103 protein-coding genes and 6 tRNA genes (1 of these 109 cut by a window edge) are annotated in these 115,343 nt (G+C 29.0%); 34 read left to right on the top strand and 75 right to left on the bottom strand.

Going from position 1 to position 115,343, the window contains the following annotated elements; translation table 11 throughout:
• The first annotated feature begins 31 nt into the window (after positions 1-31).
• Positions 32-748, top strand: a complete 717-nt coding sequence (locus tag ACJJVY_RS09820; RefSeq protein ID WP_405607580.1) for a YebC/PmpR family DNA-binding transcriptional regulator — start codon at positions 32-34, stop codon at positions 746-748.
• A gap of 9 nt (positions 749-757) precedes the next feature.
• Here ACJJVY_RS09820 and ACJJVY_RS09815 read toward each other — a convergent pair whose 3' ends face one another.
• From ACJJVY_RS09815 to ACJJVY_RS09760, 12 genes are all read right to left on the bottom strand, one after another.
• Positions 758-1,804, bottom strand: coding sequence for an AMP-binding protein (locus tag ACJJVY_RS09815; RefSeq protein ID WP_405607577.1), 1,047 nt, complete (start codon positions 1,802-1,804; stop codon positions 758-760).
• Entirely contained in the window at positions 1,805-2,761 is a 957-nt protein-coding gene (locus ACJJVY_RS09810; protein ID WP_405607574.1) for a CPBP family intramembrane glutamic endopeptidase, read from the bottom strand. It lies immediately after the preceding gene.
• Between the two features lie 2 nt (positions 2,762-2,763).
• Positions 2,764-3,801: an o-succinylbenzoate synthase gene (locus ACJJVY_RS09805; protein ID WP_405607571.1), complete on the bottom strand. Its 1,038-nt coding sequence runs from the start codon at positions 3,799-3,801 to the stop codon at positions 2,764-2,766.
• A gap of 14 nt (positions 3,802-3,815) precedes the next feature.
• Complete coding sequence (locus ACJJVY_RS09800) at positions 3,816-4,328, bottom strand: SRPBCC family protein (RefSeq protein ID WP_405607568.1); 513 nt, start codon at positions 4,326-4,328, stop codon at positions 3,816-3,818.
• A gap of 10 nt (positions 4,329-4,338) precedes the next feature.
• Positions 4,339-5,292: a 1,4-dihydroxy-2-naphthoate octaprenyltransferase gene (gene menA, locus ACJJVY_RS09795; protein WP_405607565.1), complete on the bottom strand. Its 954-nt coding sequence runs from the start codon at positions 5,290-5,292 to the stop codon at positions 4,339-4,341.
• Positions 5,283-6,779 carry a PH domain-containing protein gene (locus ACJJVY_RS09790; RefSeq protein ID WP_405607562.1) on the bottom strand — a complete coding sequence of 499 codons (1,497 nt, stop codon included), beginning with the start codon at positions 6,777-6,779 and terminating at the stop codon, positions 5,283-5,285. The genes menA and ACJJVY_RS09790 overlap by 10 nt, the downstream gene beginning before the upstream one ends.
• Positions 6,772-7,275 (bottom strand): PH domain-containing protein, encoded by a 504-nt coding sequence (locus tag ACJJVY_RS09785; RefSeq protein WP_405607559.1) that lies wholly within the window; start codon positions 7,273-7,275, stop codon positions 6,772-6,774. Before ACJJVY_RS09785 ends, ACJJVY_RS09790 begins: the two co-directional genes overlap by 8 nt.
• 34 nt (positions 7,276-7,309) lie before the next feature.
• Positions 7,310-8,290 (bottom strand): hypothetical protein, encoded by a 981-nt coding sequence (locus tag ACJJVY_RS09780; RefSeq protein WP_405607556.1) that lies wholly within the window; start codon positions 8,288-8,290, stop codon positions 7,310-7,312.
• A gap of 10 nt (positions 8,291-8,300) precedes the next feature.
• Positions 8,301-9,080 carry a (Fe-S)-binding protein gene (locus tag ACJJVY_RS09775; protein ID WP_405607553.1) on the bottom strand — a complete coding sequence of 260 codons (780 nt, stop codon included), beginning with the start codon at positions 9,078-9,080 and terminating at the stop codon, positions 8,301-8,303.
• A gap of 134 nt (positions 9,081-9,214) precedes the next feature.
• Entirely contained in the window at positions 9,215-10,531 is a 1,317-nt protein-coding gene (locus ACJJVY_RS09770; protein ID WP_405607550.1) for a 4Fe-4S dicluster domain-containing protein, read from the bottom strand.
• 25 nt (positions 10,532-10,556) lie between these two features.
• Complete coding sequence (locus ACJJVY_RS09765) at positions 10,557-11,522, bottom strand: MlaD family protein (RefSeq protein WP_405607547.1); 966 nt, start codon at positions 11,520-11,522, stop codon at positions 10,557-10,559.
• Positions 11,523-11,576: 54 nt separating this feature from the next.
• A complete protein-coding gene (locus tag ACJJVY_RS09760) occupies positions 11,577-12,689 on the bottom strand; it encodes an N-acetylmuramoyl-L-alanine amidase (RefSeq protein WP_405607544.1) in 1,113 nt (370 codons plus the stop codon).
• A 93-nt stretch (positions 12,690-12,782) separates the two neighbouring features.
• Between ACJJVY_RS09760 and ACJJVY_RS09755 the strand changes: the two genes are divergently transcribed.
• Positions 12,783-15,479 carry a putative LPS assembly protein LptD gene (locus ACJJVY_RS09755; protein WP_405607541.1) on the top strand — a complete coding sequence of 899 codons (2,697 nt, stop codon included), beginning with the start codon at positions 12,783-12,785 and terminating at the stop codon, positions 15,477-15,479.
• Positions 15,480-15,537: 58 nt separating this feature from the next.
• Positions 15,538-15,918 carry a RidA family protein gene (locus ACJJVY_RS09750; protein ID WP_405607538.1) on the top strand — a complete coding sequence of 127 codons (381 nt, stop codon included), beginning with the start codon at positions 15,538-15,540 and terminating at the stop codon, positions 15,916-15,918.
• On the opposite strand, the gene ACJJVY_RS09745 is transcribed toward ACJJVY_RS09750, so the two are convergent.
• The 4 genes from ACJJVY_RS09745 to ACJJVY_RS09730 form a co-directional block, all read right to left on the bottom strand.
• Positions 15,911-16,279, bottom strand: a complete 369-nt coding sequence (locus tag ACJJVY_RS09745; RefSeq protein WP_405607535.1) for a methylglyoxal synthase — start codon at positions 16,277-16,279, stop codon at positions 15,911-15,913. The two genes, ACJJVY_RS09750 and ACJJVY_RS09745, sit on opposite strands and share 8 nt — an antisense overlap.
• Before the next feature lie 85 nt (positions 16,280-16,364).
• Positions 16,365-17,366, bottom strand: a complete 1,002-nt coding sequence (gene gap / locus ACJJVY_RS09740) for a type I glyceraldehyde-3-phosphate dehydrogenase (RefSeq protein ID WP_405607532.1) — start codon at positions 17,364-17,366, stop codon at positions 16,365-16,367.
• A gap of 28 nt (positions 17,367-17,394) precedes the next feature.
• Positions 17,395-18,378 (bottom strand): 6-phosphofructokinase, encoded by a 984-nt coding sequence (pfkA, locus tag ACJJVY_RS09735; protein ID WP_405607529.1) that lies wholly within the window; start codon positions 18,376-18,378, stop codon positions 17,395-17,397.
• A 190-nt stretch (positions 18,379-18,568) separates the two neighbouring features.
• The gene (locus ACJJVY_RS09730; protein WP_405607526.1) at positions 18,569-22,984 is read right to left on the bottom strand and encodes a translocation/assembly module TamB domain-containing protein; all 4,416 of its coding nucleotides are present in this window, start codon (positions 22,982-22,984) and stop codon (positions 18,569-18,571) included.
• A 214-nt stretch (positions 22,985-23,198) separates the two neighbouring features.
• Here ACJJVY_RS09730 and tsaD point away from each other — a divergent pair, with 214 nt between their 5' ends.
• The 3 genes from tsaD (at position 23,199) to ACJJVY_RS09715 (ending at position 28,320) form a co-directional block, all read left to right on the top strand.
• On the top strand, positions 23,199-24,224 hold the full coding sequence (gene tsaD / locus ACJJVY_RS09725) for a tRNA (adenosine(37)-N6)-threonylcarbamoyltransferase complex transferase subunit TsaD (protein ID WP_405607523.1): 1,026 nt from the start codon (positions 23,199-23,201) through the stop codon (positions 24,222-24,224).
• Between the two features lie 194 nt (positions 24,225-24,418).
• A complete protein-coding gene (locus tag ACJJVY_RS09720) occupies positions 24,419-27,331 on the top strand; it encodes an FAD-binding and (Fe-S)-binding domain-containing protein (protein ID WP_405607520.1) in 2,913 nt (970 codons plus the stop codon).
• Entirely contained in the window at positions 27,331-28,320 is a 990-nt protein-coding gene (locus tag ACJJVY_RS09715; protein WP_405607517.1) for an aldo/keto reductase, read from the top strand. Before ACJJVY_RS09720 ends, ACJJVY_RS09715 begins: the two co-directional genes overlap by 1 nt.
• Positions 28,321-28,372: 52 nt before the next feature.
• On the opposite strand, the gene ACJJVY_RS09710 is transcribed toward ACJJVY_RS09715, so the two are convergent.
• Entirely contained in the window at positions 28,373-29,239 is an 867-nt protein-coding gene (locus tag ACJJVY_RS09710) for a flagellar motor protein MotB (RefSeq protein WP_405607514.1), read from the bottom strand.
• Between the two features lie 146 nt (positions 29,240-29,385).
• Positions 29,386-32,022, bottom strand: a complete 2,637-nt coding sequence (locus ACJJVY_RS09705) for a valine--tRNA ligase (RefSeq protein ID WP_405607511.1) — start codon at positions 32,020-32,022, stop codon at positions 29,386-29,388.
• A 123-nt stretch (positions 32,023-32,145) separates the two neighbouring features.
• On the opposite strand from ACJJVY_RS09705, the gene ACJJVY_RS09700 reads away from it, so the two are divergent.
• A complete protein-coding gene (locus ACJJVY_RS09700; RefSeq protein ID WP_405607508.1) occupies positions 32,146-32,556 on the top strand; it encodes a DUF1573 domain-containing protein in 411 nt (136 codons plus the stop codon).
• 1 nt (position 32,557) lies between these two features.
• Here ACJJVY_RS09700 and ACJJVY_RS09695 read toward each other — a convergent pair whose 3' ends face one another.
• Positions 32,558-33,760, bottom strand: a complete 1,203-nt coding sequence (locus ACJJVY_RS09695) for an aspartyl protease family protein (protein ID WP_405607505.1) — start codon at positions 33,758-33,760, stop codon at positions 32,558-32,560.
• Between the two features lie 283 nt (positions 33,761-34,043).
• On the opposite strand from ACJJVY_RS09695, the gene ACJJVY_RS09690 reads away from it, so the two are divergent.
• Together ACJJVY_RS09690 and murB are read left to right on the top strand one after the other, a co-directional pair.
• Entirely contained in the window at positions 34,044-35,234 is a 1,191-nt protein-coding gene (locus ACJJVY_RS09690; protein ID WP_405607502.1) for a pyridoxal phosphate-dependent aminotransferase, read from the top strand.
• Complete coding sequence (murB, locus tag ACJJVY_RS09685) at positions 35,235-36,245, top strand: UDP-N-acetylmuramate dehydrogenase (RefSeq protein ID WP_405607499.1); 1,011 nt, start codon at positions 35,235-35,237, stop codon at positions 36,243-36,245. It begins immediately after the preceding gene.
• 117 nt (positions 36,246-36,362) lie between these two features.
• Here the strand turns inward: murB and ACJJVY_RS09680 are convergent, their stop codons facing one another.
• The 13 genes from ACJJVY_RS09680 to ACJJVY_RS09620 form a co-directional block, all read right to left on the bottom strand.
• Positions 36,363-37,061 carry a DUF2490 domain-containing protein gene (locus ACJJVY_RS09680; RefSeq protein WP_405607496.1) on the bottom strand — a complete coding sequence of 233 codons (699 nt, stop codon included), beginning with the start codon at positions 37,059-37,061 and terminating at the stop codon, positions 36,363-36,365.
• 45 nt (positions 37,062-37,106) lie between these two features.
• The gene (locus ACJJVY_RS09675; protein WP_405607493.1) at positions 37,107-37,709 is read right to left on the bottom strand and encodes a DUF4956 domain-containing protein; all 603 of its coding nucleotides are present in this window, start codon (positions 37,707-37,709) and stop codon (positions 37,107-37,109) included.
• Between the two features lies 1 nt (position 37,710).
• The gene (locus ACJJVY_RS09670; protein WP_405607490.1) at positions 37,711-38,460 is read right to left on the bottom strand and encodes a polyphosphate polymerase domain-containing protein; all 750 of its coding nucleotides are present in this window, start codon (positions 38,458-38,460) and stop codon (positions 37,711-37,713) included.
• A gap of 189 nt (positions 38,461-38,649) precedes the next feature.
• Entirely contained in the window at positions 38,650-40,065 is a 1,416-nt protein-coding gene (locus ACJJVY_RS09665) for a CotH kinase family protein (RefSeq protein WP_405607487.1), read from the bottom strand.
• Positions 40,066-40,315: 250 nt separating this feature from the next.
• Positions 40,316-41,770, bottom strand: coding sequence for an aryl-sulfate sulfotransferase (locus ACJJVY_RS09660; protein WP_405607484.1), 1,455 nt, complete (start codon positions 41,768-41,770; stop codon positions 40,316-40,318).
• 141 nt (positions 41,771-41,911) lie between these two features.
• A complete protein-coding gene (locus tag ACJJVY_RS09655) occupies positions 41,912-42,586 on the bottom strand; it encodes an SCO family protein (RefSeq protein WP_405607481.1) in 675 nt (224 codons plus the stop codon).
• Positions 42,555-43,169, bottom strand: coding sequence for a toxin-antitoxin system YwqK family antitoxin (locus ACJJVY_RS09650; protein WP_405607478.1), 615 nt, complete (start codon positions 43,167-43,169; stop codon positions 42,555-42,557). Before ACJJVY_RS09650 ends, ACJJVY_RS09655 begins: the two co-directional genes overlap by 32 nt.
• Positions 43,170-43,171: 2 nt before the next feature.
• Positions 43,172-43,933, bottom strand: a complete 762-nt coding sequence (locus ACJJVY_RS09645) for a YHYH protein (RefSeq protein WP_405607475.1) — start codon at positions 43,931-43,933, stop codon at positions 43,172-43,174.
• 21 nt (positions 43,934-43,954) lie between these two features.
• Positions 43,955-45,067, bottom strand: coding sequence for a YHYH protein (locus tag ACJJVY_RS09640; RefSeq protein ID WP_405607472.1), 1,113 nt, complete (start codon positions 45,065-45,067; stop codon positions 43,955-43,957).
• 185 nt (positions 45,068-45,252) lie between these two features.
• Positions 45,253-45,546 carry an EF-hand domain-containing protein gene (locus tag ACJJVY_RS09635; protein ID WP_405607469.1) on the bottom strand — a complete coding sequence of 98 codons (294 nt, stop codon included), beginning with the start codon at positions 45,544-45,546 and terminating at the stop codon, positions 45,253-45,255.
• A 134-nt stretch (positions 45,547-45,680) separates the two neighbouring features.
• Complete coding sequence (locus ACJJVY_RS09630) at positions 45,681-46,196, bottom strand: hypothetical protein (RefSeq protein WP_405607466.1); 516 nt, start codon at positions 46,194-46,196, stop codon at positions 45,681-45,683.
• A gap of 5 nt (positions 46,197-46,201) precedes the next feature.
• The gene (locus ACJJVY_RS09625) at positions 46,202-46,525 is read right to left on the bottom strand and encodes a hypothetical protein (protein ID WP_405607463.1); all 324 of its coding nucleotides are present in this window, start codon (positions 46,523-46,525) and stop codon (positions 46,202-46,204) included.
• 73 nt (positions 46,526-46,598) lie between these two features.
• Positions 46,599-47,177 carry an RNA polymerase sigma factor gene (locus tag ACJJVY_RS09620; protein WP_405607460.1) on the bottom strand — a complete coding sequence of 193 codons (579 nt, stop codon included), beginning with the start codon at positions 47,175-47,177 and terminating at the stop codon, positions 46,599-46,601.
• Between the two features lie 204 nt (positions 47,178-47,381).
• Here ACJJVY_RS09620 and ACJJVY_RS09615 point away from each other — a divergent pair, with 204 nt between their 5' ends.
• The 4 genes from ACJJVY_RS09615 to lipA all read left to right on the top strand — a co-directional run bounded on the left by ACJJVY_RS09615 (position 47,382) and on the right by lipA (position 50,295).
• Positions 47,382-47,585 (top strand): membrane or secreted protein, encoded by a 204-nt coding sequence (locus ACJJVY_RS09615; RefSeq protein ID WP_405607457.1) that lies wholly within the window; start codon positions 47,382-47,384, stop codon positions 47,583-47,585.
• Between the two features lie 17 nt (positions 47,586-47,602).
• Positions 47,603-48,706, top strand: coding sequence for a glycosyltransferase (locus ACJJVY_RS09610; protein ID WP_405607454.1), 1,104 nt, complete (start codon positions 47,603-47,605; stop codon positions 48,704-48,706).
• Positions 48,697-49,257 carry an RNA polymerase sigma factor gene (locus ACJJVY_RS09605; RefSeq protein WP_405607451.1) on the top strand — a complete coding sequence of 187 codons (561 nt, stop codon included), beginning with the start codon at positions 48,697-48,699 and terminating at the stop codon, positions 49,255-49,257. Before ACJJVY_RS09610 ends, ACJJVY_RS09605 begins: the two co-directional genes overlap by 10 nt.
• A gap of 168 nt (positions 49,258-49,425) precedes the next feature.
• Complete coding sequence (gene lipA / locus ACJJVY_RS09600) at positions 49,426-50,295, top strand: lipoyl synthase (RefSeq protein ID WP_405607448.1); 870 nt, start codon at positions 49,426-49,428, stop codon at positions 50,293-50,295.
• A gap of 243 nt (positions 50,296-50,538) precedes the next feature.
• Here the strand turns inward: lipA and ACJJVY_RS09595 are convergent, their stop codons facing one another.
• The 8 genes from ACJJVY_RS09595 to ACJJVY_RS09560 form a co-directional block, all read right to left on the bottom strand.
• Positions 50,539-52,254 carry a hypothetical protein gene (locus ACJJVY_RS09595; protein WP_405607445.1) on the bottom strand — a complete coding sequence of 572 codons (1,716 nt, stop codon included), beginning with the start codon at positions 52,252-52,254 and terminating at the stop codon, positions 50,539-50,541.
• A gap of 9 nt (positions 52,255-52,263) precedes the next feature.
• Positions 52,264-53,418, bottom strand: coding sequence for a DUF4249 domain-containing protein (locus ACJJVY_RS09590; RefSeq protein WP_405607442.1), 1,155 nt, complete (start codon positions 53,416-53,418; stop codon positions 52,264-52,266).
• Between the two features lie 13 nt (positions 53,419-53,431).
• Entirely contained in the window at positions 53,432-56,191 is a 2,760-nt protein-coding gene (locus ACJJVY_RS09585; protein WP_405607439.1) for a carboxypeptidase-like regulatory domain-containing protein, read from the bottom strand.
• A gap of 1 nt (position 56,192) precedes the next feature.
• Positions 56,193-56,969 (bottom strand): hypothetical protein, encoded by a 777-nt coding sequence (locus tag ACJJVY_RS09580; protein ID WP_405607436.1) that lies wholly within the window; start codon positions 56,967-56,969, stop codon positions 56,193-56,195.
• Positions 56,970-57,200: 231 nt separating this feature from the next.
• Positions 57,201-58,490, bottom strand: coding sequence for a dipeptidase (locus ACJJVY_RS09575; RefSeq protein WP_405607433.1), 1,290 nt, complete (start codon positions 58,488-58,490; stop codon positions 57,201-57,203).
• Positions 58,491-59,413: 923 nt separating this feature from the next.
• Positions 59,414-60,649: an ABC transporter permease gene (locus ACJJVY_RS09570; RefSeq protein WP_405607430.1), complete on the bottom strand. Its 1,236-nt coding sequence runs from the start codon at positions 60,647-60,649 to the stop codon at positions 59,414-59,416.
• Between the two features lie 271 nt (positions 60,650-60,920).
• Entirely contained in the window at positions 60,921-61,757 is an 837-nt protein-coding gene (locus tag ACJJVY_RS09565; protein WP_405607427.1) for a thioredoxin family protein, read from the bottom strand.
• Between the two features lie 31 nt (positions 61,758-61,788).
• Complete coding sequence (locus ACJJVY_RS09560) at positions 61,789-62,313, bottom strand: YkgJ family cysteine cluster protein (RefSeq protein WP_405607424.1); 525 nt, start codon at positions 62,311-62,313, stop codon at positions 61,789-61,791.
• 88 nt (positions 62,314-62,401) lie between these two features.
• On the opposite strand from ACJJVY_RS09560, the gene argS reads away from it, so the two are divergent.
• The 3 genes from argS (at position 62,402) to ACJJVY_RS09545 (ending at position 66,247) form a co-directional block, all read left to right on the top strand.
• Positions 62,402-64,177: an arginine--tRNA ligase gene (gene argS / locus ACJJVY_RS09555; RefSeq protein WP_405607421.1), complete on the top strand. Its 1,776-nt coding sequence runs from the start codon at positions 62,402-62,404 to the stop codon at positions 64,175-64,177.
• Positions 64,178-64,349: 172 nt separating this feature from the next.
• Entirely contained in the window at positions 64,350-65,738 is a 1,389-nt protein-coding gene (lpdA, locus tag ACJJVY_RS09550) for a dihydrolipoyl dehydrogenase (protein ID WP_405607418.1), read from the top strand.
• Between the two features lie 134 nt (positions 65,739-65,872).
• Positions 65,873-66,247, top strand: a complete 375-nt coding sequence (locus tag ACJJVY_RS09545) for a LysM peptidoglycan-binding domain-containing protein (protein ID WP_405607415.1) — start codon at positions 65,873-65,875, stop codon at positions 66,245-66,247.
• Positions 66,248-66,334: 87 nt separating this feature from the next.
• Here the strand turns inward: ACJJVY_RS09545 and ACJJVY_RS09540 are convergent, their stop codons facing one another.
• The 7 genes from ACJJVY_RS09540 to ACJJVY_RS09510 form a co-directional block, all read right to left on the bottom strand.
• Positions 66,335-67,288: an acetyl-CoA carboxylase carboxyltransferase subunit alpha gene (locus ACJJVY_RS09540; protein ID WP_405607412.1), complete on the bottom strand. Its 954-nt coding sequence runs from the start codon at positions 67,286-67,288 to the stop codon at positions 66,335-66,337.
• Between the two features lie 71 nt (positions 67,289-67,359).
• Positions 67,360-68,274 carry a DMT family transporter gene (locus ACJJVY_RS09535; RefSeq protein WP_405607409.1) on the bottom strand — a complete coding sequence of 305 codons (915 nt, stop codon included), beginning with the start codon at positions 68,272-68,274 and terminating at the stop codon, positions 67,360-67,362.
• Positions 68,261-69,352, bottom strand: coding sequence for an LptF/LptG family permease (locus ACJJVY_RS09530; protein WP_405607406.1), 1,092 nt, complete (start codon positions 69,350-69,352; stop codon positions 68,261-68,263). Before ACJJVY_RS09530 ends, ACJJVY_RS09535 begins: the two co-directional genes overlap by 14 nt.
• A 19-nt stretch (positions 69,353-69,371) precedes the next feature.
• Positions 69,372-70,502 carry a tRNA guanosine(34) transglycosylase Tgt gene (gene tgt / locus ACJJVY_RS09525; RefSeq protein WP_405607403.1) on the bottom strand — a complete coding sequence of 377 codons (1,131 nt, stop codon included), beginning with the start codon at positions 70,500-70,502 and terminating at the stop codon, positions 69,372-69,374.
• A gap of 186 nt (positions 70,503-70,688) precedes the next feature.
• A complete protein-coding gene (gene rluF, locus ACJJVY_RS09520; protein WP_405607400.1) occupies positions 70,689-71,579 on the bottom strand; it encodes a 23S rRNA pseudouridine(2604) synthase RluF in 891 nt (296 codons plus the stop codon).
• Between the two features lie 61 nt (positions 71,580-71,640).
• The gene (locus ACJJVY_RS09515; protein ID WP_405607397.1) at positions 71,641-72,885 is read right to left on the bottom strand and encodes an OmpP1/FadL family transporter; all 1,245 of its coding nucleotides are present in this window, start codon (positions 72,883-72,885) and stop codon (positions 71,641-71,643) included.
• A 1-nt stretch (position 72,886) separates the two neighbouring features.
• Positions 72,887-74,212: a DUF4270 family protein gene (locus tag ACJJVY_RS09510; RefSeq protein ID WP_405607394.1), complete on the bottom strand. Its 1,326-nt coding sequence runs from the start codon at positions 74,210-74,212 to the stop codon at positions 72,887-72,889.
• 247 nt (positions 74,213-74,459) lie between these two features.
• On the opposite strand from ACJJVY_RS09510, the gene ACJJVY_RS09505 reads away from it, so the two are divergent.
• From ACJJVY_RS09505 to ACJJVY_RS09495, 3 genes are all read left to right on the top strand, one after another.
• On the top strand, positions 74,460-75,464 hold the full coding sequence (locus ACJJVY_RS09505; protein WP_405607391.1) for a Kelch repeat-containing protein: 1,005 nt from the start codon (positions 74,460-74,462) through the stop codon (positions 75,462-75,464).
• A 150-nt stretch (positions 75,465-75,614) separates the two neighbouring features.
• On the top strand, positions 75,615-76,661 hold the full coding sequence (locus tag ACJJVY_RS09500) for a sensor histidine kinase (protein WP_405607388.1): 1,047 nt from the start codon (positions 75,615-75,617) through the stop codon (positions 76,659-76,661).
• The gene (locus ACJJVY_RS09495) at positions 76,658-77,365 is read left to right on the top strand and encodes a LytR/AlgR family response regulator transcription factor (RefSeq protein ID WP_405607385.1); all 708 of its coding nucleotides are present in this window, start codon (positions 76,658-76,660) and stop codon (positions 77,363-77,365) included. Before ACJJVY_RS09500 ends, ACJJVY_RS09495 begins: the two co-directional genes overlap by 4 nt.
• Before the next feature lies 1 nt (position 77,366).
• Here the strand turns inward: ACJJVY_RS09495 and ACJJVY_RS09490 are convergent, their stop codons facing one another.
• Positions 77,367-77,969, bottom strand: coding sequence for an alpha-ketoglutarate-dependent dioxygenase AlkB family protein (locus ACJJVY_RS09490; protein WP_405607382.1), 603 nt, complete (start codon positions 77,967-77,969; stop codon positions 77,367-77,369).
• Between the two features lie 94 nt (positions 77,970-78,063).
• On the opposite strand from ACJJVY_RS09490, the gene ACJJVY_RS09485 reads away from it, so the two are divergent.
• The 11 genes from ACJJVY_RS09485 (at position 78,064) to ACJJVY_RS09435 (ending at position 84,270) form a co-directional block, all read left to right on the top strand.
• The gene (locus ACJJVY_RS09485; protein WP_405607379.1) at positions 78,064-78,402 is read left to right on the top strand and encodes an ArsR/SmtB family transcription factor; all 339 of its coding nucleotides are present in this window, start codon (positions 78,064-78,066) and stop codon (positions 78,400-78,402) included.
• 36 nt (positions 78,403-78,438) lie between these two features.
• On the top strand, positions 78,439-78,903 hold the full coding sequence (locus ACJJVY_RS09480; protein WP_405607376.1) for a DUF6428 family protein: 465 nt from the start codon (positions 78,439-78,441) through the stop codon (positions 78,901-78,903).
• Between the two features lie 24 nt (positions 78,904-78,927).
• Positions 78,928-79,560 carry a low molecular weight phosphatase family protein gene (locus tag ACJJVY_RS09475; protein ID WP_405607373.1) on the top strand — a complete coding sequence of 211 codons (633 nt, stop codon included), beginning with the start codon at positions 78,928-78,930 and terminating at the stop codon, positions 79,558-79,560.
• Position 79,561: 1 nt separating this feature from the next.
• On the top strand, positions 79,562-80,617 hold the full coding sequence (gene arsB / locus ACJJVY_RS09470) for an ACR3 family arsenite efflux transporter (protein WP_405607370.1): 1,056 nt from the start codon (positions 79,562-79,564) through the stop codon (positions 80,615-80,617).
• Positions 80,614-81,342: a metallophosphoesterase family protein gene (locus ACJJVY_RS09465; RefSeq protein ID WP_405607367.1), complete on the top strand. Its 729-nt coding sequence runs from the start codon at positions 80,614-80,616 to the stop codon at positions 81,340-81,342. The genes arsB and ACJJVY_RS09465 overlap by 4 nt, the downstream gene beginning before the upstream one ends.
• Positions 81,343-81,456: 114 nt before the next feature.
• Complete coding sequence (locus ACJJVY_RS09460) at positions 81,457-81,762, top strand: ArsR/SmtB family transcription factor (RefSeq protein WP_405607364.1); 306 nt, start codon at positions 81,457-81,459, stop codon at positions 81,760-81,762.
• Between the two features lie 52 nt (positions 81,763-81,814).
• Complete coding sequence (locus tag ACJJVY_RS09455; protein WP_405607361.1) at positions 81,815-82,051, top strand: thioredoxin family protein; 237 nt, start codon at positions 81,815-81,817, stop codon at positions 82,049-82,051.
• A 6-nt stretch (positions 82,052-82,057) separates the two neighbouring features.
• Positions 82,058-82,465 (top strand): OsmC family protein, encoded by a 408-nt coding sequence (locus tag ACJJVY_RS09450; protein ID WP_405607358.1) that lies wholly within the window; start codon positions 82,058-82,060, stop codon positions 82,463-82,465.
• Positions 82,458-83,435 (top strand): permease, encoded by a 978-nt coding sequence (locus tag ACJJVY_RS09445; RefSeq protein WP_405607355.1) that lies wholly within the window; start codon positions 82,458-82,460, stop codon positions 83,433-83,435. The genes ACJJVY_RS09450 and ACJJVY_RS09445 overlap by 8 nt, the downstream gene beginning before the upstream one ends.
• A gap of 61 nt (positions 83,436-83,496) precedes the next feature.
• Positions 83,497-83,859 (top strand): nitrophenyl compound nitroreductase subunit ArsF family protein, encoded by a 363-nt coding sequence (locus ACJJVY_RS09440; protein WP_405607352.1) that lies wholly within the window; start codon positions 83,497-83,499, stop codon positions 83,857-83,859.
• A gap of 141 nt (positions 83,860-84,000) precedes the next feature.
• Entirely contained in the window at positions 84,001-84,270 is a 270-nt protein-coding gene (locus ACJJVY_RS09435; protein WP_405607349.1) for a hypothetical protein, read from the top strand.
• A gap of 88 nt (positions 84,271-84,358) precedes the next feature.
• Here the strand turns inward: ACJJVY_RS09435 and ACJJVY_RS09430 are convergent.
• Positions 84,359-84,443, bottom strand: a tRNA-Ser gene (locus ACJJVY_RS09430).
• A 241-nt stretch (positions 84,444-84,684) separates the two neighbouring features.
• Between ACJJVY_RS09430 and aroC the strand changes: the two genes are divergently transcribed.
• From aroC to ACJJVY_RS09415, 3 genes are all read left to right on the top strand, one after another.
• Positions 84,685-85,749, top strand: a complete 1,065-nt coding sequence (gene aroC / locus ACJJVY_RS09425; RefSeq protein WP_405607346.1) for a chorismate synthase — start codon at positions 84,685-84,687, stop codon at positions 85,747-85,749.
• Between the two features lie 82 nt (positions 85,750-85,831).
• Positions 85,832-86,926 (top strand): heparan-alpha-glucosaminide N-acetyltransferase domain-containing protein, encoded by a 1,095-nt coding sequence (locus ACJJVY_RS09420; protein ID WP_405607343.1) that lies wholly within the window; start codon positions 85,832-85,834, stop codon positions 86,924-86,926.
• Positions 86,927-86,933: 7 nt separating this feature from the next.
• The gene (locus ACJJVY_RS09415; RefSeq protein WP_405607340.1) at positions 86,934-87,821 is read left to right on the top strand and encodes a carboxylesterase family protein; all 888 of its coding nucleotides are present in this window, start codon (positions 86,934-86,936) and stop codon (positions 87,819-87,821) included.
• A gap of 55 nt (positions 87,822-87,876) precedes the next feature.
• Here the strand turns inward: ACJJVY_RS09415 and ACJJVY_RS09410 are convergent, their stop codons facing one another.
• The 26 genes from ACJJVY_RS09410 to ACJJVY_RS09285 form a co-directional block, all read right to left on the bottom strand.
• Positions 87,877-88,899, bottom strand: a complete 1,023-nt coding sequence (locus tag ACJJVY_RS09410; protein WP_405607337.1) for a phytase — start codon at positions 88,897-88,899, stop codon at positions 87,877-87,879.
• A 3-nt stretch (positions 88,900-88,902) separates the two neighbouring features.
• Entirely contained in the window at positions 88,903-91,794 is a 2,892-nt protein-coding gene (locus ACJJVY_RS09405; RefSeq protein ID WP_405607334.1) for a TonB-dependent receptor, read from the bottom strand.
• Between the two features lie 208 nt (positions 91,795-92,002).
• On the bottom strand, positions 92,003-92,314 hold the full coding sequence (locus ACJJVY_RS09400) for a DUF3467 domain-containing protein (RefSeq protein ID WP_405607331.1): 312 nt from the start codon (positions 92,312-92,314) through the stop codon (positions 92,003-92,005).
• Positions 92,315-92,430: 116 nt separating this feature from the next.
• Entirely contained in the window at positions 92,431-96,705 is a 4,275-nt protein-coding gene (gene rpoC, locus ACJJVY_RS09395) for a DNA-directed RNA polymerase subunit beta' (RefSeq protein ID WP_405607328.1), read from the bottom strand.
• A 73-nt stretch (positions 96,706-96,778) separates the two neighbouring features.
• Positions 96,779-100,588, bottom strand: coding sequence for a DNA-directed RNA polymerase subunit beta (rpoB, locus tag ACJJVY_RS09390; RefSeq protein WP_405607325.1), 3,810 nt, complete (start codon positions 100,586-100,588; stop codon positions 96,779-96,781).
• A 148-nt stretch (positions 100,589-100,736) separates the two neighbouring features.
• Positions 100,737-101,111, bottom strand: coding sequence for a 50S ribosomal protein L7/L12 (gene rplL, locus ACJJVY_RS09385; RefSeq protein ID WP_405607322.1), 375 nt, complete (start codon positions 101,109-101,111; stop codon positions 100,737-100,739).
• Positions 101,112-101,160: 49 nt separating this feature from the next.
• Positions 101,161-101,679, bottom strand: a complete 519-nt coding sequence (gene rplJ / locus ACJJVY_RS09380; protein WP_405607319.1) for a 50S ribosomal protein L10 — start codon at positions 101,677-101,679, stop codon at positions 101,161-101,163.
• Between the two features lie 19 nt (positions 101,680-101,698).
• Entirely contained in the window at positions 101,699-102,388 is a 690-nt protein-coding gene (gene rplA, locus ACJJVY_RS09375; protein ID WP_405607316.1) for a 50S ribosomal protein L1, read from the bottom strand.
• A 20-nt stretch (positions 102,389-102,408) separates the two neighbouring features.
• On the bottom strand, positions 102,409-102,846 hold the full coding sequence (gene rplK, locus ACJJVY_RS09370) for a 50S ribosomal protein L11 (protein ID WP_405607313.1): 438 nt from the start codon (positions 102,844-102,846) through the stop codon (positions 102,409-102,411).
• 75 nt (positions 102,847-102,921) lie between these two features.
• Positions 102,922-103,470 (bottom strand): transcription termination/antitermination protein NusG, encoded by a 549-nt coding sequence (gene nusG / locus ACJJVY_RS09365; RefSeq protein ID WP_405607310.1) that lies wholly within the window; start codon positions 103,468-103,470, stop codon positions 102,922-102,924.
• Between the two features lie 14 nt (positions 103,471-103,484).
• The gene (gene secE, locus ACJJVY_RS09360; RefSeq protein ID WP_237587974.1) at positions 103,485-103,673 is read right to left on the bottom strand and encodes a preprotein translocase subunit SecE; all 189 of its coding nucleotides are present in this window, start codon (positions 103,671-103,673) and stop codon (positions 103,485-103,487) included.
• A gap of 18 nt (positions 103,674-103,691) precedes the next feature.
• Positions 103,692-103,763, bottom strand: a tRNA-Trp gene (locus tag ACJJVY_RS09355).
• 82 nt (positions 103,764-103,845) lie between these two features.
• Complete coding sequence (gene tuf / locus ACJJVY_RS09350) at positions 103,846-105,033, bottom strand: elongation factor Tu (RefSeq protein ID WP_405607306.1); 1,188 nt, start codon at positions 105,031-105,033, stop codon at positions 103,846-103,848.
• Between the two features lie 60 nt (positions 105,034-105,093).
• Positions 105,094-105,166 (bottom strand) — tRNA-Thr (locus tag ACJJVY_RS09345).
• Positions 105,167-105,184: 18 nt separating this feature from the next.
• Positions 105,185-105,257: transfer RNA gene (locus ACJJVY_RS09340), tRNA-Gly, on the bottom strand.
• A 14-nt stretch (positions 105,258-105,271) separates the two neighbouring features.
• Positions 105,272-105,353 (bottom strand) — tRNA-Tyr (locus tag ACJJVY_RS09335).
• A gap of 38 nt (positions 105,354-105,391) precedes the next feature.
• Positions 105,392-105,465: transfer RNA gene (locus ACJJVY_RS09330), tRNA-Thr, on the bottom strand.
• A 106-nt stretch (positions 105,466-105,571) separates the two neighbouring features.
• Positions 105,572-105,880 (bottom strand): ribosome hibernation-promoting factor, HPF/YfiA family, encoded by a 309-nt coding sequence (hpf, locus tag ACJJVY_RS09325; protein ID WP_405607303.1) that lies wholly within the window; start codon positions 105,878-105,880, stop codon positions 105,572-105,574.
• 3 nt (positions 105,881-105,883) lie between these two features.
• Entirely contained in the window at positions 105,884-106,771 is an 888-nt protein-coding gene (locus tag ACJJVY_RS09320) for a tyrosine-type recombinase/integrase (RefSeq protein ID WP_405607300.1), read from the bottom strand.
• Between the two features lie 99 nt (positions 106,772-106,870).
• Positions 106,871-107,068 (bottom strand): 30S ribosomal protein S21, encoded by a 198-nt coding sequence (rpsU, locus tag ACJJVY_RS09315; RefSeq protein WP_265724052.1) that lies wholly within the window; start codon positions 107,066-107,068, stop codon positions 106,871-106,873.
• 292 nt (positions 107,069-107,360) lie between these two features.
• Positions 107,361-108,527: an acyl-CoA dehydrogenase family protein gene (locus ACJJVY_RS09310; RefSeq protein WP_405607296.1), complete on the bottom strand. Its 1,167-nt coding sequence runs from the start codon at positions 108,525-108,527 to the stop codon at positions 107,361-107,363.
• A 22-nt stretch (positions 108,528-108,549) separates the two neighbouring features.
• Entirely contained in the window at positions 108,550-109,437 is an 888-nt protein-coding gene (locus ACJJVY_RS09305) for a helix-hairpin-helix domain-containing protein (protein WP_405607293.1), read from the bottom strand.
• 9 nt (positions 109,438-109,446) lie between these two features.
• Complete coding sequence (locus tag ACJJVY_RS09300; protein WP_405607290.1) at positions 109,447-111,057, bottom strand: alanine/glycine:cation symporter family protein; 1,611 nt, start codon at positions 111,055-111,057, stop codon at positions 109,447-109,449.
• Between the two features lie 89 nt (positions 111,058-111,146).
• Positions 111,147-112,046, bottom strand: coding sequence for an SDR family oxidoreductase (locus tag ACJJVY_RS09295; RefSeq protein WP_405607287.1), 900 nt, complete (start codon positions 112,044-112,046; stop codon positions 111,147-111,149).
• 1 nt (position 112,047) lies between these two features.
• A complete protein-coding gene (locus ACJJVY_RS09290; protein WP_405607284.1) occupies positions 112,048-113,052 on the bottom strand; it encodes a potassium channel family protein in 1,005 nt (334 codons plus the stop codon).
• Positions 113,053-113,056: 4 nt separating this feature from the next.
• The gene (locus ACJJVY_RS09285) at positions 113,057-113,278 is read right to left on the bottom strand and encodes a PspC domain-containing protein (RefSeq protein ID WP_405607281.1); all 222 of its coding nucleotides are present in this window, start codon (positions 113,276-113,278) and stop codon (positions 113,057-113,059) included.
• Positions 113,279-113,387: 109 nt separating this feature from the next.
• Between ACJJVY_RS09285 and uvrA the strand changes: the two genes are divergently transcribed.
• A protein-coding gene (gene uvrA / locus ACJJVY_RS09280) for an excinuclease ABC subunit UvrA (RefSeq protein WP_405607278.1) crosses the window boundary here: on the top strand, positions 113,388-115,343 show its 5' portion. It continues 867 nt past the right edge of the window; only the first 1,956 of its 2,823 coding nucleotides appear in the window; the start codon lies at positions 113,388-113,390; its stop codon lies beyond the right edge, outside the window.

The raw sequence follows: 115,343 nt of genomic DNA, 5'->3' as shown, positions 1-115,343 counted from the left end.
GTTATACTTTATATTAAAAAATCATTTAGAAATGGGTAGAGCATTTGAGTTTAGGAAAGCAAGGAAAATGAAACGTTGGTCGGCAATGGCAAAGACTTTTACCAGAATTGGTAAAGATATTGTAATGGCCGTAAAAGAAGGCGGACCAAACCCAGAAACAAACTCTCGTTTGCGTGCTGTTATACAAAATGCAAAGGCAGCTAACATGCCTAAAGACAATGTTGAACGTGCTATAAAAAAAGCGACTGATAAAGATACTGCCAATTATAAAGAGGTACTTTTTGAGGGTTATGCTCCACATGGAATTGCGTTACTTTTAGAAACTGCTACAGACAATAATAACAGAACCGTAGCAAATGTTAGAGCTGCTTTTAACAAATGTGATGGAAATTTAGGAACTTCTGGTTCTGTAGTTTTTATGTTTGACCATACTTGTAATTTTACCTTAAAAAAGGAAGATATTACAATGGATATGGAGGAATTAGAACTAGAACTAATTGATTTTGAAGTTGAAGAGGTTTTTGATGATGAAGAAGGTGTAATTATCTATGCTCCTTTTGAGCAGTTTGGTGCATTACAGTCTTTCTTTGAAGAAAATAGTATAGAAATATTATCTTCTGGTTTTGAAAGAATACCTACTACTACTACAAAGTTAAACGAAGAACAACAAGCAGATGTAGAAAAACTTTTAGAAAAGTTAGAAGAAGATGATGACGTACAAAACGTTTATCACTCAATGGAAATGTAAACTTCTATTTTATAAAATTGATATTAAATCCAATGTTTTTTTACGTTGGATTTTTTTTGTTTCTGTTTCTACAAAATTATCAACAAAATAAATTTCTTTCGGCATTTCAAACTTTGATAATTCTGCTAATTTTAAATCTAAATATTGATGAAGTCCTTCTATAATCAGAATCAATTTTTCACCTAATTTTTCATCAGAAACACCAATAACAAAAAATCTATTTTTAATTATTTTAGAAAGTTTTTCTTCTATTTTTTCTGGATGTAATTTAATTCCTCCAGAATTAATAACATTATCAAAACGTCCTAACCATTCAAACCGATTGTCAGAAATCAAATTAATAACATCATTTGTAAATACAACTTCATCTGATACTTTAAGTGCTTTAATAACGAGACAATTTCTAACATCTTTAAAAATTGCTACATTTGGTAAAACTTTATAAAAATTAGATTTACTTGTAGTATTATTCAATTGTTTTACAGCAATATGCGTAATAGTTTCCGTCATACCATAAGTTGCAAAAACAACACAAGTAGATTTTTGTATTTTTAATTGTAGAGAAGCAGAAACTACACCTCCACCAACTATTAATTTCTTAATATTTTTAAGTTTTTTAATTGAATTTTCTAATTGTAAAGGCACCATTGCTGTAAAATCGTACTCTTTTTTATTTCCTTTAAGAGGAAAAGAATTTGTTTTTACAACATCTAAAGACCAACCTAATATTAAAGCTCTTACCAACATCATTTTACCTGCAATATAATTTACAGACAAACATAATAAAGCAGTTGATTTTTCTTTTGTATGAAAAAAATTACCTGTTGCTAATGCAGAATTAATCATCTGCTGTTTTAATATTTGTATCTTTTTTGGAGTACCAGTAGAACCAGATGTTTGTACATAAATACAATCTTCATTAGAAAACCAATCATTTAAAAATTGATAAATTTCATCAGAAAAACCTTTTGTATAAGTTAATATTTCATCAACTGAAGTAAATGAAAAGCCGTTTAATTGAAAGTCTTTATGAAATCTATTTGGCACCAAGTTCATTTAAAAAATCGTCTTTTCGTCTAAACTTAATGGTTTTTCTATTTTACCTGCTAATTTTTCCATCCAGTTTTTCCATCCATATTTCTTAGAAAAAAGTAGTAACATTAAAGGATATAAGACTAATACAGGAAAAAACATTTCCCAACTAACAGAAGGTTCAGAAATATCAACATATAACGCATCTGTTTGAAAAACAGTCCAATCTGTAGTTATAAAAAAAGCAGCAACAATGTTGTTTATGGCGTGTAAACCTAAAGCAAGTTCTGTTCCTTCATCCATTAAAGTAGCTATTCCAAAAAATAAACCAGTACCAATATAAAAAACCATAGAAATGTACCCTAATTTCTGAACCTCTGGATTTGCACCATGTAATAAACCAAAACAAACTGAAGTTAATATTAAAGGAACCCATCTATTTTTTGCCAAAATACCCAAGCCTTGCATAAAATAACCTCTAAAAAGTAATTCTTCAAACGAAGTTTGAAAAGGCAAAAACAAAAAAGAAACGGCTACTAATGTAAAAAACGGAATCGGATCAAAATTCCAAACATAATTTTCTGGAGAGATATAAATCCCTATGGTAATCATAACAATAGAAATGATTCCCCAAGTAAAAAATCCGAAGAAAAAACGTTTAAAGTCTATCTTTTTTCTACTTGTAACTAATGATGTAAAAGATCTTTTATGAATGGTTTTAACGCCCAAAATAAGACTTGCTAAACCAAATATAAACATTACAATCATTAAAAACAGAAATAAGTTTTTATCAATACCTAAAGACATAAAACTATCTTCTGCTGCTTTTATCAAAGTTGCTGTGTTTTCTGCTTGCATATAAGCCGAAACAGTTAAAGGAATAACACCAATAAACTGCCAACCAACAAAAACCAACATAATTGTTAATACCCAATGGTACCATTCATTTCTACCTTTATATGCTTGTTGTATAAAATTCATCTTTATAAATTAAATTGCCAACTTTTAGTTGGATTGTATTGTAATGTTCCGTTTTTAACTTCTAACGGACTGTAAAAATTATTAGTAAATAAACCACCTGTACCTAAACCTTGTGGCAATTTACTTTGTAAAGTATACGTAAATTGTGCTATTGCATTTAAACCAATATTGCTTTCTAAAGCAGAAGTAATCCACCAACCAGCATTATTAGTTTCTGCAAAATTAATCCATTCTTTAGTACCTGCAAAACCACCAATTAAACTGGGTTTTAAAATTATATATTGTGGTTTTATTGTTTTTAATAAATTGCGTTTATCTTCTGATGAAAAAACACCAATTAACTCTTCATCTAAAGCAATTGGCAAAGGTGTTTTTGCGCATAAACTTGCCATTTCTTGTATTTGACCTTGTTTGATAGGTTGCTCTATAGAATGGAGTTCTAACTCCGATAATTTTTGTAATTTTTCTAATGCATTCTTTGGATTAAAAGCTCCGTTTGCATCAACTCTTAATTCTATTTCTTTTACTGAAAATTCTTTTCTTATGGATTTTAATAATTCTATTTCAGTTTCAAAATCAATTGCACCAATTTTCATTTTAATACAAGAAAAACCTGTTTTTAATTTTTCTTTAATTTGATTTTTCATAAATTGCTTCTCTCCCATCCAAATTAAGCCATTAATAGAAATAGGTTCATTTCCTTTGGTAAATTCTGATGGAAATAAATCAAACGAAGTGTTACTTTTTAAAGATAAGAAAGCTTGCTCTAAACCAAATTGAATGGATGGAAACTCAATTAATTCGGCTAATAAAACATCTAAACCAAGATTAATATTATTACAAACCCAAATTAGTTTTTCTTCATAATTTGTAACATCATCAATACTTAAACTTCTAAACAAACCGGTTTCTCCGACACCTGTTTTTCCGTTTTTCTCTAAAATAATAAACCACGTTTCTTTGGTTTTTAAAATTCCTCGTGACGTTCCACTTGGATTTTTAAAATTAAGAATGTATTTATGGTATTTTGCTTTTATCAAGATATAAAAAGTTATTATTTTTCTACAAAATCTTTAAAACTATCCATATAAGATTGGTCTTGTGCTATAAAAGTCCCTTTAAAAAGAGGAAACATACAAGCCATTATATAAGAATTGCTTTGGCAATTAGCGTTTAAAATAATTGTTGTTACACCATTGTTTTCTGTAAAAATATAGTTATCTGTTTTTAACATATTTTCAGAATCAAAAAACAACGTTACTTTTTCATTTGGTACAAATGCAATCACTTTTTCTGTGGATACTATTTCTTCTCCATTAGCATCAATTACAATTTTATAAATACTACCTACTTTACCGGGGTTATCGTTCACAACTTCTACAGACTTAACCTCAGGAATCCAATTTTTAATATTTCCTGATGTATTAAACGCTTCAAAAACTTCTTTAACAGGTTTATTAACAGAAACCTCTACAGTATAAGTTGTTTCTTTAACAATAATACCAATCAGTAAAAAAGCTACAACAATAAAAGATATTATTGCTAAAATTATTTTTATTCTTTTCATAAAATGATATTTAAAAAATTTGACCAATTCCAAAAAGAATGGCAAAGAAGAAGGTACTTAATGCTACTTTTTTTAATTCGCTATCTAATTCCGCAGGAATTTTATTTTTTGCTACTGTAATTATATTCTTAATTAGAGGTAAAAAAGCGATTAAAAATAACAGTTGATACATATTTCTGTATGTGATAAATGTATAAATAAGCGCAGTTATTAAAGCGCTAAAAATTAAAAAATAGTGATATAATTTTGCTTTTTTACTTCCTATTTTTACCACTAAAGTGTTTTTATTATTCTTTTTATCTTCTTCTCTATCTCTTAAATTATTTAAATTTAATACAGCTGTACTTAATAATCCGATTGAAAATGCTGGTAAGAATATTCTAAAGTAAATATGTTTTGTGTATAAAAAATAACTACCAATAACACTTAATAATCCAAAGAAAACAAAAACAAAAACATCACCAAATCCACTGTAACCATAAGCAGATTTACCAACCGTATATTTAATTGCAGCAGCAATAGAGGCGATTCCTAACCCAAAAAATAAGATTGAATACAAAAAATTTTCTCTGCCAAAAGAAACATAAATCAATAATAAAGCAATTATTAAAGTGATAATTGTAGTAATTATCATTGCTGTTTTCATTTGTTTTGGAGTTATTGCTCCAGATGAAACCATACGTGCTTCTCCTGTTCTATTTTTATCAGAACCTTTAATACCGTCTCCATAATCATTTGCAAAATTTGACAGAACTTGAAAACCTATTGTAGTTAAAATTGCTAGCCAAAATATTGAAGATTGTAAAACTAAAGAAACTGAAAAATCATCCGAAATAACTTCTGATTTTAAACTTTCTAATACAAAAAAATCTTGATTTCCTAAAATAGCACCCACAATAATTCCAGAAACAGATAATGGTAAAGTTCTTAAACGTGCTGCTTTAATGTAGCTTTTTACATCCATAAATTCTTACTACTTTCTACTTTAAATAAAGTATAATTGTAAATTTTTATCGCTTCTTCTTTTTCTATACAAGGAAGCTTAATTTTTCCTGAAGCGGTTTGAAACACCAAATCTACAACCTTATTTCTTTCTTGAAAAAAACTTTGTGTCATTTTAATGTTTTGTACTTTAAAAAAAGGCAAATAAGTTAAATGTGTTTCTATACTTCCTCTACCAACTAACAAAACATCTTCGCTGATTTTATAAAACTTTTTTCTATAAATTAAATTGATTAAAAAGATAAAAAAAGGAATGATTAATAAGTTGATTAAATATATTTTAACATCAAAAAACAACAAATAGAAACCAATATTAATTATTGATAAAAACAGTAAAGTTCTAAAATACATTCTTGCTTTTAAATAAAAATGTACTTGCTTTCTTTGTAAATTATCTACATCAGAAAAATTAAAAAGTAATTTTTTAACTTTATTTACTTGTGCTATTTTACAACCAACAATTCTTATTAATTTCTCTTTTTTCTGATTTACTTTTCCGCTAACCGCTTGTTTAAATGTGATAAAAGAAATCCCTAAAATCTTTTTTATTGGATTTGTAGAAATAGTAATGTTCTGAATCTTATCTTTCTTTAAAATAAAAGACTTCTTTGTAAACAAACCTTGATAAATTTCGAAAGATTCTTCTTTTACAAAAACAGTTAAATTAAAATGGAACAAAAAGACTCTTACAAAAGAGCTTAACACGGCTGTTAAAACCAAAATAATTGCAAAAACTAATATTAAAAGTGTACTTTGATAAAAAGAATTACTGCTTTCTTTAATATAATTTGTAACTAAATTATCTTTTAAAAAACCTTTAAAAACCTGATCTATTTGTTGAAACAAACCAACTAATAAGGCTAAAAAAATCAACAAACTTTGTATGTGATTTTCCGTTAAGCTAATCTTTAATAACTCTAAAGGATTAATCTTTAAAAATGGTTTTTCTTTTTCTGCTTCGACTTCTATCGTCTTATTAAAACTACTTGTAAGTTGATTTTTAAGTGCTTTTGCTTTTAAAAAAGACATTGCCTTTATAGAAATTTCGGTTTTATTAGAACCTGCTGTTTCTATATTTACTTCGTGTACATTAATCAGTTGCTGAATGATATTTTGCTTAAAATTGATATTCTGAATTCTATCAAACGAAATAGAAGTATTGCTCTTTTTTAAAACTCCTTGCTTTAAAATAAAATGATTATTTTCTACTTTAAACTGAAAATTTTTAAATAATAAATATGCTCTTACAAATAAGAATATTAAAACAAAAGCAAAACCTAAAGCAATATAAGTTACTTTTTGATCATTAAATTTTGAAAAATCTTTAAAAATAATAAAGAGTAAAATCCAAGAAATTTTAAAGAACTTATATAATAAGTTACCATAAATTACTAGAATTCCTTTTTTTGATTGATGAGAGAACTGTCTAAAATCAAATGTATTATTCATTGATTTTTTGGCTAATAAATTCTTTAATTTGCAAAGCTTCTTCTTTTGTGATTCCTTTTATTTCTAAATCATCACTACTATCTCCAGCTGTAAAAACACTTAAAGAAGCCAATTTAAAAAACCGAGAAATAGGACCTTCATCTACTTCTATATGTTGTACTCTAGAAAAAGGAACTGTTGTTAGCTTTTTAAATAAAACACCACTCTTATAGGAAATATCTTTTTCTCTAACAGCATATTTTCTTCTTTTAAACCCGATATACAAAAACGAACAAAAAACAATAAATAAAAGAGTAAAAGAAAAGTAAATTAGAAAAATATAAGAATCAATTTTATCAAAAAAACTATAATAATCCGCTAAAAAAAGAGCAATTAAAATTCCTAAAAAAACCAGTACAATATTACTTAAAATAACTTTTAAATATCTTTTATTAATAGATTTAAAAGTTATTTCTGTTATATCCGGATAATTAGAAACTGGTTCGTTTGCAAACATTTAGTATAAATTACACACCTTATATTGATAAAACTTAATTAGCAATAAATTCTTTTTCGTTACTTAAAATTAAGGCTTCTTTAATTCCTATTCTTTTATTTTCTTTGTTATAAGGTACTAAAAAGACATCTTTTAAACCCATCTTTTTAATTTCATTTTTAAATAAAGTAGCTTCTTTGTATGTAGTAAAAGAACCTAACTGATAAATATTACCTTTATCTGTCTTTATTTCTTTAAGTTCTATATCTTCTAAATTTTTAAAATCTACATTTAAAGTTTTAAAAAGACCTAATTGTAAAGTATATGTAACCTCTGGTTTAGCATCAGTTATAACAGGAAGTACAGCTGGCTTAGATTTTAGCTCTTTTATTCTATCTAACAAAACTGTTTGATGATCTTTTATACTCTTTAATTCTGTCTCAGATTTTGAATAATTTAGATATATAAAAATCAATGAAACTATGAGTATTAATGATAAAATAAAAAATACAATTTTATTTCTTTTTCCTTTTTTGTCTTGGTCTTTAATTTTTAATTTTACGGACTTAAGAGTAAATTTTAATTGTTCTTTATTTTTTTTAATTTTAGATATTTCTGAGCTAGCATCTAAAAAATTAGATTTTAATTCTTCATTTTTTGCTTTTAAAGCTTCATTTTCTAAATTTACTTCTTTAAACTTAGGTGCTAAATGATCTCTTTCTACCTTTATGGCATCTAATTCAGAATTTACTTTAATAAAACTAGATTTTAACTGATCTTTGTCTAGCTTTAATGTTTCTAATTTTGAATTTTTATCATCTATAGTAGATTGTAAAATTTTCTTTTCTGCTTTTAGAGCATCTAACTCTGAACTTACTCCTACAAAACTGGATTCTAATTGACCTTTATTTTCTCTTAAAGCATCTAATTCCGTACTCTTAGCTTCAATGCTAGATTGTAGCTTTTCTTTCTCTAATTTTAAAGCATTCAACTCTAAATAGACGTTCGATAAGTGTTCTTTTTTTACAGATGGCATTTGTTTAGTATCATAAATTATTAGCTTCAGCAATTAACTCCGCAATATCTTTTACAGCAACCTCAGTCTCTTTTTCTTTAAATTTAATTCCGTCGGTCATCATTGTATTACAATACGGACAACCTGTTGCAATAATGTTTGGTTTGGTTTCTAAAGCATCTTCTGTTCTTAAAACATTAATTTCTTTATCTCCTTTTTCTGCATCTTTAAACATTTGTGCTCCTCCAGCCCCACAGCAAAGTGCTGTAGATTTATTTCGTTTCATTTCTGTTAAGTTAACACCTAATCTTTTTATTAAATCTCTCGGAGACTCATAAACTTCATTAGCTCTACCTAAATAACAAGGGTCATGAAACGTAACTTTCTTTCCTTTTAAAGTTGTATCATCAATTTGTAAACGCCCTTCTGAAATTAAATTCTGTATGAATTGTGTATGATGATAAACTTCATATTTTCCTCCCAAAGAAGGATATTCATTTTTTAAAGTATTAAATGAATGAGGATCGCAAGTAACAATTTTTTTTATTTCGTAACCATTTAATACCTCAATATTCATCATTGCTTGCATTTGAAACAAGAACTCATTTCCTGCTCTTTTTGCAGCATCTCCTGTAGAAGATTCTTCTGTACCTAAAACAGCAAAATCTACATTAGCCTCATGTAATATTTTTACAAATGCTCTTGATATTTTTTTAGCTCTATCATCATAACTTCCTGCTGCACCAACCCAAAACAACACTTCTGGTTGCTTACCTTGCGCCATCATATCTGCCATTGTAGGTACGTTCATTTGTTTAATTTTAAATTATTGGCCTTTAAAATTATTAATAAAAAGACCCATAAATGTTATTTAATTATTAAAGTTTTTTAATGCAACCTTATTTGTTCTTTATAAATATACTATAGAAAATTACTCATTGCTATTTATTCTTCTTTAGCCCAATTTAATCTGTCTTGTTGATTGTATTGCCAAGGTGCTCCATTATTTTCGATGTTTGTCATCATCATATTCAATTCTTGTGGAGCCGCACTTTCTTCCATTACCAAATATCTTCTCATATCCATAATTATAGATAGAGGATCTATATTTACCGGGCATTCTTCTACACAAGCATTACAACTTGTACACGCCCAAAGTTCTTCTGGAGAAATATAATCGTTTAGTAATTGTTTACCATCATCAACAAAAACTCCTTTATTTACATCTATATTTCTACCAACTTCTTCTAAACGATCACGAGTTTTCATCATGATATTTCTTGGTGATAATTCTTTACCTGTAAGACTTGCAGGGCAAGAAGATGTACACCTACCACATTCGGTACATGTATAAGAATTCATTAATTGAACCCAATTTAAATCTGTAACATCAGAAGCACCAAACTTTTCTGGTTCTGCCTCTTCCTCTCCTTCAACAGGCATTGCATAAGGATCTGCATCAGGATCCATCATTAACTTAACTTCTTTTGTAACAGATTCTAAATTTGCAAACTGCCCTTTTGGATTTAAGTTTGCAAAATAAGTGTTAGGAAATGCTAATAAAATATGTAAATGTTTCGAATAATATAAATAATTTAAGAAAACTAAGATTCCTAAAATATGAATCCACCAAGCACTTCTTTCTATTGTATGAAGTGTTTCTATAGAATATCCTTCAAAAAAAGGCACAATAAATTGGCTAACTATATTTCCAACTCCAGCTTCTTGAAATGAAACATCGGTAGCATTCATCACTAAAAACAAAGTCATTAAAACCATTTCAAAATAAAGGATATAATTACCATCATTTTTTGGCCATCCTTTCATTTCTTTACTTAAAAAACGTTTGATGTTTGATACATTTCTACGCAACCAAAAAATAGTTACTGCAACAAAAACCAAAGTTGCTAAAACCTCAAAAGTTCCAATTAAAAATCCGTAAAACTGTCTCCCTAAAAGTCCTTGAAAAACTCGATGAGTTCCAAATAGGCCATCAATAATAATTTCTAGAACCTCTATATTTATAATTATAAATCCTACATAAACTATAATATGAAGAAATCCTGAAAAAGGTCTTTTTACCATTTTAGATTGCCCTAAAGCAATCAAAATCATGTTTTTTAATCTTTCTGATTTATTATCTGTTCTATCAACATCTTTACCTAATTTAATGTTTCTTGATAATTTGCGAATATTCATCACAAAAAAACCAATTCCGAAAGCCAAGGCTAAAGCAAAAAATATATTTGGTAAGTATTGCATACTAAATTAATGAGTTTTAAATTTATTACTTATTTGCTTCTTCTAACTCTTCTGAGCTAGGAGTATATGGTTTTGCTTTTTTACCAAATAATGAAAAATGAACAAATCTTTTAGGATGTAATTTCATTTCTCTTAACAAATATTCTAATTCTTTAGTAGCAGAAGACATATTATTATACAACTCCTCATCTGTTATTAATTTACCAAGGGTTCCTTCTCCAGATTTTACACCTTCTAAAATTGAATTTGCTTTATCTAATGTCATTTCTGTTTTACTAATAATACCTCCAATATTTACATTAGCTAATGTATCTGAAACTTTAGCAAAGTTTTCTGTTATTACTTTGGTATTTTTTATACTTTCTTTTAAGTCTGATGAACTAGTATCTAAAATTCCATTAATAGATAACATTGTTTTTTTAACCTCTGCTAGTGTAAACTCTAAAGATTGCACAGAGTTTTTTAGACTATTTTGTGTATTGGTATCTAAAATATTATTTACGTTATTAAATAAAGAATCTGCACTTACCATAATATCTTCTAACTTAGTTTGAATTGGATCTAAACGTTCTCCGATAGAAGTAAACAAGCTAGTTTCTACCTCTCCTTTTAACACATCGCCAGAAATAGCTTCTTCTCCTTCATATTCTGGTATAATTGCTAAATTAGAACCACCTAAAGGACTTGGTGAATAAATTTTAACAACACTTTTTTTAGAAAACTGAATATCTTTTTCAATAACAAAACTCACAATTAAATGACCTCTTTTACCTTCTGCTCTATTAAACTCTATGTTAGTAACCTTACCAACTTTAAGTCCATTTATAGTAACTAAGCTAGATTCAGTTAAACCTGCTATGTTACTATACTCCACTTTAAAATTACGTGAACTAGTGTCAAATAAGTTCTGACCTTTTAAAAAATTATAACCCCATATAAATAATGCAATTATAACAATCGCTATAATTCCTGTTTTTAATTCTCTAGACATGCATATAAATTTAATAACAATATTACTAATAATTTTTGGTTGACGCCATCAAATCTATTGCATTTTAACAGCTTCTGTTACAGATATTTTTTTACCTTTCTTAAAAGCAACTATAAAGGCAGATTTATATCCCTTAGATTTTGCAGTTCTTAAAGATTGCTTAACTTCTTTATAATTGTATGTTCTAGCATAATAGTATTTATAATAGCTACCTACTTTTACTCTCTGTATGTTTTTTAACCCTTTAAAGTTGTAAGATTTTGTTGCAATGTTATTTTTACTAGATGCTATTTGAATTTTATATTCAATAGAACTGTTTTCTAACTCAGAATCTGTATTGGTGTAAGACACTGAGTTATTAGAGATAGTATTCAATTTTAAATTATCTACATAGTTTAAAATTGCATCTGCAATTACACCTCCCATTTGTTCTTGTCCTGATCTAGAATTTAAATATCTTCCTTCTTTATTATTTGTTAAAAAACCTAATTCTACCAACACACTTGGCATAATTGTTTCTCTTAAAACCTGAAAATTATCTTGTTTTACTTTTCTATCTAATCTCTTTAGCTTTTTTGTAAGATTATTCTGAATAAGACTTGCCATAGCCAAACTCTTATCTAAATTTTCTTCTTGTAAAAGTGATAAACCAATTACTGATTCTGCTGAATTAGAATCGAAACCTTTATACTTACTCTCATAATTATCTTCGTATAACAAAATAGAAGCATTTTCTCTTTTTGCTATCTCTAAATTCTTTTTATTACCCCTTAATCCTAAAACAAAAGTTCCTGCTCCATATGCATTAGATGTATGAGAATCACAATGAATAGATATAAACAAATCTGCTTTTGCTCTGTTAGCAATATCTCCCCTTTTCCACAAGTCTGGATATGTATCACTTTTTCTTGTATAAATTACTTTAATATTTTTATCTTTAGATAGCTTATTACCTACAATTAAAGCAACCTTTAACACAATATCCTTTTCTTTATATCCGTTTCCTAAATTGCCAGGATCTTTTCCTCCATGACCAGCATCAAGAACTATTACATATTTTTTTTGTGCAAAAAAAGTCGTTGAATTTGTGAAAAGAAAGGAGACAAAGAAGAAAAGAAAAAGATTTCTTACTCTGAATTTAAATTTGTGAGTTTGTTGAAATATCATCAATAAAAATTAACTAATTTTGGCATTTTATAATTTGGTGCTTCAAAAATTGAACCATACTTTTACTTTAATACAAAAATAGTATTTATAGCATTGCAAACAAACCTATCATACATACTTTTATTTTGCGTCCTCTTTTCTATAAAAGCAGGCTTTTCGCAAGATATTAAACGAAAACTTAAAATAGCAGATTCAACATTTAAGAAAGAATCTACCCTAATTTCTGTAAAAGATTCAATTATAAAAACTAAATCGGATTCTTTATCAATACAAAAAACGGATACTATTGCCATAGATTCTATAAAACCAAAAGAGTCTATAGAAGACATTATTGTACATGTTGCAAAAGATTATACAATACAAAATGCTAAAGAAAAAACGGTTACTCTTTATAACGAAGCAAATATTACTTACACAGATATTGATTTAAAGGCTGGTATAATTATTATTGATTATAAAAAAAGTGTAATTTTTGCCAAAGGAATTATAGATAGTACGGGTTATACGCAACGTCCTGTTTTTAAACAAGGTAGTCAAGAATCAGAACAAGATTCTATAATTTATAATTTTAAAAGTGAAAGAGCTTTAATTTACGGTCTTAAAACTAAGCAAGGAGAAATGTTTACCTATGGTGAAAAAACCAAACGTGTAAACGATTCTACTATATATGTTAGAAATATAAAATTTACTACATCAGAAAAAGAAAACCCAGATTATTATATTGCCACTGATAAAGCTAAATTAGTACCTGGTAAAAAGATAATTGTAGGTTCTAGTAATTTGGTAATTGCAGATATACCAACTCCAGTTTTTCTTCCTTTTGCTTATTTTCCAATAACAGAAACAAGTACTTCTGGTTTTTTAATTCCGTCTTTTGATACCGGAAGTACAGACAGAGGTATTGGTATTCAAAACGGAGGTTATTACTTTGCCATAAGTGATTATATGGATTTAAGTGCACTTGCCGATGTTTATTCTAATGGAAGTTGGGGTATGAGGCTAAGCTCTAGCTATAAGAAAAGATATCGTTTTAATGGGTCTTTTAATTTTAGTTACGAAAATACCATTAGTGGTATTAAAGGATATGATGATTATAGTAAAACTAGTAACTACAATATAAGATGGTCTCATAGCCAAGATTCTAAAGCAAGTCCTAATTCAAGATTTTCCGCATCTGTTAATTTAGGTAGTAGTAAATTCTATAGAGAATCAATAAATCAATATAATATTTCGCAAACACAAACTAATACTTTTAATTCATCTATTAGTTATAGTAAAACTTTTGTTGGCACACCTTTTAACTTAAACTTAACGGCTTCTCATCAACAAAATACAAATACAGAAGCCATTACAATGACCTTACCTTCATTAACCGTTAATATGGATAGACAATATCCTTTTGCTGGTAAAAATGGCGTTCAAAAAACACCTATTCAGAAAATGGGTTTTAATTATACAATGCAAGGTCAGTATTTAATTAATACCACAGATGATGAGTTTTTTACGGCTAAAATGTTTGAAACAGCTAGATCTGGAGTAAAACACACTACAGGAACAAGTACAAACATAAAAGCTTTTAATTACTTTACCTTATCGCCTAGCGCAAATTACGAAGAAGTTTGGCAATTTGATTATCTACAAAAAGATTATGATGTAACAGAGGATGTTGTAGTTACAGATACTTTAAGAGGCTTTAAAACGTATAGAGAATATAATGCAGGTATTAGTCTATCTACAAATATTTACGGTACTTTTAATTTTAAGAAAGGACGACTAAAAACACTTAGACATACTTTTAGGCCTTCTATTTCTTACTCTTACAGACCAGATTTTCAAGACAAATACATAAAGCAAGTACAGCAAAGTGCAGATGCTACAGATTTATTAGATTATACGGTTTTTGATAGTGGTATTTATGGAGCACCTTCTTCTGGATTAAGTAATTCTATTGGGATTTCTTTAAACAACGTTTTAGAAGCTAAAGTATCACCCAAGAACCCCGACCCCGATGACGAAGAGGTAGAAGATGAAAAAGTTACTATTCTAAATAACTTAAATTTTAGTAGTTCTTACAATATTGCAGCAGATAGTTTACGTTGGTCTCCTGTAAGTTTTTCTGCAGGAACAAGACTTTTTAACGATAAATTAGCTGTAAATTTAAGTGGTTCTATGGATCCGTATAAAGTGAATAGCGAAGGAACCAGAATAGATGAATTTAATGCTAACTTTCTTAGACTTACCAATGCTAGCTTAACTGCAAATTACTCGATTTCTAGTAAAGATTTTGATAAAAACAGTAAAGACGATAAAAAACAGAATGGCAATGGAGCTCAAGCTGGAGTTGATGTTATTGGTGCAGATATAAACCCTACAGCAGACAAATCTGGACTAAGGAATACTTCTAATTCTCAAGAAGAAGAGGAAGAAACAAAAACAAAACTATATGCAGCAGACATACCTTGGTCTTTAAACCTAGCTTATTCTGCAAGTTATACTAATAATGGTATTGATCCTGGAGAAGTAGGAATACACAGTATTATGTTTAGTGGTAATTTAGAATTATCACCCAAATGGAAAGTAGGTTACTCTTCTGGTTACGACGTTAAAGGAGGTGCTTTTACCTTTTCTAGATTTAATTTTACAAGAGACTTAGATAGTTGGCAATTTAACTTTAACTGGGTTCCTTTTGGTACAAATTCTTCTTACACATTCTTTATTGGTGTAAAATCTTCTGTTTTATCAGATTTAAAATGGGATAAAACAAAACCTGCTGATAGAACTTTATTTTAAGTTGATGATAGAAATAAAAATTACTTAAATCTTCTAAAAATTTAAAAACGAAAAACAAATGAAAAAAATAATAACAACAACAAAAGCACCAGCTCCAATTGGCCCATATAATCAAGCTGTTTTAAGCGGAAACACCTTATATACTTCTGGGCAAATTGCAATTAACCCAGAAACTGGAGAATTAAATATAGCTTCATTAGAAGCTGAAACAACTCAAGTTATGGAAAACTTAAAAGAAGTTTTGGCTGCTGCAGAAATGACTTTTGAAAGCGTAATTAAAACAACCATATTTATTTCTGACATGAATAACTTTGCTGAGATAAATGCCATTTACGGAAAATATTTTAATGAAGAAACAGCTCCTGCTAGAGAAACTGTTGAAGTTGCTAATCTGCCTAAATTTGTAAATGTTGAAATTAGTGCAATTGCTATTAAATAGTTAATGCACTAATTAGTAAATCTGCAGTAGCAGGGTTTGTTGCTAAAGGAACATTGTGTACATCACAAATTCTTAACAGCATTATAATATCTGGTTCATGAGGATGTTTTGCATGTGGGTCTCTAAAAAATAATACCATTTTACATTTACCCTCGGCAACTCTACTTGCAATTTGAGCATCTCCACCAATTGGTCCTGATAAAAATTTAGTTACTTTAAAACCTGCAAGTTCTGCTTTAGTACCTGTAGTACCTGTAGAAATAAGTGATATATTATTTTGTAATAAAGTTGTTTTGTGTTGATTTAAAAACTGAACCATTTCTGCTTTTTTACCATCATGTGCAATAATTGCTATTTCCATATTGTAATTTTAGTGTTATTAAAAATAAATAAACCTGAAAGCATTAGAACTTTCAGGTTTTTATTTATGTGAAAACTACTTATTTTTATAAAGAAGCAGCATATTCGATTAAGTCAACAATTTTAGTTGAATAACCAATTTCATTATCATACCAAGAAACAACTTTTACAAAGTTATCGTTTAAAGCAATACCAGCTTTAGCATCAAAGATAGAAGTACGAGTATCACCAACAAAATCTTGAGAAACTACCATATCTTCTGTATAACCTAAAACACCTTTCATTGGCCCACTTTCTGAAGCTGCTTTCATTGCTGCACAAATTTCTTCATAAGTAGCAGGCTTATCTAATTTTACTGTTAAATCTACAACAGAAACATCCATAGTAGGAATTCTGAAAGCCATACCAGTTAATTTTCCGTTTAATGCAGGAATTACTTTACCTACAGCCTTTGCAGCTCCTGTAGAAGAAGGAATTACGTTACCAATAGCAGAACGTCCACCTCTCCAGTCTTTCATAGAAGGACCATCAACAGTTTTTTGAGTTGCAGTTGCAGCGTGTACAGTTGTCATTAAACCTTCTGAAATCCCCCAGTTATCATTTAATACTTTTGCAATAGGAGATAAACAGTTTGTAGTACAAGATGCATTAGAAAAAATCTTTTGATCTGCTTTTAATTCTGTGTTATTTACACCCATTACAAACATTGGTGTATGGTCTTTAGATGGTGCAGATAAAACTACTTTTTTAGCTCCAGCTTCTAAGTGTTTACCAGCAGTTTCTTCTGTTAAGAAAAACCCTGTCGACTCAATTACATATTCAGCATCAACTTCATCCCACTTTAAGTTTGCAGGATCTCTTTCTGCTGTAATTCTTATTTCATTTCCGTTTACAACTAATTTACCATCCTTTACATCAACAGTTCCATCAAATGCTCCGTGTACAGAATCATATTTTAACATATAAGCTAAATAATCTACATCTAATAAATCATTAATAGCTACTACTTGTACGTCTTTTCTATTTACTGTAGATCTGAATGCTAATCTTCCAATTCGTCCAAATCCGTTAATTCCTATTTTAATCATTATTCTAATTTTTAATTATTTATTTTTTTTATGTTGTTATAATATCAGAAATTCTTAGTAGCTCATAGTTTATTGAATGCCCACCAGAAATTGCTTCTTTTATATCTGTACTAATTACTTTATTATCCTTTAGACCTACCATTAAGTTTGTATGACCATCTAACAATAGTTCTACAGCTTTTACACCTAATCTACTTGCTAAAACTCTATCAAAACAAGATGGAGAACCCCCTCTTTGCATATGACCAAGAATACTTACACGAACATCATATTCGGGTAAATTTTCTTCTACATAACTAGCTAATTCATATACATTTTTACCAGACTTATCTCCTTCTGCTACGACAACTATACTAGATGACTTGCCTGCTCTTCTACTTCTTTCTAAAGACTCTAACATTCTATCTAACCCCAAATCCTCTTCAGGTATTAAAATTTCTTCTGCTCCAGCCCCTACACCTGCGTTTAACGCTATAAAACCAGCATCACGGCCCATAACCTCAACAAAGAAAAGTCTGTTGTGTGAAGATGCTGTATCTCTAATTTTATCAATTGCCTCTACCGCTGTATTTAAAGCAGTGTCGTATCCTAATGTATGAGAAGTACCAAAAATATCATTATCAATAGTACCAGGAATACCAATTACAGGAAAATCAAATTCCTCATTAAACAAAACAGCTCCTGTAAAAGAACCATCTCCTCCAATAACCACCATTGCATCTACCTCACGCTCTACTAAGTTTTCGTAAGCTTTTTGTCTACCTTCTTTTGTTCTAAAGGCTTTAGATCTTGCAGATTTTAAGACTGTACCACCTTTATTAATAATGTTATGAACGCTTCTTGCACTTAATTCAATAAGATCATCTTCAATTAACCCTTCATAACCTCTATATATACCAACACAACTTAAACTATAATAAGCACAAGACCTAACTACAGCTCTAATTGCGGCATTCATACCTGGAGCATCTCCTCCAGAAGTCATAACTGCTATTTTTTTAATTTTCTTCATATTTCTTGATGTAAATTTACTGCTTTAAAATCATTAAAAATAATAAAACTACGAAATCGTTTTAGGCTAAGACCTATTATTTTTAGCTTAAAAATAGCTGATTTTTTATAAATTTTGTGCTTTACTTAATTATTATAGTGTTAATTAATTTAATAAACATTACAAAATATTTTCTAGATAAAATATCCACTTAATTTCCTTCTAAAAGATCTTGCTCTTCTCTTGTTCTTAAAATAGAATCTTTTTTTTCTTCAGGAATGGATTTTTTTCTTTCTCTTTTTTGACGAAGACCTATTTTTCTCAATAAATCATAAAGAGTATTAAAATTTACTTGATAAGAAAGACCGACTCCTTGCGTATAACCTTCTTCTTCTGTAGAATATTGGATTTCATTTTGCCTATTAAATATAACACCTCTTAAATTACCTTCGTCATTTAAAAGAATTTCTACTTTTACCTCACCAACAACACTAGATTGGGTCTGTGTACCAACTGGCACTCCTACTTTTCCGTTTATAATAACTTTATCTCCTAACTGAGTACTTACAGATACATCTACTTGGTTATCTACATTTAATCGATCTACATCATTACTTGTATCTCCTTGTTGATAATCTACACCTAATTGAAACTTACTTTCTGGACTATTTAATAAACTCGAAAAAGCTGCTGATATAGCACTTGATGCCGTATTAGAGATACTTGCTCCTGCATCAAAATCTGCTCTGTCTGGATTTGCAAAATTACCAAAGGCTAATAAAGAAATAAACTGTGTTGTTTTTTCATTTACATTATTATCATTTAAAATAAATTCTAACTCACTTGCTATTGTGGGGTCTACATTAGATAATTGAATATCTAAATCTTGCTTTGTACTAAATAATCCTCCAGTAATTCTAGTTACTAAATCTACTTCTATTTTTCTATTAGAATTAAAATTCTCTAATAAAACCCCTGGATTTGCTTTTGCTTTATATATTGCCGTAACATCTAACAATGCTTCATACGGATTTCCATTCCAAGAAACATTTCCTCCCTTTTCTATTATAAATGGTTTACTTATAAATCCTCCATATTTAAAATCATACACACCGTTATCTATTGTATAATCTCCAAACATATTAAATTTACCTCTTGTATCTATCTCAACCCTAAGATTACCTGCTCCACTTCCTATAAGTTGACTTCCATTAACCTCATCTATAACCACTTGCGCTATGGCATCTTTGGTAACCTCTAAATCTATATTTAAAGAAAGTCCTTTAAGAGCCTCTAAAGCTAGTTCTTTCTGTTTGTCTTTTACTTTTGTTTCTTCTGATTTAAAATGAATTAAACTATAGCTATCTACGGTTTCTATATCTTTTAACGGAACAACAAACTTTGTTCCTCCATTTGTTTTTGCGTTTATTTCTATAGTTAATTGCTCTGTTAAACCTGTAATATTTGCGGTACCATCTATAAAGCCGGTACCATAATACAACGATTCTTCCTTATTCTCTGTATCTAAAACAAGTAAATTATCACTTTCTATTTCAATATCTAAAAACCATTGTTTAAAATTTAAATGGGTAACATTCCCTACAAGTTTCCCTTGCGTTTTATATTTAGTATCTAATAAAGATACATCTCCAAATATAAAAGACTGTTCTTGTAATTCTACAACAGATTCTCCTGCAAAGTCAAAATCTACATTTAAATAGGGGAATTTTAAGCCAGCATTTTTAAGCTTCAACTTTCCTTCCATTTCTGGGTTCCCTAAAAAACCTCTTAAAGTAAATTCGCCAGAAGCAGTTCCTCTTATAGAAGATAAAACATCTTGGCCTAAAGGACTAAAAGCACTTAAACCAAAATCTTCTAAATAAACTTCTAGATCTATTAAAGGTCTTTTTAACGAAAAATCTAAAGAGCCACTAGCTGCAATACTTTTAACATTTTCATTTTCAATAGACAAACCTACTTCATATTTTTCGTAAGAATTATCTCCTTTAACATTTAGTAATAAATCTCCTTGCTTAAAATTGTTTACTTGAAAATCTTTAATTGACAATAATGCTTCTGGGTTATAAATTCCGTCTTTTTGAATAAAATCTACATTACCTGATAATGTTCCTTTTAAAGATAAACTGTCTATCTTAGGTAAAAAACTTTCTAATTCAACTTTGCTAAAATCTGCTAATAGAATTTTTTGTTCATCTCCTTTTAATTGACCAGTAAATTCTATTTTTTGTTCTCCAGATACTAATTTAAATTGACTAAAATTAAATTCTTTTTCTTTTAAATTAAAGGTAATAACATTTGAGTTTAATTTATCAGGATTTATGTTCCAAACATTCTCTTTAAACTTAAAAGAAGAATCCTCAAAACCAACTACAGATTTCCCTTCTTTATTAAACGTATAGAAAAAATCTAGATTAAAATCTTCATTCTTTTTATCTCCTCCTTTAAAAATTGATTTAAAATACAATGTATCGTTTTTTGTTAAACTCAATAAGTTTAATTTAGAAACATTATAATATTTTGTATTGACTTCTGATGCTGTTAAATGCGAATTATATAATGGATTTTGATTGTCTGTTCTTAACAATAGGTCTTTTACTTCATTACCATAAGCATCTATCTTAGGCGAAGAAATATTTAGTTTTAATTGATTTTTATCAGCATCTATTCTTCCTCTTATTTTTGTATTATCATCAATCGATACTTCCGGAAAAAACATCGTTATAATCTGATTGTAAATAGTAAAATTAAATTCTAAATATTGATTTGGCTGTACATTATAGGGCGTATAATTTGCATAAATACTACCCAATGCATTTTGTGAAACCGGTAATAATTCTTCAAAAGAAAACTTCCCTTTAAGATGGCCTTTTGCAATATCTTCAGAAGTAACATCAATTGTTTTAATACTATCTTTTATAGAAGATGTTACATTAAATTCTTTAAAATTAAAATCTTCTTTTTGATTTCTGTAAAAGACATTTTTAAAAATTGCTTTACCTGTAATGTTATCAAAATTATTACCTTCTATATCTACAGTTATATTTCCTTTAAGAAGAGCAATACTATCCCTTGTAAAGAGATTTGTTTCTTTAAGATTTAAAAGTTCTATATCCGATTTAAAATCGAAGTTATGAATTTCGGAAGATAAATCTGCCAATCCATTAAACTCCATTTTAAAATTAGTATCATCTATCTTTAAACTCCCATCAAATTTACTGTTTTGATATTGTCCGTTTACATTAATATTATTATAAGGATAATTCTTAAAAATAAGTTCAGAAATTTTTCCAACAAACTTTGTATTAATGTTTTCTAGTTTAAACCCTTTTCCGTTTACTTTTCCTTTTAAAGACACTTTACCAAATAAAGGATCATTTACAAAAACACCAACATCAAACTTATTTAGCTCTATTTTACCATTATAAGCAGCATAGTCTATATTATCAATATTAGATATTTGCAAATCAGAAATTATAGTACCTATTTTAGATTTTAAATCTACGGTAGCACTCATTTTATTCGGGGAAACATTTACTTTTCCTTTAAGCGTAAATTGTCCTATTTTTTTAAATTCTGTAGGTAATGTTTTACCTAAAACGTTTGGTAAAATATATTTTAATTCGTCATAGGTTGCAGTTAAATCTTTTAAATCTCCACTAAAAACAAATCCATTTTCTTTATTTACAGCATTAATAAAACCAAGATTTCCAATTAATGTAATTCCGTTATTAGAACTTAACCTTAAATTGTTTAAATAAAAATCATTTAATTTTCCGTTTAATACCCCTGATAAATGAACAACATCATTACCACTTAATTCGCTATAATATTTTTTTAAATCTGGTATTGCTATTTTACTATTGGTAAAACTTGCAGTAATATTTACTTTATTACTAAAGTCAGTTAAATCTTTTCTTTGGTAAGTAAAATCAACATCACCATTAATATCAGATTTCATTGTTTGCAATGTTGTATTTTTAAACTGCATTGCCGTTAAAGAATAGGTAAAATCTGTTGATAAATTTGTAATCTCTACCCCCCTATTATCAGTAAGAAAAAGCCCTCTAATTTTAGTGGAAAAATCTGGCCCATTTATTAATAAATCTTGTAAAGTACCTCCAACTTTTTTAGCCGAAAAAAGAAGCGGATTTTTATTATTATAATTATTTAAAGTGTATTCTAAATTATTAATATAAACATTAGACGATTTTAAAGTAAAAGGTTTTGCCAAGGAATCTTTAGGTTTACCTGTAATAAAATGATTTACAAAAACAGATAAATTATCTGTTTCTTCTCCTTGGTAAGTTTTCATAAAAAAACGAGCACCTCCAAGAGAAATATCTCCTAGATTAACGTCTTTTTCAATAACTTTTTTTGCATTTAAAACAGATGTGTTTAATCTCTTTACAAAGATTAAAGTATCCTTATGATGATCCCTAATTTGCACACCTATTAAACTTACATTTCCTAAAAAAGACAAGTCTACTTTTTCTACAGAAATATCTGTTTTATATTCTTCGTTAATCTTTTTTGTAGCATAATTACCTATTTGAGTTTGCACAAAAGAAGTAGAAAGTAAAACAACAACAAATAGCAAAAAGAGCACAAAGTACCCTAGCCATTTTAATATTTTTTTTCCAACTTTTTTGATAACAATTTTTATTTAAAACAATAGCAATTATAGATACTACAAACTAATCAATTTTTAACCAAATTACTACAAAGAACGTTCAATTTTAACAAACAATTAAATATCTATTCTCAAAAAGAGTTAGACACCATAAAATTATCCTTAATTTTGTTCTAAATTTAATTTTTTGATGGAAAAACCTGTTTATATTTTAGGTATAGAATCTTCTTGTGATGATACAAGTGCTTCTGTAATTTGTAACGCTAAAATTTTAAGTAATGTTGTTGCTAACCAAGAAATACACTCTAAATATGGTGGTGTTGTACCAGAGTTAGCGTCTAGAGCTCATCAACAAAATATAGTACCTGTAGTGCAACAAGCTATTGAACAAGCTAATATTTCTAAAAAAGATTTATCTGCTATTGCTTTTACTCGCGGACCTGGTTTAATGGGTTCTTTATTAGTAGGTACTTCTTTTGCTAAATCTTTGGCTTTAGGCTTGCAAATCCCTTTAATTGACGTCAACCATATGCAAGCGCATATTTTGGCTCATTTTATTGATGATACAGACAGCAAAACACCTCCTTTTCCTTTTATCTGCTTAACCATTAGCGGTGGACATACACAGATTGTTAAGGTCAAAAACCATTTTGAAATGGAAATTTTAGGAGAAACAATTGATGATGCTGTTGGTGAAGCTTTTGATAAATCTGCTAAAATTCTTGGATTACCTTATCCTGGAGGGCCTTTAATTGACAAACATGCAAAATTAGGAAACCCAAAAGCTTTTAAATTTACAAAACCAAAAGTGGGTGATTTAGATTTTAGTTTTAGTGGATTAAAAACAGGAATTTTATACTTCATCCAAAAACAAGTAAAAATAAACCCTAATTTTATTGAAGAGAATTTAGATGATATTTGTGCTTCTATACAATATACAATTGTAGAAATTTTGATGGAAAAATTAAAAAATGCAGTTAAAAAAACAGGCATTAAGCACATAGCGATTGCGGGTGGTGTTTCTGCAAATTCTGAAATTAGAAACAAATTACAATTAGCAGAAAAACATTTTGGATGGACAACTTACGTGCCTAAATTTGAATTTACAACCGATAATGCTGCAATGATTGCCATTTCTGGATATTTAAAATATCTAAACAACGATTATTCTGATGTTTCTGTTACTGCAAAAGCACGTTTAAAAGTTACAGAATAAAAACTGATAATGTTTTTATTAAATTATAATTATTGAAAAACATTAATAAATTAAAAAAATAATTTTATTGCAGTAATTCTATAATTTATTTAGCATATCCATAAAATTATAGAAACACATTCTTATTCTATAACTAAACAACTATTTTATTCGGATATTTGTATATATATATTCTTACTTTTTTCTAGTAAATAATGATTGATAATACTCTTTTAACAAGCCTACACAACTCACTTTCTGGTGATGTTCTTTTTGATAATTTACATAAAAACTTATACGCTACAGATGCATCTGTTTATCGTAAAATTCCTTTAGCAGTAGCTTTTCCAAAGGATGAAAAAGATATTATTACTTTAATTGATTTTGCTACCAAAAGCAACATCACTTTAATACCAAGAACTGCCGGAACTTCTTTGGCGGGACAATGTGTTGGAGACGGAATTGTAGTTGATGTTTCTAAACATTTTACAAAGATTATTTCTTTTGATGAAAAAGCAAAAACAGTAACCTTACAACCTGGTATTGTTAGAGATTCTTTAAATGTATATTTAAAACCTTTCGGGTTATTTTTCGGCCCCAACACCTCAACATCTAACCGTTGTATGATGGGCGGAATGGTTGGTAACAACTCTTCTGGAAGTACTTCAATAAAATATGGAGCAACACGTGATAAAGTTCTATCTATAGATGCTATTTTAAGTGATGGAAGCACAGCGACTTTTAACGAAATTTCATCAGCAGATTTTATCAAAAAAACAAAAGAGAATACGCAAGAAGGTAAAATATATAAAGCTATTTTTGATGAACTTTCTTTAGTTGAAAATCAAGAAGAAATTAAAAATGAATTCCCTAAACCAAGTATTCATAGAAGGTGTACAGGTTATGCTGTAGATGAATTTTTATCATCTGATTTATTTGGAGGAACAAAACCAACTATAAATGTTGCAAAATTATTAGCTGGTAGTGAGGGAACACTAGCTTTTTCTACTTCTATAACTTTACAATTAGATAAAGTTGCACCAAAACAAAGTATAATGGTTTGTACTCATTTTAAAACCATTAACGAAAGTTTAAAAGCAACACTAGTTGCCATGAATCACAATTTATATAATTGTGAATTGATGGATAAAACAATCTTAGATTGTACAAAAGACAATAGAAAACTAGCCGAAAATCGATTCTTTTTACAAGGCGATCCTGGTGCTGTTTTAATGTTAGAAGTATCTGCAAATACTATTGAAGAAACGGAGCTTTTAGCAGACAAATTAATTGCCGATTTAACCATAAACAACTTCGGTTATCATCACCCAAAAGTGTACGGAGCAGATATTGCAAAAGTGCATTATTTACGTAAAGCTGGTTTGGGAGCTTTGGCAAATATTATTGGTGATAAAAAAGCAGTTGCTTGTATAGAAGATACTGCGGTTGCTTTAGAGGATTTACCAAATTATATTGAGGAGTTTACCAAAATAATGGATAAATACAAGCAAAATGCAGTGTATTACGCACATGCTGGCGCTGGAGAATTACACTTACGACCTATTTTAAACTTAAAAAAATCGGAAGACGTTGTGTTGTTTAGAAAAATAACAACAGAAACCGCAGAATTGGTTAAAAAATATAAAGGTTCTTTTTCTGGAGAACATGGAGACGGAATTGTACGTGCAGAGTTTATTCCGTTGATGATTGGTGATAAAAATTATCAATTATTAAGAAGAATTAAAAAAGCTTTCGACCCTAATAATGTTTTTAACCAAGGAAAAATTACAGATGCTTTTCCGATGGATAAAAATTTGCGTTATGAAGTTGATAGAAAAGAGCCTCAAATAAAGACATTACAAGATTTCTCTGAAAGTGAAGGAATTTTAAAACTTGCAGAAAAATGTAACGGATCTGGAGATTGTAGAAAACCTGTAGAAGCTGGCGGAACATTATGCCCGAGTTACAGAGCTACAAAAGATGAAAAAGATACCACAAGAGCAAGAGCCAATACTTTAAGAGATGTTTTAACCAATAATACAGCTGCTAATAAATTTGATTCTAAAGAATTAAAAGAAGTTTTAGATCTTTGTTTAAGTTGTAAAGCTTGTGCTACGGAATGCCCAAGTAATGTAGATATCGCTAGTTTAAAAGCAGAATTTTTATATCAATATCAAGAAACAAATGGCTATTCTTTTAGAAATAAAATGTTTGCTAACAATGCAAAATACAATAAATTAGGAAGTATTTTTCCTACAATTACTAATTTTTTCACTAATTCTATTGTGGCTAAAAAAGTATTGGGTGTTGCTGTAGAACGCTCCGTTCCTAAATTAGCAAATCAAACTTTAGATAGTTGGTTAAAAAAACATAATATTACTTCTAACACAGTTGAAAAATCAAAAAAATATGTGTATCTATTTAATGATGAATTCACAAATTATTATGATTCAGAAATTGGTAAGGACGCTGTTATTTTACTAGAAAAACTAGGTTATGTTGTAAAAACAATAAAACATGATGAAAGCGGAAGAAGTCATATTTCTAAAGGTTTTTTAAGAGAAGCAAAAGAAATTTGCAATAATAACATCGCTATTTTTAAAGATATTATTACAGATGAAACTCCATTAATAGGAATAGAACCTTCTGCAATTTTAGGTTTTAGAGATGAATATATTCGTTTAGCTGATGATAAATCATCCGCAGAAAAAATTGCGAAAAACAGTTTTACTTTTGAAGAGTTTATATCAAATGAAATCCAAAAAGAAAACATTGACACCTCTTTATTTACAACCTCTGCTAAAACTTTAAAAATTCACGGACATTGCCATCAAAAAGCATTAACAGGTACAAATGCAAGTTTTCAAATGTTGAATATTCCTAAAAACTATACGGTAACTATTATGAATACTGGTTGTTGCGGAATGGCAGGTTCTTTTGGTTACGAAAAAGAACATTATAAAGTTTCTATGCAAGTTGGTGAAGATACTTTGTTCCCTAAAGTTAGGAATTGTAGTGCAGATACTGAAATTGCTGCTGCAGGAACAAGTTGTAGACATCAAATTTTTGATGGAACAAAACGTATTGCAAAACACCCGATAACTATTTTAAAAGAAGCATTAATCTAATGGCAACATACAAAGCAGATATAGAAAGATATGATAAAATAAACTACAGAAGAACTGGAAATAGCGGATTGCTTTTACCAGAAATCTCTTTAGGTTTATGGCATAATTTTGGAAAAAATGACGATTTTGAGAATGCTAGAGATTTATTAAAATGTGCTTTTGATAATGGAATTACACATTTTGATTTAGCTAATAATTATGGTCCTCCTTACGGTTCTGCAGAAAAAACATTTGGTAAAATCTTAAAAAAAGATTTTAAAAAATATAGAGATGAAATTATTATTTCCTCTAAAGCTGGTTATGATATGTGGCCTGGTCCTTATGGAAATTTCGGTTCTAAAAAATATTTAATTTCTAGTTTAGATCAAAGTCTAAAAAGAATGAATTTAGATTATATTGATATTTTTTATCACCATAGACCTGACAATGACACGCCTTTAGAAGAAACAATGGGTGCTTTAGATTTAATTGTAAGACAAGGAAAAGCTTTGTATGTAGGATTATCTAATTACAAGCCAGAAAGAGCAGAAGCAGCTTTTAAAATTTTAAAAGAATTAGGAACACCTTGTTTAATTCATCAACCAAGATATAGTTTATTTGATCGTTGGATAGAAGATGGATTATTAGATTTATTAGAAAAAAGCCAAGTAGGTGCAATTTGTTTTTCTCCTTTAGCACAAGGTATGTTAACCGATAAATATATTAATGGATTACCAAAAGATTCTAGAGCTGTAAAAGATGGTCGTTACTTAAAAACTGACCAAGTTTTAGAAATGCTACCTAAAATAAAAGCACTGAACGAAGTTGCTGAAAATAGAAATCAAAATTTGGCTCAAATGGCAATTTCCTGGATTTTAAAAGATGAGAGAATTACTTCTGTTCTTATTGGAGCAAGCAAAACAGAGCAAATTTTAGACAGTCTAAAAGCTACAAAAAACACTTCTTTTTCTGGTGAAGAGTTAAAAAAAATAAATACTATTTTAAAATAAAAAAGGGAAGCATTTTGCTTCCCTTTTTTATTTATTATTTTAACAACTAACCTTAATCCGCTAATTGATCATCTGCTAATAGTGCAAAGAATTTATCTAAATTAGGTAAAATTACAATTCTTGTTCTTCTATTTTTTGCTCTGTTTGCACTTGTTGTATTTTCTACAACCGGCATAGTAGAACCTCTACCTGCTGCAATTAATCTACTTCCTTCAATTTTATATTTACTTTCTAAAAGTCTAACAATAGAAGTTGCTCTTTTTACACTTAAATCCCAATTATCTTGCACTTTATCATTACTAATTGTTCTTGAATCTGTATGACCTTCAATCATAACATCCATACTTGGTTCAGATTTTATAACTGCCGCTAATTTTTCGATTAAATCATAAGCACCTTGTTTTACTCTGTAACTTGCATTATTAAATAATAATTTATCAGAAACAGAAATCATAACAACTGTTTGATCGATATCAATATTTAAATCATCAGAATCGGTTAAATCTGCAGTACTAATCTTATTTTTTAAATTATAAGAAATTGCTAAATTTAAAGAATCTTTTAAAGTTTTTGCATTCGCTAAATCAGCAGGATCAACTTTTGATAAAGTTTCTCTCATTCTTTCTCTCGTCTTATTAGATATAACAGCTGTTTTACCAACCATGTCTAATTTAACATCATTTGCATCTTGTAATGTTGAATTATCACTTTTTAAAGAGTTAATTTTTTCATTATAAGTTGCGACCCTTTTTTCTATTGTTGCAAACTTATCTTCTAATGCTTCTTTTTCTACCGTTGTCTTTTGAAGCGTACCTTTAGTATCTGTTAATTCTGTTTCTAAAGCAACATATTTCTTTTTTGACACACATGACGTTGCTAGCAAGGAAATTGCTACAACTGGAATAATTAATTTTTTCATTATATTTTTTTTGATTTTATAGTTCTAAGCAAAACTAAAAATAAGCCGATTTATTGTACCTCCCTATTAGAATTAGCACTTTTTAACTATTAATGTTAAAAAAACCATAATAACAATTGTATTATGGTTTTTCTAAATAATTATTTCTACTTGAGCGAACTTAAACTACTCTTAATCGTTTCTATTTTAGCAATCGTATCTGCTTCTTTTTTACGTTCTAACGCCAATACTTTTTCTGGAGCATTATTTACAAAACGCTCATTAGATAGTTTTTTATTAATACCAAATAAGAAACCTTCTGCTCTTTTTAATTCTGTTTCCAACTTCTTAATTTCTGCTTCTACATCTATATTTTCTATAGAAATTGGCACAAAGTATTCATTCGATTTTACTCTAAAAGAAGCACCTTCTACTTTCTCTGAAACATAATTTACAGCTTCTGTATTTGTTAGTTTTTGAATAACAGCATCAAATTCTTTAGAACTTTTGTCATTATCTATTACAAATAATTCTACTGCATCTTTAAAAGAGATGTTTTTGTCTTTTCTGATAGTTCTTATTCCTGAAACTACATCAGTTGCAAATTCAAAATCTGTAATAATTTGTGTATCAAAGTCTGTTATTGTAGGATATTTAGCAATTACTAAAGCCTCTTCAGTTGTTCTATCTGCAATATATTGCCAAATTTCTTCTGTTAAAAACGGCATAAATGGATGCAATAATTTTAAGTTATTTTCTAAAACTTCTATAATAGCATCAAACGTTGTTTTGTCTATCGGTTGTTGATAAGCAGGTTTTACAATTTCTAATAACCATGAAGAAAAATCATCATTAATTAACTTGTAAATTGCCATTAAAGCATCAGACAAACGATATTTAGAAAAATGATCTTCTATTTCTGCTAACGTTTTTTGAAACTTAGCTTCATACCAAGTCAATCCAATTTTAGCCGTTTCTGGTTGTGGTAAGCTTGCATCAACTTCCCAACCTTTTATCAAACGGAAAGCATTCCATATTTTATTTGCAAACCCTTTTCCTTGCTGACATAAATCTTCATCAAACATTAAATCGTTACCAGCTGCAGAACTTAATAAAAGTCCTACTCTTACTCCGTCTGCTCCATAATCGTCAATTAATTTTAATGCATCTGGCGAGTTTCCTAAAGATTTAGACATTTTACGTCTTTGCTTATCTCTAACTAATCCTGTTAAATACACATTCTGGAAAGGTTTCTCGTCTTTATATTCATAACCAGCAACAATCATTCTTGCTACCCAGAAAAATAAAATATCTGGTCCTGTAACTAAATCGTTTGTTGGATAATAATATTTAATTTCTTCGTTCTCTGGATTTCTAATTCCATCAAAAACAGACATTGGCCACAACCAAGAAGAAAACCAAGTATCTAAAGCATCTTCATCTTGTTTTAAGTCAGACGCCGACAACGAAGTATTTCCAGTTTTTTCTTTAGCTAAAACTAAAGCATCATCAATATTTTCTGCAACAACAAAATCTTCTTTTCCGTCTCCGTAGAAAAACGCAGGAATTTGTTGCCCCCACCAAAGTTGACGAGAGATATTCCAATCACGCACATTTTCCATCCAATGACGGTACGTATTTTCGAATTTCTTTGGATATAAGTTAATTTCAGCATCTTCACCTAAAACGGCATCAATAGCAGGTTGTGCTAAATCTTTCATTTTTAAAAACCATTGATCTGATAACCTAGGTTCGATAACGGCTTTTGTTCTTTCTGATGTACCAACTTTATTTGTATGAACTTCAGTTTTTACTAAAATTCCTTTTTCTTCTAATTCTTTAGCAATTTCTTTACGAACTACAAATCTGTCTTTTCCTTGATAATGTAATCCAAAGGAATTTAAAGAAGCATCATCATTAAAAATATCAATAACTTCTAATTTATGCTTATCACCTAAATTTTTATCGTTTTCATCATGTGCAGGTGTAACTTTTAAACAACCTGTACCAAATTCTAAATCTACATATTCATCTTCTATAATCGGAATCACTCTTCCACAAAGTGGCACAATTGCTTTCTTACCTTTTAAATGAGTAAAACGCTCATCATTTGGGTTGATACAAATTGCTGTATCTCCAAAAATAGTTTCTGGTCTTGTTGTTGCAATTGTTAAAGTATCATCAGAACCTTCAATTTTATATTCTAAATAGTACAAGTTTCCTTGTCTCTCTTCATGAATTACTTCTTCATCAGAAAGTGTCGTTTTAGCTTCTGGATCCCAGTTTACCATTCTATATCCACGGTAAATTAAACCTTTGTTGTATAAATCAACAAAAACTTTAATTACAGATTCAGACATTTCTGGATCCATTGTAAAAGCAGTTCTTTCCCAATCACAAGAAGCACCTAACTTCTTTAATTGTTCAAGAATAATTCCTCCGTATTCATCTTTCCAATCAAAAGCATGTTGTAAAAATTCTTCACGTGTTAAATCGCTTTTACTAATTCCTTGTTCTTTTAACTTTGCAACAACTTTTGCTTCAGTAGCAATAGATGCGTGGTCTGTACCAGGAACCCAACAAGCATTTTTACCTAATAAACGTGCACGTCTAATTAATACATCTTGTATGGTATTGTTCAACATATGCCCCATATGTAAGACTCCTGTTACGTTTGGTGGAGGAATTACAATTGTATAAGGCTCTCTCTCGTCTGGTGTAGAATGAAAATAATTATTTTTCATCCAGTAGTCATACCATTTACCTTCTACTTGGCTTGCATCATATTTAGATGGAATTGTCATACTTTGGAATAGTTTTTGAAATATAGTTGGCAAAAATACAATTAACTATTTTGTAGAAAAAATTAGTGGTTGATTTTTTAGTACAAAATATTAATCTTAATTTTACAGTATAAATATTTAATTATGAAAACTTTCGGAACATTATTAGTGGTATTATTTATTTCATTTTCAATAAATGCACAAGAATTTAAATTTGAAAAAGAAACAATAGATTATGGTAAAGTAACTAAAGGCTCTGATGGAGATAAAGTTTTTGTTTTTACAAATATTGGAGATCAACCTTTAATTATTTCTAGAATACAATCTTCTTGTGGTTGTACAGTTCCTAAAAAACCAGAAGCACCTATTATGCCTGGTAAAAAAGGAGAAATTAAAGTTTCTTATGATACTAAACGATTGGGTGGTTTTTCTAAATCGATTACCATTTTTTCTAATGCTAAAAATGCAAGAAAAGTAATTAAAATTAAAGGATTGGTTACAAAAGAACTTTCTTTAGAAAAAGAAAAAAGTTTACTATCTGATACAAAGAGATAAACTAGATCTTTTTTTCTAATCTAAATTCAAATTTCATTAGTACTCCATTACGCCTAATAGTAATTTTAATTTTCTTTTTATCCTTTTCTTGGAATCTTTCATTAATATCTCCTATTGTTAATTCACTTGCTAATGTGCCATTTATTTTTACAATAATATCTTCTTTTAACAAACCGGCATAATGTGCTGGTGAGTTTTCTAAAACATACTTAATTTTGTAGGTATGTTTAAATATAAAAGAATAACTTGTTACAAATAAAACAGAGCTCTTGTTATATAAATTTTGACCATAAGGATCAGTAAGCTTAGTAATCTTTTGTTCTTCTACTAATTCTTTACCATTATACACTACATCTAAGCCACTCATATTATAATTAAAACCATTTTTAAAAGAACCATTCTTTTTAAAAGTAAATTTCTTATTTGGATAATCAATCCAAACTTTAAATTTCTTCAGAATCCCACCGCCAATACTACCATTTCTCACCTTAAATTTTCTAGCATTATGGGTTGATGATGAATCTAAAAAGGATGCTGTAGGATTTGTTATTTCAAACCTACCTAGTTTAAATTTACTTATCCGACTTCTATTTCCAAAAATCACTCCACTTATTCCTTCCCCTAAAATATCATTAAAAAAACGTTTAGGAGTTTTAATTTCTTCTTTAGAATTTTCGAAAAGCCATATAGCATCACTTCCTCCAGAATCTACAAGCAGTTTTACATCAACTAATTTTTCTCCTATTGTATCTAAGCTAACCTTAGCATTAATAAATGGTTTTTTTCTATAAAATACAAAAGGAACAGTTTCACACTTTTTACATCTTTTGTATCTATATTTTTTAGGGTTATAAAAAATAATTTTTTTTGATTTATAATTTACTTCTGCAATAAGATTTTTCAATAAATCATAACCAATAATACCATGAATTGTGGTTCCCATTTTGCTAGATAAATCAAAATAATCTTTTAAAATAACATAAATAACTTCATTTTTACTTTCTAAACTACCTAATTTAAATGTGTTTTTTTCTGACACCAGAGCACTTACAGATTCTCCAACTCCTAATCCACGTAGGCTAACTTTAGTCGTATTTAATAAATTTATACTATCATTTTGTGACAAGTTAAATAGAATTGTTTTATTTACCCCAGTATCTAAAATAAACGAAAGCTTCTTCCCGTTTACTTCTACCGGAATCACAATCAAGTTATTTATTAATTTAAACTTAACTTGTTGTTTATTTACTTCATTTAAAAAAAAACTTTTTTGAGAATTTAATTTTAAAGAAATAAACAAAAAAAATAAAATTATTAAATTTTTTCTTAACAAGTCGATAGATGATTTGATGATATCACAATATACAAATAAGAATTTTATAAAATACCTATCAAAAAAAAATTAACTTTTTTAAAGTTTCTTTCTTAAAATGGTATAAACAAAATATATTTCGGAAATTCGCATATACTAATTAAAAAAAATTAATATGCCTTCTATATCACAAAAAGGAATTAAAATGCCACAATCACCAATTAGAAAATTGGTTCCATTTGCTGAAGATGCAAAAAAAAGAGGAACAAAAGTTTTTCATTTAAATATTGGGCAGCCAGATATTAAAACTCCTCAAGTTGCTTTAGATGCTGTTAAAAATAACAATATAGAAACCCTTTCTTATGCTCGTTCTGAAGGTTCTGAAGAATACAGAACTAAATTAGCAAAGTATTATGTAAAACATAATATTAATGCTACAGCAAATAATATTATTGCAACAACTGGTGGTTCTGAAGCCTTACTTTTTACCATTGGTAGTATTACAGATCCGGGTGATGAGATTATAATTCCAGAACCTTTTTATGCAAATTATAACGGATTTTCAACAGCTTCTGGAGTAACTGTTGTACCGGTAATTTCTAAAATTGAAGATAATTTTGCATTGCCAAAAATAGAAGATTTTGAGAAGTTAATCACTAAAAACACAAAAGCTATTTTAATTTGTAACCCTGGTAATCCAACAGGATATTTATATTCTCCAGAAGAAATTCAGAAATTGAAAGAGATCGTTTTAAAACACGATTTATTTTTAATTGCTGATGAAGTTTATAGAGAATTTACTTACGATGGTTTACAACATACTTCTGTAATGTCTGTAGATGGTTTAGAAGAAAATGCTATTGTAATCGATTCTGTTTCTAAACGTTACAGTATGTGTGGTGCAAGAATTGGTTGTATTGTTTCTAAAAATGATGCATTTATAAAAACTGCTATTAAATTTGCACAAGCACGTTTAAGTCCGCCAACATATGCATTAATTGCTAGTGAAGCTGCCTTAGATACGCCACAAAGTTATTTTGATGATGTTAAGGCAGAATATGTAGAAAGAAGAAATACTCTAATTACAGAGTTAAACAAAATTGAAGGCGTAAAAGTAGCCAACCCAAGAGGTGCTTTTTACTGTGTTGCAGAATTACCTGTAAAAGATTCTGATCATTTTGCACAATGGTTATTAGAAGAATTTAACTATAACGGAGAAACTGTAATGGTTGCACCCGCAAGCGGATTTTATTCGACTCCTGGAGAAGGGAAAAACCAAATAAGAATGGCTTACGTTTTAAATAAACAAGATTTAATTAAATCTGTAGAAATTTTAGGTAAAGCATTAACAGAATACAATAAGTAATTGAACATTTTAGAAAACATATCTTTAAAAAATTATAACACGTTTGGTATTTCTGTAAATGCCAAACGTTTTATTTCTGTTGATTCTGTTTATCAATTACAACAACTTTTAAAAATAGAAAAAGACCTTTTTATTATTTCTGGAGGAAGCAACATGCTGCTTACAAAAGATATTGATAAATTAGTGGTACATATTGATATTAAAGGAATTTCTATTGACCTAGAAAATGAAAACAGTGCTTATATAACTGTAAATGCTGGCGAAAATTGGCACGATTTTGTGTTATGGTCTGTTGATAATAATTATGGAGGAATCGAGAACTTATCTTTAATTCCAGGTAATGTTGGCACTTGTCCGATACAAAACATTGGTGCTTACGGTGTAGAAGTTAAAGATACAATAACAAAGGTTGAAGCTATTGAAATAGCAACCGGAAAATTAGTACTATTTTCTAATGAAGAATGTAATTTTGGATATAGAAACTCCATTTTTAAAAATGAGGTAAAGGGAAAATACATTATTACTTCTGTTTGTTTTCAATTGACAAAAAAAGATCATAATATAAACTCTTCTTACGGAGCAATTGAAACTGAATTAGCTTCTAAAAACATTACAAAACTTACATTAAAAGATATTTCTAATGCTGTAATTGCTATTAGGGAATCTAAATTACCAGACCCTAAAAAAATAGGTAATAGTGGTAGTTTTTTTAAAAACCCTGTTATTGCTACAACTCATTTTTTAGAGTTACAAAAAAAATACCCAACTACACCAAGTTACAAAATTTCTGATGATCAAGTTAAAGTACCTGCTGGTTGGTTAATAGAAAAAGCAGGTTTTAAAGGAAAGCGTTTTGGATCTTGTGGTGTTCATGAAAAACAAGCTTTGGTTTTAGTGAATTTTGGCAATGCTTCTGGTGAAGAAATTTATCAGCTTGCTCAAAAAATTAAACAAACTGTTTTTAATCAATTTAAAATTGACTTAGAAATTGAAGTAAATATTATTAAATAAAAAAGCTTTATGATTTCTCATAAAGCTTTCTACTTACCAAACCAAAAAATTCTATTTTACCTTAAAACATTTCTTCTATTTAGATGCTAAAGAATAAATAAATTTGCGCATAAATTATTATTTTATTGTGTAAATATATTTTAAGCCAATAATGTTTGTTACCTCAGGTAAATCTACATTCATCTCTTTTTCATATCGGTAGAAAAGTCCAAATTTTCCTATTTTTTTAACTTTATAATCTGTACCTATAGTAAACCTATATTTATTGTAAGTATTTACATCTCCATCTTCTTCATAACGATTAAATATCTCTGCAGAAACTTTAGGGTCTAATTTCCAATTTTTAAAATCATATTCTAAAGAAGTTTTAAAACGAAAAGTGTGTTTAGGGTTATCTCCATCATCAGTAGAAATTCCTAATTCATTTTTATTTTGATAACGCAACCTATAACCTAACTCCAGATTTTTTATTTTATGCTTATATGATCCGTCAAATTGAAATCTAAAATGGTCTTCGTAACCTTGTATTGCACCTACATTATCATTAAAACTAATAAACCTAGCTGCTGCACCTAATTTAAAATTTTTAAACATTTCATACTCCACACCAAATTGAGTAAAATAACTATCTGTTTCAGAAAAATTTTCTTTTAATCTATATTGTTGCTCTAAATTAAATTCCCATTTTTTAAGGTTGTATTCCACCCCAATCGTACCCCAAGATTCCCAATCTGTATCACCATTTTGTCCGTAATTTAAATTAGAAAATAATGCAATATTTATTAGCATCAATTTTAAAAATATTTTTTTATTCATTTTTGACATAGTCTCCTTACTTGTGTTATTTATTAATTTAAAATGTTACTTATTTTTGTAATAGAATATGGTTAATGTGGCAATGTCTCTTAAGAAATCTACATCACCAATTTTTACTTTATTAATTTCTAAACCCGTTCTTTCTTCTAGATCTGCCTTTAAAACCTCATATTTTTCTGGTTTAATATTTTCTATATTTTCATAAATTATAGTTTTAGAAACCACTTGTTTTAAAGCCCAATATTTTTCTATGAGTAACAAAACAGAAATAATGATAATATTTGCTGATAAAATTTCTGCATAACTCATTTTTTTGTTTGCTAGAGAGTTGATGATAGATACTCCTATAACCACAAACAAATATGTCATTTCTTTAATATCTACAGGATTTGTACGATATCTAATAATACCAAAAATGGCAAAAAGACCTAGCGCCATACCAATATCCATTTCGTACTTTTTTAGTGTAAAACATAAAAAAAAGACAATAATGCTAATTAAATAATACGTAAAAACGTAATCTTTTCTTTTGGAATCTGGGTAATAAATAAATCGGATAATTATTGTTAAGAATATAAAGTTTAAGGTAAACCTAAACATCATTTTAAAAAAATCATCATCAAAAATTGGTATATCTAAAAACTCCATATTAAGCTATTATGTTATTTATTCTTATTAATTTTTTCTTGAAAACATTATACTTTAAATCGTTATAAAGACTAATCATACCAATACAATATTTACTAATACTATAAGGGTTTTGTTTAATAGATTTTAATGCTTTTACTATTTGGGACCTTCTATTAAAACGCTCTTGTTTTACCTCTATAACTACTAAATTTTCGAAGTTTTTTTCAACCTTATTTATCTTATATTTTAAATTTAGATCTAACGTAACTCTTTCTTTGTTTTTAATGTTTACCAAGGTTATTCTGTTAAAACCATTCCATAAACTTGGTTCTAAATTATAATCTTGTTGAGTTGTATTCGAGATAAATTCTTTAGATGCTTGGGTAAGATTCAATTCGAAATCTTTTACAGGAATTCTTGTTTTATTGGTTTCTCCTTTTCCATTTTTTTGTTTGATTTCTAAAAAGCACAAATCTGATTCCACATATTTTCTTTGCCTAATTTTTGTTCTATTATTTTTTCCGTTATGGTGATCATTATAAAACTTATTAGACTCTGTATCAAAATATAAAGACGAATAACTCATTATTCTATCTTTATTAATTTCAAGTACTTTATAATCATTTTTAAGACCTTCTAGTATTGACATTAATTGACTTTTATTTACAACAAACTTTGTATCTGTTCTTTTCATTAAAGCAACACTATTCATTTCTTTTAAAGAAATAGGTGTAAAATTCTTAATTACTTCTCCAACATCTTTTAACATAAAAAATTACTTTAAAATTAAGTTTTTGTTATTAAATTGTTACTAATATATAGATGCTAACATTTTGTAAAACTTGTGCCGAATTTGTTAAAAAAAACCAAAAAAAAATGTCTCATCAATAACGATGAGGCATTTTTTTTTACAATAACTTTGACATGCAATCAGTTACAATAATTACAGAGATTCCATTTAGTCTAAATAAGATTCAACTGCATTCTTTCTAGAAGTAACATGAGATTTTAATGTGCTTATGGCAGAATAAAAACTAGAACTACTATTTAAAAATGTAAAACCATTAACTTCTGATGTTGCATATTCTTCTACTAAAGATTGATAATTTGTATACAACTCTTGCATTGTAGTTTCATTAAAAGGGCCGTCGATTACTTCTTGAACATATGCATCATACTTTTCTTTATAGACATCATCTTGATATAAATAACCTATTAAAGGCCAACTAGAAGAGCTTAAACCCGAAAAATTTAAAGGCAAAGACCCTTGTTGATTTCCTGTTTGTAGAGATTCATTATTATCCCAAGGAATCCATGTTAATTTATCCGTTTCTGGATTGTTGTATAAATAATAATTGTGAGTCATTCTCCCGTAAGTATCCCAATTTTGAATTACAGTATTTACAGCTAAATATTTAAGAAAAACTTCTGTATCAAAAACTGCATCTAAATTAGCTCTCCAAGTTTCTGGGTCTGATGTTCTAGAGCCATCGTGTAAAATTGTTAATAGACTATTTACATCTGTAAAATCTGCTTCGTCTTCATTATTTTTCTTTACATACTCGTCTTCATCGTAAGTTCCGCTAGCAAAAGAAGCTGCATCTCCATCTGGTTTATAAAGATTTCCTTCTTCGTCAGAAGTAAATTGTGTTTCTATAAGCGTATCGTCTACTTCTTCTACCAAAGTGTATAAACCAAAATATTGAGGACCATCACCGTAATCTACATACAAAGTATAAAAAGCGGTATGAGAGGCTGCTAAACCAGCATTTCTAAATACATCTGTAGCTACTTTTTCTCTTAACAAAGAATCATCATTATAATTATTTTTAAGGCTTAATTTTTTAAATCCATAAAAACGTTGATTTTTAATTTGAGGGTAATCATCTTCAAATTCATCAAAATCTAACTTAAAAGATAGCTTTAAAACTCCGCTAGACCAAGATGAAGCTAAACTTGAATTTCCTTTAAAACGTAAACCTACTTTATACCATTCTGTACCTTCGTAAAAAACTTGACCAGGAACAAAAATAGGATCATCGTCATCATCAGAAAAAGAACCTCTTCCTGTACCAAAAGTTCCGTATAAGGAGGTCATATCTATTAACATACTTTGCCAATTATTTTCAGAAATTACAAAGTCTAATCTTTTTACGGTATTATCTTCAAAAACTTCATCAAAGTTTGGTTCTGCATCATTACTATGTGTATCCGTTGTCCAATCTGTAGGATCAAAATCTGTATCATCAATTTCTACTTCAGCTGTATCATCGTCATTTACACTTACATCTACATCAGAAATTTCATTACTAGAACAAGAAAAAATGACTAGTAAAAATAAAATTGACAATAATTTAGTACTACTATTTTTCATAATTTTTAATTTATGCTATACTTATTTTTTGTTTTGTATATAAGATTAGATGCATTTAGTTAAAAAAACTTGTGTTTGATAACTTTATTTTTACATAAAAAAACCATTAAATTAACATTTAAAGTAAATCTCCATCTTTTTACCCATTTGTAAAGTGTTTTATTTTAATAATTTTTGTTTCTTATAATAAAAAAAAGACTCTATGATTTCTCATAAAGTCTTTTCACTCATCAAACCAAAAAAAATATTTTTATAAAGAACAATCGTAATCAGAACCACTTTCTATAGTTCCTTGTGATGTTAAAGTATAATCTTCTAATCCTATAAAATCTGTAGCGTACTTTTCTGCTCTAAAAACTCGATTACTACCATCTGTAATAGAAGTGTATTGAGATATTGCACCAGAAACATTAACCGGATTTACGTATTCCCACACAGTTTCTCCTTCGTAATTTACTTCTGTAAAATAACCTGTAGCACCCACACAAATTAATGTATTACCGTTTGGTAATCTTGTTGCACCCGATATATAAGCAGAATACATATCTGTTGGAGAATCTGCAGAATAAGTCCATTGAAAATCTGATGCTCCATAAACACCATCATTAAGAGTATAAGAACCGTCTGCATTAACTTCTGTATCTATTACATCTACAGTAGAATAACTATTACCTGCTTGATTATTAAAAACCATTACCATCCCTCCGTCTGTATAACTATCTTCAATCCAATTTGCATTGTGTTGTACATACAATTTTTGATCTCCTTCATCTCCCATATCATAAGTCTGAGGATTTCCCCATCTGTATAAAATATCTCCACCTTTACCAAATGTACCACCACTATGTGATGCAGCTTCTTCTGTTGTTGTAGAATGATCTATAATATAAAACTCACTATAACTTCTGCTACTTACTAAAATTTGATCTAACTCTTCATTATAATCAATACCGTTAAAGTGTAACCAATCTTCCTCTTCATCACTATCATAATCAAAATTAACATCTAATAACTCTGGGTGATCGGCAACAACACCAAAATTAGACAATGTATCATTTTCATCTTGTATAATATGATCTGTTGCATACCACTCCCAAACAACTTCTGTTGTACCCGCAGTAATATCTGGTTTAATTTCGATAATTTTTTCTGACCATAATTCTGATATATCATCTGTTCTACCTAAATTTTCTGCTTCAGTAGAAGTTTTTTTATCCCAAGCAATAATCAATATATTTCCGTTCTCCATATATTCTATATCATGATGCTGACATTCAGTTGTAGTAGATACTGTATAATCCCAAACGACATCCCCGTCTGCATTTATCATTTCTATAATGCCCCCTCTTCCACCAGCATTAAAACTAGCATTGTTATCATTACCCGTTCTTAATAAATAACCATTTTCTAAAAGATAAACAGAATGAGAAGGCTCGTAATTAGAAGGCCAACTATACACTTCGTCTCCACAATTATCAATCAAATAAGTTGTAGTACTTAAAATAGGTGCGAATAATGTATACCCATCGTAAGCGTCTTCTGTATTTAATCTTAATCCAACCGTATAATTATCATTTACTACTTCGTTTGTATCAACACTATCATCCTCTTCTTCTTCGGATGGTGTATTATATTCTGATGAACAACTATTAAATAACATAATTACACACAAAATCATACTAATTCTTAAAGATGTTTTTATCATTATATCTGTTTTAAGTTGATAAGATTTTAGATGACTTTAAGAAAATAAACTTGTGTTATTTTTATTAAAAATTATTAATAGAAAGTAAAAAACCTCATCAAATAAATGATGAGGTTATTAAATGTATTATTCCCCCAAATATTACATTTCTAATTGTAGTGTTTTAATATCTTCTATTAACTGCTTTACTGAGTTTTTATTTAAGCCATTATAAATGCCTCTAATGTGTTTGTTTTTATCAATTAGGATAAAATTTTCTGTGTGTAAAAAATCGTCAATCCCTTTTGGTTCTCCTAAATCTTCTTCTACAAAGTACCATTTTCTACCTAAATCATAAATCTCAGTTTTATCTCCGGTAACTAAATGCCATTTTTTACCAACATTATGTTCTAAAGCATAACTCTTAAGTTGCGGAACAGAATCTTTTGTTGGGGTTACAGAATGAGAAAGCATTAAAACAGTATCATCATTTTTAAAAGCTTCTTGCACCAAATTCATATTCTTTGTCATCATTGGACAAATACCAGGACAAGTAGTAAAGAAAAAATCTGTTACATAAATTTTATCTTCAAATGTTTTTTCTGTGATTTTGTTTCCTTCTTGATCTATTAAATTAAACTTTGGAATTTTATGAAAACTATTTAATTCATTACTTTTTTTATCAATCCAGTTTGGTGTAAAAGAAGCTTCATTATAATAAGGAAGTACATCAATTCTACTAATTATTTCTTTTTTATCTGTTTTTTTACAACTAATAAAAAACAAAACTATTAGTAGTAAAAAACTATATTTTTTTTCTCTCTTCAACCTTTTCATCTTTTAATTGATAACATAAATTTGCACGTTTCATACCAAAAGTTCTTCCGTTTTTGGCCTCATAATTCACATAAATCTTTCCGTTTTGTAACCAAGCTCTTTGCAAACCTTCTTCTTGTCCGTTTAATAAATTTCTTTCTTTAGATAAAGTTCCATCATTATACCATTGTTTTTCTACACCTTCTTTTTTTCCTTTAATAAAAGAAACATCAGATGCTAAAAAACCATTGCTCCACCAAGTTTTATAATTCCCTTCTAAAGCATTTTGGTTGTAATGAGATCTTAATTTTAACATTCCTGTTTTATACCAGACTCTGTAAACTCCTTGTTTTTTTCCGTTATAAAAACCAGTTTTTTCACTTAAAGTATCATTTTTATGATATTTTACAGCAAAACCATTGTACAGTTTGTTTTTATAATACCAATTACCTTCATTACCGTTTAAGACTAAACTATCTTTATGTATAATATTATTGCTATCTATTTCTAATGTTTTTTTTACAGCTACAATAGTTTTATTATCCGTTGCATTCTTACAACCAATAATAAAAATTAACAATAAAAAAAATTTAATAAATTTCATTTTTAGTAACCTTGATAAGGACCTTCAAAAGCAATATAAGAACCTGTTGTAGAATATAATTCATTAATTATATGATAATGATATTCACCATCTGGATTGTGAGGTGTTGGACCAAAATGACCACCAGATTCATCTAAATCTGTTGGATATTCATTAGAAGGATAATCTCTTCTACCATACAAAAACACTCCGTCTAATAATATACCAACTAAATTAGTATCATCATTTGTAAATGCTTTTGGCTCTAAATGATAATGATAAACACCAGGGCCAATATGTGCTCCAGTCCAATCTAAACTTGCAGCGGCTTCATCTAAAGCACCATTACCTTCTTGATCATTAAAAATTGATGCTCCACTTACTGCAATACCAATAGTATTTAAGGCCGTACTAACTGTACTACCTATTAAATTTGGTGTAGCATCTACGGTAATTGTTACCGCATTATTATTACTAGACATAACAGAAGGCGTTGTTGCTACATCCGGCTCATCTAAATACAAATCATTTCCTTCTCCCCAATAAACTGTTTCATGATCAGGTAAACCAGTAGTTTCTATAGTAACAGTTGTACCTCCATTTGATAAGTAAATATCAGTTGCACCAGTATTAAATTCTGCATATGCAGCATGTAGCTCCGTTAAAACTTCATCATCAACACTTGCATCAGAATCTAAATCAGATTCACTATCTGAAGTACAAGAAACTATCATCGAAAAAAGTATTGCTATAAGAGCTGTAGTTTTTATAATTTGGTTTTTCATTTTTAATTGGTTTTATTATTTTTATCTTCTATCTAGTCTTCTTTCTTTTTCTAGTTCTTCTTTTGTTAGAAAACCATCTTTATTTGAATCTAATCTAGAAAATTGCTCAGCTAAAGGACCTTTAGTTTCTTCTTTTGCCAATTTTCCATCTTTATTTGTGTCCATAACCTCTAATAATTCACTAAAACTTCTTGGTTGTCTTCTTCCTTCCTCTTGACCTCTTTGCCCTCCTTGTTCTCCGTTTCTTGGAGGTCCATTTCGTTCTTCTTTAACTTCTCCCATTAAACACCTACTTACGTAAGGAAACTCATTTGTTACTAAATAAACATATTCTCCATCTATAGTAGTACCATTACATTCATCTAAATCTCCTGAATTTGCCACAAACTCATAATCTGATCCATACGTTCCATCATGATGACCTCCAACTGAAATATCTATTGTTTGTTTAGGGTTTGAATAAGAACAATCTTCTCCTTCTCTATTACCACCTAATAGCTTATAACTTGGTTTATATGCACCACTTTTAGAATAATAAATAGGAAAACCATCGTGTGCAAAACCAATATGAACCAAATCTTTACCAGTATCTAAGTTTTCTATTACAGAAGTTGGTGAACCGTGATAATGATATGCGCCTGTAGGTTGTACATGTGCATGATTAAAGTCTAAACCTAAATCTATTACATCTTGTAATGCCTCTACTCTATAATTTTCTCCGGTTTCACAAACAACTACTTCTGCTGTACCTGGCTCAAATTTTATCCCATTTAAAGCAACTCCTGGTTCTCTTACCCAAGTTGGTTTATCTTTTAACTTAGGAGTTGTAGAAAATGTATAAGTTCTATTTTGGGCAGAAATAGTATTAGGATTTCCTTTTCTTGGAAACTCTCCCGTTTTATGGTTCGGTAATGCATTAGTTACCATTATTCTAACACCATTATTTACAGTTACAATTGTTTTTGTTCCGTAATTCCCATCTACAAGACTATAAGATTCAAAGTAATTTTCTACTGAATGTGTATGATCTTGTACCTCATTACTATGAGAATGTGAATGTTCTGCTTTCTGGGTTTTACATGACGTAAACCAAACACTCATTATAATAATTGGTATAAAATATTTTTTTTGCATCTTTTGTTTTATAATTAGATGATATTTATAAAATTAACTTGCGGTAGTTTTATGTTTTTTTTCAAAAAAAAGGCCTCATGATCCCTCATGAAGCCAAAAATTAACCAAACCAAAAATCTTTATATTTCTTTAATTCAAATCATTATTTACAACTAACTTTTATATGAAACAGTTAATCTTATAAATTAATTTGTAGGTCTTTCTTTTCTTTCAGGTTTAGGAGCATTTTTTATTTCCTTTTCTGATAAAAATCCATCTTCATCTGTATCAATTTTTTTAAAATCTTCTTTTAAAGGTCCTTTAGATTCTTTAAGAGAAATCTTACCATCTTCATTTGCATCCAATTCTTTTAACAGTTGCTTAAAAGTTGGTGGGCCTTTTGGTCTATCTTCTGAGTTACTAGATTGTGCATATGACGTTGCTGACATTGCTAATGTTAATCCTAAAATTGTTAAAACTCTATTTACTGATTTTTTCATTTTTAATTTCTTTATTAAGTTTATAAAAGTTTAGATGTAGCTTTTTAAAAAAACTTGTGCACGTTAACTTTACTTTAACAAAAAAGCTCTGTTAATAAATTAACAGAGCTTTTTCTTATACATTTTAAACCTTTTTATCTTGGCGGTGGCATACCTTCTTTATGAGGTAGCATCTCTCCATCCCTTGGCGGCGGCATTCTTTGCCCATCTTGATGAGGACCTGCATCTCCTCCTGCTCCTCTTAATGCTTGTTTTATTAATTTATCAACTTTAATAGCTTGTTCTTCATTACAAATGGTTCTTACTTTTTTAAAAAACCTAAAAACTTCTGATTCTTTCTTAGCTTGTAAAAGTCCTATTTTATTGGTTAAAGAATCAATATTAAAATCTTCTTTTTGAAAAGAATTAAACAAAACATCTTTTTGAACCATGATTGTTTTATCTATATTCTTCATAAAGTCTCTATGAACTTCATCAAGCTCTTCAAATTGCTTTTTTTGAGTTTCTGAAAAATCTAATTGCTCTGTTAAAAAACTTCTTTTTTGAAACTCTCTTTTGTTTTCATATGGTTTTTCTATCAACATAAAGATTAAAAAACCGTTTAATAGTATTAGAAAAATTAATAAAATAGGAAGTAGTTTTGATTTCATAACTGTTAATTTAAAATAGAAGTACTACTAGTTTGCAAAGAATACTCTTGCGCAAAAGCTTCTATATCTGATATTGAATTAGATGAATTTGTAGTATTATTAAAAACGTAAAAAATTGTTCCGAAATTTAATAACAATACAACACATAACGTAGCTAATTGTAATTGAGGTGTAAACCAAAAGAAAACAGATTTCTTCTTTTCTTTTTCTGTATTAAGCCTCTGCAAAACTTTATGTTCAAAAAAATGATTTACTTCAACCTTTTCTATAGCGTCTAATACTTTAAAAGTATCTTCTACCTGTTTGTTTATATGTTCTTTATTTTTCATTTTAATCTATTCTAAACAATGATTTATAATTATTTAGATGCTAAGTCATCTAAAAACTTGCGTTAATCTTGTGTTAATTTTCTAATTTATAGAAATTTTCTAATTTTTCTTGCAAACTTTTCTTAGCTCTAAACATTACAGACTCTACAGATGATAAACTTTTACCTGTAATTTCTACTATTTCTTGATAACTTTTACCATCAATTTTAGCTAAAGTAAACACCACTCTTTGACTTTCTGGCAAAGTGTTAATTGCTTTAAAAATAATTGCTGATTTTTCTTTATTTTCTAGTAAAATTCCTGGATGGTTTACTTCTGTAAAGTAACTTGTTTTATCTATAGGAATTTCATTTCCTAAAATAGTTTGCATAAACGCAAACCTCTTTTTTGTATTTTTCTTTCTGATAAACTCTAAACATTTATTAGTTGCAATTTTATAAATCCATGTAGATAATTTAGAATCGCCTTTAAATTTATTTATAGATTTAAAAACTTCTAAAAAAACTTCTTGCGCAACATCTTCTGCATCTTCTTTATTTGGAATAAAAGAGATACAGGTACCAAACACCTTCTGCTGAAAATCGCTTATTAATCGACTATAAGCAGACTGCTTTCCTTGTTTTAATTTATCTATAAAGTCTTGTTCTTCCAAATTTTTTAAAAAAAGTAAACATACAAAAAAAAGACTGTCTTAAAAACAGCCTTTTATATTATTATGTATTTCTATAAGGTCTACGATAAATAAATAAAAAAAATAGAGTAAATATTTATAATAATTAGCTCATAAAATAAAAAATATGTGATAGATTTTAAAGAAATAATTAGAATACGTACCTTTGCAATATAATTACTTTTTATGAAATTATTATTGCTTACTTTAGGGTTACTAGGTCTTGGTGTTGCAGGAATTGCAATTAAAATTTGGGCAAAAAAGGATGGTAAATTTGCAGGTACTTGTGCTAGCCAAAACCCAATGTTAAATAAAACGGGAGAATCTTGTGGTTTTTGTGGTAAAACACCAGATCAGTTTGAAACTTGTGCTGAACCAGAACATAATTAATATACTTTTTTAACTAAATGATTTTAACTGTACTTTTCTACTCTTTTGTAGTTTTTGCAGCAATTCAAATTATTTATTACCTTGTTTTTTCATCTTTTTTATTTGATAAAAAAAAGAAAAGAAATAGCTCTTTAAACGAGTCTATTTCTGTAATTATTTGTGCAAAAAATGAAGCTAAAAACCTTCAAAGCTTCTTGCCATCAATTATAAAACAAGAATACTCTAATTTTGAAATTGTTTTAATAAACGATGCATCCTATGATGAAACATTAGGTGTTATGGAGTCTTTTGAAAAGGAACACGAAAACATTAAAATTGTTAATGTTGAAAATACTGAGGCTTTTTGGGGAAACAAAAAATATGCTTTAACCTTAGGTATTAAAGCAGCTAAATACGACCATCTATTATTTACAGATGCAGATTGCAAACCTATTTCTAAACATTGGATTTCTAAAATGAGTGAAAACTTCTCTAAAGAAAAAACCATTGTTTTAGGATATGGAAAATATAAACAAGAAAATAAATTAGTCAACCTTTTTGTACGATTCGAAACTTTATTAACCGCCATTCAATATTTTAGTTATGCTAAATTAGGATCTCCTTATATGGCTGTTGGACGTAATTTAGCTTATAACAGAAACGAATTTTTTAATATAAAAGGTTTTATAAATCATATGCATATTAGATCTGGTGATGATGATTTATTTATACAAGATGCAGCTAATAAGAAAAATACAACTTATGCTTTATCTAAAAATAGTTTTACAGAATCTATTGCTCCTAAAAACTTTAAAGAATGGTTTCATCAAAAAAGAAGACATATTTCTACAGCAAAACACTACAAGAATAAACATAAGTTATTTTTAAGTTTATTTTTTATTTCTAAAATTTTATTTTTTCTTTTAGCCTCTGTATTGTTTTTCTTTTTTACATGGAAAATTATTTTACCAATAGTACTTACTTATTATTTAGTACAATTTATAGTAATTGGTTTTGCTTCTAAAAAATTAAAAGAACCATTAATTACTTTTTTCTTACCTTTCTTAGAAATTGGTCTTCTTATATTTCACTTATCAATATTTATCACTAATTTGTCTTCAAAACCAAATCATTGGAAATAAATAATAAACTTGAAGTAAATATTTCTAAAGCTAAAAACGGAAATCAATCTGCTTTTAAATATCTTTTAGACACTTTTTGGTCTTCGGTTTATAATTATCAATTAAAAAGAACTAGAAGTGAAAATGAAGCAGAAGATATAACTATTCAAACCTTTTCTAAAGCTTTTGATAAAATTGATACTTATAACGAAAAATACACTTTTAAAACTTGGTTAATTACTATTTCTAAAAATGTACATATAGATTTAATAAGAAAAAAAAATATTTCCATTTCTGCAGATACTTCTAAAGAACAAGAAGAAAAAGCGTATTTGGTTGTTGATGAAAGCCCTACTCCAGAAGACAAAATTATTACTGAACAAAATTTAGCTAAACTCTTAAGAGATATAAAGCAATTAAAACCTAAATATCAAGAAATTATTCAATTACGTTATTTTCAAGAATTATCTTATAAAGAAATTTCGCAACAAATAAACGAACCAATGAATAATGTGAAAGTTAAACTTTTACGAGCTAAAAAATTACTAGCGGAGATTATCAATAAATCTTAAATAAAAACATTTTTTCCTTTTTTAATATTTAACAAAATGATATTTAATGACTTAAAAATCATTAAATCTTTTCTTATTTTAAGACACATTATCATATAAATTACTTCCGTTTCTTAATCCTACTTTTTATATTTTCCTTCGTATATTTGTACTTAAATTTACATAGATATGGCGATAGAATCTGTAATACTTCCGGAAAAACAAAAAAAACCAAAATGGCTACGTGTAAAACTACCCGTTGGTAAAAAATATACAGAATTAAGAACCTTAGTAGATAAATATCAATTAAATACTATTTGTACTAGTGGAAGCTGCCCAAACATGGGTGAATGTTGGGGAGAAGGTACTGCAACCTTTATGATTCTTGGTAATATTTGTACGCGTTCTTGTGGTTTTTGTGGTGTAAAAACAGGAAGACCAGATACTGTAGAATGGGATGAACCAGAAAAAGTTGCTCGTTCAATAAAATTAATGAAAATTAAACATGCCGTTATTACTTCTGTAGATAGAGATGATTTAAAAGATGGTGGTTCTATTATCTGGGCAGAAACTGTAGATGCAATTCGTAGAGCAAACCCAAACACAACTCTAGAAACTTTAATCCCTGATTTTCAAGGAAACACAAAACAAATAGATAGAATTATAGATGTGCATCCAGAAGTAGTTTCTCATAATATGGAAACCGTTGTTAGGTTAACAAGAGAAGTACGTATACAAGCTAAATACCAAAGAAGTTTAGGCGTTTTAAAATACCTAAAAGAAAAAGGAATGCGTACTAAGAGTGGTTTAATGCTTGGTTTAGGAGAAAAAGAAGAAGAAGTAATACAAACTATGAAAGACTTAAGAGAGGTTGGGTTAGATATTATTACAATTGGCCAGTACTTACAACCTTCTAAAAAGAATTTACCTGTAAAAGAATTTATTACTCCAGAGCAATTTAAAAAATATGAAACTATTGGTTTAGAAATGGGCTTTATGTATGTAGAAAGTGGTGCTTTAGTGCGCTCTTCTTACAAAGCTCATAAACATGCCAATTAACCTTAAATTAAGCTTTACTTCACAAAAAATTAACGATTCCTCATTTGGAGTCGTTTTTTTTGTTAAATAAAAACTAAAAACTGATTTTATGCTTTAAATATTAAATATTTGATTAATTTTGCAGTGTAATTACATAGTAAAAGATTGAAAGCAACTTTGTAAACTGTTTTCATTGTGTAAATTATTTGAATTAATTGAATTAAAAAACCATCTCTGTTAGAGATGGTTTTTATTTTTTAATCGTTAGTTAACAACTTCAAATGTAGTTTTTATTGAAACAGGTTTCCCTCTATGAGTAAACCCTTCTATGTTAATTTCATAAATACCTAGATTATCCGAAGTATAAAAATTAAATTTATTAGACTTCTTTAATAACTCACAATTCAATTTCCAAAATAATTGATTTCTAAAATCTGGAATTCTCTCTTCTTGCTTTTTAAAATTATATTTTTGATTAAAATACTTTTTAGGTGCCAAGGGTTTAAATAAGTTAACATTTTTTTTATAATCTTTATTTACTAAATTTTTATAATCCCCTTTAAATGTTTCTAGTATAATTACACCATTGTAAAGTTTTGCTCCATAAGCATAATTGTCTTTTACAACAATTATTTTTTTAATTTGTTTAGTTTTTAAATCAATAATATCATTATGATTCAATATTTGCAAACCATCTACAAGTAACAATGGATTGTTGTTCTTATAGAGAAAATCAACACCTAATATTTTTATAGAATATTGATTCTTTTTTTTTGAATAATATAAATGTCCTGTTATTTCTGTTAAGGTTTCTTTTAAAGTAGAAAATCTATTGTAATCGTCTAAATAATAAGTATAAACGTTTGTCCCAAAAAACTTATCTTTATTAACATACTTTTTTACAGAATCCTGTTTTTTCAAATTAAAAGCATTTTCAATTTGATTATAAATACTTCTTTGTTCTATATATTTCTTTGCTTTTTCTGATAAGCTAAAATCGTTAAATACAAGATTCTCATAATTTATAACATCATCTTCATTCATTATTATTTGATAATTTTCTCGATTATCATTATCTATTTCTATAGTAGCTTTAGATGAAGTATAAGTTTTATCGATAATAAAATGAAAATTACCTACACTGTCCGTTTTAGAAACTTTAAAGATATATTCATTACCTGGAATAGATATCGAGACATTTACAAATGGAATTGCTTTCTTTGAATTTTTATCAATTATTTTTCCAGATAATAATTCTCCTCTAAATTCAGGAAAACAAATTAATTGTTCTGATTTATTATCTTGATATAATGATAAATAAGTACTACTATTATGTTTTTCAGGAACATTAAATTCTTCTACTTTGCGTACTGAAATAGAATAATTACCAGCAATTTGGTTTATATCTTCTGCTTTAATATCTAAAGTAACTTTTTCTCTACTTTTAAATAATTGTTTATTTAAAAATAAATTTATGGAGTTAGTAGTATTCTTAACTTCTCTATTTTCAAAAGTCTGATTATCTCTCTTTTCTTTACTTAAATATTTAGAATTATCAGCAAATGGGTTTAAGATAGCAACATCTCCTTGAAAAAAATTATTTTCTCCTCCATTTATCATCCATTTTGTATAAGCCACAATTTTATAGTTTCCTGATTTTATTGAAGTTGGTATAAAAAAATCTCCTTGACCTAAGCCAGATTTTAATAAAATTTTATGCTTAAAATGAACTTTATAATTATCATCTATTAACTCTACATAAACAACTTTACTTAAATTTGTAAGCTTATTGGTTTTGGAGTTTAAACAATACACCTTATACAACAGTTGTTCACCCGAAAGCAAAAAACTGGTATTATAATGTATAAAAATATTTTCTTGAGGTATATTCTTAAATAACTCAGAATTTTGCTGATTATTTTGTGAATAGCTCTCAGAAAAAAAACATATTAAGAATAATAAAAGTGTATTTTTTTTCATTTTATAAATTTAATCTACCCAAAAATCTGGTTTAATATTAGATCCTGACATTGTACAATCTCCACAAACTCGTGTAACTACATCATAAGGACCGCCCTCTTCTCCTCCTGGCTTTTGGTAAATAAGACTTACTCTATCTAATCTAACCAATGCTTTTAATTCATCTACTGGTGGGTCTATAATATTACAAACCCAAGGGTAAGAAGTTTCTAAAATATCTGTTCTATCAAAAAATATTCTTTTCTCAGAAATAGAAGACACTTCAAAAAAACCCAAAACTTTTTCATCTGAATCGTTTACTGAATAAATATTACTCGATAAAAAACCAGGCTGAATTTGTGATAATAAACTTTGTGAGCTCGAAAACTCTTCTAAAACTTTAAGATAATTATACGATTCTCTAGATTGTATATATTGTTTTACCAAAATACTATACCTAGTATTAAGTCTTATATCATCGCTTAGGATAAATTTTATTAAAAACTTAGAAATTCTATCTTCTTCTAAAAGATTGGTATCTGCTAATATTCTGCCTTGAGAAGCAATAGTTTGGTAACAGGTTTGCTCTTCTTGAGACCTTGGAACAACAGAAAAACCTCCTGATGAATTTAAAATTAAATCATCCGGTGTCCAAAAAGGTGCTATAATTTTATACGTTTCCTCAAATTCATAACCATAATATTTAGAAGCATTATCAGCATCAAAACTATCTACATATAAACCTATACCTTCTTCTCCATCATCATTAAAAGCAGGTTCTGCATATACATCATCTATAGTAGTTACATTGGTAAGTTTTGTGTTTTGAGACTTATATTCTTTACCATCTTGTGTCTCGATGGTTAAGGTATAATCTAAATTCGGTTCTGCTTTAAACATTACATCAGAAGTATAGATACCTATACCAGTTTCCGTAAAACTATAAGTATTGTTATTGCTAGCTTCTATTTTAATTACAGCTCCAGACTCGTAAGTTGGTACATAATCTTCGAATGTGTATGTTCTAGATAGTGTTATTTGATGATTTTTTAACTCGTTTGTAAGTTTAGCTTCTATAACTAATGCATCTTCAAATCCTTCAGTAGCAGCTTCAAATTCTTCAATGCAACTATTTGTAATTGCTAAGAGAATACCAATGGAAATGAAATAAATTATTTTCTTCATAATTAATACTAGTTTAGAAACTTATGTTATATGTAATTGTTGGTATTGGAAATGCAAATATTGAACTTTTGTAAGCTTTAATTTCTCCTCCATCAGTTACAAAAAACACAGAATATGGATTATTTCTTCCTAACACATTGTAAACAGAGATATTCCAGAAACCATGACCTGGTTTTTTAATTTTATGGTTCCCTTCCACATTAAAACCTATATCTAATCTAAAATAATCTGGAATTCTAAATTTATTTCGATCGCTATACAAAACTCTTTCTTCTCCATTTAGCATAAAATTACCAATAGGATAAGTTACTGGCCTACCTGTTTGATATGCAAAATTTGCAGAAAAACTGTACCTCTTTGTTATTTTGTAATTGGCAATGATGTTTAAATCATGTGGTTTATCAAAATTAGCTGGAAAATAGTTTCCATTATTAACTCTTTCTTCTCTAAACTGACTATCTAACTGAATAAAAGAACGCGAATAACTATAGCCTAACCAACCATTTAATCGTCCTTTATTTTTCTTTAACAAAAATTCTACGCCATAAGCTTGTCCTTTACCTTGTAAAATATCAGATTCTATATTTTGATTCAATAATAAATTAGCTCCTACTTTATAATCGAGAATATTTTTACTGGTTTTATAATAACTTTCTAAACTCAATTCATACTCATTACCATTTAGATTTTTAAAAAGTCCAAAAGAAACCTGATTTGCTTGTTGTGGTTTTATATTTAGATTAGACAATCTCCAAGTATCCGTTGGCGAAGCTGTTGTATTATTTGATAATGTATGAATATATTGATAAGTACTATTAAAACCTGCTTTTAAAGAAAAACTTTTAGTTAAAGAATATCTTAAAGATGATCTTATTTCTGGGCCTCCATAAGTTTTAATAACTTCGTTATCATCATATATTTTAATATCTGTGATAGTATTTTCATTTTTAGGTAAACTGGCATCGTAAACGTTTTGTGTTGATGGACCTAAAGCTGTAAATAAAGAGAATCTTAAACCTAAATTTGCTTGCAGTTTTTTATTGATTTTATAACTATCAGCAAAAAATATAGCAGACTCTAAACCTCTTTCTTTTGGTGTATTAAAAACTTCTACAATAGATTGTGTTCCTTTTGGTTTTATATTTCCTGGTGATACATTAAAAAGTTTATTAGATATTCCGTATTCAAATTTATGCTTTTCATTGGCTAAATATTTCATTTTTAATTTTAGCTCAGTTTCAGTAATTCTATAATCTAGCTCAAAATCATTTATAGAGTTTTCATCAAACTGTAAATTAAATTTATACTCACTGTTGGCTACAATTAAATCTCCACTACTCTTTTCGCTAAATTTACGATTCCACTTTACAGAGAATAATCTGTTAGAATAAGTTTGTAAAGAATCTGAAGTAATACTAAAAGCATCTTTACTATAATAAGCAGATACTTCTAGTTTGTCTTTGTCACTTAGTTTATGTGAATATTTTAAATTTGTATCGTAAAAAGATGCACTACTATTGCTTAGGTTTTCGTCTTCTATTGATTTTAAAACCCAATTAGAATAAGTAGCTCTACCTCCAATTATTAAACTCGCTTTTTCTTTTACAATAGGAATTTGTAGTGCTAAATTACTTGTTATTGGCCCAATTGCTGCTTCACCTTTAAATTCATTAAAATCAGCATCTTTTGTTTTAATATTAAAAACAGAAGATAATCTACCTCCAAACTCAGGCGGAATAGAGCCTTTATAAATATCTACATCACCAGAAGTAAAAGGATTGATTCCTGAAAAAATACCAAAAAAATGAGATGGATTATATAATACAGCATCATCTAAAAGTATTAGGTTTTGATCTTCTTTACCTCCTCTAACACTAAATCCTGCAGAACCTTCACCAGCTTTTTTTATTCCGGGTAAAGCAGTAGCAACTTTTAAAATATCTCTTTCTCCTAAAATTAAAGGAATGTTTTTTATATCCTGAATTTTTATGGTTGTAACTCCAGTAATGGCTTCGTTAATGTTTTTATCTTTACCAGCTTCAATAATTAATTCATCTAATAGCACAGAACTTTCTTTTAGTAAAAAGTTATATTTTCCGTTGTTATAAATTACAATCGTTTTTTTAAGTGATGAAAATCCTATTGATGTTGCTTCTATAACATTTGCACCTACAGGCAGCTGAATTGAATAAAAACCTTTATCGTCTGTAACCGCAGAAATTGAACTATTTTGTACTAATAAGACTAAATTAGGAATAATTTCTCCTGTAGTAACATTTTTTGCAAAACCACTAAGCGTATACCTTTTTTCTGTTGAATTTTTAGATTCTTTACCAATTCTTACAACCTGAGTATTAAAAGACTGGTTTGTTGCAACTTCACTATAAAAAATAGGAGCACTTTTTTTTATATCATTTATTTGTTCTTCATCTACTTTTTCTTTCCAAACCAAATTAGGAAATCGATTGTGAATAACACTATTTAGAGATAGTATTACCTTTTGATCTGAATGAATATAATAGTTGATGAGTGTATTATTAAAAAGATCATTTAAAACTTCCGAGAGTGCCACATTTATATAATTTCCAGAAACTAAATTATTGTCATTTAACCAATCATCAACATAATAAAAACGATACGAAGTTTTTTCTTCTATCTTTTTTAAAACCTCTTTAGGAGTTAAAGCTGTATAAGTTAATGTAATTTGTTGATTTTGTTGGGCATTAAGTATGTAAACGCAGAAAAATAAAATTAAGAATATATTTTTTTTCATTTTATTTAATTGCAGTTTTTTCTATTAATAATTGAAGATCACTTAGCAGATTTTTATAAAAATCAGTTTCATTTACTTTAAAAAGTTTTCTATTTCTTCTATAAAAAAGCGAAATGTATTTTTTTTGATTTGAAAAAACTCTAATCAACTCTTTTTTAGAATTTATAGGATAATAAGTATTGCCTTTTAACAATACATAGTAACTTCTTTCATAAAATTTGGTGTAGGCTAAATTATTATCAATTAACTCCGATTTTTCTTTGTAATTCTTTTTTAATAAAGTGGCAATTTTTGTTTTTAACAAAATTTGATAAAAACCGTTAAAATCATCATTTAGAATTAAAGGTCTTGTTCTACTATTTACAAATGAATGTTTTTCTGTAGAATTGTCAATTTTATCAATATTCAATTCAAAAAAATCAATTTTTTCTTTTATCAATCTTAAAAACAAAAAATTATCTTGATAAGGTAGTTTTGCGATTAACTGATCATCATAAATATCGTACTTTAAATAGATGTTATAATAAGCTTGATTATCATAAATAAGATTACCTAATTTATAATCATCATCAAGAAAGAAGCGATGATTACCTGGTTTAGCTTTAAATTTTTCTAAAAATATAGTACCATTATAAATACCTGAATTTCCATTACCAACCACAGCATCAAACCAAACATAATAGTCTTTTGACTCTAAATCTATTTGCGCATAGATTTTAGTTCTATTAGACATTAATGTAAGAATAAATATTAAAACTAATAGACTCCTTTTATTCATTTTTTAAAAGTAATCGAATTAAATTTTAAAACAACAATGGAAAAAAATTTTAACAATCATTTTTGTTAAGTTTAACAAAATAAATTTAACAAACTATGTTTGGCATAATACTTGGACAATAATTAATGAAAATAACTTTGTAAACTATTTTCACGGTGTAAATTATTTGAATTAAAAAAAACCATCTCAAAGGGAGATGGTTTTTTATTTTTAGTATACTTTTTAGAAAGATTAAACAGCTTCCTCTTCTTGAATTTCTTTTGCAATTTCTGCAACCTCATCTAAAACACGTAATAAATTACCATTCCATAATTGTTCTATTTGCTCTTCTGTATATCCTCTTTTTACTAATTCTATAGTTACGTTTAGTGTTTCAGAAGCATCATTCCATCCTTCTACTCCACCACCACCATCAAAATCAGAACTAATCCCTACATGATCAATTCCTATTTTTTCAACTAGATAATCTATATGATCTACAAAATCTGCAACATCTACTGGGTTTACCGTAGAAGAATTCATTTTAGCTTTTGCCTCTTTAGACAACTTCATATAAATAGCAATAGCATCTTCTCGTTCTTCTCCTTTTAATTTTCTTATTTCTCTTCTAGGAGTTAAAGTTACACCTTGTTCATCAGCTAAAGTTTGAATTACTTTTACCAATTCATCTTTATATTTTGCATCCTTTTCTGTATTTACATAAGAACTAAAAGCAACAGTTTGTACAACCCCGCCATTTTCTTTTAGCCATTCTAATTGTTCATCATCTAAATTTCTACTATGATCGCATAATGCCCTAGAAGAAGAATGAGATGCAATAATTGGAGCTTTAGAAAGCGCAATCATATCTTGCATCGATTTTTTAGAAGGGTGAGAAACATCAATCATAATTCCCCACTTATTCATTTCTTTAATTACTTCTTTTCCTAGATCACTTACACCATTATGTAACCAAATACTATCTTTCTCTCCCGTATTAGAATCACAAAATTGACTATGTCCATTATGGGAAAGACTCATATATCTTGCTCCTAAATCGTAAAATTGTTTTACTCTAGAAATATCTTCTCCTAACGGGTATGCATTTTCTACACCAATCATCGCTACTTTTTTACCAGATGCATAAATTTCTCTTGCTTCTTCTGATGTTGTTGCTAAACCAATTCTATCTGGTGCAATTTCTTCTGTAAGTTTATGTATTGCATTAAATTTACTCATTGCATTATCATATGCTTTTGCATACCCCTCTTCATTTAACTCTCCTTGACCTGTATAGACAATAAAGTAAGCAACATCTAAACCTCCTTCTTCCATATTAGGAAGATTAACTTGGTTTGTTAATTTTTGAGTATAATTAACTGAATCTGTAAAGTTAGATACATTAATATCTACGTGCGTATCTAAAGTCATAACTCGTTTATGAATTGATTTTGCTTTAGATAAAAGATCTTCTTCTTTTTTTTCTTCTTTTTTACAAGAAGTAACAACCGCTAGAAGTAACAGTAATTTTAGGTATTTCATAATAAAGTATTTGATTTGAATTGCCTAAATATACTAAGAATAAAAAAAAAGTTTCTTAAAAAAAGAAGATGCAATAATAAATTTGAGTATGATAAAATATGGTGCTCTAAAATATGATAAGTATAAATATTGACTGTATTTATTCAGGAAGTAATAGTCTAAAAACAACAAAATCGGTTAAAAATAAATTTCAACCGATTTATATTAAATATTACAAGTCCCCCAACTTATAAAAATATTATAATTAATTCTTTAAAACCATTAAAAGAAATAATATTTATCTCTTAATTCATTTCAAAGAAACGATTTAAATCAGATGAAAAAATTTACTTTCGATGATTTGATTTAAATATTCGACGAATTAACAAGTTACTTAGACGAATGGTTTTTGATTGTTTTAGAAATTTTAAATGAATTAAGTTTATTTATCCTCTCTAATTTAATAAACTAAAATTAGCATCAAAAAACAAAAACACTTTTAAATAACAAAATCGTCTAAAATTAAATTTCAGACGATTTGTTTCAACCCTTTAACTTATAAAATATGATAATTAATTCTTTAAGACTCTACAAATAAACAACTAAACACTTAATTTAAAACCCTGATTTCGATAATAATACATTTTAAAACGTTGAAATAACAAAATACTACGATTAATAAACTAACGTTTTTTTATTAGAGCGTAAGCCTATGGAAAGCTAATTTCTTTATATAAATTTATCTAATTAAAAATATATAAAATAAAAAAATCGCCTAAAAAGTTAATTTTAGACGATTAGTATCAATCCCAAATAAGTCCCTCAACTTAAAAGTTCATGTAATTAATTCTTCAAGACATTATAAAGAAACATTATTTATTTGCTATCCTATTTTTTTTTCGACGAATACAATAATATAAACGACGAAAGGAAGTAGTTAAAACTTAAGCAAACTTAATAGACTTAGATGGGTGAATTTTGGTAACGATGTAAGAAGGTATTATCAACATTAAAAAACACATCACTAATGTACCTAAATTCAATAATAAAATTTGAGATAAAGAAATGTAAACAGGCATTGTATTTACATAATAAGTTTCTGGGTTTAAAGTAATAACTTTAAAATAATCTTGAATAAAAATAATAGATAAACCTATAATATTCCCCCAAAAAAGTCCTTTTAAAATAAGATAAGAAGCATTGTATAAAAATATTTTTCTAATGCTTGTATTTGCACTACCTAAAGCTTTTAAGATACCAATCATTTGTACTCGCTCTAAGATTAAAACAAGTAAAGCAGTTATCATATTTATACCTGCTACTAAAATCATAATAGCAATTATAAACCATACATTATTATCAAAAAGCTGAATCCATTCAAAAACAGAGGGGTAACTTTCTACAATTGTTTTTGCATTTAGAGTTGCACCAATATCTCCATAAATTTCTTGTCCTTTTATTTCAATATCATCAAAACTTTCTAAAAGAACTTCAAAACCACCAACTTCATTTTCTGTCCATTTATTAAGGTTTTGTACTTCTCTAAGATCACCAATCATCATCATTTTATCAAACTGAGCAAAGCCAGAGCTATAAATTCCTACAATTGTATATTTTCTATTAGAAGGTAACTTACTGGTTGATGTTTTAAGAAAAGTAGCAAAAATAGTATCTCCCAACTTTAAATGCAGACGATTAACAATTGTTTGAGATAATAAAACTTCTTTGGTTCTTGGCAATGCTAAATTTGGTATTCTACCTTCTACCAAGTATTCATTAAAGAAATCCCAATTATAATCTGTAGAAACCCCTTTAAAAACAACACCTTCAAAATCTGTCTTAGTTCTTAAAAGTCCTGCTTTATTGGCAAAGACCTGCACATTTTTAATACCCTCTATATCTTTAAACTCCGGATAAAAATCTTGATTTTTACTTATTGCAACTGTAGAAACATCAGAATTATTAGAATCGTAATTCACAATTTGAATATGACCTTTAAAACCCGCCATTTTATCGCGAATTTTATATTGCAAACCTGCACCTGTAGCTACAGCAATAAGCATAATGATAATACCCAATGCAATTGCACTAATTGCTATTTTAATTATTGGTGATGAAATACTATTCTTATACTTTTTGCCAGCAATAATACGTTTTGCAATAAATAACTCGTAATTCAAATTGATGATAAATTTTAACCTTGGTAAAAATACATATTAAATATTATTTCTTTCACTCTATTTTTAGTTGATTTCTTATATAAAACTTTAAAAACCTATAATTATTTTAGATAGACTAAATCATAATGTCTATTATATTTATAAAGCTATTTAAGAAACTATCTCTAAAGTTTTTGTAAACAAATGACACCCCTTATTGCAGCTTGAATAATTTTATTATAAAAAGAAAAAATTAATATCTATAACATTTTTCTATTTCAGATTTTTAAATCTATACTTTTCTAGATTTCATCAAAAATAACTTAGCATCTTTATGTTTTTTTAATTTTTCATACCACAATTTTGCTTGCTCTTTATTTTCTAACTTATTATAAATTGCAAAGTTTAAGAAATCATACAAAGGTTTATTTTTTTCTTCTATAGCTCCCCCTTTAAATTTATTTAACATCTTTAAAGATTTCTCATATTTACCCTGAATTAGTTTTTTATAAACATTACCTAGCAAACCAATCTTTTGAGATTCTTTCTTTTTTCTTCCTTCATTTTCAAATAAATTTTTCGCTTTTTTTAGATATACACTACCTAGTTTTAAAAAATTATTTCTTAATGCTTTATCAACAAATAATGAATAATCAAAATATTTATTTGCAATATCTAAAGTAGAATCTCCCGTTCTATTTTTATAAAATTCAGTAAATTCAGATTGTAATAAAGCCGTATTGACAGAGAACTTATTAAGAAGCTGTTTTACTTCGTTTTTATTCATATAACTCATTTTACTAAAAACAATTTCTCCATTAGGGTCTAAAATAAAAACATAAGGAATTCCTCTTACAGAATACTTTTTAGACATTTGTTTATCAGTATCAATATCTATCTTTAATGGAATAAAATTATTTATGACACCTTGCAATTCAGCATCACTCCAAGATTCAGAATCCATACGTTTACAGGGGCCACACCAAATTGCCCAAAAATCTACTAAAATTAATTTATTAGTTGAAATTGCCATTTTTCTAGCATCTTCAAAAGAACTCATCCATTGCGTGGCATTAGATTTATTTATAAATGTAAAAACAAAGACAAGAGATACTATTATTTTTTTCATAACTTTTCTTCCAAAAATAATCAATAAAAAATTATTTTCTTCTAATTTTCTTATTAGACTCTAAAGGTATTTTCTTTTTTAAGGCTTCTACAATATTATAAGTGGCAGGACAAATAGAAGTATTTGTAATAGTTAAGTCTGTAATACCAATAAATTTTCTACGATTTGTATGTGGATATTCTGCACAAGCTTTTGGGCGAACATCATAAATAAAACACGTATTATCACTTTCATCTAAAAAAGAACAAGGCGCTGTTTTTAAAACCATAAAATCGTCTTCATCTCTTTCTAAATATTGCTTTGTAAAATTAGCAACTTTCATTTTTAAGTGTTTAGAAATACGCTCTACATCTTTATCTGTAAAAATAGGGCTAGTAGTTTTGCAACAATTTCCGCATTCTAAACAATCTGTTTTTGCAAACTCATTATCATGTAATTCTTGCATTACATAATCTAAATTTTTAGGTGTTCTTTTTTTTAAGTTTGTAAAATATTTTAGGTTTTCTTTTTTAGCTTCTTCTGCTAATTTTGGGAGTTGTTGCAAGCGTTTTTCCATAGTGCAAAAGTACAATTATTCTAAACCAAAAATCATTCTAAAAAACAAATAAAAATATGTAAATTCGCAATTCAATTTTAGAGATTAAATGAGCATTCAAAACACCATAGAAACCAAAGTAAAAGAAGGTTTTTTAGCATTATACAATATAGAAATTCCATCTGTAGAGTTTCAGGCAACTAGAAAAGAATTTGAAGGAGATATTACGGTAGTTGTTTTCCCTTTATTAAGATATAAAAAAGGAAATCCTGTTGCTATTGGTGAAGATTTAGGAAAATATTTAGTAGAAAATATTACAGAAATCATCAATTATAATGTCGTAAAAGGATTTTTAAATTTAGTTGTAGATGATTCTTTCTACACAAATTTATTTAACTCTATATATTCAAACAATTCTTACGGTTTTGTTTTACCAAATACGGATGAAAAAGCCATTATGGTAGAATATTCATCACCAAACACAAACAAGCCGCTTCATTTAGGTCATGTACGTAATAATTTATTAGGGTATTCTGTTGCAGAAATTATAAAAGCTGCTGGTAAAAAAGTTTACAAAACACAAATTATTAACGACAGAGGAATTCATATTTGTAAATCTATGTTGGCTTGGGAGAAATTCGGAAACGGAGAAACTCCAGAATCTACAGGTTTAAAAGGTGATAAATTAGTTGGTAATTACTATGTAAAATTTGATCAAGAATACAAAAAAGAAATAGCTCAATTAATTACTGAAGGTAAAACGGAAGAAGAAGCTAAAAAAGAAGCCCCTTTATTTGTTGAAGCGCAACAAATGCTTTTAAAATGGGAAGCAGGAGATAAAGAAGTAGTTGCTCTTTGGGAAACTATGAATGCTTGGGTTTATGCAGGTTTTGATGTTACTTACAAAAACATGGGTGTAGATTTTGATAATCTATATTATGAAAGTAACACCTATTTATTAGGTAAAGATGTTGTTGCACAAGGTTTAGAAAAAGGTGTTTTCTATAAAAAAGAAGATGGTTCTGTTTGGTGTGATTTAACTGAAGATGGTTTGGATGAAAAAATTGTGTTACGTTCAGACGGAACTGCAGTTTATATGACACAAGATATTGGTACAGCAATTCAACGTGTAAAAGATTACGAAGATGTTGGTGGAATGGTTTATACCGTTGGTAATGAACAAGATTACCACTTTCAAGTATTGTTCTTAATCTTAAAGAAATTAGGATTTGATTGGGCAAAACAACTACATCATTTAAGCTACGGAATGGTAGATTTACCTTCTGGAAAAATGAAATCTAGAGAAGGAACGGTTGTAGATGCTGATGATTTAATGGTAGAAATGACAGATACTGCCAGAACAATTTCTGAAGAGTTAGGGAAATTAGATGGTTATTCTGAAGAAGAAAAAGAAGAATTATACAAAACAATTGGTTTAGGAGCTTTAAAATACTTTATCTTAAAAGTAGATCCTAAAAAAAGAATTTTGTTCGACCCAAAATCTTCTGTAGACTTTCAAGGAAATACCGGTCCATTTATTCAATATACTTATGCTAGAATTCAATCGATTATTAGAAAAGCAGATTTTGATTACTCACAACCTGTAACGATTGAATTGCACGAAAAAGAAAAAGAATTATTAAAACAATTAGAGCTATACCCAGAAACAGTGCAACAAGCAGCTGCCAATTACTCGCCTGCCGTTATTGCAAATTATACATATGATTTGGTAAAAGAGTTCAATTCTTTTTATCAAAACGTATCTATTTTAGGAGAAGAAAATCAAGATAAAAAAGTGTTTAGAGTTCAGTTGGCTAAAAAGGTTGCTGATACTATAAAATCTGCTTTTTTACTATTAGGAATTCAGGTTCCTGAGAGAATGTAAATTAGTTAAAATTGCATTGTTTATAAGCGTAAAAGTTAGTAAATTAGCGTGCGTTAGGGATTGTAGTGGCATCCTTTTTATAATGCTGCTTTTTCATTGTAAAAAGATATAACGAAAAGCCCGTTAAAACGCCCAAAAAATTAAAAAAAATAGAAAAGTTAAATATACAATTATGAAATACGACATCATTATTATTGGAAGTGGACCTGGAGGTTATGTAACAGGGATTAGAGCTTCTCAATTAGGCTTTAAAGTTGCCATTGTAGAAAAAGAAAACTTAGGTGGAATTTGCTTAAACTGGGGATGTATCCCAACAAAAGCATTATTAAAATCTGCACAAGTTTATGATTACTTAAAGCATGTTGATGAATATGGTTTAAAAGCAGAAGCAATTGATAAAGATTTTGATGCCGTTATTAAAAGAAGTCGTGGTGTAGCAGACGGAATGAGCAAAGGTGTTGCTTTTTTAATGAAGAAAAACAAAATTGATATTATTGACGGTTTTGGTAAAATTAAAACTGGTAAAAAAGTAGACGTAACTGCTGCAGATGGTACAGTAACAGAATATTCTGCTACAAATATTATTATTGCAACTGGTGCGCGTTCTAGAGAATTACCAAACTTACCTCAAGATGGTAAAAAAGTAATTGGTTACAGACAAGCAATGAGCTTACCAACACAACCAAAATCTATGATTGTTGTAGGTTCTGGAGCAATTGGTGTAGAATTTGCACATTTTTATAACTCAATGGGAACAGAAGTTACTATTGTAGAATATATGCCAAATTTAGTACCTGTAGAAGATATTGATGTTTCTAAACAATTTGAACGTTCAGTTAAAAAATCTGGAATTAAAGTAATGACAAATTCTTCTGTAGAGTCTGTAGATACTTCTGGTGAAGGTGTTGTTGCAACTGTAAAAACTAAAAAAGGAGAAGAAACTTTAACTGCTGATATTTTATTATCTGCTGTTGGTATTAAATCTAACATAGAAAACATTGGTTTAGAAGATGTAGGTATTATTGTTGATAGAGATAAAATCTTAGTAAACGATTTTTACCAAACTAATATACCTGGTTATTATGCTATTGGTGATGTTGTACCTGGACAAGCTTTAGCACACGTTGCTTCTGCAGAAGGAATTACTTGTGTTGAAAAATTAGCAGGTTTACATACAGAAAAAATCGATTACGGTAACGTACCAGGTTGTACATATGCAACTCCAGAGATTGCATCTGTAGGTTTAACTGAAGCTAAAGCTAAAGAAGCTGGTTACGAATTAAAAGTTGGTAAATTTCCTTTTTCTGCATCTGGTAAAGCTAAAGCTGCAGGAACTCCTGATGGTTTTGTAAAAGTAATTTTTGATGCTAAATACGGAGAGTGGTTAGGTTGCCATATGATTGGTGCTGGTGTTACTGATATGATTGCAGAAGCCGTTTTAGGACGTAAATTAGAAACTACTGGACATGAAGTATTAAAAGCAATTCACCCTCACCCAACAATGAGTGAAGCGGTTATGGAAGCTGTTGCTGATGCTTATGATGAAGTAATTCATTTATAAAAAAATAGTTGTGCCATTGCTAGTATATACTAAGGAGGCTTAACTACAAAAACGATACATTTATCGAAAACCGAAGCAAATTGCTTCGGTTTTTTTGTATATTTAAAATATTAATAATAAAATAAAAAATTAGAATGAAAGCAAAATATCAAGGAGTTTTAGAATTAGGAGAAGCATTAGCAATAGAAAATGGAGATGTAAAAGAAGAGAATGGAGTTTTATATGTTAACGGTACTGCAAAAACTCAATATGAAAAAAACCTTATTTGGGATAAAATTAAAGAAATTGGAGGTGAAGAGCCAACAGATATTAAAGCAGACATTAAAGTTGCAGACACTTCTATTTATGCAAAACACACGGTTGTAAGCGGAGAGACTTTAGGCAAAATTGCAAAACAATACTATGGTAATGCAATGAAATATCCTGTAATTTTTGAAGCTAACACAGATATCTTAAGCAACCCAGATGTTATTAAAGTTGGACAAGAATTAGTGATTCCTAATTTATAAGAAGACTTTATCATAATAAATTAGTAATATAAAAAAAGAAGAAGTTAAACACTTCTTCTTTTTTTATATTAAATAAGGAAATATATTTTACTCTTTGTAAACTCCCATATCACAATATTTATCCATTCTTTGTGATACTAAATCTACTTCTGTTAATTCTTTTAATTCAGAAAAAGCAGTTAAAATTTGTTCTTCTACAGCTTTAAATGCTCCTTCTCTATCTGAATGAGCACCACCAACTGGTTCTTGAATAATACCATCAATTAACTTCAATTTTTTCATATCATCTCCTGTTAATTTTAATGCATCTGCGGCTTGTTCTTTAAAATCCCAACTTCTCCATAAAATAGAAGAACAAGATTCAGGAGAAATAACTGTATACCAAGTATTCTCCATCATATACACCTTATCTCCTACTCCAATACCTACAGCTCCTCCTGAAGCTCCTTCACCAATAATAATTGTTATAATCGGTGTTTTTAAACGTGTCATTTCTAGAATATTTCTAGCAATAGCTTCACCTTGTCCTCTTTCTTCTGCTTCTAAACCAGGATATGCACCAGGAGTATCAACAAAAGTAACAACAGGTATTCCAAACTTTTCTGCCATTTTCATTAGGCGTAAAGCTTTTCTATAGCCTTCTGGATTTGCCATTCCAAAATTTCTATATTGACGCGTTTTAGTGTTGTAACCTTTTTGTTGACCAATAAACATAAATGATTGGTCTCCAATTTTACCTAAACCACCAATCATGGCTTTGTCGTCTTTTACATTTCTATCACCATGAAGTTCCATAAAAGTATCTCCACAAATAGCTTTAATGTAATCTAAAGTATAAGGTCTGTTTGGGTGTCTAGATAATTGAACTCTTTGCCAAGGTGTTAAGTTCTTATAAATATCTTTTCTAGATTTTTCTAATTTCTTTTCAATTTTTTTGCAAGTAGCACTTACATCTACATCACTTTCTTTTCCAATAATCTGGCATTTATCTAACTGATCTAAAAGCTCTTTTATTGGCATTTCGAAATCTAAATATTCCATATTGTAGTTAATTGAGTTTAGTTCTTTGTAAAAGCAAACATACTATAAATTAATTGTTTTTTTTAAAGAAATTACTTTTTTACGATAGTTTTTCTTTTAATTACACTTTTTAAGGCTGTTTTATTTTTAATAACTCCATTTAACAAGACTACAAATAATACAATAAAAGCACCTAAATAGAAAACTGGAGTCATTTTTTCTTTTTCTCCAAAAATAAATAAGGCTAAAATAATTGCATAAATTGGCTCTAAATTAACCGTTAGCATTATAGTAAATGGAGATAAATGTTTCATTATTCTAACCGATACCACAAAAGCGTAAGCTGTACAGATACTACTTAAAATGATTAAATAAATCCAATCTGATGGTGGTAATGAGAAAAAAGATACAGTAAAATTATTGGTAAAAATAAAATATACTGTTATAAAAAATACCCCAAATAATAATTGATAAAATGATATTTTACTTGCCGAATAATTTTTAACAAAGAGTCCGTTAAGCACAGAGAATAATGCACTTAAAAAAGAAGCTATAAGCGCATATACAATTCCTAGTTTGTATTGACTTTCAAAATTAAAAATGATATACAACCCAAGTATAACAACAAAACCAAGTATTATTTCTAACGAATTAATTTTTCTTTTAAAAAAAACAGGTTCTATTAACGCGGTAAAAAAAGCTCCTGTACTCATTGTTACCAAAGCAACCGAAACATTAGATACTTTTATGGCTTTAAAGAAGAAAACCCAATGTAAAGCAATAATAATTCCTGTTATTAAAAACCTGATTAACGCTTTAGTATCAACTTTAAAAGACTTCTTTTTATAAATAAAGTAAATTAATATAAATAATACTGCTAATAACATTCTGTACCAAACTAACGGTACAGAATCTATACTAATTAAGGCACCTAAAATAGCTGTAAACCCCCAAATAAAAACAATTAGATGAAGTAGTAAATAGTTTTTAAACCTATTTTCTTGCATTTATATATAAGTATATGGCTAAGCAACCAAAAACAATATTAGGAATCCAGACGTAAACAAGTGAGTTAACACCAGCTACACCACCAAGAACTTCTGCAATCTTCATTAAAAACACATACAGAAACATAATACCAATACCGATTGCTAAATTAACACCTGTACCTCCTCTTCTTTTTCTAAAAGCCAAAGCAACGGCTATTATAGTTAAAATATAAGAAGCTATTGGCATACTCGTTCTTTTATGAAGCTCTACTAAATACGCATTTAAGTTTTTAACGCCTCTATTTTTAGAGAGTTCAATAAAATTAAGTAGTTGATCTGAAGGCATTTCTTGTGCTAATGCCGATTTATATATTAAATCTTTAGGAGTAAAATTAAAAACGGTATCAATCTTACTACCTGAAAAAATACTATCCCTATCATTATATATAATACGTTTTCTCCAATTACTTAAAGTAAAAGTAGAATCTTTTGTATTGTAACTTAATCTATTAGACATTAATTTAGATTTCAATTTTAATCCATCATAAACTTCTGAAGTAAAATCATAACCAGAATTAGACTGTGTATTATAATTCCTGATAAAAATATAAGTGCTATCTGTTAATTGTAGACTAAACTCTTTTACATATTTTAATTCATTTTTTTGTCTACTACTATTAACATACTCCCTTTCAAACTGTTTTCTTTCTGTACTACTATTAGGCACCACAAAATGGTTCATAAAAAGAGATACAATTGTAATTAATGTAGCTCCTATAAAGTATGGATATAAAAACCTAGTAAATGAAACTTTTGCATTTGTAATAGCTATAATTTCTGTGTTACTAGATAGCTTAGATGTAAAAAAAATAACAGCTATAAATAACGCCAAAGGCATAAAAGTATTGGCATAATAAATTATAAAATTTATATAATACTCATCTACAACTTGATAAAAACTTAAATCTGCGTGCTCTAAAAAATTATCTATTTTTTCTGCTATATCAATGGCAATAGCAATAGGTATTAAGATTAATAAGGTAAATATAAAAGTTACCAAAAATCGTTTTAATATGTACCAATCAATTATTTTCAAAAGTCTTGTTTAAATATGTTTACAAACGATTATCCATTTGTTTTACCATCTTGTCTTTCCATTCTCTAAAATCTCCTGCTAATATATGCTTTCTTGCTTCACGTGTTAACCAAACATAAAATCCTAAGTTATGAATAGAAGCAATCTGTTTACCTAACATTTCTTTTGCTGCAAATAAATGACGTAAATATGCTTTAGAATACATGGTATCTACCCAAGTAATCCCCATATCATCAATCGGAGAAAAATCTTCTGCCCACTTTTTATTTTTAATATTGATAGAACCATGTGCCGTAAACAACATTCCGTTTCTAGCGTTTCTTGTTGGCATTACACAATCAAACATATCAATCCCCAAAGCAATGTTTTCTAAAATGTTAATTGGCGTACCAACACCCATTAAATAACGTGGTTTTTCTTCGGGCAAAATTTCTGTTACAACTTCTGTCATTGCATACATTTCTTCTGCCGGCTCACCTACAGATAGGCCTCCAATTGCATTTGCTTGCTGACCAGAATTTGCTATATATTCTGCAGACTGTTTACGCAAATCTTTATAAGTACTACCTTGTACAATTGGCATAAAAGTTTGCTCAAAACCATATTTATAAGGTAATTTATCTAAATGATTGATACATCTATCTAACCAACGATGCGTCATATGCATAGATCTTTTAGCATAATTATAATCACAAGGATACGGCGTACATTCATCAAAAGCCATAATAATATCCGCACCAATTGTACGTTGGGTTTCCATTACGTTTTCTGGCGTAAAAAAATGCATAGAACCATCAATATGACTCTTAAACTTTACACCTTCTTCGTTAATTTTTCTTCTTCCAGATAAAGAATAAACCTGGTAACCTCCAGAATCTGTTAAGATATTTCTATCCCAATTCATAAATTTATGCAAACCACCTGCTTTTTCCAAAATATCTAAACCTGGACGTAAGTATAAATGATAAGTATTTCCTAAAATAATATCAGGATTTATTTCGTTTTTTAATTCTGTTTGATGTACTCCTTTTACGGTTCCAACAGTTCCCACAGGCATAAAAATAGGTGTTTCTATTTCTCCATGATCAGTAGTTATTACTCCTGCTCTTGCCTTACTTTTTGGGTCGGTAATTTTTAAGTCGAATTTCATTGGCTGCAAAGATAGTATTATTTAAGAACTGTATAATAATTAGCTTCTTAATTAAAAATTAAAAAATTAGATAGCTTTTTGTTGGCAAAAAAATGCGTTAAGGATTGCAATGGATATCCTTTTTTGAGGCACGAAAAAAAGATTGTAATGAAGAACCTGACCTGAAAGGTAACGCCCAATAAAAAATTATCTTCTTTTCTTTTTTGATGAAAAACTAGAATTATTTCTTTTGTTTTTTGGTGATGATTTTCTGAAAGAAGCACTTTTTCTGTTAAAATCGTTTTTTGTAGGGGCTTGTTTTCTTTTTGGTTTTTGAGCTTTTGGTTTTTCTTTAACCACAGATGCTTCTTCCGTTTTTGAAGAAGTTGAAATCATTTTATTGATTTCTTTCATTTCCTCTTCGGTTAATTCGCGCCAATCTCCAGTTTGTAAATATCCTAACTCAACATTCATTATTCGTGTACGTTTTAACTTAGTTACTTCGTAGTCTAAATACTCGCACATTCTACGAATTTGACGATTTAAACCTTGTGTTAAAACGATTTTAAAAATCTTATCGCTAATTTTTTCTACCAAACAATTTTTAGTAACTGTACCCAAAATAGGAATTCCACTTCCCATTTTTTGGATAAAATCTTCTGTTATCGATTTATTTACAGAAACAAAATATTCTTTTTCGTGATTGTTACCAGCTCGTAGAATTTTGTTTACAATATCTCCGTCATTAGTTAAAAAAATTAATCCTTCTGATGGTTTATCTAAACGACCTATAGGGAATAATCTTTCTGGATAATTAATGTGTTTTATGATATTATTTGGCTCTCTATCATCTGTTGTTGAAACAATACCAACAGGTTTATTTAAGGCTAAATAAAGTGTCTTATTTTTTGGTTCAACAGGTCTACCGTCTAATTTTACAACATCCTTTTTACCTACTCTATTACCTAATTGAGTAGGTTTACCATTAATTGTAACACGACCTTCGTTAATAAATCTTTCTGCTTCTCTACGCGAGCAAATACCAGAAGAACTTATATACTTATTAAGGTTTATAGATTGTTGATTGTTATTATCCAAAGAAAAAATATTTTAGACAAAAGTAAGTATAAGATAGAAACCTTTTAGTATAAAGGTGTAATTAATCAATTACTCTTTGTTTAAACCAATTACCTACAAAATTTAGGTTTACAGTAATCTTATGAAAATTTTCTTCAATTAAATTCTTCTCTAAAGTTCCTTCTCTACCATATGAGTAAGAAATATTAACATAATCGCTACTATTTCTTTTTAATGGCAAACCTAAACCAGCAGAAACAAAGTAACTGTCTATTTTCTGACTAGATATTTGTAAGAATCCTGTATTATAATTTAAACCAAATCTGTATTTTATATTTGAAGAGTATTTAAATTTATTTTTTGACGGAAGATATTCTACCCCAAATGCATAAATTGATTGATCTACATAAGACTCATTATTTTGTTGATCATTTAAATCATTCCAAAGTACTTTTTTATAATCTAAACTAGTTGTAAACTTTTTATCTATTAAAGTTGTAATACCAACTCCATAAGAAAGAGGTAAATCAAAATTATCTAAATCATATTCAACTTCATTTTCTATAATCGCAGAAGAACCAGAACTTAATGTCTTATAAGATGTTCTTGTTTGATTACCTGATAACGATGTTGGTAGCTCTACAGTAGCACCAATTGTAGTTTGTAATGTTTTAAACTCTGGTAACTTATATTGTAAACCTGTTTTAAACTTTATACCTCTATAATTATTTTGGTCGCTAATTGATACGTAAGAACCTGTAAACACTTGTCTTTCTTGATCTATAGATCCAAATAAGAAAGAAACATCTACCCCTAAAGATAAATCTTTAATAACCTTAAAACCAGAAGATATATAAAATTTATTCAATCCTCCTTCTCCTGTAATTCTCGTATAAAAAGTGTCCGTAGAGCCTTCAATAGCGTCTTCTACATCAATATTATAACCGGTTTTAGTATAAGGTAATATACCAACACCTATTGCCCAAGATTTTCTTATAGGAAAAGCAAGTGCAATGTGAGAAATGTTTCCATTTGTACTAGACTCACTAGTTCCATTTGTTTGTAATGTTGTAGATGTACCATTTAAACCAAATTCATATAAAAATGATTCTTGTAAAACATTCCCTAAACTTGCAGGGTTAAATAAATTTATTTCAAAAGGACTAGAGCTAGCAATACCTGTGTTACCTAAACCTGTTAAACCTGCTGATGCTGTTTTATTCTCTACACCTAAACCAAACAATGAATAAGGTGTATTTGTATTATTTTGTCCGAATAAAACGTTTACTGAAGCGACTAGTAATATTATTATTATTTTCTTATACATTTTAATAATTTAAATATTTAACTGATAATTTTACTCTGTCATCCGAACTTAAATCATTCTCTATAATTAAATTATTTGTTATGTTAGAATAATCATCATATTGAATCATTAGAGCATAATTTAAATTAACATCTGTAAATAAAATTTGTTCTACAAGACCACTTACATCTACTGTATAAAAAGTATTTTGATGTAATTCATCATCATCATCCTCCGTACTTAAAAAAGCACTACTTGTGTTACCATCTACATCTGTAAGTAAACCGATAACTCTATTTTTATGGTCTACAATATAAACTGATAATGTTGTTGGTAACGGATTGTTATCATCATAACTTCCTTTTAAAGGAGTAAAAGTTAAATCGGCACTTAAAGTAGTTCCGTTTTCAGCTAATTCTAATAGTTTTTTAATTGCAGGTATTTCTATTCTAGCACAAACACCAGATCCTCCTTGTGCAAAGATTAAGTTCTCTGTATCTTCACTTAACTTAATCTCTTCTTCATCTTCAAATTCTCCTAAGAGTGAAGTAGATGAATCTAAAGCTACTTGATTAAACTGTTTTGCCGCATCAAGTATTACAAAGTCTTTGTAGTAATCGTTATTTTCATCATCATCATCTTTAACTGTATAATACAATCTTAAATTAGAGTTACCACTTGCACTTTCTGTTGTAGATGCGTTAAAACCTAAAATATGATTACTTGCTGTGTCGTCTGGTATAATTGCTAATCCTTTAAAAAATTGTAAAAAATCATCAGAATTATTAATATCATTATCTACAATCTTATCAAAAATTTCTTGACCTAAAGCATCGTCTATTTTAATAGACACAGAATCTGTAGCTCTATTAGGTCTTGGTGTAAAACTAACTGCTCCTAAAGGTTGAGAATCATAACTCAACGAAGATGTATTATAAAAACTAGTTCCTTCTTCTGGTTCTACAGTTTCTGTAATTCTATGTACATTGTAAGTTTGTAATTTTGTAGTATCTCCGTAATAATAAGAATCATAATTAAGCACCATTACAATAGAATCATAAATAGCTTCATTATCAATATCAAAAGAAGAAGAACCAACTTGTAAAAAAGTTTTTGCTGTAAGTTTCCCTATTTTATCATCTTCTACATTACCTAATAAAATTCTACTTGTGCTAGAAGTTACTAAAGAATCTAATTTAAAAGTACCTGTTTTTATTGAAAATGTATCTATTACTCTAACTTGTATTTCACTTTCTATAAAATCATTTCCCACCTCATAAGTAGTATCATCTGTAGCACAAGCTGCCATAAAAACAATACTAATAACACCAATAATAAAATACCTCATTTTACTTTTTCAAGCAAAAATATCAGGGGCATCATCATAAGAAACCATAAAATATATAAACAACACTATTTTATAGACTTATGACTAAAAAACACCTCTAAACCTAACAATTAACACCTTTTAAGGAAATTAACATCTAATTTACATGTTTATCTATAAAATACACTCGTTTGTCTATTTTATACTGTTATCAATATAATAGATTTTAGGTTTGCTAAATAATAAAGAAATGTATAAAATAAATATAATGAGAAAAACAAATTTGATGCAAAAGAGTCGTGTACTATTTATAGTAGCATTAATGTCTCTATTTTTTGTAAGTTGTAATGGAGATGATGATGATGATGAGTATGGAAACTGGGTAGAAAGCTCTGCTTTTGACGGTGATTCTAGAGCGAACTCTGTATCTTTTACAATTGGTACAAAAGGTTATTTAGTAACTGGTTATGATGGTGATGATTATTTATCTGATACATGGGAATATAATTCTGAAGGAGATTACTGGATTAGTAAAGCTGATTTCCCAGGAACACCTAGAAGTTCTGCCGTTGGTTTTTCTATTGATGGAAAAGGTTATTTAGGTACTGGTTATGATGGTGATGATGAATTAACAGATTTTTGGGAATATGACCCAACAACAGATACTTGGACTCAAAAAGCAGATTTTGGAGGATCAGCAAGATATGGTGCTATAGGTTTTTCTATTGGTAGCGATGGATACATTGGTACTGGATATGATGGAAGTGAGCAAAAAGATTTTTGGAAATATAATGTTGCTTCTGATACTTGGGAACAGTCTGTAGGTTTTGGAGGACAAAAACGTCAAGATGCTTCTGTTTTTAAAATTGGTGAAGTTGCTTACATTGGTTTAGGTATTAATAATGGTGCATACGAAGAAGATTTTTATTCTTTTGACGGTACAAACTGGACAAGATTAACTGACTTAGATGATGATGATGATGATGATGATGATTTTGAAATTCTTTTAAGTAGTGGTGTTGCTTTTTCTTTAGATGGATTAGGTTATGTAACTACTGGTGTTTCTGGATCTATTACTACTGAAACTTGGGTTTATTACCCTAGTACAGATACTTGGGATGAGTTGCCAGTATTTGAAGGTTCTGCAAGACAAGATGCTAATGCATTTGTTTTTGATACTAAAGCATTTGTTTTAATGGGTAGAAGTGGTAGTTATTATTTTGATGACGTTTGGGAGTTTAGACCAGATGAATTAGAAAATGAAGATGATTAATCTTTAAGAGATTAACCCTATAATATTTAATAGGCTAAAAATTAACGTACATGTAGTATCTTAATTTTAGCCTATTTTTTTTTGTGAAAATTAAATAAGCTTTTGTAAAACTTTTAAACACCTAACTTATAACTTTGCAATACACTAACAATGATTGAATTGAATATTTATAATAAAAAATCTTCTGTTTTAATTATACATATGCTTTTATGGATAATTATTTTTGCAATTAGTGCATCGCAAATTTATCTTAAGATAGGTATAATACCTAATGATTATTTTTTTAGGTTTAGTATTTTCTTAATCGCATTTTATTTAAACTATTACATTTTTGTTCCTAAAATTCTTCTTAAAAAACAGTTTCTTTATTATATAATTACCGCAATTCTTTCTAGTATTTTATTTATTTTTTTAATTGAATTTACAATTCCAAAACCACCCGATCAGCATTTTCAAAATAACATAGCTCATAATTTTGATAATGGTTATTCTATCTATAAATCTTTTCCAACATTAATTTTATTACTTTTATTTTTTACCTTAAGTACCAGTATTAAATTAGGTTTTGAGTGGTATAAATCTGAAAAAGAAAAAGTTTTAATAGAAACCCAAAAAGCAAGCTCAGAACTATCTTTTTTAAAAGCACAGTTAAACCCTCATTTTTTATTCAATACTTTAAACAGTATTTATGCTTTAGCTAATAAAAAATCAGAAAACACAACTTTATCCATTGTTACTCTATCTGAGTTGATGCGTTACACAATTTATGAAGCTAGTGAAAATAAAGTTTCTTTAAAAAAGGAAGTAGAGCATATTAAAAATTACATTTCATTACAACTACTTCGTCTTAAAGATTCTAGTGGAGTAAAGCTAAATATACATGGTAACTTAAATTATAAAATAGAACCCTTATTACTAATTTCTTTTATAGAAAATGCTTTTAAATATGGAACCGATTTTAAAGGCAAAACAAATATTATAATTAAAATTACTGTTAAAGACGAAGAACTACATTTATACGTTTATAATACATCTACTAAACACAAAACAAAGAGCGAAAATTCTGGTATTGGTTTGGTCAATATAAAAAACAGGTTAAATATACTTTATCCGAATTCTCATGATTTAAATATTTTAAACGAGAAAAATTCTTACATTGTAAATTTAATTATCAAACTAAAAAGTAATACCAAATGAGATGTATAATTATAGACGATGAACCCCTTGCTCTAGAAATTTTAGAAGATTTTATTTCTAAAACACCTTTTTTAGAGTTAGTTGCAAGTTGTTCTAATGGCTTTGAAGCTACATCTGTATTGCAAGAAAAAAATATAGATTTAATTTTTACAGACATAGAAATGCCAGATTTTTCTGGTATTGATATTATTAAATCTCTAGATAATAAACCTATGTTTATTTTTACCACTGCATATTCTCATTATGCTGTAGAAGGTTTTAATTTAAACGCTATTGATTATCTTGTAAAACCAATTCCTTTTCATCGATTTTTAAAAGCGGCTACAAGAGCACAAAATTTTTTAAAATTAAAAATAGAAGAAGAAACACCTGCTACTATTCAAGAAAAAGCAAACGATTTTATTTTTGTAAAGTCTGAATATGAGAATTTAAAAATAAATTTAGATGATATTAGATATATAGAATCTTTAAAAGATTATATCAAAATATATACAGGTAAAGAAAAACCTATTTTAACACTAAGTAGCCTTAAAAGTTTTGAAGAAAAATTAGGGAAACTAAATTTTATAAGAGTTCATAAATCTTTTATAGTTTCTTTAAAACACATTTATTCTGTACAAAGAAATAGAATTATTATCGAAGATAAATGGATACCAATTGGGTTAAATTATAGAGATGATTTTATCAAAAAAATTGATAACTAATTTACAACTCTATACTTCTAAAAGTTAAATTTATTCTCGGTGAATTTACTTTTTTAGTTGGTGGTAATCTATGTAACCAATGAGTTTGTGTTCCTTTTTTCATTACCAATAAACTACCTTTTTCTAAGACAATATCTATACGTTTTTTACTTTCTTTATGTTTAAAAGAAAACTTACGTTCTGCTCCTAAAGACAAAGATGCGATTGCTCCATCTTTCTTTAACATTTTTTCTCCGTCAGAATGATAAGCCATTCCTTCATCACCAGAATGGTATAGATTTAATAAGCACGAATTGTATGTTTCTCCACTTTCCTCCTCTATTAATTTTTTTAACTCTAATAATTCTTGAGTAAAAATATTTGCCGTTTTTGTTACCTTAGAATAGGTATAAGAAAATTCTGATTCTCCATACCAAGCAACTTTTCTTTTTGTAATGATTTTTTTACCAAAAATAATGGCTTCATCATTTTTAAATTGAATCGTTTCCATTAACCTTTTATAATAAAAACTACATTGATCCTTATCTAAAATGACTCCATGATAATTTGTAATTCCATCGAATGGTAAAATATTTTTTATAACTTCTGAAGAAAATAAATCCATTAAATAAAAATACAAATTAATTATAATTCAAAAATATTTTTGAGGATATAAATATTAATCGTAATATTGCAATGTATTAATATAAGAACAAATTATGGGATTAGCCAAAACTGAAATATTTACAGATCAACAAAACAAAATAGCCTTGTTTGCCAAAGTTTTTGGGCATCCTGCAAGGGTTGCAATTTTGCAACAACTCTTTAAAATAAACACTTGCTATTGCGGAGATTTAGTGAATGAAATAGGTTTAGCACAACCCACTATTTCTCAACATTTAAAAGAGCTTAAAAATTTAGGTTTGGTAAAAGGTAGTGTGGAAGGAACGAGTGTTTGTTATTGTATTGATGCAAAAAATTGGACTGCAATGAAAGCTGTTATGGCAGAGTTTTTAGACCAAGATATCACAACATCAGATAATTGCTGTAAAAATTGATTTATAAAAAACTTATTAAAATAAAATATTAAAATTATGAAATTATCAGAAGTAAAATTAGCTTTAAAAGAACTAGATACTATTGGTTTTCAATTACCAAACGGAACATTAGTTCCTAATCACTTCCACGTTACAGAAGTTGGTAAAATAACAAAACATTTTATTGATTGTGGCGGAACCGTAAGAAATGAAGAAGTTGTAAACTTTCAGCTTTGGAATGCAAATGATTACGACCACAGATTACACCCAGAAAAATTAGTAAGCATTATAGAGCTTTCTGAAAAAGTATTAGGTATAGAAGATTTAGAAATAGAAGTTGAATATCAAGCAGAAACTATAGGAAAATTTGGTCTTGATTTTGACGGAACAAACTTTCTTTTAACAACAAAACAAACAGACTGTTTAGCACAAGATCAATGTGGCATTCCTGCTGAAAAACCAAAGTTAAAAATGGTAAAAGTAAGCAACGGATCTTGTACACCTGGAGGAGGTTGTTGCTAATTAAAATGTTTTAAAATAAAAAAAATGGTTACACAAGAAACAATGTTATATCCTAAAATAGTAGAATTAATTAATGGTTTACAACCAGAAACTATTTCTATAGAACGTAAAGCAGTTTTAAATCCGCTTACAGAATTTATTCAATCTAAAATTGACGAAAATAAACAAATTAGAATCAATTTTATTTGCACACATAATTCTCGTAGAAGTCACTTATCTCAGATTTGGGCACAAACAATGGCAAATTACTTTAACGTAAAAAATGTAACTTGTTATTCTGGCGGTACAGAAGCAACGGCACTTTTTCCTATCGTTGCAGAAACATTACAAGAATCTGGTTTTGATATAAAAACAATTTCCGAAGGAAACAATCCTGTTTATACAATTAAGTATTCCGATAACGAACACCCTATAATTGGTTTTTCTAAAAAATTAACGGATGATTTTAATCCAAAATCTGAATTTGCTGCAATTATGACTTGCTCTCAAGCAGATGGAGGCTGCCCTTTTATTGCTGGTGCAGAGAAAAGAATTCCGATTACTTTTGAAGATCCAAAAGCTTTTGATAACACACCACAACAAGCAGAAAAATACCACGAAAGAAGTATACAAATTGCAACAGAATTATTTTACATATTTTCTCAAATAAATTTATAAAATGGCAGCAAAAAAATTAAGCTTTCTAGATAAAAATTTAACTCTTTGGATATTTGTAGCAATGGCTATTGGGGTTTCCATTGGTTATTTTGCACCTACTTTTCCAGATTTTGTAAACTCTTTAAGTAGTGGTACAACAAATATTCCCATTGCTATTGGTTTAATATTAATGATGTATCCACCATTGGCAAAGGTTAATTATGCATTATTACCAAAAGTTTTTAAAAACACAAAAATCCTTTCTATTTCTTTGCTTTTAAATTGGATAATTGGTCCGGTTTTAATGTTTTTTTTAGCCATTACATTTTTAAGAGATTACCCAGAGTATATGGTTGGGCTAATTTTAATTGGTTTAGCTAGATGTATTGCAATGGTTTTAGTATGGAATGATCTTGCTGAAGGAAGTAGTGAATATGGAGCAGGTTTGGTTGCTTTAAATAGTATTTTTCAAGTATTTGCATATAGCTTTTATGCCTGGTTATTTATTACCATTTTACCTCCTTATTTTGGGTTTGAAAGTGCAATCGTAGATATTTCTATTGGTACAATTGCAGAAAGTGTTGCTATTTATTTAGGTATTCCTTTTGCTCTAGGTATTTTAAGTCGTCTTATTTTGGTACCTTTAAAAGGTGAGGAATGGTATACGAAAAAGTTTATCCCAACAATTTCTCCAATCACACTAATTGCTTTATTATTTACAATTGTAGTGATGTTTTCTTTAAAAGGAGAATTAATTGTAGAAATACCAATGGATGTTTTAATTATTGCAGTACCGTTATTAGTTTACTTTACTTTAATGTTTATTATCGGTTTCTTTTTTACCAAAGCAACTGGTGCAGAATATGATAAAACAGCTGCAGTTGCCTTTACGGCAGCAGGTAATAATTTTGAACTAGCTATTGCCGTTGCTATTGCTGTTTTCGGTTTAAATTCTGGACAAGCATTTGCAGGTGTAATTGGACCATTAGTAGAAGTACCTGCTTTAATTTTACTAGTAAAAGTTTCTTTCTGGTTAAAAAATAAATATTTTAATACCTCTAAAACAGTTACAAAATGAAATTAGCTTTCTTTTCTGACATTCATGCAAACTTACCTGCGCTAGAAGCCTTTTTTAAAGATGTAGACTCAGAAAATGTAGACACTATTTATTGTTTAGGAGATTTGGTTGGATACAATGTTTGGCCAAATGAGGTGGTTGATGAAATTCGTAAAAGAGGAATTACGACTATTATGGGAAATCATGATGAAAACCTTTTAAAACCAATTATTAATGAAACAACACCTTCTAATAAAGGATTAACAAGAACAATGGTTAGTGATGAAAATAGAGAATATTTAATCAACTTACCAAGACATCTAAAATTATCTTTTGTAAACAACAATAAAACATTTAATCTTTTATTAACTCACGGTAGTGTAAAAGCAATTAACGATTATATGGATGTCGATTATCCAGAAAACGAAGTATTAAGTATGATGGAATCTGAAGAAGTTGATGTTTTATTGTGCGGACATACACACAAACCTTTCCATAGAATAATAAAAAATGGTGATGTTTTTAGTCATGTGGTTAACATTGGTTCTGTAGGAAAACCCAAAGATGGAGACCCAAGAATTTGTTATGCTATTTTAGAATTGAATCAATCTACAATTCCAACCAATCCAGAAGCTATAAAAGTGACTTTTAAAAGAGCTGAATATGATGTTGAAAAAGCAGCAAAAGCTGTGGAAGAAAGTAAATTTGATAGTAATTATGCAGATGCTTTAAGACTCGCTAAATAAAAATACTTCAATTTATTACTTAAAAAAGTCAAGATTTCTCTTGACTTTTTTTTTGTTATGTAACATTTATCACATTTTAACACAAAAACCAATCGTAAATTTACGATGTAAAATATGAAAAGAAATTTAGAACAAATAGAATATAAGAAAGATACAGAAGCTTTGGCCAAATTTGCTAAGGCATTGTCGCATCCAACAAGAATTGCTATTCTAAAATATTTAGAGAATCAGTCTTGTTGTTTTACTGGTGATTTGGTAGAAGTTTTCCCTTTGGCACAATCTACAATTTCTCAACACCTAAAAGAGTTAAAAAATGTTGGTCTAATTCAAGGAGAATTAAAACCACCAAAAATAAAGTATTGCATCAATCAAAAAAACTGGAACATTGCAAAATCATTATTTCAACATTTTTTTGATTGATATTTTTTTTAATAATCATATCGCTTATTTGCGATAAACAAATTTAAATATTATGAGTAAAGTAATTAAAGTTTTAGGTACAGGTTGTCCAAAATGTCAATCTATGACAGGTGTTGTAAAAGAAGTCATCACAGAAAACAACATTGATGCAAGTATAGAAAAAATAGAAGATATTATAGAGATTATGAAATATAATGTAATGTCTACTCCTGCTCTAGTTATAGATGATGTTATTACAATTAAAGGGAGAATTCCTTCTAAAAAAGAAGTTTTAGAACTTTTAAATTAAAAAATTATGAATTATAATATCAATGCGTCTTCCATAGCGAAGCAAGATGCAGCGATTCTTATAAAAAAATCTGAAATAGATTTTGGAACCACTGTAAAAACTACCGACTCATTACCAAATCCGGCAGAATTATTTTTAGGTTCTTTTGCATCTTGTATCTTAAAAAATGTAGAACGTTTTTCTAATTTGATGAAGTTCAGTTATACAAAAGCTACTATTGATGTAAATTCAACACGTTTAGAAAACCCTCCTAGAATGGAGAATTTAATTTACAATTTAACGATTTATACAAATGACAAAAAATTAAATATAGCATTACTAAAAAAGAATATTGAAAAGCACGGAACTATATATAACACCATAAAACTGTCTTGTAATATTTCTGGAACCATAAAAATGATACAACATGTTTGATTGGATTCAGAAAATTGCAGACTGGTTTGTTTTTGATATTTTAAATTTAACAAAGGAACAACATTTAGCAGAAGCTTTAAACTTTTTTATTTACGACACTACAAAAATCTTAATACTTCTTTTTGTAATTATATTTTTTATGGGCATTGTAAATAGCTATTTCCCTATAGATAAAGTAAAAAATTATTTATCAAGAAATAAATTATATGGTTTAGAATATTTAATGGCAAGTCTTTTTGGGGTTGTAACTCCTTTTTGCTCTTGTTCTTCTGTTCCTTTATTTATTGGTTTTGTAAGAGGTGGAATTCCTTTAGGAGTAACTTTTGCCTTTTTGATAACATCACCTTTAGTAAACGAAGTTGCTATTGGACTTTTTATTGGCTTATTTGGAGTTAAAACCACTCTTATTTATGTAATCAGCGGTATTCTGTTAGGTACAATTTCTGGCATTATTCTTCAAAAATTAAAATTAGAACGATTTTTAACTCCTTGGGTAAAAGATATTTTAGCAAATGCACAAAAAGAACAAGATGCATTTATTACAGATAAACTAACATTAAAACAACGTTTACCTATTATTTGGGATGAAGTTATAACTATTTTAAAAGGTATTATTCCTTACGTTGTTATAGGTATTGCCATTGGTGGATTAATGCACGGTTATATACCCGAAGGATTTTTTGAACAATACATGGCCAAAGACAATCTATTTGCGGTACCAATTGCAACTATTTTAGCCGTACCAATGTATTCTAATGCATCCGGAATATTACCAATTGCACAAGTATTAGTAGCCAAAGGAATTCCGTTAGGTACTGCAATTGCCTTTATGATGGGAGTTGTAGGTTTGTCTTTACCAGAAGCTATGTTACTAAAAAAAGTAATGTCTTTAAAATTGATAGCCATCTTTTTTGGAGTAGTAACACTCTGCATTATTTTTTCTGGATATTTATTTAATATCTTGTTATAAACTATAAATCATATAAAAATAAAATCAATTAAAATTTTAGCTGTAATAATCTTTAATATTATTGGTAACAGCTTGTAATAATCAAACAAAAAAAGAATCGGAAACTTTAGACAAATCAATTTCTAAAATTGAAGTTTTAGATTTTCATTCTACACACAAATGCATGACTTATAATGCCATCGAAAAAAACACAAATTATACATTAAACACATGTTTTTCTGATGAATTAAAAAATGATAAAATTACTTTTAGTGTTATTAATGTTGATGAAGAAAATAACACTAAAATTGCAGAAAAGTTTGAAGCTTATAGTACTTCTTTAATTTTAAATGTGATAAAAAAAGGACAGGAAACTCAGATAAACTTAACTGATTTTGCTTTTATGAAACGATCAAGAAGTGTTTTTAAAAGAATTAAAAGATAAAATTACTACTGAACTAAAAACTTTGTAAATGGATTTTTTACAATCTCTTATAGAGAATTATAATATTTCAAGAGTCAAAGTATTAAATAAGCCCCAACAAATGGAGAACTTGGAACTACCTTACTTTTAAGAGCGTGTAAAGTGATAAATGATAATCTTAGAGTACATTTTGTTGTTGGAATGTGTATTTCTATATCTGAAGATATTTTACCAAAAGCATTATTAGGTTTAAGATTGCCCTATAGAAAAAAACATAGTATTCCCCTTGATTCAGGAATTAATATTGGTAACACAGAAGTAATGAGTAAAAACACCAATTTTGACAAGGAATATATTAAAAAACCAGATGTGTTAATTAATAAGCTCGATATTAATTATTTTATTACTGTAGGTTATACATTTAAAATTTAAAAAAGAGTTTAAATAACATACTTGTGACACCTATACTGACACCTAAAAACACAAAACCCTTACAATCAATTGATTATAAGGGTTTTTGCGGAGAAAGAGGGATTCGAACCCCCGGACCTGTTACAGTCAACAGTTTTCAAGACTGCCGCATTCGACCACTCTGCCATTTCTCCAAGTGTCTCATCAGGTATTCCCTGAATGCGGATGCAAATATATAAAGTTTTTTAGTTCTGAACGAAAAAAATTAAATTAATTTTCATTTTTTTTGAAAATAATCTTTTTAAAATTATAACTAACTAAAAATCAAACTATTTATATAAATTATAGTTTTTAGAAATCATTACAAAGTTTAATAAACTTAAAATCTTGTAAAGTAGTTTAGTATATTTGTGGTTATTATTTTAAAATTTAATTATGTCATTTAATTCTTTCGGAAATTTATTAAAAGTTACAACATACGGAGAGTCTCATGGAACTGCAATTGGTGGTGTTATCGATGGATTTCCTGCGGGATTAAAAGTAGATTTTGATGCTATACAAGCAGAATTAAACAGACGTAAACCAGGTCAATCTAAAATTGTTACACAACGTAAAGAGCCAGATACCGTAGAATTTCATTCTGGAATTTTTGAAGGAGTGACAACAGGTACTTCTATTGGTTTTGTGATTAAAAACACCAATCAAAAATCAAAAGATTATAATCATAACACTAATGTTTACAGGCCATCTCATGCAGATTATACTTATGATAAAAAATACGGTATTAGAGATTATAGAGGTGGTGGAAGAAGTTCTGCACGTGAAACTGCCAATTGGGTAGTTGCAGGTGCACTTGCAAAACAATTAATTGCAAGCATCAATATAAATGCATTTACATCTTCTGTTGGAGATATTTTTATAGACAAACCTTATCAAGAATTAGATTTTTCTAAAACTGAAGATAATATTGTACGTTGCCCAGATGAAGTTTCTGCAGAAAAAATGATTACAAAAATTCAAGAAATTAGAAAAGCAGGAGATACAATTGGAGGAACCGTTACTTGTGTTGCTAAAAACGTACCTGTTGGTTTGGGTGAACCTATTTTTAATAAACTACATGCCCAATTAGGTAGCGCAATGTTATCTATAAATGCTGTAAAAGGTTTTGAGTTTGGTAGTGGATTTTGCGGTGCTAAAATGAAAGGATCTGATCATAACGATATTTTTAATGCAGATGGTTCTACTGAATCTAATTTATCTGGAGGAATTCAGGGAGGAATTAGTAACGGTATGGATATTTACTTTAGAGTTGCATTTAAACCTGTTGCTACAATAATGACAAACCAACAAACCATAAATTCTGAAGGTAATCTTACAGAAATTACCGGTAAAGGTCGTCATGATCCTTGTGTTGTGCCAAGAGCTGTACCTATTGTAGAAGCAATGACTGCATTGGTTTTAGCTGATTTTTGGTTACTAAATAAAACTAGACAAATTTAATTATTTACAGTTTAAAAAGGTTAAGAATAACTTTTATAACTTCAAAATTTATTTATCTTTAACGGAAAACTATTTATTTTCTGTGGATAAAAATAGATTATATTTTATTGATATTGTTAGAGCTTTTGCCATTTTAATGATGTTACAAGGGCATTTTATAGATACCCTATTAGCGGTTTCGTATAGAGATACAGACAATATTGCGTTTAATATTTGGCATTATTTTAGAGGAATTACAGCACCTACATTTTTTACAATTTCTGGGCTTATTTTTACCTATCTTTTGTTAAAAGCAAAAGAAAAAGGTTTAGAAAACCAAAGAATGGTAAAAGGAATTACAAGAGGTTTCTTTTTAATAGGAGTTGGTTACTTATTAAGAATTCCTATTTTTGACTGGCTTTGGGGTAAATTTAGTTCTTACTTTTTAGTTATTGATGTACTTCAGATAATAGGTTTAAGTTTAATATCAATCATCAGTATCTATTTTCTTTGCAATAAAAAAACAATACTCTTTTCTGTAATAACATTAACTCTTGGTGTTGCGATCTTTTTAACAGAACCTTTATACAGATTTTTAAATGTAACATCAATTCCTATATTTTTAAACAACTATATTTCTAAAAGTAATGGATCTATTTTTACAATTTTACCTTGGTCTGGCTACGTTTGTTTTGGTGCTTTTATAGCAACAATTTTCAACAAAAATTTACATAAAAAAAGTTTTAAGAAAACAATTATCGGTTCTTTTGTAATTGTTGGATGCATACTAATTTTTTATTCATCTACTATTTTGGCCTTTCTATCCAAATTATTTTACATCCAATTATTGATGGATGCTGCTAGTTACAATTACCTGTTTACAAGGTTTGGAAATGTATTAATCATTTTTGCTATTTTCTATAGCTTAGAAAAATATTTAAAATCTCCTTTAATTCTAAAAATAGGTCAAAAAACATTGTCTATTTATGTAATTCATTTTATTATTATTTATGGTAGTTTTACTGGTTTGGGATTAAAAAAAATCATTGGTAAAAATCTAAATCCAACAGAAGCCATTATTGGCGCTATTTTATTCCTAATTTCTGTTTGTATTATTTCTTTTTATTACGTACAAACCAATGCTTTTCTATATTCTAAACTAACCAAAATTTTTAATAAACTGAAATCAAAATCTTAATTTAAAAATGAAAATAACCTTATCTCTTTTCTTTTTATTCTTTTTTTTGAATAGTGTTTCTCAAGAACAATTTTTAGAAAAATCTTCTAAATTCTCTGAGAGAACCTACACTTATCAGCGTATAAAAAAAGAGAAAAATTTAAAATTAGATTTTTACAAACCTAAAAAGACAAAAGGTAAATTGCCTCTACTAATTTATGTGCATGGAGGTGGATTTTCTGGAGGAGATAGAAAGGATAGAGTTTCTAAAGATTTTGCCATGGAAATGGTAGAACATGGCTATGCAGTTGCATCAATCTCTTATAGATTAACCATGAAGGGAATTGGTTTTGGTTGTACAACAAATGCTGCATTGAAAATAGCCGCTTTTAACAATGTTTCTAAAGATATTAGTTATGCTGTACAATACTTCTTAAAACACAACCGAAAATTTAAAATAGACACTGATAAAATAATTTTAGTAGGTTCTAGTGCTGGTGCAGAAGCTGTTTTAAATTTAGCTTATGTGTACGATAATAAAATTTTAGATACTAACTTTAAATTTGCCGGTATTATTGCCATGGCTGGTGCAACAATTTCTATTGATAAAATAACAACAGAAAATGCGATTCCTACTCAATTATTTCACGGAATAAAAGATAATTTAGTGCCTTATAATATTGCTTCTCATCATTATTGCAAAAAAAATGCTACCGGATATTTACCTCTTTACGGTTCTAAAGCTATCGCAGATAAATTAAAATCTATCAAGAAATCTTTTTATTTATACAGTATAAAAAATGGAGACCATAGTTGGAATTCTAGACCTATTTATCAATGTAAAGATGAAATAATTGATTTTTTATATCATGATGTTTTACAGTATAAAAACAGACAAATAGAAACCGAAATTTAAATGAAAAAAAAGCGAAACAATTAAGTTTCGCTTTTTCTTTGTTTACAAGTTATTTTTATTTAATTAACTTGTCTAAATCGTAAAAATAAAAATCTTTTTCATCATTCATCGCTACAAACAATCCACTTTTAAAAGTGGCATTTAAAGGTACTGTAACAACATCACAACCATCGGTTTCTAAAGTAGATAAATTAACCGCTTTTACAAATTTATTGGTTTGTCTATCAAAGAGGTTAAACTGTCCTTTTTGTTGATCAGAAACAATTAAATATCCTTCATTGTTTTCGTATTTAGCAATAGCAATCCCTTCTATATCTTCTAAAAAATATTCGCCTCCAAAGCAAGAAATTTCTTGATCTCCTTTAGAAGGTTCTGCATAATATTTACGGATGCAATGCCCTTCATCAGAATAATAAACAAAACCCATTTCTGCATCTACTGCAATAGCTTCTATTTCTTTTTTCCCACTAAAGTTTCCAAATTTCCTAACCAAAACTGGTTTTACTTTTGTGTTTTCTACAAGTAATTTATATTGATATAAATACCCCTTTTTAGGTCCTGATTTTCTACCAAGAATTACATAAAAGCTACTATCAACAGGACTTTTGTACATAGCTATTCCCATAGGTAGTTTATTTTCAATATTGGTTTCATCTTCAAAAACAGGAAACCCACCATTATCTAATGGTTTCATATCTGGTACAGAAAATAATCTAACTTGTTGTTTTTCTCTTTCTGTAAACATTAAAACATCAACTTTAACAGAATCATTTAAAGAAAAACCATATTCTAAATCTACATTATTAGGTCTTTTTATATTTCTAATGGTTTTATCTTCTATAACTTTCCCTTGCAAATCGTAAGCATAAATTGCACCATTGGTCTTCTTATCTGTACCAAAAACAATACTTTTAGATGCGTCTGTAGGATGAATCCAAATAGCAGGATCATCAGTATCATTTAATGCTTTTTCTGTAATTATATCTGGTGCAATTGCTGGTAATTTACTACCAGAATTACATGATAATAAAGATAGCATTACACTAAACAAAACACTATTTTTTACGTTTAATTTCATTTTTTACTTTTTAAATAAATCATATTTTAAACCAAACGTAATTCTTTGTCCGTAATATTCCATTTGCATCGTTCTATCACTTACACCTTGGTAATAACGTAACGGTTGGTTGGTCAAATTATTTACACTTGCATAAATATTTAAATTTTGATTGATGGTATAACCTGCACTAAAATCTAAGAAAAATTGTTTATCGTAATAACGGTCTTCAAAATCATTTCCTCCAATTTCATCAATATAAGCATCCGAAAAATTACCAGAAAGTCTTGCATTAAATTTTGCATCTGCGTAACCTAAAGATGCATTAAACATATTTGGTGTTGTATTGGGCAAATCTAAATCTTCTCTTTCATCTCCATCTTCATTACGAATTCCGTCTGCATCGGAAGTTAAATAAGTATAATTTGCATAAACACTAAAGTTTTTTAAGAATCCTGGTAAGAAATCTAATTTTCTTTGGATTGCTAATTCTAAACCAAAAATAGAAGCTTTATCTCCGTTTAAAGGTTGATAAACATCGTATCCAGTAGTGTCATCACCATAACTATCATCAGTAGTTTCTGTTTGATACGTATAAATAAAGTCTTTTATGTTTTTATAAAATAAACCTCCAGAAATAATACCTACGTTACTAAAGTAGTGTTCTGCCATTAAATCGAAACTCATAGAAGTTGTTGGATCTAAATCTGGGTTACCAATTACCACTTCACTATCTTCATTTACAATTTCTGCTCTTGGTATTAAATCTTCGTAATTAGGTCTTGCTAAAGTGTTTGTCCAAGCAAAACGTAAAACACTATTATCATTTAAATCATATTTAAAATGCAAACCTGGTAAAACATTTACATAAGAATTTTTATCACTTACAGCATCTACTAAAATATCTTCATCGATACCTGCATCTTCATCTTCTTCAATGTACGTTAATTTAAATCCGTCTGATTCTAAATTTGTACTTTCAATTCTAACTCCTGCAAGAACACTAAGTTTATTACTTAATTGTTGATTAGCCATAATGTAACCCGCGTAAACATTTTCTTTTACATCAAAATTACCACTTAAATATTCATCAATTAAATCTTCTTCTTCAAACTGAGATGCATCTGTTAAATCTAAACTCCCTAAAAATTCTGGAGTTGCAAACGAACCTACTTGGTATTGGCTACCCGCTAAGTAATCTGAGTTTGTATAATCTCTTGTTGGGATACCACCTAGTTCATCAAAAGCACCATCTTCAGGAGAATACTCAAAAAAGTCATTATCTCTGTTTTTATTTTTAAAACGACCACGAACTCCAAATTTTAAGAAACCTTCTTCATTGTCAAACAAATTTAAAGGCAATTTAAAGTTTACAAAAACGTTCATATCTTTTTCTTCCGTATACTGATTTTCTTCAGTTAATTCACCAAATTCAAAATTATTATAAGCAGAATCATCTGCATCTACAGGAGTATATAAAGGAAACTCTGGATTATTATTATAGTTAATAGCGTATTCACTTTCGTATACTAAGTAACGCTCGTTTAAACGCTCTTCTGATGCTTTTGCATAAGACGCCATCCAATCTATTTGTAATTTATTTGCCAAGTGATTACCACCTAAACTAAAATTAAACATACGTTGGTCTTCTAAACGTCTGTTTTTATTTCTATTATTATTTATTCCTCCTTTGGTTTCACGCTTAGCTTCTACAGGAAACATTGTTAATGTATTACCAGAAAGTGTAAAATCACCAACTTCAATATCTTCTCCATCTAAAATTTCATTCTCTAAAACTAAACGATTTTCTCTATCATCTCTCCAGTTATACATCGATTTAAAGTAGATATCATTATTATCGTTTATTTGATAATCAAAATTTGCAGAAAAACTTCTACGAACTCTTTGCACTAAATAAGTTCTTTCTTCAAAAACATTTGCATAAGGGTTTACTTCTATTTCTACTTCTTCACCAGCATCATCTGTATAAGCAAATTCATCTGTCCATTCTGCTTCTACATCATGTGATCCAAAATCATTATCGTTAATTGCCGCAGAAATCATCCAACCAAACTTACCATCTTTAGAACGATCTCCAATTAAAAAAGAACCATTTAAAATTCTTTTATTTGTAATTGTATTTATACCAGAACCTCCTGTTGCTGACAATCTAAAACCCTGTGGAGCAGTTCTTGTAATTAAATTTACTGATCCTCCTAAAGCATCTGCATCCATATCTGGGGTTACAGCTTTGTTTACTTGTATAGATTGAATCATATCCGAAGGGATTAAATCCATTTGGATGTTTCTGTTATCAGCTTCTGCTGATGGAATTCTGCTTCCATTTAAAGTTACAGAGTTTAATTGTGGAGATAAACCTCTTACAATTATATTTCTTGCTTCACCTTGATCTACTTGCATTGTAATACCAGGAATTCTTTTTACAGCGTCACCAATATTAGCATCTGGGAATTTACCAATTTGATCTGTAGATACTACATTGGTAATATTTAAGTTATTCTTTTGTGTATTTAATGCTTTTGATTGGCTACCGAATCTAAAAGTTTTAATCTGGATGACATCAAGTTCTATACTTTCTGAAACCAACTCTAATTTTATACTTGTAGTTTGATTTTCTTTTACCTCTAATTCTTGTTCTATATCTTTAAATCCTAAATAAGAAACTTTTAATATATGCTTACCTGTTGGAACTCCAATAATTCTAAATTTTCCATCAAAATCTGTAATATCTCCTTTTTTAAGAGACTCTATTGTAACGTTAGCTCCTGGTACATAAAAACCATCTTTATCAGTAATTAACCCCTGAATATTACCTGTTTGTGCAGAAGTACCTATTGCATTTAACGATAAAAAAATCGTTAATAAAAAAAGTTTTAATAAATAAAATCGTTTCATTTTTTGTTTGTTTTATAAACATCAAAAGTAGATTTTGATTTTTTTAAGACTATTACCAAATTGAAAACAAAAGGCTAATTTTTATACTATTTTTAAGAGTAGTTAACATTAAATTTAAAAATAGTTAACACAAACTTCTATAAAGAAAAGTGCAATTAATATAATATAAAAAGAAAAGACAGCATTAAATGCTGTCTTTTCTTTTTTGTTATGCTTGACCAGTTGGTCCAAAATTCATTGGTATAGGTGGTTGCTCATAATCTTTAATTTCTCCATGTTGTTGTTCAAATTTACGAACATTATCAGCTAATGCTTTTGTTAATCTTTTTGCATGCTGAGGAGTTAATATAATTCTAGATTTTACCTTTGCCTTTGGTACACCTGGCATAATGTTGATAAAGTCTACAATAAATTCTGACATGGAATGATTGATAATTGCCAAATTAGAATAAGTTCCTTCTGCAATTTCTTGGTCTAATTCTATATTTAATTGACCATCTTTCTTTTGATTTTCTTCCATAATATATATTGTTAAATTGAGTACTTTTTTAAAATAAAAAAAGTTGAATTGAATATTGTAAATAAGTTACAGTAAACAATTCAACTTTTAGAATTTAAAAAATTTAAAATTTTTATTTAAAAGCCTTGTTTCATCTCGTCTTTAGAACCAACTAAAATCTTTTCATAAGCTCTCATTCCTGTTCCTGCAGGTATTCTCTTACCTACAATTACATTCTCTTTTAATCCTTCTAAAGTATCTATTTTACCACTTACAGCAGCCTCGTTTAATACTTTTGTTGTTTCCTGGAAAGAAGCAGCAGAAATAAACGATTTTGTTTGTAAAGAAGCTCTTGTAATACCTTGTAAAACTTGCTCTGCAGTTGCTGGTTTAGCATCTCTAGCTTCAACTAAGTTTTGATCATTTCTTCTTAATAAAGAATTTTCATCTCTTAACTGACGAGCAGTAATAATCTGTCCTGCTTTTAAGTTTTCAGAATCTCCTGCATTTTCAACAACTTTCATTCCGTAAATTGCATCATTGTCTTTGATAAAGTCAGTTTTATGAATTAATTGATTCTCTAAGAATAAAGTATCTCCAGAGTCTATAATTTTAACTTTACGCATCATTTGACGAACAACAACCTCAAAATGCTTGTCATTAATTTTTACACCTTGTAATCGATAAACTTCTTGTATTTCGTTTACTAAGTATTCTTGTACTGCTGATGGCCCTTGAATTCTTAAAATATCTGAAGGAGTTGTTGCTCCGTCTGATAAAGGCATACCTGCTTTAATAAAGTCATTTTCTTGAACTAAAATCTGATTAGAAAGTTTTATTAAATACTTAGTAATCTCACCTGTTTTAGATTCAACTATAATTTCTCTGTTACCACGCTTAATCTTACCGAAAGAAACTACACCATCAATTTCAGAAACAACAGATGGGTTAGAAGGATTACGTGCTTCAAATAATTCTGTTACACGAGGTAAACCTCCTGTAATATCACCTGCTTTACCAGACTTTCTTGGTATTTTAACTAATGTATGTCCTGCTTCTACTTTATCTCCATCATCAATCATTAAGTGAGCACCTACAGGTAAACTGTAAGAACGTAAAGCATTACCATCTTCATCTTCAATAATCAAAGAAGCAATAATCTTCTTGTTTTTAGAGTCGATCATTACTTTCTCTTGGAAACCAGTTTGTTCATCAATTTCCACTGAGTAATTAATACCTTGTTGTAAATTATCAAACTTAACTTTTCCTTCAAATTCAGAAACAATTACACCGTTAAATGGATCCCATTGTACAATTACATCTCCTTTTTTAATCGATTTTCTTTCTTTATCATAGATAATAGAACCGTAAGGAATAATATTCGTACTCTGAGTAATATCTGTTTTCTTGTCTATAATTTTAATTTCTGCTGTTCTAGAAATTACAATATCTACCTCTTTACCATCATTGTCTTTACCCACAACTGTACGTAAATCATCGATAACAACTTTACCATCAAACTTAGCAATTAATTTATTATCTTCAGAAATGTTACCTGCAACCCCACCAACGTGGAATGTACGTAATGTTAACTGTGTACCAGGCTCTCCAATAGATTGTGCTGCAATTACACCAACTGCTTCACCAATTTGTACTTTGTTAAGTGTAGATAAACTCTGACCGTAACATTTAGCACAAATACCTCTAGAAGATTCACAAGTTAAAGCAGACCTAACTTCTAATTTATCAATACCCGACTTTTCTACTTTTAACGCTAATTGAGCCGTAATTGGTTGGTTAGCTTCTAAAAGAAGTTCTTCTGTTAATGGATGATAAACATTTTGTAAAGAAACACGTCCTTCAATTCTATCTGATAAAGATTCTACAATCTCATCATTTTTCTTTAAAGGAGTTACTTCTAATCCTCTTAATGTACCACAATCTTCTTCGTTAATAATAACGTCTTGAGATACATCTACTAATCTACGTGTTAAGTAACCAGCATCTGCCGTTTTTAAAGCGGTATCTGCTAAACCTTTACGAGCACCGTGAGTAGAGATAAAGTATTCAAGAATTGATAAACCTTCTTTAAAGTTAGAAAGAATCGGATTCTCAATAATTTCTCCACCACCTGCTGTAGATTTTTTAGGTTTTGCCATTAATCCACGCATACCTGTTAACTGACGAATCTGTTCTTTAGAACCCCTTGCTCCAGAATCAAGCATCATATATACAGAGTTAAACCCTTGTTGGTTTTCTCTTAAACGTTTCATAGACAACTCAGTTAAATCGTTATTGGTTCTACCCCAAATATCAATTACCTGATTGTAACGCTCTTTTTGCGTTAACATACCCATGTTATAGTTCCCTACAATGATATCCACTTCTTTATTAGCTTCATCAATCATAGATTGTTTTTCTTCAGGAATAATAATATCCCCTAATGAGAATGATAAACCACCTTGGAAGGCAAATTTATATCCCATGTTTTTTATTTGGTCTAAGAATTCTCCTGTAGTAGGAATATTAGTAGCTTTTAAAATTCCACCAATAATACCACGTAAGTTTTTCTTAGTCAATACTTCATTAATATAACCTGCAGCAGGAGGTACAACTTCATTAAATAAAACTCTACCTACAGTAGTTTTAATAATTCTAGTTACTTGTTCTCCGTTTTCGTCTATATCTTTAGTTCTTACTTTAATTCCTGCATTTAAGTCTACTCTTTCTTCATTAAAAGCTATAGTTACTTCTTCTGGAGAATAAAAAGTTAATCCTTCTCCTTTAATTTTAACTTCTGGAGTAGAGATTCTTTCTTTTGTCATATAATAAAGACCAAGTACCATATCCTGAGAAGGTACAGTAACTGGAGCACCATTTGCAGGATTTAAGATATTATGAGAAGCTAACATTAATAATTGTGCTTCTAAAATAGCCTCTGGGCCTAATGGTAAGTGAACAGCCATTTGATCCCCATCAAAATCCGCATTAAAAGCAGAACATGCTAATGGGTGTAATTGAATTGCTTTTCCTTCAATTAATTTTGGTTGGAAAGCCTGAATACCAAGCCTGTGTAAAGTAGGAGCTCTGTTTAATAAAACTGGATGTCCTTTAATTACATTTTCTAAAATATCCCAAACAACTGGTTCTTTTCTATCAATTATTTTCTTAGCAGATTTTACAGTTTTTACAATCCCCCTTTCAATTAATTTTCTAATTACAAAAGGTTTGTAAAGTTCAGCTGCCATATCTTTTGGTAATCCACACTCAGATAATTTCATTTCTGGTCCAACAACAATTACAGAACGTGCAGAATAATCAACACGTTTTCCTAATAAGTTTTGACGGAAACGTCCTTGTTTACCTTTTAATGAATCTGATAAAGATTTTAAAGGTCTGTTAGATTCTGTTTTTACTGCTGATGATTTACGTGTGTTATCAAATAATGAATCTACTGATTCTTGTAACATACGTTTTTCATTACGTAAAATAACTTCAGGAGCTTTTATTTCAACCAATCTTTTTAAACGATTGTTTCTAATAATTACTCTTCTATATAAATCATTTAAATCTGAAGTAGCAAAACGACCACCATCTAAAGGTACTAATGGTCTCAATTCTGGTGGAATTACCGGAATTGCCTTCATAATCATCCATTCTGGATTATTTTCTCTATTTTTTTGAGAATCTCTAAATGCTTCAACAACATTTAAACGTTTTAAAGCTTCAGTCTTACGTTGTTTAGACGTTTCTGTATTTGCTTTATGTCTTAATTCAAAAGATAAAGACTCTAAATCTATACGAGCTAATAAATCAATAAGACATTCAGCACCCATTTTAGCAATAAATTTGTTTGGGTCAGAATCATCTAAATATTGATTATCTTGTGGTAATTCATCTGCAATGTCTAAGTATTCTTCTTCTGTTAAGAAATCCATTTTTTGTAATGGTTCTCCTTCTACATTCTTAGCAATACCTGGTTGAATTACAACATAACGCTCGTAATATATAATCATATCTAACTTCTTAGATGGTAAACCTAAAAGGTATCCCATTTTGTTAGGTAATGATCTAAAGTACCAAATATGAGCAACAGGGACCACTAAATTAATGTGCCCTACTCTATCTCTTCGTACTTTCTTTTCTGTTACTTCTACACCACATCTATCACAAACGATACCTTTGTAGCGTATTCTTTTATACTTTCCACAAGCACATTCATAATCCTTTACAGGACCAAAAATACGCTCACAAAATAAACCATCTCTTTCTGGTTTGTGTGTACGGTAATTTATAGTTTCTGGTTTTAAAACTTCACCTTTAGAAACTTCTAAAATAGCTTCTGGTGATGATAAACCAATTGAGATTTGGTTAAACTTTTTTACAGTGTACTTTTCTTGTTTTCTTGCCATGTCTTTTAATAAGTATTCAGTTGGCAGTATTCAACTCACAATAAAAATATTGTGAGTTGGTTACTGAAAAAATTTATTCTTCTAATCTAACGTCTAAACCTAAACCTTTAAGCTCGTGCATTAATACGTTAAATGACTCTGGTAAACCTGGTTCTGGCATAGCTTCACCTTTAACAATACTTTCGTATGTTTTAGCTCTCCCCATAACATCATCAGATTTTACAGTTAAGATTTCTCTTAAGATACTTGATGCACCGTATGCCTCAAGTGCCCAAACTTCCATCTCTCCAAAACGCTGACCACCAAATTGAGCTTTACCTCCTAATGGTTGTTGTGTTATTAATGAATAAGGACCAATAGAACGCGCATGCATTTTATCATCAATCATGTGTCCTAATTTAATCATGTAAATAATACCAACAGTTGCTCTTTGATCGAAACGTTTACCAGTTCCACCATCATACAAGTATGTATGTCCAAATCTTGGTACACCAGCAGTATCTGTAATTTCATTGATCTGATCTAAAGATGCTCCATCAAAAATTGGTGTTGCATATTTAGTTCCTAATTTTTCTCCTGCCCATCCAAGAACAGTTTCATAAATTTGACCAATATTCATACGAGAAGGTACTCCTAATGGATTTAAAACAATATCTACCGGTGTCCCGTCTTCTAAGAAAGGCATATCCTCTTGACGTACAATACGTGCAACGATACCTTTATTTCCATGACGTCCTGCCATTTTATCACCAACTTTTAACTTACGTTTTTTAGCAATATAAATTTTAGCAAGTTTTAAAATTCCTGCTGGTAACTCATCACCAACTGAGATTGTAAACTTTTGACGACGTAAAGACCCTTGTAAATCATTTACCTTGATTTTATAATTGTGAACTAATTCACCAACTAAATCATTTAATTCTTTATCAGTTGTCCAAGAACCTGTTAAGTGAACATAATCATCAACAGAATTTAACATTTTAAGAGTATATTTTTTACCTTTTGGTAAAACTTCTTCCCCTAAATCATTATAAACTCCTTGAGATGTTTTTCCACTAATAAGCGCAAATAACTTATCTATCAAAGAATCTTTTAAACCTTCGAACTTAGAAACAAAAGAAGCTTCTAAAGTTGCAATTGCTTCCTTATCTCTTAACCTCTTATTTTTATCTTTTAATGCTCTTTTGAATAACTTTTTATCAATTACTACACCTCTTAAAGATGGAGAAGCTTTTAATGATGCATCTTTTACATCACCTGCTTTATCACCAAAGATTGCACGTAATAATTTTTCTTCTGGAGTTGGGTCAGACTCTCCTTTAGGTGTAATTTTACCAATTAAGATATCACCAGGATTTACTTCTGCTCCAATTCTAATCATTCCATTTTCATCTAAATCTTTAGTTGCTTCTTCAGAAACATTAGGAATATCATTAGTTAACTCTTCAGTACCTAATTTTGTATCTCTAACATCTAAAGAATATTCATCAACATGAATAGATGTAAATATATCGTCTCTAACTACTTTTTCAGAAATTACAATTGCATCCTCAAAGTTATACCCTTTCCAAGGCATAAAGGCTACTTTCATATTTCTACCTAAAGCTAACTCACCTTTTTGTGTTGCGTAACCTTCACAAAGAACTTGACCTTCTTCTACTCTATCACCTCTTTCTACAATTGGTTTAAGGTTAATGTTTGTTCCTTGGTTTGTTTTTCTAAACTTAATTAAGTTATAAGAAACTTCATCAGAATCAAAACTAACTTGTCTTTCTTCTTCTGTTCTATCATACTTAATTGTAATTTTATTTGCATCTACATAAGTTACCTCTCCTGCTCCTTCAGCATTAATTAAAATACGAGAATCTTTTGCAACTCTACGCTCTAATCCTGTTCCTACAATTGGAGATTCTGGTCTTAATAATGGTACTGCTTGACGCATCATGTTTGATCCCATTAATGCTCTATTGGCATCATCATGCTCTAAGAAAGGAATTAAAGATGCTGAAATAGATGCAATTTGATTTGGTGCAACATCCATATAATCAATCGCTTCTGGATTAACTACAGGAAAATCTCCCTCTTCACGCGCAATAACTCTATCTAAAACAAAGCTTCTATCTTCATTTAATTCTAAATTAGACTGAGCAAATTTCATTCCCTCTTCTTCTTCAGCACTTAAATAAATAGGTTCTTCTTCACCAACAACACCATTATCAACTTTTCTGTAAGGAGTTTCGATAAAACCTAAGTTATTCACTTTTGCAAAAACAGAAAGCGAAGAAATTAAACCAATATTTGGTCCCTCTGGTGTTTCAATAGGACATAAACGACCGTAATGTGTATAGTGAACATCACGAACCTCAAACCCTGCTCTTTCTCTTGATAAACCTCCAGGTCCTAGTGCAGATAATCTACGCTTGTGAGTAATCTCTGCTAATGGATTTGTTTGATCCATAAACTGAGATAATTGGTTTGTACCAAAAAATGAGTTAATAACCGATGATAATGTTTTTGCATTAATTAAATCGATAGGAGTAAACACTTCGTTATCACGTACATTCATACGCTCACGAATTGTTCTTGCCATACGAGCTAAACCAACACCAAACTGTCCAGCTAATTGCTCACCTACAGTTCTTACACGTCTATTAGATAAGTGATCGATATCATCAACTTCTGCTTTAGAGTTGATTAATTCGATTAAATATTTAATAATCGTAATAATATCTAATTTTGTTAATACCTTTTGATCAATTGGTTCATTTAATTGAAGTTTTGTATTCATTCTAAAACGACCAACTTCTCCTAAATTATACCTTTGCTCAGAAAAGAATAACTTATCAATAATACCTCTTGCAGTTTCCTCGTCTGGCGGTTCTGCATTACGTAATTGTCTATAAATATGTTCTACAGCTTCTTTTTCAGAATTTGTAGGATCTTTTTGTAAAGTATTGTGGATAATTGCATAATCTGCCATATCGTTATCTTCTTTATGAAGTAAAACGGTTTTAGCACCTGCATCAATTATCTCATCAATGTGTTCTTTATCTAAAATTGTATCACGATCAAAAACTATTTCATTTCTTTCGATAGATACAACCTCTCCAGTATCTTCATCTACAAAATCCTCATGCCAAGTTTTTAAAACTCTAGCAGCTAATTTGCGACCTAATACTTTTTTTAATCCAGCTTTAGAAACTTTAACTTCTTCTGCAAGGTCAAAAATTTCTAAAATATCTTTATCTCTTTCAAAACCAATGGCTCTGAATAACGTTGTTACTGGTAATTTTTTCTTTCTATCAATATAAGCGTACATTACTTGATTGATATCTGTAGCAAATTCTATCCAAGAACCTTTAAAAGGAATTACTCTTGCAGAATATAACTTTGTTCCATTAGCATGGAAAGATTGCCCAAAAAACACACCTGGTGATCTGTGTAATTGAGAAACAACAACACGCTCTGCACCATTTATAACAAAGGTACCAGAGTTAGTCATATAAGGAATTGTACCAAGATATACATCTTGCACAATTGTTTCAAAATCTTCGTGTTCTGGGTCTGTACAATATAATTTTAGACGTGCTTTTAAAGGCACACTATGAGTAAGACCTCTCTCAATACATTCTTGAATTGAATATCTTGGTGGATCTACAAAGTAATCTAAAAATTCTAATACAAATTGATTTCTTGTATCTGTAATTGGAAAGTTGTCCATGAAGGTTTTATACAAACCTTCTTCACCTCTTTCTTCTGCCTTTGTTTGAAGTTGGAAAAAATCTTGAAAAGATTTTACCTGAATATCCAAAAAGTCTGGATATTCTTTAATCATTTGAGAAGTTGCGAAGTTGATTCTTTCAGTAGTGTTTTTCGTTGCCAAAAGAGAATATTTTTTTGATTAAAATCTGAATTAAAATAAAGAACGAATATATACACAAAATGGTTTAGGTCTAGAAAAATTGATTTTTCTAGTACCTAAACCTAAATTTGTTTTCCCGTTATATATTAGTATATCCGGGATAAGTAGCTTACTTAAGCTCTACCTCAGCTCCAGCTTCTTCTAAAGATTTTTTAAGACCTTCTGCCTCATCTTTAGAGATACCTTCTTTTACTGCTGCAGGAGCGCTATCTACGATACCCTTAGCTTCTTTTAATCCTAAACCAGTTAATTCTTTAACTAATTTTACAACAGCTAATTTAGAACCTCCTGCTGCTTTTAAGATTACGTCAAACTCAGTTTGCTCATCTGCTGCATCATCTCCTCCTGCTGCTGGTCCTGCTACAGCTACTGCTGCTGCTGCTGGCTCAATACCATACTCATCTTTTAAAATAGTAGCTAATTCATTAACTTCTTTTACTGTTAAGTTAACTAATTGTTCTGCGAAATCTTTTAATTCTGCCATTTTAATTGTTTTTAAATTTTGTTTTATTATAGTTTATTTGTGCGCGTAATTATTTTTCAGATAAAGTTTTAATAATACCTGAAAGTGTTTGACCACCTGATTGTAATGCTGAAATAACATTTTTAGCTGGTGATTGTAATAATCCAAGGATATCACCAATTAATTCTTCTTTAGATTTAATATCTACTAAAGCATCTAATTGATCTTCTCCAATATAAACAGATTCTTCCGCAAATGCACCTTTTAAAATAGGTCTATCTTTAGTTTTCTTTCTGAATTCTTTGATTAATTTTGCTGGAGCGTTAGCCGCTTCAGAAATCATCATTGATGTATTACCTTTTAATACTGTTGGTAAGTCCCCAAATTCTTTATCTGAAGCTTCCATTGCTTTTGCAAGTAATGTATTTTTAACAACCGATAACTGAACACCTGCTTTAAAACAAGCCCTACGTAAATTAGAAGTTGTTTGAGCATCTAAGCCAGAAATATCTGCTAAATACACTGTATTTGTGTCTGCTAATACTGCTGTTAAATCTTGTATTACTTGTGATTTCTCTTCTCTAGTCATAATTATAAGTTTTAACGTATTAAACAGCTTTTACCTCAACAGCAATACTAGGACTCATAGTACTAGACATAAAAACGCTTTTTACATACGTTCCTTTTGCAGTTGTTGGTTTCAATTTAATAATAGTTTGTATTAACTCGTTTGCATTTTCTTCAATTTTCTTAGCATCAAAAGATACTTTTCCAATTGCAGCATGAACGATACCAGTTTTATCAACTTTAAAGTCGATTTTACCAGCTTTTACATCTGTAACAGCTTTTGCAATATCCATAGTTACTGTACCTGTTTTTGGATTTGGCATTAAACCTCTAGGACCTAAAATTCTTCCTAAAGGACCTAATTTACCCATTACACTTGGCATAGTAATAATTACATCTACATCTGTCCAACCTCCTTTAATCTTTTGAAGATACTCATCTAATCCAACATAATCTGCACCTGCTTCTTTTGCATCTGCTTCTTTATCTGGTGTAACTAATGCTAAAACTTTTACATCTTTACCAGTTCCATGAGGTAATGTTACCACACCACGAACCATTTGATTAGCTTTACGAGGATCTACTCCTAAACGAATTGCTAAATCTACTGACGCATCAAACTTTACATTAGTAATGTCTTTGACTAGCGATGAAGCAGCAGCTAAATCATAAGATTTAGAGCTATCTAACTTTGCGTGAGCTTCTTTTTGCTTTTTTGTTAATTTTGCCATTTTACTACTTTTTATAAAGTTTATGCTGGTGCATCACCTTTTACTGTTAATCCCATAGAACGTGCTGTACCTGCAATCATACGCATTGCTGAAGAAACTTCAAAGGCATTTAAATCTACCATTTTATCTTCTGCAATAACTTTAATTTGATCCCAAGTAATTGATGCTACTTTCTTTCTGTTTGGTTCTCCTGAACCTTTTTTAATTTTGGCTGCTTCTAGTAACTGAACTGCTGCAGGAGGAGTTTTTACAACAAAATCAAACGATTTGTCTTTGAAAACAGTAATAACAACAGGTAAAACTTTACCTTGTTTGTCTTGCGTTCTTGCATTAAACTGTTTACAGAACTCCATAATGTTAACACCAGCAGCTCCTAAAGCAGGTCCAACCGGCGGCGATGGATTCGCTGCGCCTCCCTTAACTTGTAACTTAACTACTTTACTAACTTCTTTTGCCATTTTAAAAATGTTTAATGATTTACTTTAATTTGGAAGCTTAAAATAAATCGGAATAAATATATATTTGTGTAACAATTATATCTTTTCTACTTGCATATAACTTAATTCTAAAGGAGTTTTTCTTCCGAAAATCTTAACCATTACCTCAAGTTTACGCTTTTCTTCATTCACTTTTTCAATAATACCATCAAATCCATTAAAAGGACCATCTACAACTTTTACAGTTTCTCCTATATTGAAAGGGATTGCAATATTTTCTTCTTGAACAGAAAGTTCATCAACTTTACCTAACATTCTATTCACTTCTGATTTTCTCATAGGAACAGGTTCACCACCTTTTGTTTCTCCTAAAAAACCTATAACTCCAGTAATACCTTTTATAACGTGAGGAACTTCTCCTGAAAGATTAGCTTCAACCATTATATATCCAGGAAAGTACACTCTCTCTCTATTAACTTTTTTTCCATTTCTAATTTGGATAACTTTTTCTGTAGGTACAATCACTTGACTTACATAATCTGACAATCCAACTCTAGAAATTTCTGTTTCTATATAAGCTTTTACTTTATTTTCTTGTCCACCAATGGCTCTAACAACATACCATTTCATCACTGAATCAGCCATAATCTATTTGTTTTTTAAAATAATTTAAAAAAGTTATCTAATCCAGTTTGAAAAACATAATCTATACCAGCAACAGCTAATGCAAACAAAATTGTAAAAACAGCTACAGTTACAGTTGATTTTTGAGCTTCTTCTTTAGAAATCCACGTCATGTGGTTACTTAACTCTTCAAAAGAATCCTTGATATATTGTATAAAATTCATATTACTTATATGTTTTTGCACGGGCGGAGAGATTCGAACTCCCGACAGCTGGTTTTGGAAACCAGTGCTCTACCGCTGAACTACGCCCGTTTCTTAATTTCATTGATAAAGGCGTTCCGTTATAGAAACGAAACACCCTTATAATTTATTAATTAGCAAACTAATGTTTAAATTAGTCTAATAATTCTGTTACCTGACCAGCTCCTACAGTTCTACCACCTTCACGGATAGCAAAACGTAAACCAACATTTAAAGCAATTGGCTGAATTAAGTCTACAGTAATTGTTAAGTTATCTCCAGGCATAACCATTTCCACACCTTCTGGCAAGTTAATAGTACCTGTAACATCCGTAGTTCTTACATAAAACTGAGGACGATAATTATTATGGAATGGAGTATGACGTCCACCCTCTTCTTTTTTAAGAACATAAACCTCTGCTTTAAACTTTGCATGAGGAGTTACAGAACCTGGTTTACAGATTACCATACCTCTTTTAATATCTTCTTTTGCAATACCTCTTAATAAAATACCAGCATTATCTCCCGCCTCACCTCTATCTAAGATTTGACGGAACATTTCAATACCTGTAATTGTTGAAGTCATTTTTTCAGCACCCATACCAATGATATCTACAACATCACCTGTATTAGCAATACCTGTTTCTATACGACCAGTAGCAACTGTACCACGACCAGTAATAGAGAATACATCCTCAACAGGCATTAAGAAATCTTTATCAACCTCTCTTAACGGCTCTTCAATCCAAGCATCACAAGCTTCCATTAATTCCAAAACAGTATCAACCCATTTTTGCTCACCATTTAAAGCTCCTAAAGCAGAACCAGAAACAACAGGACCATTATCTCCATCATAATCATAGAAAGACAACAACTCTCTAACTTCCATATCAACTAATTCTAAAAGCTCTTCATCATCCACCATATCAACTTTGTTTAAGAAAACAACGATACGAGGAATACCTACCTGACGACCTAATAAGATATGCTCTCTTGTTTGAGGCATAGGACCATCTGTTGCAGCAACCACTAAAATAGCACCATCCATCTGAGCAGCACCTGTAACCATGTTTTTTACATAATCCGCGTGACCTGGACAATCAACGTGAGCATAGTGACGGTTAGCTGTTTGATATTCTACGTGAGAAGTGTTAATTGTAATACCTCTTTCTTTTTCTTCTGGTGCATTATCAATCTGATCAAAAGATCTAGCTTCAGAGAATCCTGCATCAGCTAATACTTTAGTAATAGCCGCAGTTAAAGTTGTTTTACCGTGATCTACGTGTCCGATAGTACCAATGTTTAAGTGTGGTTTCGAACGGTCAAAAGTTCCTTTTGCCATAATTATTAATTTTAATTCTTAGTTTAAATATATTTAGTGTCTAATAATACTAATTAAATGAGCCAATGATGGGATTTGAACCCATGACCTCATCCCTACCAAGGATGCGCTCTACCAACTGAGCTACACCGGCTTTGTTGGAATGATTTTGAGCGAAAGACCGGGTTCGAACCGGCGACATTCAGCTTGGAAGGCTGACGCTCTACCAACTGAGCTACTTTCGCAATATGTAAATTTGTGGGGAGAGCAGGATTCGAACCTGCGAAGACGTAGTCAACGGAGTTACAGTCCGTCCTCGTTGGCCGCTTGAGTATCTCCCCGGTAAATTTACTATTTTAATGAACTTTTTTACTTTATGAGCCGATGGAGGGACTCGAACCCACGACCTGCTGATTACAAATCAGCTGCTCTAGCCAGCTGAGCTACATCGGCTTTTGTTGCAAAAAAACAACCCGCTATTTCTAACGGATTGCAAATGTATAAAGTTTTTTCAATTATAAAAAACTTTTTTAATATTTTTTTTAATATTTTTTCTTTTTTATGAAATTAAAGAATTTCGAAGCTTCTCCTTTGATCTTTTTAATTGTCTTTTTAGATTATCAACCGCAGAGTTTATGCCTTCTTCAAAGGTTTTTGTTTCTCTTTTAACTATTAACTCGTTTCCAGGAATATTTATTTTTACTTCTGTAATTTTATTCTCTTTATCACTAGTTTTCTGAACCTTTAAAAAAACTTCTGCATCTACAATTTTATCATGAAACTTTATTAATGTCTCTACCTTATCCTCTACAAATCTTACTAACTCTTTATCTGCATTAAAATTGACTGATTGAACGAATACTTTCATATGTTATTCTTTTTTACCGCTCCTAGGGTGAGCTTTGTTATATACTTTTTTTATCGCATCAAGACTATTATGAGTATAGACTTGAGTTGATGCTAAAGAAGAATGCCCTAACAACTCTTTAACTGAATTTAAGTCTGCCCCTTCATTTAGCAAATGAGTTGCAAAAGAATGTCTTAAAATATGTGGACTTTTCTTTTCTTTTGAAGTGACTCTACTAAAGTAAGAATTTATAACTCTGTAAACAAGACTTTCATATATTTTATTTCCTTTTTCAGTTATAAAAAGTTTGTCTGAATCCTTTTTAATTTCTTTTTTTAAAACTAAATATTGCATTAAAGTTTCTGCAACTGAATTAAGTACAGGAACAAACCTTTCTTTATTTCTTTTCCCTAATACTTTAATTATTCTTTCGGGTATATTTACATCAACCTCTTTTATATTAATTAATTCTGCCCTTCTTATTCCTGTTGAATAAAATAATTCTACTATTAATTTATTTCTAACAGAAACAAAATCATCTTTATAATCGATTTCTTTAATAACTTCATCAACTTCTTTTGAAGTAAAAGGAACTTGAATTCTTTTCTCTACCTTTAGCGCATTATGTTTAGAAAGTGGATTAACATCAATTTGATGTATTTTTTGTAAAAACTTATAGAAAGACTTTAATGAACTTACTTTTCTATTAATTGTTCTATTAGATACTTTAAGATCAACTAAGGAAACAATCCAGCTTCTTACCTGACTATAATTTACTTCTGATAAGTTTTCTTGACCAAACTCTATTATTAAAAAATCTCTAAATGATATTAAATCATTCCTATATGCTGTTATCGTATTAGCAGAGTATTTTTTCTCTAAAGACAAGTATTCTAAAAATGAAGTTATCACGAAATAAATTGTTTAAGCGAGTAAAACTACAAAAAAAGGCATAAAAAAAACTCGTATTGAATATTCAATACGAGTTTTATGAGTTGATATAAGTTATTTCTAACCTACCTCTTCTTGTGTTCTCAATCTTTGAACGTAAGAAGCTTTTATTCTTTGAGCTCTATTGGCTACTGAAGGTTTCGTGAAATTCTTTCTAGCACGTAAGTTTTTCATCGTTTTAGTACGATCAAATTTTCTCTTATAACGTTTTAACGCTCTATCGATATTTTCTCCCTCTTTTACAGGTATAATTAACATAAGTTGGCACCTCCCTTCATAGTCTCTTTATATTTTGAATAGTTTTAAACTATTTGTTTTATTTTTTAGGACTGCAAAGGTACTTACAAATTATTAATTGACAACTAGTATTTTATAAAAAATTTTAAATAGTTAGTTCGCGTTAGTGATTGAACGGTTTGTTTAAGCTCTTTTTTGAAGAACGAAAAAAAAGCGAGTAGTGAAAGCACGACCTTTAGGTAACGCCCAAAACAATTTACAAAAGTTATTAATTTAATATTTATGTTAATGAAGTAAAATAAGCGCTATAAAACTATGTTGCTGTTTTATATTCTTTCTTATCAATTACCATTTTTGCAATAATCTCTTTTAAAATCTCTGAAGTTCCTCCTCCGATTGGACCTAATCTGCTATCTCTAAGTAATCTTGCCAATGGATATTCTTCCATATAACCATAACCACCTAACATTTGTAATGCATCATAAATAACTTCGTCAGCCATTTTTGTTGATAATAATTTAGACATACTTGCTTCTTTTACCACATATTGCCCATCATTTAAACGTTTGGTAATAGAATAATTATACTCTTTACACATATCTACTCTACTAGCCATTTCTGCAATTTTATGTCTTAATGCCTGAAATTTATCTAAAGATTTACCAAAAGCAACTCTTTCTTTCATATAACCTAAAACATAGTCTATAGCATATTCTGCTCTTGCATGCGCATTTACTCCCATAATTAAACGCTCTAATGCAAAATGCTGCATAATATAAGGAAAACCTCTTCCCTCTTCTCCCATTAAGTTTTCAACAGGAATTTCTACGTTATCAAATGCAATTTCTGCGGTATCGGAAGCACGCCAACCTAATTTATCTAACTTTGTTGCAGAAACACCATTAGAAGTTCTATCAACTACAAAAATACTAATGCCATTGTGCTTTTCTAAAGTATCAGTTTTTGCCGCAACAATTAAATAATCAGAATAAACACCGTTTGTAATAAATGTTTTAGATCCATTTAAAATATACTTACCTCCTTTTTTTATTGCTGTGGACCGCATACCAGCTACATCACTTCCACCAAAAGGCTCTGTTATACACAAGCAACCAATTAAATCTCCTTCTACGCTTGGTGCTAAATATTTATTTTTAATAAAGTCACTACCTTCTTTAGCTAAATGCGTCATTGCTAAATATTCGTGTGCCCACATAGCTGCTGCAAATCCGCAAGAATTAATTTTTTGTAATTCTTCTAAAAAAATAACGGTATAAAATAAATCTAAATTTAATCCACCATATTCTTCTGGTGTATTTAAGCCAAAATACCCCATTTCTCCAAATTTCTTCCAAATAAAACGATCTATAGATCCGCTTTCTTCCCACTTATTAATATGAGGAACTACTTCTTTTTGTAAGAAATCTTTAAAACTTGCACGAAAAACCTCATGCTCTTCAGTAAAGTACATACTGTTCATAAAAAATAGTAATTTGATTTATTTATTGAGCCACCAAATATAAGACTATTCTATCATACTTATCTAAAGGAAAATCTTTGATGTTTTTTAATTCTGATATGTTTTGGAGTTCTGCTACCTCATCTCTGTAATCAAAAATTTTTTTACAAAGTTCATAGTCTATATATGGATTTTTTAATAACTCTTTGAATGTAACGGTATTTACATTTAGTTTTTTTATAATTGGTTTATCTTTAATTTTAAATACAGACAATACTTTATCTCCTATTTCTTTCTCTAAACCCCAAACTTCAAAAATTTGATTTGCAATAGAAAAACCCTGTAATTTAGAACGATATTTAATAATACGCTCAGAAAAAGCATCACCAATACCATTAATCGTTTTAAAATCTTCTGCAGTTGCTTTATTTAAATCGTTAGTAGATACTGCTTTTTTTAAATAAGTTTTATTAGTTCCTTTTGATGGAAAAGAAACATTTTGTTGTTTACTTTCTGAAATCCATTTTGGAAACTTAAAATAAGGTGAAATTTTATTTAATAAAGAATCAGAAACTTTAGTAACTTTTTGAAACTCTACCACAGAATTAATAAACTCACCTGTTTTTCTGTAAGCAAGCAATCTATCAATTTCACCTAAAGACATTCCTAATTGTTCTCCTTTATAATCTGTTATATAATTTGGATTAAAAGGATAAATTTTAGGTTTTCTATTTTCTAACTCAATCTTTTTTAATCGATCTATTTCTTTTTGAAACAAAAATACTTCCGTAGTATCTATACTTACTTCTCTATCAAAAAAGGAATCACTAAAAAGAATTAGTAATTGTAAAATGATAATTAATATTACTAAAAAGAAAATCCCATTTCTTTGGTTTTTGGTATACCAGAAATGGGATTTTAAAAAATTCATTATATAATTTTACTTTTGACTTTTATGCCCTATAGCTTTTAAATATCTAGTAAGTTCACCTTTTACCTTAGGTGCTAATAATAATAAACCTATTACGTTTGGAAATACCATTGCAAAAATCATTGCATCAGAAAAATCAATAACAGATCCTAAACTTGAAGAAGCCCCAACAACAACAAAAATTAAAAATAATGCTTTGTAAGAAATATCTGCTATTTTACTTTTTCCAAATAAATATTTCCATCCTTGAATCCCGTAATAAGACCAAGAAAGCATCGTAGAAAAAGCAAATAATATTACAGCAATTGTTAACAGAATAGAAAAATTAGGAATCGCAGACTCAAAAGCAACTGAAGTTAAATCAACACCTCCTAAATGTTCTCCTGTGGTATTCATAATTACATTATCACCCTCATCTAAATTAGAGTAGTTAAATAAATTACTTTTTAAATTTGTAACAACTATTACTAGAGCCGTCATAGTACAAATAACTACAGTATCTACAAATGGACCTATTGATGCTACAATACCTTCACTCGCAGGGAATTTAGTTTTAACAGCAGCATGTGCAATAGATGCAGATCCAACACCTGCTTCATTAGAAAAAGCTGCTCTTTGAAAACCAACAATCATAACTCCTATTAAACCACCAGTAATTGATGCTTCACTAAAAGCTCCATCCCAAATCTGAACAAATGCTTCTGGAACAATAGTAATATTCATTACAATTATTATTAAAGAAGCACCTACAAACATAATACCCATAAATGGCACTACTTTTTCAGTTACTTGACCTATTCTCTTAATTCCTCCAATAATTACGATACCAACTAAAATAGCCATTATAACACCAAAAATAAACCCAGATTCAAGACCAAAAAGTTGCTTAAATTGCGCCGTTGCTTGATTAGATTGAAACATGTTTCCTCCACCAAAAGAACCTCCAACTACAAAAACAGCATATATTCCTGCTAAAACTTTTCCTAACCCTTTTAAGTTTTTTTCTTTTAGCCCTTTATTTAAGTAATACATTGGACCTCCATAGATTTTTCCATCTTCTCCAACTTCTCTATACTTTACACCCAATGTAGCTTCAACCAATTTTGTTGACATACCCAAAAAACCAGCTAATATCATCCATATTGTAGCTCCAGGACCTCCAATTGCAATTGCAACAGCAACCCCAGCAATATTACCTAAACCAACTGTAGCTGATAAAGCAGCAGTTAAAGCTTGAAAGTGAGTAACCTCACCAACAACACCTTCTGCTTGTACACTTTCAAAAACATCTCCTCCAGGAGTAGAGTCTCCAGCCGCAACTTCAACAGAATGATGATCAATTTCATCATACTTACCTCTAGTTGCTTGTAAAGCAACACCTAACAAAGTTATATTAGCAAATTTAAAATATAATGTAAAAAATAAAGCTCCTAGTAACAGTATAATTATCACAATAGGAACTTCTATACCCACTATTGATATTGGGTAAAAAACGACTGAACTAACGGCATCAGCAAAGGGCTTAAATTTCGCCTCTATCTTTTCATCCATAGTTGCTTCTTGTGCAAATGTTAACATGGGGATAGCCAATAAAAGCATTGAAAGAATTTTTTTCTTCATAATATGTAAATTGTTAGTTTTTCAATTAGTAGTCCGCAAGATGCTAAAAAAATGCTTTTTCTACAACTTTTAGCAGTTAAAAGTAAATTTTATATTAAGGTTTCTTTAAATAACTGCAAATCCTCTTTAAATGACTTTGGATAAAATTCTAAATCTCTGTTAGTTTTAGACAAATCGAAACCTGTTTTTTCTGGTCTGGGAGCTGTTTGATTTAATGTTGAAGTAGAAATTGGCTTTATCAAGTTTTTATCTAATTGAAATACCTCTGCTATTTCTTGTGCTATCTCATAAACACTTAATAATTGGCTTGATGAAATATTATAAATTCCTTCTGCTTTTTTATCAATTGAAATCTTACATGCCATTGCCAAATCTTCTACATAAGTAGGTGCTCTAAACTGATCGTTAACTATTGTAATTTCTTTTTCTTCGGTTAACATTTTACGAACCCATAAAACAATATTATTACGAGACATGTCAAACACTTTACCATAAACCAAAATAGTTCTTAAAATGGTATAGTTTATTTTTGAGTTGATTAAAACTTCTTCTGATTTTAATTTAGACAAACCGTAATAACTTAAAGGATTTGGTTTATCTGTCTCTTTATAGTTCCCTTGTTTACCATCAAAAATAAAATCTGTAGAAATATGAACTAGTTGTGCATTTATTTCCTTAGAAATTTCTACCAACCATCTTACAACTGTTACATTTAACAAATCACAAGCTTCTTTGTTTGTTTCACAATCATCAACTTGCGTCATTGCAGCTGTATTAATTATAAAGTCTGGTTTAATTTCTAATAAATTTTCTTTTAAATCACCTTCTTTTGTAATATCAATAGAAATGTAAGAAAAATCATCTCTTCCACTTCTATTTTTCCCTCTAGAAAAGCCATAGATTTTATACCTCTCTTTTTCTTTTAACAACAACCCTAATAGAGATTGCCCCAGCAACCCGTTACTACCCGTAATAACAACTTTTATCATTTTAAAATAACTCTCTTAATTTCATTATTTGATTTGGTCTACCTAATACTATTAAAAATGAACCTTCTATTAGTTTACAATTAGATTCTGGATTGATAATATAATCTTTATCTGGACCTCTATAACCAATAACAGTACAACCAGTTTGTTTTCTTAAATCTAAATCTAAGATAGTTCTGTTCATGTACTTTTCTGGTAAATCGTTTACAAAAATCTCCTCTAAATTTGCCGTAGTTTCTCCTTCTATGGTTAATCTATCTACAAATTCTATTACATCTGGTGTAGTTACCAAAGAAGCCATATGGTCTCCTCCTAATTTATCTGGCATAATTACATTACTTGCACCTGCAAACTTTAGTTTACTATAAGAAGTTTCATTAGAAGCTCTACTTATTATTTTACAATTTTTATTTAATTGACTTGCTGTTAAAACCACAAATAAATTATTTGCATCAGAAGGTAAAGCAGTTATTAAAAAAGCCGCTTTATCAATACCTGCATTCAACAAAGTTTCATCTAAAGTAGCATCACCATTAATATTTAAAAGACCTTCAGACTCTATGACTTCAGACATTTCTTTACTCTGTTCTACAACAACAAATTGTTTATTATAGTTTTTTAACTTCAAAATTGCTTGCTTTCCATTTCTACCGTAACCACAAACAATGGTGTGTCCTTTTAAATTTGATATTTGTTTTTCCACTTTTCTCTGTTTAAAATGTTCAAATAATTTACCGCTTACCAGATACTCGGAAAATGAAGATACGGCGTAACCAAAAATAGTTATACTAGTTAAAATTAAAAAAATTGTAAAAATTTTTTCTTCTGGACTAAATGGTTGAACCTCTCCAAAACCTACTGTTGTTATGGTTATCACTGTTTGATATAATGCATCAACAAAAGAATAACCAGACAATAAAATATAACCTAAAGTACCTATTGCAATAATAGCAATAACTAAAAACAGGGTTTTATTTATCTTAGAATTTAATACTTTTATCTTCATTATATTATAAGTCGAAAACAGAACTTCTTTTAGTATGTAGCATATCTTTTAATTTTAATAAAAACGCCAATGTTAAGTAAAAACCAAACCACAAACCCACTGTTACAAAAGATATGTAAATAAAAAATAGACGCACATTTGTTGCTCTCATACCTATTCTATCTGCCAATCTAGAAGATACATGAAATCCATTTCTCTCAAAAAAATGTCGAATACTGTCTATCATTTATATTAAAATATTTAATGCAAGATACTATTTTATGATTTGACAACCATAGACCAATTAAATTAAAATTGGTTTCTTTAACTTTGCTTTTTTCTAAAAAACTCGGCATTTGAAAGATCAAGAATATATTGAAGTTTACGGAGCAAGAGCTCATAATTTAAAAAATATTGATGTAAAGATTCCTCGTGAGAAACTTGTAGTTATTACAGGTTTAAGCGGTAGTGGTAAATCTTCCTTAGCTTTTGATACTATTTATGCAGAAGGACAAAGACGTTATATAGAAACTTTTTCCGCTTATGCACGTCAGTTTTTAGGCGGATTAGAAAGACCTGATGTTGATAAAATTGATGGACTTTCTCCTGTAATTTCCATAGAACAAAAAACCACGAATAAAAGTCCGCGTTCTACAGTAGGAACCATTACAGAAATTTACGATTTTCTAAGATTATTATTTGCAAGAGCTGCAGATGCCTATTCTTATAATTCTGGCGAAAAAATGGTCAGTTATTCTGATGAGCAAATAAAACAACTAATTTTAAAAGATTTTGACAATAAAAAAATTGCTGTTTTAGCTCCTTTAATCAAATCTAGAAAAGGACATTACAGAGAACTTTTTGAACAAATTTCTAAACAAGGATTTGTTCGTGTTCGTGTTGATGGAGAAATTAGAGAAATTGAAAAAGGAATGCGTTTAGATAGATATAAAACGCATGATATAGAGGTTGTTATTGACAGATTAGCAGTTAACAAATCAATAGACAAACGTTTAGAAGAAACAATTAAGACAGCTCTATATTCTGGCAATAATATTATGATGGTTATTGATATAGAAGACAATAATCCACGTTATTTTAGTAGAGAATTAATGTGCCCAACATCTGGTATTGCTTACCCAAATCCAGAACCAAATACATTTTCTTTCAACTCTCCAAAAGGTGCTTGTAATAAATGTAATGGATTAGGTATTACTGATGAAATAAATCTTGGAAAAGTAATACCAGACAATACTATTTCTATACAAAACGGAGGTATATCACCTTTAGGTGAACAAAAAAATAGTTGGATTTTTAAACAACTTCAAAATATTGCAGAGCGTTATAAATTTAAATTAACAGACGCTATCAAAGACATTCCAAAAGAAGCTTTAGAGATAATTTTAAACGGAGGAAATGAATCTTTTGAAATTGAATCTAAAACAGTTGGAGTTACTAGAAACTATAAAATAGATTTTGAAGGAATTATTTCTTTTATAGAAAATCAATATAAAAATGCAGAAAGCACCTCTATAAAGCGTTGGGCTAAAGACTTTATGGATGAAGTTTCTTGCCCAACTTGCAAAGGAAAAAGACTTAAAAAAGAAGCACTTCATTTTAAAATTACTGATAAAAATATTAGTGATTTGGCTCAAATGGATGTTACTGAGTTAGCAAAATGGTTTAAAAATATAGAAAAAGAATTATCAGAAAAACAACTCTCTATTGCATCAGAAATATTAAAAGAAATAAGAACTAGAATTCAGTTTTTATTAGATGTTGGTTTAGATTATCTAGCATTAGATAGAACTTCTAAATCTCTTTCTGGAGGAGAAGCACAACGTATTCGTTTAGCAACACAAATTGGATCTCAATTAGTTGGCGTGCTTTATATATTAGACGAACCTAGTATTGGTTTACATCAACGAGATAACGAAAAACTAATAGACTCCTTAGTAAAATTAAGAGATATTGGTAATTCTGTTTTAGTGGTAGAACATGATAAAGATATGATGGAACAAGCCGATTTTGTTTTTGATATTGGTCCTGGAGCTGGAAGACATGGTGGCGAAATTGTTTCTGCGGGAACTTATGAAGAAATAAAAAAACACAAAACATTAACTTCGGATTACTTAACAGGAAGAAAAGAGATTTCGGTTCCAAAAAAACGAAGAGAAGGAAACGGAAAAACAATCAAACTAAAAGGAGCAACGGGTAATAACTTAAAAAATGTTTCGGTAGATTTTCCTCTTGGAAAAATGATTTGTGTTACTGGAGTTTCTGGAAGCGGAAAATCAACTTTGATAAACGAA

It is taken from the genome of Polaribacter sp. Asnod1-A03 (assembly GCF_045063585.1).
In the GTDB taxonomy this organism is placed as follows: domain Bacteria; phylum Bacteroidota; class Bacteroidia; order Flavobacteriales; family Flavobacteriaceae; genus Polaribacter.
The sequence above is the reverse complement of the archived record's forward strand: the minus strand, read 5'-3'. Positions and strand labels throughout refer to the sequence as shown.

Bases quoted from the DNA above. Each gene is read 5' to 3' on its own strand.
- ACJJVY_RS09820 (WP_405607580.1), top strand. From the start codon at position 32: ATGGGTAGAGCATTTGAGTTTAGGAAAGCAAGGAAAATGAAACGTTGG.
- ACJJVY_RS09815 (WP_405607577.1), bottom strand. From the start codon at position 1,804: ATGAACTTGGTGCCAAATAGATTTCATAAAGACTTTCAATTAAACGGC.
- ACJJVY_RS09810 (WP_405607574.1), bottom strand. From the start codon at position 2,761: ATGAATTTTATACAACAAGCATATAAAGGTAGAAATGAATGGTACCAT.
- ACJJVY_RS09800 (WP_405607568.1), bottom strand. From the start codon at position 4,328: ATGAAAAGAATAAAAATAATTTTAGCAATAATATCTTTTATTGTTGTA.
- menA (WP_405607565.1), bottom strand. From the start codon at position 5,292: ATGGATGTAAAAAGCTACATTAAAGCAGCACGTTTAAGAACTTTACCA.
- ACJJVY_RS09790 (WP_405607562.1), bottom strand. From the start codon at position 6,779: ATGAATAATACATTTGATTTTAGACAGTTCTCTCATCAATCAAAAAAA.
- ACJJVY_RS09785 (WP_405607559.1), bottom strand. From the start codon at position 7,275: ATGTTTGCAAACGAACCAGTTTCTAATTATCCGGATATAACAGAAATA.
- ACJJVY_RS09780 (WP_405607556.1), bottom strand. From the start codon at position 8,290: ATGCCATCTGTAAAAAAAGAACACTTATCGAACGTCTATTTAGAGTTG.
- ACJJVY_RS09775 (WP_405607553.1), bottom strand. From the start codon at position 9,080: ATGAACGTACCTACAATGGCAGATATGATGGCGCAAGGTAAGCAACCA.
- ACJJVY_RS09770 (WP_405607550.1), bottom strand. From the start codon at position 10,531: ATGCAATACTTACCAAATATATTTTTTGCTTTAGCCTTGGCTTTCGGA.
- ACJJVY_RS09765 (WP_405607547.1), bottom strand. From the start codon at position 11,522: ATGTCTAGAGAATTAAAAACAGGAATTATAGCGATTGTTATAATTGCA.
- ACJJVY_RS09760 (WP_405607544.1), bottom strand. From the start codon at position 12,689: ATGATATTTCAACAAACTCACAAATTTAAATTCAGAGTAAGAAATCTT.
- ACJJVY_RS09750 (WP_405607538.1), top strand. From the start codon at position 15,538: ATGAAAAAAATAATAACAACAACAAAAGCACCAGCTCCAATTGGCCCA.
- ACJJVY_RS09745 (WP_405607535.1), bottom strand. From the start codon at position 16,279: ATGGAAATAGCAATTATTGCACATGATGGTAAAAAAGCAGAAATGGTT.
- gap (WP_405607532.1), bottom strand. From the start codon at position 17,366: ATGATTAAAATAGGAATTAACGGATTTGGACGAATTGGAAGATTAGCA.
- pfkA (WP_405607529.1), bottom strand. From the start codon at position 18,378: ATGAAGAAAATTAAAAAAATAGCAGTTATGACTTCTGGAGGAGATGCT.
- tsaD (WP_405607523.1), top strand. From the start codon at position 23,199: ATGGAAAAACCTGTTTATATTTTAGGTATAGAATCTTCTTGTGATGAT.
- ACJJVY_RS09720 (WP_405607520.1), top strand. From the start codon at position 24,419: ATGATTGATAATACTCTTTTAACAAGCCTACACAACTCACTTTCTGGT.
- ACJJVY_RS09715 (WP_405607517.1), top strand. From the start codon at position 27,331: ATGGCAACATACAAAGCAGATATAGAAAGATATGATAAAATAAACTAC.
- ACJJVY_RS09710 (WP_405607514.1), bottom strand. From the start codon at position 29,239: ATGAAAAAATTAATTATTCCAGTTGTAGCAATTTCCTTGCTAGCAACG.
- ACJJVY_RS09705 (WP_405607511.1), bottom strand. From the start codon at position 32,022: ATGACAATTCCATCTAAATATGATGCAAGCCAAGTAGAAGGTAAATGG.
- ACJJVY_RS09700 (WP_405607508.1), top strand. From the start codon at position 32,146: ATGAAAACTTTCGGAACATTATTAGTGGTATTATTTATTTCATTTTCA.
- ACJJVY_RS09690 (WP_405607502.1), top strand. From the start codon at position 34,044: ATGCCTTCTATATCACAAAAAGGAATTAAAATGCCACAATCACCAATT.
- ACJJVY_RS09680 (WP_405607496.1), bottom strand. From the start codon at position 37,061: ATGAATAAAAAAATATTTTTAAAATTGATGCTAATAAATATTGCATTA.
- ACJJVY_RS09675 (WP_405607493.1), bottom strand. From the start codon at position 37,709: ATGGAGTTTTTAGATATACCAATTTTTGATGATGATTTTTTTAAAATG.
- ACJJVY_RS09670 (WP_405607490.1), bottom strand. From the start codon at position 38,460: ATGTTAAAAGATGTTGGAGAAGTAATTAAGAATTTTACACCTATTTCT.
- ACJJVY_RS09665 (WP_405607487.1), bottom strand. From the start codon at position 40,065: ATGAAAAATAGTAGTACTAAATTATTGTCAATTTTATTTTTACTAGTC.
- ACJJVY_RS09660 (WP_405607484.1), bottom strand. From the start codon at position 41,770: ATGATAAAAACATCTTTAAGAATTAGTATGATTTTGTGTGTAATTATG.
- ACJJVY_RS09655 (WP_405607481.1), bottom strand. From the start codon at position 42,586: ATGAAAAGGTTGAAGAGAGAAAAAAAATATAGTTTTTTACTACTAATA.
- ACJJVY_RS09650 (WP_405607478.1), bottom strand. From the start codon at position 43,169: ATGAAATTTATTAAATTTTTTTTATTGTTAATTTTTATTATTGGTTGT.
- ACJJVY_RS09645 (WP_405607475.1), bottom strand. From the start codon at position 43,933: ATGAAAAACCAAATTATAAAAACTACAGCTCTTATAGCAATACTTTTT.
- ACJJVY_RS09640 (WP_405607472.1), bottom strand. From the start codon at position 45,067: ATGCAAAAAAAATATTTTATACCAATTATTATAATGAGTGTTTGGTTT.
- ACJJVY_RS09635 (WP_405607469.1), bottom strand. From the start codon at position 45,546: ATGAAAAAATCAGTAAATAGAGTTTTAACAATTTTAGGATTAACATTA.
- ACJJVY_RS09630 (WP_405607466.1), bottom strand. From the start codon at position 46,196: ATGAAATCAAAACTACTTCCTATTTTATTAATTTTTCTAATACTATTA.
- ACJJVY_RS09625 (WP_405607463.1), bottom strand. From the start codon at position 46,525: ATGAAAAATAAAGAACATATAAACAAACAGGTAGAAGATACTTTTAAA.
- ACJJVY_RS09615 (WP_405607457.1), top strand. From the start codon at position 47,382: ATGAAATTATTATTGCTTACTTTAGGGTTACTAGGTCTTGGTGTTGCA.
- ACJJVY_RS09610 (WP_405607454.1), top strand. From the start codon at position 47,603: ATGATTTTAACTGTACTTTTCTACTCTTTTGTAGTTTTTGCAGCAATT.
- lipA (WP_405607448.1), top strand. From the start codon at position 49,426: ATGGCGATAGAATCTGTAATACTTCCGGAAAAACAAAAAAAACCAAAA.
- ACJJVY_RS09595 (WP_405607445.1), bottom strand. From the start codon at position 52,254: ATGAAAAAAAATACACTTTTATTATTCTTAATATGTTTTTTTTCTGAG.
- ACJJVY_RS09590 (WP_405607442.1), bottom strand. From the start codon at position 53,418: ATGAAGAAAATAATTTATTTCATTTCCATTGGTATTCTCTTAGCAATT.
- ACJJVY_RS09585 (WP_405607439.1), bottom strand. From the start codon at position 56,191: ATGAAAAAAAATATATTCTTAATTTTATTTTTCTGCGTTTACATACTT.
- ACJJVY_RS09580 (WP_405607436.1), bottom strand. From the start codon at position 56,969: ATGAATAAAAGGAGTCTATTAGTTTTAATATTTATTCTTACATTAATG.
- ACJJVY_RS09575 (WP_405607433.1), bottom strand. From the start codon at position 58,490: ATGAAATACCTAAAATTACTGTTACTTCTAGCGGTTGTTACTTCTTGT.
- ACJJVY_RS09565 (WP_405607427.1), bottom strand. From the start codon at position 61,757: ATGAAAAAAATAATAGTATCTCTTGTCTTTGTTTTTACATTTATAAAT.
- ACJJVY_RS09560 (WP_405607424.1), bottom strand. From the start codon at position 62,313: ATGGAAAAACGCTTGCAACAACTCCCAAAATTAGCAGAAGAAGCTAAA.
- argS (WP_405607421.1), top strand. From the start codon at position 62,402: ATGAGCATTCAAAACACCATAGAAACCAAAGTAAAAGAAGGTTTTTTA.
- lpdA (WP_405607418.1), top strand. From the start codon at position 64,350: ATGAAATACGACATCATTATTATTGGAAGTGGACCTGGAGGTTATGTA.
- ACJJVY_RS09545 (WP_405607415.1), top strand. From the start codon at position 65,873: ATGAAAGCAAAATATCAAGGAGTTTTAGAATTAGGAGAAGCATTAGCA.
- ACJJVY_RS09540 (WP_405607412.1), bottom strand. From the start codon at position 67,288: ATGGAATATTTAGATTTCGAAATGCCAATAAAAGAGCTTTTAGATCAG.
- ACJJVY_RS09535 (WP_405607409.1), bottom strand. From the start codon at position 68,274: ATGCAAGAAAATAGGTTTAAAAACTATTTACTACTTCATCTAATTGTT.
- tgt (WP_405607403.1), bottom strand. From the start codon at position 70,502: ATGAAATTCGACTTAAAAATTACCGACCCAAAAAGTAAGGCAAGAGCA.
- ACJJVY_RS09515 (WP_405607397.1), bottom strand. From the start codon at position 72,885: ATGTATAAGAAAATAATAATAATATTACTAGTCGCTTCAGTAAACGTT.
- ACJJVY_RS09510 (WP_405607394.1), bottom strand. From the start codon at position 74,212: ATGAGGTATTTTATTATTGGTGTTATTAGTATTGTTTTTATGGCAGCT.
- ACJJVY_RS09505 (WP_405607391.1), top strand. From the start codon at position 74,460: ATGAGAAAAACAAATTTGATGCAAAAGAGTCGTGTACTATTTATAGTA.
- ACJJVY_RS09500 (WP_405607388.1), top strand. From the start codon at position 75,615: ATGATTGAATTGAATATTTATAATAAAAAATCTTCTGTTTTAATTATA.
- ACJJVY_RS09495 (WP_405607385.1), top strand. From the start codon at position 76,658: ATGAGATGTATAATTATAGACGATGAACCCCTTGCTCTAGAAATTTTA.
- ACJJVY_RS09490 (WP_405607382.1), bottom strand. From the start codon at position 77,969: ATGGATTTATTTTCTTCAGAAGTTATAAAAAATATTTTACCATTCGAT.
- ACJJVY_RS09485 (WP_405607379.1), top strand. From the start codon at position 78,064: ATGGGATTAGCCAAAACTGAAATATTTACAGATCAACAAAACAAAATA.
- ACJJVY_RS09480 (WP_405607376.1), top strand. From the start codon at position 78,439: ATGAAATTATCAGAAGTAAAATTAGCTTTAAAAGAACTAGATACTATT.
- ACJJVY_RS09475 (WP_405607373.1), top strand. From the start codon at position 78,928: ATGGTTACACAAGAAACAATGTTATATCCTAAAATAGTAGAATTAATT.
- arsB (WP_405607370.1), top strand. From the start codon at position 79,562: ATGGCAGCAAAAAAATTAAGCTTTCTAGATAAAAATTTAACTCTTTGG.
- ACJJVY_RS09465 (WP_405607367.1), top strand. From the start codon at position 80,614: ATGAAATTAGCTTTCTTTTCTGACATTCATGCAAACTTACCTGCGCTA.
- ACJJVY_RS09460 (WP_405607364.1), top strand. From the start codon at position 81,457: ATGAAAAGAAATTTAGAACAAATAGAATATAAGAAAGATACAGAAGCT.
- ACJJVY_RS09455 (WP_405607361.1), top strand. From the start codon at position 81,815: ATGAGTAAAGTAATTAAAGTTTTAGGTACAGGTTGTCCAAAATGTCAA.
- ACJJVY_RS09450 (WP_405607358.1), top strand. From the start codon at position 82,058: ATGAATTATAATATCAATGCGTCTTCCATAGCGAAGCAAGATGCAGCG.
- ACJJVY_RS09445 (WP_405607355.1), top strand. From the start codon at position 82,458: ATGTTTGATTGGATTCAGAAAATTGCAGACTGGTTTGTTTTTGATATT.
- aroC (WP_405607346.1), top strand. From the start codon at position 84,685: ATGTCATTTAATTCTTTCGGAAATTTATTAAAAGTTACAACATACGGA.
- ACJJVY_RS09415 (WP_405607340.1), top strand. From the start codon at position 86,934: ATGAAAATAACCTTATCTCTTTTCTTTTTATTCTTTTTTTTGAATAGT.
- ACJJVY_RS09410 (WP_405607337.1), bottom strand. From the start codon at position 88,899: ATGAAATTAAACGTAAAAAATAGTGTTTTGTTTAGTGTAATGCTATCT.
- ACJJVY_RS09405 (WP_405607334.1), bottom strand. From the start codon at position 91,794: ATGAAACGATTTTATTTATTAAAACTTTTTTTATTAACGATTTTTTTA.
- ACJJVY_RS09400 (WP_405607331.1), bottom strand. From the start codon at position 92,314: ATGGAAGAAAATCAAAAGAAAGATGGTCAATTAAATATAGAATTAGAC.
- rpoC (WP_405607328.1), bottom strand. From the start codon at position 96,705: ATGGCAAGAAAACAAGAAAAGTACACTGTAAAAAAGTTTAACCAAATC.
- rplL (WP_405607322.1), bottom strand. From the start codon at position 101,111: ATGGCAGAATTAAAAGATTTCGCAGAACAATTAGTTAACTTAACAGTA.
- rplJ (WP_405607319.1), bottom strand. From the start codon at position 101,679: ATGACTAGAGAAGAGAAATCACAAGTAATACAAGATTTAACAGCAGTA.
- rplA (WP_405607316.1), bottom strand. From the start codon at position 102,388: ATGGCAAAATTAACAAAAAAGCAAAAAGAAGCTCACGCAAAGTTAGAT.
- rplK (WP_405607313.1), bottom strand. From the start codon at position 102,846: ATGGCAAAAGAAGTTAGTAAAGTAGTTAAGTTACAAGTTAAGGGAGGC.
- nusG (WP_405607310.1), bottom strand. From the start codon at position 103,470: ATGGCTGATTCAGTGATGAAATGGTATGTTGTTAGAGCCATTGGTGGA.
- secE (WP_237587974.1), bottom strand. From the start codon at position 103,673: ATGAATTTTATACAATATATCAAGGATTCTTTTGAAGAGTTAAGTAAC.
- tuf (WP_405607306.1), bottom strand. From the start codon at position 105,033: ATGGCAAAAGGAACTTTTGACCGTTCGAAACCACACTTAAACATTGGT.
- hpf (WP_405607303.1), bottom strand. From the start codon at position 105,880: ATGAAAGTATTCGTTCAATCAGTCAATTTTAATGCAGATAAAGAGTTA.
- rpsU (WP_265724052.1), bottom strand. From the start codon at position 107,068: ATGTTAATTATACCTGTAAAAGAGGGAGAAAATATCGATAGAGCGTTA.
- ACJJVY_RS09310 (WP_405607296.1), bottom strand. From the start codon at position 108,527: ATGAACAGTATGTACTTTACTGAAGAGCATGAGGTTTTTCGTGCAAGT.
- ACJJVY_RS09305 (WP_405607293.1), bottom strand. From the start codon at position 109,437: ATGAATTTTTTAAAATCCCATTTCTGGTATACCAAAAACCAAAGAAAT.
- ACJJVY_RS09300 (WP_405607290.1), bottom strand. From the start codon at position 111,057: ATGAAGAAAAAAATTCTTTCAATGCTTTTATTGGCTATCCCCATGTTA.
- ACJJVY_RS09295 (WP_405607287.1), bottom strand. From the start codon at position 112,046: ATGATAAAAGTTGTTATTACGGGTAGTAACGGGTTGCTGGGGCAATCT.
- ACJJVY_RS09290 (WP_405607284.1), bottom strand. From the start codon at position 113,052: ATGAAGATAAAAGTATTAAATTCTAAGATAAATAAAACCCTGTTTTTA.
- ACJJVY_RS09285 (WP_405607281.1), bottom strand. From the start codon at position 113,278: ATGATAGACAGTATTCGACATTTTTTTGAGAGAAATGGATTTCATGTA.